We start from the raw sequence: 114,073 nt of genomic DNA on the forward strand, positions 1-114,073 counted from the left end.
ACCCCGACGGTCTCGCCGCCGGTGAGACCGTGGTCGAGGCGGTCGCCGAAGCTGCCGCCCAGCCGCCGGGTCGCCAGCACGGACACGACGGTCATCGCGAGGACCACGAGCAGCCCGGGGTTGCGAGCCGCGCGCGACGCCCAGGTGGCACCGAGGACGTTGAGGTCCTGCGCCTCGTCGGCGACGGGACCGGACTCGATCGCGGCAGCGCGGACGGAGTCGACCTGCCCCGGCTCGAGCGCCACCTCGTCGCGGATCAGGTCGGTGGTGTGGCGCAGCACGGTGCGCGGAGGGACGAACAGCCCCTGCAGGTCGCGGCGGCGCACCCGGCGGGTGCCCCGCGACCGCCACCGGGCTCCCAGCACACGGCCGGGCGTGAGCACGGCACCGATGTCGGAGAACTCCGCCCACGCGGCGCGCGGGCGCTTCGCGAGGAGGAGGGCGAGCGCCGCGACGGTGCTCGACAGCACGATCCACGCGGAGAGGAACGGCAGCGTCCACCACGCACACCGCGACAGCGCCACGCGACGCGCCTGGCGCCGCATGCGGGTCGCGGAGTCGACCGGCACGAGGTCGTCCGGAGCGGCCTCGGCGCCGGTGCGCAGCGTGGCGCGGGGCACCACGACCACGCGGCGGCCGGACTGCTGGGCCCGCCAGGAGAAGTCGACGTCGGCACCGAAGTCGCCGAACCTCCGCTCGGGACCGCCCAGCTCGTCGAGCAGCGCCCGCTCGACGAGCATCCCGGTCGCGGGGATGGCCAGGACGTCGGTGCGGCGGTCGTACTGGCCCTGGTCGGGCTCGCCGGGAGCCGGCGACGGGATGACCCGCCCGCTGCGGGTGAGCTGGAGGCCCACCGAGCGCAGGGCGCCCGCGCGGGTCCAGTCGAGGAGCTTGGGGCCGGCCGCACCCACCGACGGGCTGCGCCGCACCGCGTCGAGCAGGCGGGCCAGGGTCATCGGCGCGGCGGCGCTGTCGGAGGTCAGCACCCAGACGTGGGTGCCCGGGTCGCGCTCGTCACCACCGGTGGCGAGGTCCTGGGCGAGGGCCGAGCGCACGGCCTGCGCGAGGGAGGTGGCGCCGGGGACGGTCACGACGCTGATCGAAGGGATGGACTCCGCGACGCCACGGTGGGCCCGCAGGGTCTCGACGGCGTTGCCGTCCACCCCGGGGTCGACCACCACGAGGCGCTCGGGGTGACGCGTCTGGCGCGCGAGGGAGTCGAGGGTCTCCTCGAGCGCCGAGGCGGGGCCACGAAGCACCAGGACCGCCGTCACGGTCGCGACCGCCGCAGGAGGTCCTGCGGGGTCCGTCAGATCATGGGGCGGGGCAAGCGTCATGCGCTGGTCACGAGGGTGTCGCCACGCCGGCGACTAGACCGCACGCTTCTTGAGCTTGCGACGCTCACGCTCGGACAGGCCACCCCAGATGCCGAACCGCTCGTCATGGGCCAGGGCGTACTCCAGGCACTCGGCCCGGACCTCGCACCCGACACAGACCTTCTTGGCCTCCCGCGTCGAACCACCCTTCTCAGGGAAGAACGCCTCGGGGTCGGTCTGGGCACAGAGCGAACGCTCCTGCCACGACATCTCCACCTCTTCGCCACCTTCGAAGGTGACCAACTGAAGCTCTTGCACGGCTTCCTCCTCGACCCGGTGCGCCGTACGTGTCCACTACGTGTGACACGGTGTTTGTGACCGACTCCGATCACAACAATGGAATTACACGCGTGTCATACGCGGTTCGTCAAGCGGAAGTCTGATATTTGCCCGATCGGACGAACCTTGATAACGCCTCTTCACCCCGCACTAGAAGTGCGATAGAGGGCCATCGCAGGGCAGAGCCGGATGGCCGCAGCGCGTGCGGGCTCACCGTCGTCGGACCCGCCGGCAGCCCGGTCGACGATCACGGGGTAGCCCCACTCGTCCAGCCGGATCGCTCCCGGGAGCAGGCTCGCACAGACCCCGTGGCCGGTGCAGCGGACCCGGTCGACCCGCAGCTCGGTGGTCGGGTCAGTGCGTGAAGGAGTGGCGCTCATCGGTCCTCCTGAGGTCGGGGTGGGCTCCGCAGCGACCGCGCGCGTGCTCGGCAAGGTGGTCATCGAGCACCCGCAGGGCCGAGGTGGCGAGTCCGGCGACCCCGTCGGGGAAGCGACACGCACCACGGTCGACCAGGGACTGCGCGCGCTGGGCGAGCCGTCGGCGCGCGGGCTTCCCCTCCGGCCCGAAGTCCGCGAGGGCGTGCCAGTCGGCGGCCAGCGACGGCAGCCCGAACATGCACGGACCGCACTGGCCGGCGCTCTCCCCCGCGGCGTAGTCGAGCCACCGACCCATCTCCTCCACGGGGCAGACCCGTTGGTCGAGGACGTGCACCACCCCGGGACCGATCCGTCCGCCGAACTCGGCGAGCGCGGCCGACGACCACGCGGTCCGCAGCGCCTCGTCCCTGCCCAGGAGGACGCCACCGAGCCCTCCGACGACGACGGGGCCGACGTGGGCCGGGTCGGCCCCCGCGACCGCCAGGATCTCGGCGAGCGAGGTGCCGGTGACGACGTCGAGCACCCCGGGGCTCTCGACCGCCCCACCCACCGCGACCAGGCGGGGCCCGGGCTCGCCGGGCAGGCCCTGGCGACGGAACCACTCGGGACCGTGGTCGACGACCTGGGCCACCCGCCACACGGTCTCGGCGTTGAGGACGAGGGTCGGCCGGATGCGGCGACCCTCGCTGTCCGTGCCGCCCCGGACGAAGGGGGCGCGCTTGGTCATCGGGCGCGCCAGCCCGCCCTGGGCCAGGGAGATCAGCGAGGTCTCCTCCGATGCCACGTAGCGCCCGGGGGCCGACAGGACGTCGAGCCCGGCCTCGCGCAGCCGCGCCTCGGTCGCGGAGCCGCGGTGGGCGGCATACCGGACCCGACGGCGACCGGCGACGATCGAGGCCCCCCGGACCAGCGCGTCGAGGTGCTCAGCCACGACGTAGGCGTCCTTGGCCGCGCCGATCTCGCCGTCACAGGCGTTGACGATGAGCGAGGCGCGGTGCTTGCGCGCCACACGGATCTTGGTCGCGGTGCTGAACGCGGCCCCGCCCCGGCCGGTGAGCCCGGCCACGTCGAGGAGGTCCAGGAGGTCCTGGGTCATGACCACTCCTGGGCGACGATGGCCCGTCGGCGGGAGCGGTCGGCGTGCGTGGACAACCCGCGCCAGACCAGGCTGACGCCGCCGACGACGGCACACAGCACCGGCACGGCGCGCAGGAGCGGCTCGTTCGCCGTGCCCATGGCGTAGCCGTGCACCAGGGCCATCGGCCACAGGGCGAACGCGAGCACGTGGACGCCCTTCCACAGGCGACGGGAGAGGCGGTGCCGCAGCAGCGACGTGACGACCAGGGCCAGGATCAGGTCGAACGCCAGGGCGCCCAGACCGACCCACAGCGGCTGGTAGCCCGCCGTGAACGGCACGAACGCCGAGATCCAGTCGATCTTCACGTAGGTCTCGACGACAGCGGTCGCGATGTGGGCGAGGAGGAACACCGAGGTGCCGAGGGCCAGGGTGCGGTGCAGCCCCACGACGACCGTCTGGCTGACCGCGCGACTGCGCCGGCCGGCGGTCAGCGCGCCGAGCACGAGCACGGTCGTGAGGAGCACGATGCTCACCGTCCCGGTGGCGCGGGAGAGGAACCACAGCAGCTGGTTCATGCCGCGCTCCGGCCCGTGTCCGCGGGCGCGGGCCACCCCGGGGTCGTGACGACCGGGCCGCCGTCGGCCGGGTCCAGCCGCGCCGGTATGCCGCGCGCCTCCAGCCACGCGGGCGCCGCGAGGCCCAGCACCACCGCCGCGGTGGACGCGGCGTTGGCCTCGAGGGCATCGGTGGCCGCGCAGGTGACCTGCTCCCACACCGCGGGGGCCGTGCGTCCGGTGCGCGGGTCGACGATGTGGTGGCGGGGCTCGCCGTCCCTGGACCAGGTGCGCTTGCCCGTCGAGGACGTCGCGATGGCCTGGCCTCGGCTCGTGACGACCTGACGCACCTCGCCGTGGGTGCCCTCGACCCCGATCTGCCAGCCGTCGGGCGGCAGCTCACCGGACACGGCCACGTCGCCACCGAGGTTGACGAGGAAGCCACCCGGGAGGCGGGCTGCCAGCGCCGAGGCGATGACGTCCGCGGCATACGCCTTGGCGCTGGCGCCGAGGTCGATGACGGTGCCCCGCGCGACGTGCAGGCGGCGGGTGCCGACCTCGAGGTGGAGGCTGTGCCAACCCTGGACCACGGGGCCGTTCGGGCCGTTCGGGCCGTTCGGGCCGTTCGGGCCGGCCGAGCTGTTCGGGCTGGCCGCGCCGTTCGGTCCGGCCGAGCTCTTCGGGCTGGCCGCGCCGTTCGGGCTGGACTGCGCTGGTTCGGTGCTGGCCGGCCCTTCCGCTCGGGCCCGCACCACGTCGAGGTCGGCGTCGTAGCCCGACGCGATCACCGCAGCGCCGACGGTGGGGTCGACCAGCCCGTCGGTCAGGGCCGCAGCCCGCAGCGCAGCCTGCACGGCGTCGGCGAGGACCGCGGAGACGAGGGCGGTCGCCGGCCGGTCGGCCGCGAGTCGGGCGAGGGCGCTGACCTCGGAGTCGGGCCGGAACCGGCTCGCCGCCAGGTCGAGGTCGGCCAGGTGCTCACGGGCGATGACGATGGCCGCACCCAGCGCCTCGGGGCGGGTGACGACGAGCTGGTGGTGCGTGCCGATGGCGTCGAAGGCCGCCGACGCCGTGAACGCGTTCTGGGCGACCCCAGTGGCCCGGTTCACGACCCGCTCGAGTTCGACTGCGACGAGCCGGAGCCGGCGGTGAGGCCCTGGACGGTCCCGAAGCCCGAGCTGTTGGAGCTGTTCGAGCTGTTGGAGGACCCCGACGAGCTGCTGGAGGAGCTCGACGAGCCGGCACTGTCGTCGGAGCTTCCCGGCGAGCTGGAGGTGACGGCAGCGGACGTGGTCGTCTGCGACTGGTCGGCCAGGTGCACTCCGACGGCCCCGGCACCGACGGCACCGGCGAGCAGGGCGCCGGCAGTCCACCGGCGGACGAGGGTGAGGGGCTGGCGGGAGGAAGTCATCGGAACGGGTCCTTCTCTGGTCGGGTGACTTCACCGTGGCGGCCGCTCCTGTGCCGATCCTGTGTCACACCCATGGGTCCCCCTTTGGTGTCTCGGTCGTGGGGTCGTCGAGGGCCGAGGAGCCGCGCGCCTACGAGCCCGAGCTCGTGGCCTGCGGCTGCTGGACGCTGGGCTGCACGGGGGCGACGCTGCGAAAGGTGCGCTTCGCCGTCGTGCGGTGTCGCGACCGGGTGGCTGCTCGCCGGGTCGCCGCCCGACTTCTGGCCGCGGATGTGGTGGGCGTGCCGACGGGAGTCCGAGCCCCATCCTGGGGAGCGGTCCGCGGAGCGGTCGCAGCCACCCCGGCGGAGGCCGCGGTGGCCAGTTTCCTGGCGTGGTGACCCGCGAGGTGCACGGTCACCACACCAGCCCCCACCGCGGCGGCGACGAGGCTTCCGGCCGTCACGCGGTGGATCAGCCGGACGAGGTCGCGTGCGTCTGTGGGGGGCATGCCCCTCACGGTGCGCCTTCCTTGCTGTGAGCCACCTGAACACCGGGGACCCGCCGAGAGAGGTCGGGGCCGTGCTGCAAGACTCGGGACATGCGCATCACGGCACTGGCCGGCGGCGTCGGAGGTGCCCGCTTCCTGCGCGGCCTCCGCACCCACCTCGACCGCTCCCCCGACCTCGCGGACACCGAGCTCACCGTCATCGGCAACACCGGTGACGACATCAGCCTCTTCGGCCTGCGGGTCTGTCCCGACCTCGACACGCTGCTCTACACGCTCGGCGGCGGCATCCACGAAGGCCAGGGGTGGGGCCGGGCCGACGAGAGCCACCGGGTGCTGGGTGAGCTCGCGGCATACGGCGCCGTGCCGCAGTGGTTCAGCCTCGGCGACCTCGACTTCGGCACCCACATCGTGCGCTCGCAGTGGCTGGGCCAGGGCCTGTCCCTCTCCGAGGTCACGGCCCGACTGGCTGCCCGCTGGGGGCTGCCCGACCAGCGAATCACCCTGCTGCCCATGAGCGACTCCCCCGTCGAGACCCACGTGGTCGTCGAGGACGAGCAGGGACAGCGCGCGATCCACTTCCAGGAGTGGTGGGTCCGCCACCAGGCGTCGATCCCCGCGCAGCGTTTCCAGGCCGTCGGGATGGACCGCGCCAGCGCCGCCCCGGGCGTCCTCGACGCGATCCGCGGCGCCGACGTCGTGCTGCTGCCGCCGAGCAACCCGGTGGTGTCCATCGGGATCATCCTCGGGGTGCCCGGAGTGCGGGATGCGTTGCGGGGCACCGCTGCTCCCGTGGTCGGCGTGTCACCGCTGATCGGCGGTATGCCGGTGCGTGGCCACGCGGATGCCTGCCTGCGGGCGATCGGCGTGGAGTCCACCACCTCCGCCGTCGCGGGGCTGTACGAGGACTTCCTCGACGGCTGGCTGGTCTCCCCCGAGGACGAGTCGTCGGTGCGTCTGCCGCGCGCCACGGTGCGCAGCCGTCCGCTGCTGATGAGTGACGCCCAGACCGCCGCCGACATCGCGGGCGCCGCCCTCGACCTGGCGCTCGAGCTGCCCTCCCGGACCAAGGGCGCCTGAGCGTGCCGGCGCTCTCGATCCTGCCGTTGACCGGCATACCCGAGGTGCGGTCAGGTGACGACCTGGTGGCCCTGCTGCTGGAGGCCGTGGCGGCCGCGGACCTGGAGCTCGAGGACGGCGACGTGCTCGTGGTGTCGAGCAAGGTCGTCTCGAAATCCCTTGGCCTGTGGGCAGACTCGACGATCAAGGGGGCAGCGGTCGTCAGCCAGACCGTGCGTGTCGTGGCCGAGCGGCTGGCGGGTGACCGGCTGACGCAGATCGTCCGGTCGACGGCCGGGCCGATCATGGCCGCGGCCGGCGTGGACGCCTCCAACACCGGAGGACGCGACGACGTGCTCCTGCTCCCCGCCGACCCGGATGCCGAGGCCGACCACCTCCGGGTGGCACTCCTCGCCGCGACCGGCCTCGGTCGGCTCGGCGTGGTGCTGAGCGACACGGCCGGGCGACCCTGGCGGTTCGGGCAGACCGACTTCGCCCTCGGCGCCGCGGGCGTCACCGTCGTGGACGACCTGCGTGGTGGCGTGGATGCCGACGGGCGACCGCTGTCGGTCACCGCCCGCGCCGTCGGCGACGAGCTGGCAGCCGCCGCAGACCTCGTGAAGGGCAAGGCCGACGCGATCCCGGCCGCCGTGGTCCGCGGGACCGAGTGGGCGGTCTCCGAGCGGGGCCCCGGCGCCCGCGTCCTCATCCGCGCCGGGAGCGAGGACTGGTTCGACTACGGCCGTGCAGAGGCGGTCCGGGCCTCCCTCGGCGTCGAGCCGGGAGAGGACCTCGCCGAACAGGTCGGCATCCCGACCGTCGGCAGCGAGGACGAGGCCACCCGCCTGGGCCGCGCAGTCGCCGTGGCGCTCGTCGGCACCCCGGACGTCGGGATCGACGTCGGCGGGTCGGCCGTGCACGTGTCCAGCCCGTCGGCCTACCAGCTCGGCGTCGCGGTGGCCCGGCTCGAGGTGGCCCTGTGGGGCGAGGGACTGACCGCCGAGGTCCCCGACGAGGTGGCCGGGCTCGACCTGCACCTCGAGATCCGCGACCGCTGACCACCAGACCGCAACAAGTCGAGGGACCTCCCCACCTGTTGCCGACAGATCCTCACCGGGACGCGGATCCGGCCGCCCCGTGACCACCAGACCGCAACAAGTCGAGAGACCTCCCCACCTGTTGCCGACAGATCCTCACCGGGACGCGGATCCGGCCGCCCCGTGACCACCAGACCGCAACAAGTCGAGGGTGAGGGCCGTCAGCGGCGGGTCGGCAGGTGGGTCCGCGGCGCCATCCTCGGACCCCGGCGGGGCCGGGCCGCGCCGGACAGCTCGAGCAGGTGCTGCACGCGGTAGCGGTGACCGCGGTAGGGCTCGAGCAGCTCGGCGAGGACGTCGTCGTCGCGGGCCTCGCCGAGCAGTGCCCAAGTGAGGTTCTTGGCCACGTGGTAGTCGCCGAAGCTCACGGAGTCGGGGTCACCGAGGGCGCGCTGGGCCACCTCGGCCGCCGTCCAGACCCCGATGCCCGGCACCGACCGCAGGCGACGGTGCGCCGCGTCGAGGGGTAGCCCGGCACACTCCTCCAGCCGGCCGGCCACCCGCGCCGCCCGCATCACCGTGCCCGACCGGGCACCGTCGACCGATGCCGCGAGCCAGTCCCAGGACGGGATGGCCGCCCACTCCTGCGCCGTCGGGGCGACCCACAGCCGACGCTGCTCACCGGGACCGGGCGCCCGCGCGCCGAACCGGTGGACCAGCCTGCGGTAGCCCCCGAACGCCTCCTGGCCGGTGACCTTCTGCTCGATCACCCCGGGCACGAGCGCATGCATGACGAGGCCGGACCGCGGCACGTGCCACGCGGCATACCTCTTCCACGCCTTGGCGACCAGGGGGTGGTGGGCCACGAAATCGCTGTCGTCGTCGCCCTCCCCGAGCAGCGGGGGCACCTGGTCGAGCGCCCAGCCGGCGCCGTCACCCCAGGCGGTGGCGACGACCTCTCCGACGTCGGAGCGCTGGACGAGGCGCAGGGTGGCGGGGCCGGCCGGGGTCGGCAGGCCCAGCCACCACCCGTCGCCACGGTCGGGCTGGAACGTCGGGTCACCACCTCCGCGACGGAAGATCGAGATGATCAGCCCGACCGCAGTCGCCCTCCCGGGACGCCACACACGGGTGGTCTCGGCGGTCGGGGACATGCCGCCAGTGTCGCGCGTTGGGGTGACAGAGTCCGCAGGCGGGCCACGTAGACTCTGCGCGACCCGCCCCCGAACGACCCCGAGGAACCTGTGGCAAACAAGCGCGTGAGCCAGGACCGCAAGGCCCGACTGGCCGAGATCCAGAACCAGCAGAAAGCCAAGGAGCGCAAGGTCGTCGCCGGCATCGTCGTCGGCTGCCTCGTGCTGCTCGCCGGCCTGACGGGGGTCGTGCTCTTCGCGATCAACGACGCCAAGGCCAAGCAGCTGCCGGCCCTGGGTGTCTCCGTGGCGGCCGCCAAGTGCGACCCGGTCACCACCGACGCCGCGACCGGTTCCGGCGAGCACGTCGGGCCCGGCACGCAGAAGCCCGACCAGACCTCGGTGCAGTACTCGACCGTCCCGCCGAGCAACGGCGCCCACTTCGTCAGCCCCGACGTCAGCGGCCGTGACTTCTACACCGCCAGCGACCGCCCCGTCCTCGAGACGCTGGTCCACAACCTCGAGCACGGCTACACGATCCTCTGGTACGACGGCACCAAGGTGAAGGACACCAGCCTCCTCAAGGACGTCGCCGACCAGGCCAACAAGGTCGCCGAGACCAGCGGCAAGTTCAAGGTCGTCGAGTGGGACCCCAGCCGTGGCGCCTTCCCCGCCGGCAAGCCCTACGCCCTCTCCCACTGGGCCAAGGACGCCGGTCACCGCCAGCTCTGCGGCGACCTCTCCGGACAGGTCATCATCGACTTCGTGAAGAAGTACCCGAAGACCGACACCCAGGAGCCGGGCGCCGCCTGACCCGCCCGGCCCGCCTTCCCCTGGCCCGACCGCGACGCACGGGTATGCCGCCCGCTCACCCGAGCGGGCGGCATACCTTTGTCAGGTCAGAGGTGGACGGGGCTGAGGCGCAGCGCCGGACCCGCCGGGGCCGCGTCCTTGAAGGCCGCCCAGATGTACGTCGGGGCCAGCGGTGCGGCCACCTCGAGGACCCGACCCGGGACGCGGGACACCCACGCCGGGATCTGGTCGGTGCCGGCGAAGGCCGCGCTGTCCGCGAGCACCGGGAGGGTGTAGTCCCAGACGTCGAAGGCGCCGAACAGCCGGCGGAGCCCGGCCCGCGAGTAGTAGTGCTCGTAGTAGTGCTCGCCGCGACCGGTCAGCCGCATGTAGCGGTCGGCGGCACCCTGGGGCAGCCAGGACAGGAACGGCAGCTTGTAGTGCGGCTCGACGACCTGGTGCCGGTGACCGATGCCCAGGTAGAGCACCCCGGTGGGGCTGAGGACGCGGTGGATGTCGGCGACGACCGACTCGGGGTCGACCACGTGCTCGTAGATGTGGTTGAAGACGACGACGTCCATCGACCCGTCCTCGAACGGCAGTGCCTCGCCCCGGGCCAGGCTGAACTCCACGCGCTCGCCGAAGCGCTCGCGCGCCGCGACGAGTCCGGGCTCGTCGATGTCAACCCCGGTGGTGTGCGCCCCGGCCAGGGCCAGCTCGTCGGCGATGAAGCCCGCCGAGCACCCCACGTCGAGGGCGCGCAGGCCGGTCAGGTCGTCACGCCCGAGGGCGTGCCGCACGACGGCCAGGATCTTCTGGGCCTTCTGGCGGCGCTTGCGCTCGTCGAGCATCGCGCCCATCAGCTCCGAGTAAGCGAGCTGCTCCTCCCGACCGGCACCGCGGGGTGGCCCGTTGGCGCCCGCGGCGCCCGCGCCCTCGGCGGTCACGAGCGGGACCCGTCGGCCGGCACGTCGGGGTCGACCTCGATGTGGTCGTGCTGGCGCTCCTGCGGCGACGTGACCAAGTGGTGCGACCGCGCGTAGAGCCAGCCACCGAGGGCGAACACCACGTCGGCCGCCACGGTGAGGAACCGCGAGATGACGACCACGGCGGTCGCCGCGGAAGTGGAGGTCACCGGGGCGAGGATGAGTACGAGCACGCCCTCGCGGACCCCCACGCCGGCCGGCAGGATCACGCTGAACATCGCGATCGACGACGCCAGGGCGAAGCCCGACAGGCTGGCGAGCACGAGCTGACCCGTGCCGGTGTCGGCGCCGATGGCCCGCGCCAGCACCAGCACGTGCAGGCCGGAGGAGACCCAGGCCGCGATGAAGTAGAGGGTGGCGGCGAGGACGGCGCGGCCGGAGAGCCGGTGCTCGAGCTGCTCGCGGCGCAGCACCCGCAGGACGGTCGCGATCCCCCAGTTGAGCAGCGGCGGCCAGAGCACGACGGCCAGCAGCGGCACCGCGAGCAGCAGCGCCCAGCCGGTCCGGGCCGCCGAGTCGTCGCGGGTGATGAGCAGGGGCAGGGCGGGTGCGCCCACGATCAGGCCGCAGATGGCCGCCATCGCGACCGAGACGAACGCGACGACCGCCGAGCGCTTGCGCGGGATGTGCAGCCGGGCGCCGATCTCGGCCTGCGCGACGATGCTCCAGACCGCGCCGGGCACGTACTTGCCCAGCTGGCCCACGAAGAAGATGCCACCGGCCGGCGCGAGGTGCAGCGGCGAGCCGAGGTCGGCCATCAGCACCCGCCACCCCAGCACCGTGAAGACCGGGGGCAGGCAGACGAGGACCGCGGCCAGCACGAACGTCGCGGCGTCGATCCGGCCGATGTCGGCGGACACCTCGCGCCAGTTCTTCGCGACAGCCACGGCGACGGCCGCGACGACCAACAGCGCCAACAGGATCCGCAGCCCGCTGAAGAGGCGGGCGCGGCGGGTGGCGGCGGCCTTGGTGGTGGCCGACGGGGTGGCGGGGGCCGGGGTGGCGGCTGGGGTGGCGGACGGGTCCTGGGCCATGTCAGCGCCTCCGCAGGGTGAGCCGGAGCAGCCCGTATGCCGCGTCGGTGCGGGTGGACGTGTCGGAGGCCGACCGCATCCGCCCGGTGATGTCGCCGTCGAGGTCGCCGACGAGCACGAACCCGAAGTCGTGGGACCGGGCCAGGACCGCGCGCACGTCGGCCGGCCCGAGGGCGCCCTCGGCGCCCGGGTGGCCGATCGGCAGCGTGACGCACAGCAGGCCACCGGACTTCAGCGCCCAGGACGCCTGGCTCATCGCCTCGTCGATGTCGTCGACGTCGCACCCGCCCGGGTGCAGCCGCACGATGACGTCGAGCGAGGCGGTGTCGACGTCGAGCACCTCGACGCTCGAGCGGTGGCCGGTGAGCTCGAGCTCCACCGGTGCGAAGCCGATGGCCCGTGCCCACCGGGACAGGGGTGACCTGCTCCCCGACTCGTCGACGATGACGGCGCTGCGGCGGCCGTCGTCGCGGACCCGGAGGATCGCCGCCAGCGCGCCGAGGGCGGCCCAGGCGGCGATCGCGTCGCCACACCGCGGGAGCCCGAGGCTCCGGGCGAGGGCCTTCGCGTCGTCGGCGTCGTGGGCGTCGGCGAGGACGTCGGACGCGCGCACCCAGTCGGGCAGGTCGGCCCGTCCCAGCTCGACCTCCGGCCGGGACGCGGCGACCACGGCGCGGACCGTGCTCGCGACCCGGTGGCGCAGGTGGCCCGCGACGGCCGCAGCACCGGTGGGGGTGTCAGCCTCGTCCGCGTCGTCCGGCTCGGTGGCCGTCTCCACGGCGGCGAGCGCCTCGATGGTCCCGACGTAGCGCGCCCAGGGCCCGGACAGGTCGGGCGGGCGCACCTGCGCCCGGAGCCGGTCGGCGACGCCCGGCTCCGCGAGTCGCTGAAGGGCCGCCACCAGCGCGGCCTTGTCACCCGGTGGCACGAGGATCCCGTCGACGCCGTCGCGCACCTGGCCGCCGAAGGTGCCGACGTCGGAGGCGAGCACGGGGAGCCCGTGCTGCTGGCCGAGGAGGGCGTTCTGGGAGGCGGTCGCGCTGCGGTAGGTCAGGGCCAGGACGTCGTGGGAGGCGAAGAGGGGCGCCAGGCGGTCGGCCGGCACGTAGCCGCTGTGCACCTCCACCCGGTCGCGCAGCCGCGGGTCCTGGGCGAGCTCCTTGACGCGTTCGCCGCTGGAGCCCCACATCTCCCCCGCCACCGTCAGCGTCGGACCGGGCACGTCGGCGAGCGCCTCCATGAGCAGGTCGACGCCCTTGTAGTCGCGGACCATCCCGATGGCGAGCAGCCGCGGCGGCCCGTCGTGCTCGACGCGGTCGACCGGGGCTCCCCCCGGGAGGTGGGGTGGCAGGTCGGTCACCGAGACCCGCGGCGCCCCCAGCTCGTAGGCCAGCCGGGCCTGCGCGTCGCTGTGCACGAGGACCGCGTCCACGCGCTCGAGGAACTGCCGCATCAGCTCGCGGTCGCCGGGGTGCGTCTCGTGGGGCAGGACGTTGTGGGCGATCACCACCGTGCGCGGGCCGGGGTGGCGGACCGACCGCTGCACGGAGCGGCGGCCCACACCGGCGGCCCGCAGCAGCGTGAGGTGGGCGGGCACGACGGCCGGGATGACGTGCACGACCACGACCACGTCGAAGCCGCGCAGCCGTCGACCGGTGCGCACCCAGGTGTCGGGGCGGGCCCAGCTCAGCGCACGGACGGTGCGTGGGAACGGCTCGACGTCGGGAGCCCCGCCGGGCACGGCCTGCTCACCCGGGTAGAGCTTCGAGGGGTAGAGGTGCGACCACGACACCAGCGTCACGTCGTGGCCGGCCTCGGCCAGCTCGTGCGCGAGGCTCGTGGTGTGCGCGGCGACGCCGCCCTTGTAGGGATGTGTGGGACCCACGACCGCCACCTTGAGGGCGGCGCTGGGGCTCATCGGACGCCCCCGGACCGCCGACCGCGCGAGCCCCCGCGAGCCAGCCACCCGGCATACCGGGTCGTGCTCACACGCCTGTCCGGGAACGCACGACGAGGTCGGAGAGCAACGCCAGCGAGCCGATCATGATGCCGCTGACGATGAGCAGCACCGTGCTCGCCGGGAAGTAGAACGGGTGGCGCACCATGTCGACCACCGCCTTGAGCACCCCGATGACGACGAGCCACAGGGCCGGCGGCATGAGCACCTTGAGCGGGTCGAAGTACATCACCATCCGCAGCACCTGGAGGATGTAGCGGTAGGCGTCGCGGACGAAGTGGAACTTGCTCACGCCGGCCCGCTTGGCGTAGCTCGTCGGGACGTACTTGACGTCGTGCTGGTTGGACAGGAACGCCAGCGTGATCGTCGTGACGCAGCTGAAGCCGGGGGGCAGCAGCCGCAGGTAGGGCAGCGACACCTCACGCCGGAACGCGCGCAGGCCCGAGTTGAGGTCGGGGATGGTCTGGTTGGTGAGCTTCTCGGCGATCTTGCGGATCAGCCACTTCGCCGGCACGCGGGCCCACTTGTGCGTGCCCTCCTCGGTGGTCCGGGCGCCGACGACCTGGTCGTAGCTCGGGTCGTCGCGCAGGATCCGCACGAGCTCGGGAATCCGCTCGTTCTCGTAGGTCATGTCGGCGTCGGTCCACACGACGATCTCGCCGAGGGCCTGCTGCGTGCCGATGCGGCGTGCGGTGCCGCTGCCACCGTTGCGGCGGAACGGCATGACGCGGATGTTGGCGTAGTCGCGGCTGGCCTGGTGGAGCACCTCGAGGGTGTTGTCGGTCGAGGCGTCGTCGATGCACAGCACCTCGTAGGTGAACTCGCTGGAGTTCATCGCCTCGGTGATGCGGTCGATCTCCTGGAGCACGTGCTCGCCCTCGTTGAAGCAGGGCAGGACGATCGTGACGTAGGGCTTGCCGTGGCCGGGCTCGCCCGGTCGCGGGGCCGGGGTCGGCGCGACCGCCGGGAGGTATGCCGCGTCGGACGGGTGCATGGGCGCCTGCGGCTCGTTCACCGGCTGGGTCACCGGCTGCGGTTGGGTCACCGGCTGCGGCTGCGTCTGCGGGGGGTCGACGGGAATGCGCTCCGTGACGGGGGCGGCTGGGCCGGTGCTGGGGTGCTCGCTCATCTCGCGAGGAGCCTACCCGTCACCCCACTCCCCCGTGCCCACCCGCGCCGAGGCCCGTTGTTCGGAGGATCCGCCCGGCCAGGGCGCTGCAGATCTTCCGAACAACGGCGTGGACTCAGCCGCCGACCACGCAGCCGGTCCGTCGGCAGCGACGTGGGCGTCCGGCCCAACCCCGACCAGCCAGGATCGCGGCGATCTCGGCAGCCGTCCTGCAGGGCTCGAGCACGACGTCGGCGTAGAACACCCTGGTGGTCAGCCGCTCCGTCACCAGGAGCTGCCGGTCCCGGCGCCCGTCCCTGACCCGGTCGGCCCATCGCTCGTGCCCGAGACGTCCGTCCACCTCCACGATGAGCCCGAACTCGTCGTAGCCGTTGTCGTGGTAGCGCCGCGCCCCACGATCCGAGGGTGCCTGGCGGATCGCCGTCGGGAGGCCGTGCGCTCGCTCGACGTCGCGCACGTAGAGGACCTCGGTGCCGCTCTGCCCACCAGCGCCGACGTCGGCCAGGGCGGGGCGCAGGATCCTCGAGTGGCGGTGGCCGGCTCGCGCCGCCAGCTCCTGCGCGACCTCGGCCGTGGTGACGACCTCCTTCTGGACCGCCCGAGCCACGATGGACAAGGCGTCGAGCGGCGACCCGGTGGCTGCGACATCCAGCACCGTCGCGGCCGCGGTGGTGCGCCACGGATAGGCCAGGTCATGGACGACGGCGTCGAAGCGAAACGCCCGCCGGATCCGCACACCCTGCGGAGCCACCACCCGGCATCGCTCGGGTATGACGACCTCGACCACCGTGGGCGGCGTGCGCTCGATCCCCCACAGGTATGCCGCGCTGCGCCCACACAGCGCTGCGTCAGCCACCCGGGCGCCCGAGAGCGCGAAGAGCAGGGCGGCCATGGCGCGACCGTCCCAGTCTGCGCGCCCCGGCTGGGTGAGGAACACCCCTGGGTGCACCCGGGTCCAACGCCCCGACCTCACCCGCCACTCGATGGAGGCGACCGACAGGCCGGCGGCGAGGCACTGGGCCCGGGTCAGCAGGTCACACTGCTCGTCAGCGCGCCGTCGCAGCACTCCCCAGTCGACCGGCACGGGACCACGGTGGCGTGCACCCGGCAAGCGGCTCCCTCGTTGTCCACAGGCCGCGTTGTTCGGAGGATCCGCCGCGTCCTGGTCGGGCGGATCCTCCGAACAACGTGGGGTGGGGCCAGACCGGGGACCGACCGGGGGCGGTCTGGTCGGCTCGGGTGTGGAACGGTGGGGTCGTGGACACACAACAGGTGCTCGAGCTGATGAAGACCGTCGCTGCCGAGGTCATCACTCCGCGGTTCCGTTCGCTGGCCGACGGCGAGGTGATGGAGAAGAACCCGGGTGACCTCGTCACGATCGCCGACCAGGAGTCCGAGGCGATCCTCACCCGCGAGCTGTCGGGGGCCTTTCCCGGGGCGTTCGTCCTCGGCGAGGAGGTCACCTCGGTCGACCCCACCACCCTCGACCGCTACGTCACGGCCGAGCACGCCTTCACCGTCGACCCGGTCGACGGCACCAAGAACTTCGTCCACGGCTCCCCCGACCACGCGGTCATGGTGAGCGAGGTCGTCCGTGGCGAGACGGTCCGGGCCTGGATCTGGCAGCCCGAGCACGAGGTCGCGTGGGTCGCCGAGAAGGGTGCCGGCGTCTACCGCAACGGCGAGCGCGTCGTCCGCGAGCCCGTCGCCGACGGCATCCCCCCACGCGGGGTCACGTCGATCTGGCCGTTGCGCGGCCACTCGCTGGGGTCGATGCCTGCCCTCGTCGGGTCCTGGGTGTGCTGCGGGGTCGACTACCCCCGTCTGATGGAGGGCGCCACCGACTACATCCTCTACGCGCGCAACAGCCCCTGGGATCACTCGCCCGGCACGCTGATGGTCACCGAGGCCGGCGGCTTCGCGGGCCACACCGACGGAACGCCATACTCACCAACGGTTCTCACGCCCGGCATCATCGTGGCCGCCGACCGTGGGACGTATGCCGCCGTGCGCCGCCACGCCTCCGACGCCTTCGCCAAGCGCAGCTGACCGGCGCTCGCCGCAACCTCGCACCATGACCTCGAGGACGTGGGACCACACCGAGGTATGCCGCGTGGTCACCCTCGCGCGCGACCCCGCCGCCTTGGGTGCCGCGGTGACGGTGGCGCTCTGCGGCCACTGGGAGCACGACGGTCCCTCCGCGACGAGGGGTACGAGCTCGTCAGCCCCCGGATGCGGCGCGAAGACCTGGAGCGCGAGGTTACCGCCGCGCTGCAACACCACCAGCTCGGTCCACGGTGCGCTCTGGACGACGAGGTCTCCCCGCGCCACGCCCTGGGCGAACGCGGGTGAGGCAAGCACCTCATAACGGTCGGGGCCGTGCACCGCGACGAGGATGCTCTCGTGGACCGGCTCCCCGCTCGACTTCTGCCCGACGGGGACCTCCAGCGTCTGGGCCTCGGCTTCGTCAGGTGACAAGGCGACCCTCGACGTCCTCGGGCCACGCATCCGCACCCCCGTGACGCCCCTCCCAGTAGTTACACACCCGCAGCAGGAACTGCGGGCGTGTCGCCAGCATGGTCACGGTCGTCGGGAACTGGTCGTGGTCCTCCCGGAGCACGAAGCGCTCTCCCTCGACCCCGGCGACCCGGGCCAGTCGGTGGCTGCCTTTGTCAGTCACGATGAGCACACTCTGCCGACCCGTCCCTACCGCCGCTCACACTGCCGCTCACACTGTCGAGGAACGGGTGAGGTCGAAGTACTGCGCGTCCTCGGCCTCCAGGCGGGCCGACAGGCAGTCGTAACCCTCGACCCTGAGGAAGTCCACCTCACGATCGGAGAGAGGCACTCCCTGCAGCCAGTGGATGTCCTGCGCGATCCCTTCCAGGGTCACGGTGCCCAGTCCGCTGAAGGCGAACGGCTCGGCCCACATCAGGTGCGGCGTCGTCGTCGAGGGGACGTACTCGCGCACCACATCGGGGAACACGACACCCGGCGCAGCCAGCCAGCCGGACTTGAGCACGTTGAAGGCCGACGTAGCGACCATGTTGGCTGCCACAGCGTGCTCCCGGCGGACGGTCACCATCAGCTCGACGCGGAGGTCCGCACCGTCGAGCCGGTTCACGACGGCGTGCAACGACGCCGTGGAGAAGGTGCTGAGAAGGGGCCCAGGCGACCCGACCGCCTCGACCACGGCCACGGCGTGCTCCTCCGGTTCGTCGTAGTACGCGCGGGTCGAGCAGCCGCCACCCAGACGACTCTTCAGGAAACGCGAGACGACGGGCCGGGTCTCGGGCAGTGCGGCACGGTCAGCCATCGGCGTCGTCCGGGCACGGCGACACCGTCGCTCGGTGTTCCTGCTGGGTCGGGCCGGGCACGCGGCAAGTATGCCTTCTCAACCGAGCCGGCCGAGGTAGACACGGATCGGCAGCTCCACCAGGGATTCCGGGCGCCGCTCGAGCAGCCGGTCGTCCTCCTGGACCCGGGCGTCGACCGCCACGACCGCACCCTTGAGCCCGAGCCGCTGCAGCCCGTCGGGAGAGTCGGCGGCCACCAGCACCACCCGACCGCCCTTGGCCTCCACGGCCCGCTGCACCTGTTGGACCGCGGCTCCCAGCCGGGACGGATCGTTGCGCAGGCCCGACGTCGTCGAGAGGGCGTTGACGCCGCAGTAGCCACGCAGCACCTGGGGCCACTCGTTCGCCGCCCTCGAGTCCACCATCAGGGCGACGTCCCCCGGACGCATGGCTGCGCAGACGGTGTCGACCGCGGCCCACTCGCCCAGCTCGACCCGCTCGTCGGCGTGCGGACGCGTGGCGAGGGCGGTGGGCACGAGGAGGGCGGCCGCGATGGCCACGCTGACGGCGACGTTCACGGCATACGGGAGGCGCTTGGTGGGCCACCGCGAGACCATGGCCGCGCACGCCACGGTGAGCACCACGATGGTGGGCAGTGCGATGACCAGCCGGCGGTCGGCCCATGGGTGGTCGGGTGTGATGCCGGGGCGGTAGAGCGTGAGCAGGGTCGAGCCGATCGCGACGACGGCCGGACCGGTCCAGCTCGGGAGCTCGCGGTCGTCGACCCACGCAGACGCCGCACGGTGCGCGAGCACTGCCGTCGCCACGAGCGCGAGCCCGAGCGCGACCGGCCCCACCCACCACGCCAGCCAGGCCACCGTGTGCTCCGCATAGGTGCGCCCACCGTCCACGGTCAGGCCCTGCCGCGCCTGCAGACCGGCCACCACCCGCGCCCCCGGGTCGGCGGCCGACTGGCGCACCACCTGCCACCACGGCCGGCTCGCGAGCACCAGGCCCACGAGGACGAACCCGCCGGCGAGCAGCCGCGCGAGCCAGGCCCGGAGCACGGCGGGCAGCGACCAGCCACGGGCCGAGCCCCAGAGCAGGACGACGCCGAGCAGGCACGCCGCCACACCCATGGCGACCAGCGGGAGGAGCGAACCGGCGATGCTGCCGAGGTACTCGCTCGAGGTGAGCCAGGTGACCCCGAACGCGACGGCGGTCGACACGGCGGTCGAGACCCCGAGGACCCTGGCGTGCGACTGGCGCTGCAGGGCCGCCAGGACCACGACGGGCACGACCAGGACCACCTCGCGCAGGGCGTCGACGCGGATGACGATCGCGCCACCCATCAGGACCCCGGCCAGGACGGCGGCGCGCCGGGCCATCACGACCTCGGGGAAGGCCGCGCCCCGGGCGGCCACCACGAGGGTGAGCAGCCCCGCGGCGAGCACGGGCAGCGACACGGGTTCGGAGTACGTCGAGCGGGCGACGTGGAGCAGCGGGAAGAGCAGGCCGGTGCCCAGCGCGGCGAGCGGCCCCCACCGCGGCCCGACGACCGTGGCGGCGAGCAGTCCCACACCCAGGACCGTGAGGCCGAACAGGATCGCGGGAGCCCACGCGGTGCCTGCGGGTCCGGCAACCCACCACGCGACGGAGTACCAGGCGGAGGCCCCCACCGGGAACTGCGGCTGGATGCTCGGCTGCTGTGGCGTGCCCGTCGCGTAGAAGGCCGGGCTGGCCAGCGTGATGCCGTCGATGGCCAGCACGTCGGGCCCGCCGACCGAGTCGGGGCTCACCTCGATCGGGCGGGAGTGGCCGCCGGCGAGCTGGATCGCCGACTGGAGGTAGGACCCGGAGTCGCGGCGTGGGAGCACCTGCTCGGAGTGGGTCACCCCGGCCCAGGCGGTGGCCCCGACGGCCAGCACGACGAGCAGGGCCGCCGACCAGACCGGCAGGGGGCGCACCGGCACGAGGGCCGCGCCGAGCCCGGCCACCACCGCCAGCACCAGCAGCACCGGCCCGGCGACCCACGGGCTCCAGAGCCCACCGAGCGACAGGAGGGCGGCGGCGAGGGAGCCGAGGACGAGCCACAGGGCGGCGCCCACCACCGTGCGCGTCACCAGCCAGCCACCCCAGGCCTCGCCCCTGCGCAGCGGGAGGTCGCCGGGGTCGGGGGCATAGGGGTAGCGGCGGGACTCGCGGCTGCTCACAGGCCGCAACGCTACTGCCCGGCGGGGCCCGGCCCGCGCACCCATGAGATGTGAGGTCGGCCGTGGTCTCGCGATAACCTCACGGCCATGCCTGACGACACCACGAAGTCCGGGGAGACCACCACCCCGCGCACGGTCATCACCTTCGGGACCTTCGACGTGCTGCACGTCGGGCACATCCGGATCCTCAAGCGGGCCGCCTCCCTCGGCGACCGGCTCGTCGTCGGCGTCTCGGCCGACGCGCTGAACGAGGCGAAGAAGGGCCGGGCCCCGGTCTTCTCGCAGGACGAGCGGCTCGAGATCATCGGCAGCCTGAAGTTCGTCGACGAGGTCTTCGTCGAGGAGAGCCTCGAGCTCAAGCGCGACTACATCGTGGAGCACAAGGCCGACGTCCTGGCGATGGGCGACGACTGGAAGGGCCGCTTCGACTTCGTGTCCGACCTGTGCGAGGTCGTCTACTTCCCGCGCACCCCGTCCGTGTCGACGACCGAGCTCATCGAGCACATCGCCAACACCGCCTGATGCCGGCCACCCCCGCGGAGGTGCTCGCGGCGATGCTGCGGTCGGACCCGGGCCGCCCCCGGGTCACGTTCTACGAGGACACCCCCGGCCCGACCCGCGGTGAGCGCATCGAGCTGAGCGCCAAGGTGCTCGCCAACTGGGTCAACAAGGCCGCGAACGCCCTCCAGGAGGAGTGGGACCTCGCGCCCGGGTCGCACGTCCGGCTCGTCCTGCCCCCGCACTGGCGCTCGCTCTACTGGGCGCTGGCCGTCTGGTCGGTCGGCGCGACCGTCGTCCTCGACGACGGCGACGCCGACCTCGTCGTCACCGACGACCCGACGATGGCCACCCCGGCTCCCACGCCGTCGGTCCTCGTGACCTTGGCCGCGCTGACCCGCGGCGCAGCCGTTTCCGTCCCGGCCGGCGTGATGGACGAGGCCAAGGAGCTGGCGACGTATGCCGACCAGTTCAGCCCGTGGGACGAGCCGGCTCCCAGCGACCCGGCCGTCACCGGGGCAGGCGCCGACGCGGCATACGACTCCGTTGTCCCGCAACGAAACTGGGCTAGTGGCAGTCGCGTGCACACCGCGGACGACACGCTTGCCGAGGTGCTGGCGACGGCTCTCGGCGCGTGGGCGGTCGATGGCTCGCTCGTGCTGTCGCGCGGACCGGCGCCCGAGGGTGGTCGGGCCGCACGGCTGGCCTCGGAGGGCGTGACCCTCGAGGTCTAGCCGTCGATCGGGGTGGCTCAGTGCCCCTCACGGCGTCGCAGCTCGGCCTCGAGGGCCTGCCACGTGAGGGTGGCGACGACGCCGGTGCGAGCCAGCTTGGCGCGACCTTGGAGGGCCTTGACGGCAGTGGCGGTCGCGGGTCCGAACGCACCGTCGGCCTTGACCCCCAACGCCTTCTGCAGCGCCGCGACCGCCGTCCCGTGGGAGCCCGTCCTGAGGACGGTGCCGTAGTAGGCGCGCAGCGGGTAGTCGCGGTGCTCGAGGGCCTGCCAGACCTTGCTGTCCGCCACTCCGGTCTGGGCCAGGTGGTGCGACCTCTGGAACGCCTTGACCGCCGCGGTCGTGCGCGCCCCGAAGGCACCGTCGACGGCGAGGCCACCGAGAGCCCGTTGGAGCGTCTTCACGGCGGCGCCGCGCGAGCCGGCCTTGAGAACGGTGGACATCAGGGCGGTGTACGGCGTGGCGACCCGGGTCGTGCCCCGCGACGCGGACGTCGTGGTGCCGGTGCCGCCCATCAGCGCGGTCCAGGTGCTCGGGCCCACGATGCCGGTGGCCGGCAGGTTGCGACGAGCCTGGAAGGCCTTGACCGCACCTTCGGTCTGCGGGCCGAACGCACCGTCAGCGGTGATGCCGAGCGCCTTCTGGAGGGCGACGACCGCGGCTCCCCGCGAGCCCTTCTTCAGGGTCAGCTTCGCGTAGGCCGCGAGCGGGCTCGAGGAGGTGGTGACCGGCGGCTTCGTCGGGGTCGTGACCGGCGTCGTGACCGGCGGCTTGGCCGGCGTCGTGACGGGCGGTTTGGCCGGGGTGGTCGGCGTCGTCGCCGTCCCCCGCGGCGGGATCAGCTTGAGCGCCACCATCTTGGCCCAGGTCGCGGGGTCCAGCTGGCCGGTGACCTTGACGCCGTGCGCGGCCTGCCAGGTCTTCAGGGCGGCCGCGGTCTTCGGACCGAAGACGCCGTCGGCCGTGACGCCGATGACCTTCTGCGCCAGCACCACGTCCGGTCCGGTCGCGCCCTGGATGAGCAGGGAGTAGACGGCCGAGGGGGTCTGCGGCGGAGTCGTGGGCTTGGGCGCCGAGGCCGGGCCGGGGCTCACCGTCGTGAGGGCCTTGCCGGTCCACCAGGAGGTGCGGGCGTAGGCGCCGTCCCACGAGAAGGAGAAGTGGATGTGGTCGGTGTGCGGCACCGGCCCGGTGTAGGGAGCCCATCCACGGGCGGGGTCGTAGGCACGCCACATCTTGTGGTTCCAGATGATGTACATGATCCCGAACCGGCGAGCCATCGCCCCGGGACGGCCCTGCGCGTCGGGCGCCGACAGCCACTGCGTGACCGAGTCGGCGATGGCCTTCTCGTTGGGCTTGTTGACGCTGAGCATCCAGTCCCAGGCCCGCCCCTCGGAGTGCTCCGTGAGGCCGCTGTTGCAGTTCCGCGTGATGCCCCACTCGGAGGTGCCGACCTTGTAGTGGCTCGACATCAGCGTGGCGAAGGCCACGACGCCCGGCTTGGCCTGCGGGTCGCAGAGCCGCTGCGCCTGGTAGGGAGGGGCGACGTCGAGCGCGGACGGCAGGGTCTTGGTCGGGGGCTTGGGCAGGGTGGCCGCCTGGGCGGACGCCATCCCGACGGGGACGGTGAGCACAGGGATGGCCAGGACGCCGAAGGCACGCACGACTCGCGACACGAGAACTCCACGGGGGACATGGCGCCTCGGATCCCGAGCCGCCGTACGAGTTGGACACCAGCCCCAGGGGTCACGTGCGGAGCAGGCAGGACATTTGTCCCACCAGTGCACAGCCGTAACAAGCGGTTCGAGCGAACTACAACCACGGAATTCGCCCCTGCCTCCCCCGAACAGGCCCCCCGCGAGCACGCGCCCATGTGGGATGAGCACGCGGCACCCCCCGGACTGTGGGGAGGGACCACGCAAGGCGACTGCGAGCGTCCGGCTAGAGTCCACGCCATGGACAAAGTCGTCTCCACCGCGGCCGAAGCCATCGACGGGATCGTCGACGGCTCCTCCCTCTCGGTGGGCGGGTTCGGGCTCTGCGGTATCCCGAGCGTGCTCATCGCGGCGATCCACGATGCGGGGGTGAAGGACCTCGAGGCGATCTCCAACAACTGTGGCGTCGACGACTGGGGCCTGGGCATCCTCCTCAGGGACAAGCGGATCCGCCGGATGGTCTCCTCCTACGTCGGGGAGAACAAGGAGTTCGAGCGCCAGTACCTCTCGGGTGAGCTGGAGGTGGAGCTGACGCCCCAGGGCACGCTCGCGGAGCGGCTGCGCGCCGGCGGGAGCGGGATCCCCGCGTTCTACACCGTGACCGGGGCCGGCACCCAGGTGGCCGAGGGCGGGCTGCCCTGGCTGTATGCCGCGGACGGCACCGTCGCGAAGTCGTCACCCGCCAAGGAGACCAAGGTCTTCGAGGTCGACGGGCACGACAAGGAGTTCGTCCTCGAGCGCGCGATCGTCGCCGACTTCGGGCTGGTCCGCGCCTGGAAGGGCGACCGGCACGGCAACCTCGTCTTCAACCAGAGCGCCCGCAACTTCAACCCGCTGGCCGCGATGGCCGGGCGGGTCACGGTCGCCGAGGTCGAGGAGCTGGTCGAGCCCGGCGAGCTCGACCCCGACCAGGTGCACCTGCCCGGCATCTACGTGCACCGGGTGCTGCCACTGACGCCCGACCAGGCCAGGGACAAGCGGATCGAGCGCCGCACCGTGCGCCCCCGCCCCGACGCCGGGTCTGTCGGCGCCGGCGCCGGCAGCGAGAGCCAGTCGTCGACCACCAGCCAGGAGGCCTGAGATGGCACTGACCCGTGAGCAGATGGCCGCCCGCGCGGCCGCGGAGCTGTCCGACGGCTCCTACGTCAACCTGGGCATCGGCCTGCCGACACTGGTCCCCAACTACGTGCCCGACGACGTCGAGATCGTCCTCCAGTCGGAGAACGGCATCCTCGGGGTCGGCGCGTATCCCGTTGACGGCGAAGAGGATCCAGACCTGATCAATGCCGGCAAGGAGACGGTCACGCTGCGCCGTGGCGCGTCGTTCTTCGACTCGGCCACGAGCTTCGGCATGATCCGTGGCGGCAAGGTCGACGCCGCCATCCTGGGCGCCATGCAGGTCTCGGCCAAGGGCGACATCGCCAACTGGATGATCCCCGGCAAGATGGTCAAGGGCATGGGCGGCGCGATGGACCTGGTCCACGGCGCCAAGAAGGTCATCGTCCTGATGGAGCACAACGCCAAGGACGGCTCCTACAAGATCGTCGACGAGTGCTCCCTCCCCTACACCGGCCGCGGCGTCGTGCAGCGGATCATCACCGACCTGTGCGTCTTCGACGTCACCGACGCCGGCCTGGTGCTGCGTGAGCTCGCCGAGGGCGTCACCGAGGACGAGGTCCGCGAGAAGACCGAGCCGGACTTCACCGTCGACCTGACAGCTTCATAGGCATCACCGCCACGGCACCACCTCGGCAGCGCCATGGCTGCCTCGCGGCTCTCCACCCGGTGGGCGCGGACGCATCGTCCGCGCCCACCGGCGCGTGCTCCTACTTGAGGATCGTGGAGAAGATCTGCCAGCCGTTGCCCACGACCACCCGCGGCTTCCACCCACCCGCGCCGTTGCCGGGGTAGAGGTAGAGCAGGCCCGACGAGGTGCGCGCGAGGACGTCGGCGTTACCGTCGCCGTTGAAGTCACCGCCGCCGGTCAGGGCCGTGAAGATGTTCCAGCCGGCGCCGACCTTGACCCGCGGCTTCCACCCACCCGTGCCGTCACCGGCATACAGGTAGAAGGTGCCGTCGGTCGTGCGGGCCAGCACGTCGGGGTGGCCGTCCCCGGTGAAGTCACCGGGGCTGAGGATCGATGTGAAGATGTTCCAGCCCCCACCGATGGTGGTGCGACCCTTGAACCCACCGGTCCCGTTGCCGGAATACAGCCAGAGGGCACCGTCGCTCGCGCGCCGCGCGATGAGGTCGGTCAGGCCGTCGCCGTCGAAGTCGCCCACGGGCAGGACCAGGTTGTGCATGGTCCAGCCCGCGCCGATCTTCTTGGCGGCCGCGAAGGTGCCGTTGCCAGTGCCACTGCGCAGGAAGAGGTTGCCAGCCGTGTCCTGCACGAGGACGTCGCTGATGGTGTCGGCGTCCCAGGTGCCTGCGGTGAGGGCCTTCGCATAGGCGTTCCAGCCGCTCGGCTCGGCCACCATCGTCGGGTTCCAGCCGCCCTTGCCGTTGCCGGAGTAGACCCGCAGCGCGCCACTGCCGGCCTCGACGGCGAGCACGTCCATCTTCGCGTCGCCGGTGACGTCGCGCGGGAACGATGCGGCCGACTCGAACCGCGGTGCGAACCAGTCGCTCCAGGTGTTGCCGAAGACGCTGCGCAGCGAGGAGACGCTGGGGCTGACGGACCCCTTCGAGCCGGTGACCGTGGCGGCGAGGACGCGGCCGCCCTGGTCACCGAGACCGTTGCGCTGGGTGATCGTCAGCGAGCGGAACGACCCGATGGCGGGGTAGCTCGCTTCGATGGTCGAGGTCGAGATCGTCTTCGTCCAGGTGTGGTACGGGTTCGAGGGCGTCGCGTCGTAGTCGTCGCGCTGCGCCACGAGGTAGGGCTGGCTCCCGTCGGACGACCACCCGCCGTCCGACGCGCTGAACTGGGTGAAGGCGGCCTTCCCGTTGTAGAGCACCGCCATCTGGGCCGTCGCGGCGATAGCGTCGTTGGTCGACGTGTACTCGTTCGAGGTGCTACCGGTCCTGGTCGGCTTGAAGACCTGGCTGCGGGTGTCGTCGTAGACGTCGTACCAGGTCGAGGCGGGCGCGTTGGTGCGGTGCCACTCCGCGAACGACCGGGCGGCCACGGCCTGCGCCTTCAGCGTGTCAGCGGGCCAGGAGGCGAACACCTCGCTCGGGACGACGGTGCGCAGGTAGCTGTCCATCGGGAGCGCCACGACCGGCACCAGCGACTCGGCGCCCGGGCTGCCGCTGAGGATCCCCCGGACCTGCCCGCGGTACTGCACCGGGGTGCTCCCGCGGTAGGTCGTGACGATCCCGGACGAGCTGTTGAAGAAGGCCCCGGTCGACGGCACGCTGGCGTTGGCGTAGAGGAGCCAGGTCGCCGAGCCGGTGGGGAGGTACTCGAGGCGGAACTTCGTCGGCGTCCCCACCACCATCGGAGCGGGGACGAGCCGCCACCGGGCGATGGTCTTGCCGTCCTTCTGGGTCGGCAGGACGGAGGAGTCGGTGAGGTTCCAGGTCACCCGGAGCCCAGTGGCCGGATCGGCCTGCACGGTGCTGCCGAGGGAGGCCACCCGCACCCGGATCGTCGGGTTGCCCATCGAGCCGACGGTGGTGCCCGGGTAGAAGAAGCCCACGATCTGCTGCCACGTGCGACCCGCCTGGGCTGCCCCGAGGGCGCCGTACTGGGACATGCCGTGGCCGTGGCCGTTGCCGTGACCGGTGATGGTGAAGGTGCCGTCGGCGGGTCGCGGGTAGACCTCGGCCGCGCCGGCCGCACCCGCTGACACGACGAGCCCGACTGCCACTGCAGCCGCCGCGGCCGTCAGCGACCGCAGCCTCCTCGGGCTAGCCCAGGACATTCGCCACACCTTCCGGAGCCGTGACGGGCTGGCGCATGGAGCTGAACCCCTTCGCGCCGTCCCCCGCGTAGAGCCAGAGCTTTCCACCGCTGTCCTCCCCCAGTAAGTCGTTCTTGCGGTCTCCGTTCAAGTCTCCCACTCCCATGATGCGGCGCAGGTCGGTTTGCCCCGAAATGGCCACCACGTAGTCATTCAGCGTGCCCGGACCGCTGCCGCGGTAGAGCAGCACCGCCCCGTCGCTCTTGCGCAGGGCCACGACGTCGGCGTTGAAGTCGCCGTTGACCGCCCCGGCAGCGGTCACGCTGCTCATCACCTGCCATCCCAGCCCGAGCTGGATCCACCACCCGAAGGTCGCGTTGCGGGTCATGGTGTACATCCGCAGCTCGCCACCGGTGGTCCGCGCGAGCAGGTCCGGCACCCCGTCGTTGCTCAGGTCACCGGCGGCCTCGATCAGGTCGAAGACCTGCCAGCCCTTGCCGATCGGGGTGCTGGAGGTGGCGAACCCTCCTCCGCTCTGCCCGCGCAGGAGGTAGAGGTTGCCGTCGCTGGCGCCCCGGGCGACGGCGTCGGTGCGACCGTCGCCGTCCAGGTCGCCGACCACGCGCACGAGGTCCATCCCGGCCACCTGCACCCCCGCCGACACGGGCGCCGAGCCGAAGTCGCGCTGACCCGTCCCGCTGTAGAGGCGAAGGGTCGAGTCACCCGGCACCCGTGCGACCACGTCGGCGTGCCCGTCGCCGTCCCAGTCGGCCCCACTCGTGATGTGGTCGAGCGCGGACCACCCCTTGCCCCAGAAGTTGTATCGGGTCAGCTTGCCCGCGGCATCGGCGTAGTAGGTGCGCATGACGCCGTCCCGCTGCCGGACGACGAGGTCGCCGACGTGGCCGTCACCGTCGAGGTCAGGGGCCGCCGTGATGCTGTCGAGCGCACTCCAGCCACTCCCCCAGGTGCGGGCGGCGCCGAGGCCCCCCGACGCCGTGCCGGGGTAGAGCACGAGCCGGTTGTCGGACGTGCGGATGCCCAGCAGGTCGGGGTGACCGTCGCCGGTGAGGTCGCCCGCACTCGTGAGCGTCCTGACGCCGCCGAACCCTGACCCGATGACCACCCCCGAGGACACCCACCCGCGGCCGTCACCGGCATACAGGACGAGCGCACCGTCGTTGCGCACGGCGAGGAGGTCGGCGCGACCGTCACCGGTGCGGTCGCCGGCGGCGACCAGCCGGGTCATGACGTTCCAGCCGCCACCCTTCACCGCCATCGTGCCGAAGCCGCCCCGACCGTTCCCGGGGTAGACGCGCACGGCGTTGCGGGCCGGGTCGCGGGCGATGATGTCGGCCCGGCCGTCACCGGTGAAGTCGGGCGTGAGCACGATGTCGTCGAGGACGTTCCACCCCCTGCCGATGGTCCGCCCCGAGGTCACCGGCTGCGGCGAGGCACTGGTGAGCCGCTGGACCGAGCCGGTCATCGCGGGCGGGGTGAGCGTGCCCGGGTACGAGAGCAGGTCGGGGGTGGCACCGCTGTCGAGCGAGCGCGCGATGCCCGACCTCGTGAGCGAGCCCATCATCGACGCCACGGCGCTGCGGATCGCGGGCAGCCGGTTGTACATCGCCTGTCCGGGGCAGCTGGTCGAGTAGCCGTCGCGGTGCCCCGAGATCCGGTTGAAGGTCTTGTCGCGGGCGAACACGGTGCCGGTCGCCGGGTTGCCGTGCAGGGTGAACTTCCACGCGATGGTGCGCTCGATGGCGGTGAGCATCGCAGCCGGGGGCGTGGCCGAGGTGAAGTCACCCATCGCGGAGACCCCGAAGGACCACGAGTTGTAGTTCATCGTGTGCGCGCCGATGACCGCCTTGTCGACCCCGCCGTAGCGGCCCTCCCAGATCCGGCCGAACCGGTCGACGAGGAAGTTGTAGCCGATGTCGTTCCAGCCCTGGCCGTTCACGTGGTAGTCGTAGATGCCGCGGATGATCGCCGGCACCTGGGCGCTGGAGTAGCTGTTGGTGCCGTCGGTGTGGTGCACGAAGGCGATGTGCGCCTGCCCGTAGCCGACGCTCCCCTTGCGCATCGACTCGTCGGCGCCCCACTCCTTGCGGGTGTGGATCGTGGGGCGGGTGGCAGCGGCGGAGGCCGCCCCGCGGGTGGTGGCGCCCGCCGCGCCGTCGGCGTCCGAGCTCCCGGGGTCGACGACCGACACCTGCACGGTGGGCGCGACGGCCTTGCGGCTGAGCACACGGACCTGGGTCTGGTCGCCGTCGACGACGTAGGCGGTGGTGCCCTCGCGCGTCACGCGACGGCCCTCTGCGCCACCGGGACCGTCGACGTCCGGGGCGTGGTCGCCCTCGCGCTCCATGGTCTGCCACTGGTCCCAGGCGCCGTCCTTGTGGATGCGCACCTGCACGACGTCGTCCACCCCCAGCTGTCCCTTGACCCAGGTCGCCCCGACGACTGCGAGGTCGCGGTGCACCGGCTGGGCCGCGGTGACCGCGCCCGACCGGGTCGACGACGGTCGCGACCCACCCAGCTGGTCGACCGCCTTGGGGGTGGCGGTCACCTGCACCCGGCTCGACCGCACCGGGTGCGTCGGCGCCGCGGCGGCACTGCCGGGCAGCGGGCCCACGGCGACGACGGAGGTCGCGACCAGCGCCACGCCCAGACCGAGGGACAGGACGGCGGTCCGCCGCAACCCGGAGGCGGAGCGTGCGGACCGGGACGGGGTCGGCCGGGACGACGCGGACCGGGTCGGTGCGGCGTTGGTCGGTGCGGCTTTGGTCAGTGGAGTCAGAGTCATGGCAGATCTCGCAGGAGTCGGGTGCGGGGGCAAGGGGCGTCAAGGGCGAGTCACCCGACACGATGCCGCACAACCGGTGCATAAGCAGCACAAGTAGCCAACTTTCACAGCAGACACAGCCATTCGTTACCGATCCGCGACTGCGCCCGTGCTCCGACACCCCTCAAGGGACTGGCGAGCAGCTGGCTTCCCCGCCGGTGGAACACCGGTCGGGCGGCTGCTCGCACCCGCCGCCCTGCCCACGGGTCGGGCCGGCGTCGGACCGTCGCCTAGGCTGGTCCCCCAAGACAGGCCCCACCGCCCCTCGCCTCGACCGGAGAGTCCCATGACCAGCCCTGCACCCATTGAGATCGACGGCCACCAGGTGGGCCCGGGACAGACCCCGTTCGTCATCGCGGAGGTCTCCGGCAACCACAACGGCTCACTCGAGCGGGCCCTGGAGATCATCGACGCGATCGCCGAGTCGGGGGCCCAGGCGGTCAAGTTCCAGACCTACACCGCCGACACCATCACCATCGACGCCAAGGGCCCGCAGTTCCAGATCCGGGCCGACCACGGCCTGTGGGGCGGCCGCACCCTCCACGACCTCTACGAGGAGGCGCACACTCCCTGGGAGTGGCACGCCCCCATGTTCGAGCGGGCCCGCGAGCGCGGCCTGACGCCGTTCTCCAGCCCGTTCGACCCCACCGCGATCGAGCTGTTGGAGTCGCTCGACGCCCCGGCCTACAAGATCGCCTCCGCCGAGGTGGTGGACCTCCCGCTGATCCGCGAGGTCGCCTCGACCGGCAAGCCGATGATCATCTCCAGCGGCATGGCGACGCTCGGCGAGATCGACCGCGCGCTCTCGGCGGCCCGCGACGGCGGCTGCACCCAGATGGTCCTGCTCGCCTGCACGGCGTCCTACCCCGCCGCGCCCGAGGACGCCCGCCTCCTGTCGATCTCCACGCTCCAGGAGGCCTTCGGCATCCCGATCGGCCTGTCCGACCACACCGAGGGCATCGGCGTCTCGGTGGCGGCCGTGGCGCTCGGCGCCGTCGCCCTGGAGAAGCACGTCACCCTCGCGCGGGCCGACGGCGGGGTCGACTCCGACTTCTCCCTCGAGCCGCACGAGCTGACCGCCCTGGTCCGTGAGTCCGCTGCCGCGCGCAAGGCGGTGCAGCCGCCGCGGTTCGGGCCCACCGAGTCCGAGATGGACACCTTGGCGCTGCGTCGCTCCCTCTACGTCGTGGCCGACGTCGCCGCCGGCGACCCCGTCACCCGCGACAACGTCCGGTCGATCCGTCCCGCCGGTGGGCTGGCGACCGACGAGATCGAGCACGTGCTGGGTCGCACCTTCACCGCAGCGGTGGAGCGCGGGACGCCCCTCACCTGGGACCTGATCTAGGCCGCGTTCCGGGCGTAGCAGGAGATCAGAACTTCACGAACCTCTCGAAACCGTCGGCATCGGCCGGCAGGTCGGGCAGGTAGCCGCTCCCGAGGAACAGCCGCCTCGACGCGGTATTCGCCGTGTGCACGGCCGCGAGGTATGCCGCGACGCCGGCTCGCTGCCCCGTCCCCCCGGCGGGGGCGGCAGGGTGGTGCACGGCGGTCGCCTCGCGGGACAGCCAGTCCTCGCCGGCGGCGAGCAGGCCGGACGCCACCCCGCGCCCCCGGCTGTCGGGGGCGACCGTGATCGAGACCTCCCACTCCCCGGCGCCCTCGTGGTCCCAGCGGACCGTGCCGACCGGACGACCGGCGACCTCACCCACGAGCAGCCGCCGGTCGTCGCGGGCCAGGCTGGCGCCCAGCCAGGCGAGGTGCGACTCGAGGGGCACCTCCTCGTGGGAGCGTGAGTTCTCGCGGGTCGCGGGGTCGTTGCGCCAGTGCCAGAGCAGCTCGGCGTCGGCCATCGTCGCCGCGCGCACCACGACCTCGCCGGGTCCGCGCGAGGGCCGGGCGCCGGCGACGACGTCCTCGAACGAGGAGACCAACCGCCACGCGCCCAGCCCGTCGACGACGCGACCAGCGGCCGACGCCATCTCGTGCCGCAGGCCCCGGTCACCGAGGACGCCGGCCAGCGCAGCCGTCATCGTCGCGGTGTCCACGACCTCGGACGGGGCGCCCAGGCCGATGGCGGCCCCGGCCCGGAGCAGCGCGAGATAGCCCGGGAGCTGGTTGTCGACCACGGCGAGGACGGCGTGGGTCAGCCGCTGGTCTCGAGCGCCGACAGGGCCGCGTCGGCAGCCACCAACAGCGTGTCCGCGGCCAGCCCCGCGCCGTCGCTCGGGCGACCACCACGCGTCACGGCCGCCGCGAGCGCGACGGGCTCGAGCGGAGCCAGCTCGACCCCGAGCGGACGGGGCGCGGTGTCACTGGCGACGACGCGGGCCCCGGCGTCGAGCGCCTCGCGCACGATGACCGAGTCGCCGTCCCAGTCGGTCGGACGCAGGAAGACCGCGGACGACGCGAGGACCGCGCGCACCTCCTCGGCCGGCGCGTCGAAGGTCAGGGTCACCCACTCGAGGGGCGCCACGGCGGCGCGCAGCCGGCCCAGCTGCTCGCCGTCGTGGCCGTAGGCAAGCACCCGGAGCGTGGCGTCGGGCCACTCGGCCGCGCGGACGAGGCCGACCGCCTCGACGGCGAGCTCGGCGCGGTAGTGCGCGAGCCCCGCGTTGGTCGCCACGCAGACGGCATGGGGGTCCCGCCGGGGAGCCACCACCGCCGGGTCGGTGGGGGTGGGCACGAAGGGCGTCACGACCCGCACCCGGTCGCGCAGCGAGTCGGGCAGCACCTGGCGGATCTCGTCGTTCACGGCCCAGATCTCGTCGTAGGCGTGCAGGGCCAGCCGCAGGACGGCGCCGCCCGGCCGGCCCAGGCGCTGGACCTGCCGGAGTGTCGAGCCCGAGTGCAGCACGACGGCACTGCGGCCGGGCAGCACGGCGAACACCGGCGCCAGCACGACCGCGCGCCAGAGCCTGGTGATGTGGAACAGGTGGAGGGTGCGACGTCCCCACCACGAGGGCACCGAGCGGGCCGCCCGGGCGGCCGCGCCGGTGTCGACGTAGTCCACGGCATACCCCTGCGCGCGCAGCGCCTGGGTCAGCTGGCGGTGGCTGGCGTGCACGCCGCCCACCTCGCCGTGCTCCTGCGCCCACTGCAGGACGCGGGCCGACCGCCGGGGTGCGCTGCCGCTGGCCATCAGTCCAGCCGCGAGCTCGTGAGGACGCCGACGAGGTGCCCGCCCGCCGTGACGAGGGCCAGCGGCACCATCACGGCCACCAGCACCTGAGTGCCCAGCAGGTCGCCCCGCGTCACGTCGACGACGCCGGCCACCAGCGCGAGGAGGGACGCCTCGACGGCGACGAAGGCACGGAAGATCGGCAGGTAGCCCATCGCCCGTCGGACCGCGGCGAGGCCGGAGACCTTGGAGCGGGTGGTCGCGGCGACGTCCTCGAGCACCGGGCGCCCGGTCTTCGCGCGCGCCACGTGGACCAGGTCGGTGAACGCCTTGTTGAGGAGCACGACCAGCGCGACCAGGAGACCGAGGACGGTCCAGCCGCCCACGTCACCCGGGTCGGCCAGCGACCACCCGTCGGCCCGCAGCCCCAGCGCCGCGGGGATGGCCGCCTCGGTGGCGTAGTGGCCGATCCGGTCGAGGTAGATGCCGGCGGGTGAGAACCGCTGTCGCCAGCGGGCCACCTCGCCGTCGCTGCAGTCGAGCAGGATCTGCAGCTGCATCGCCACGACGCAGAGCACCGGGCCGAGGATGCCCGGCAGCGGCAGCACGAGCGCCCCGACCACCCCGACGAGGATCATCAGCCAGGTGACGCCGTTCGGGGAGATGCGGGTCGGCAGCAGGGCACGCGTGGCGTAGACGGACAGGTGGCGGATGTAGAGCGCGCCGGCCCAGTGCTCGGCGTTGTAGCGGGCGATGTGCTCCGGGGGTTGCGCGACGGCGCGCAGCTCGGCGAGCGACGGGTGGTTGTCCGAGGGGTCGTGGTTCACGCCAGCACCTCCTCGTCCGAGGTGACCGGGCCGGCGTCGGTGCGCGCCCAGGCCCGCCAGCCGAGGGCTGACTCCACGGCATACACGGCGATCAGGACCAGGGCACCCCAGCCCAGGAGGTCCTGCACCGGTCCGCCGACGGCCCAGACGACGACCAGGAGCAGCATCCGGCCGTCGACCCCGAGGGTCACCAGCGTGACCCATGCGCTCGCGGGCGCCCCGGTGTCGCGCAGCCGGTAGACCACGTCGTAGCGGTGCCACGCGACCGCGGCGAGGTAGGCGAAGCCGGTCCAGCGCCGCACGCCCGGCTCGGCGGCCAGCAGGCCGACGACGAGGAGCGACTCGGCGGCCCAGAGGAAGGTGGGCAGCTGCCACGCCAGGGGGCTGCGCAGCGGGGGGTGCGAACCCACGCCGACGAGCAGCACGCCGACCGCGACCAGCGCGACGGCGACCCAGGGGCGTTCGGTGCGCCACGCCACCAGGGCCGCGGCGAGGAGGACGACCACCCCGAGCAGGGCCACGGCCAGCGGGCCCGACCGGACCCGGCCGGCCAGGCGCGCGACCGGTCCGAGGTCGGCCTGGTGGTCGAGGTGTCCCCAGCGCTCGGCGGACAGCGCCTCGTCGGCGCGGTGGTCGTCGAGGCCCAGCACGGCCTTGACCGTGCGGCCGCCCTGGGTCCACACGAGCGCGAAGGCGACGGCGAGGGTGATGGCCCACAGCAGCCACAGCGGGTGGAAGGTCAGGAGACCGACCGACAGCAGCAGGTAGCGCTCCGCGATCGGCAGGTGGAGCACCTTCTTGGTCCAGAAGACCGCCTCGGCGCGACCACGACGAGCCGGTGGGATGGTCAGCCGGGCTCCGTCCGGACCGAGGTCGCGCGGGGCCTCGACCGGCAGGAGGTCGGGCGTCTCGTGGGCCCTGGCCACGCGGCTGCGGTGGACGTAGGCGTAGTCCTCGAGGTGCCGCGCCGTGATCAGGACCATCGCCAGGATGGCCAGCACCCAGAGGTCGGTCCCGCGCCGCTCGGCCACGACGGCCACCGCGGCGATGAGCGAGTACTCCTTGATCCGGTCGCCGACGGCGTCGAGCCAGGCCCCGAGCGCGCTGAACCTGCGGGTGAACCGGGCGATCTCGCCATCGACGCAGTCGATGACGATCGCGACCTGGAGGAGGACGGCCGCGGCGACCCAGGCCCACCGGTTGTCGACGGCGGCCAGACCCGATGCCACGAGCCCGACGCCCAGGCTGGTCACGGTGACCGCGTTGGGCGTCCAGTTCTGCCGCAGTCCGACCGCGGTGACCCGGCGCGACATGGGGCGGATCACCCGCGTCGAGAAGTAGCCGTCGCCACCGCGGGAGGCACCGCGAAGTCGTTGCTGCCAAGCCGATCCCGGGGCGCCGACTGCCTCGTCGCTCCCCCGGCGGAAGGCGAACGGCCCCAAGGGGGACGAGCCCACCGGGATGCCACCGCGCACGAGCACGAGCAGCGCGAGGTCGAAGGGGTCGACCGACGGGTCCGCCGCCGCGGGGGTCGAGGAGGCCGCCCGCCAGAGCTGGGCGGCCTGGGCGCGGTGCGCGCCGGGGAGCCGCAGCACCCCGAGGCCGAGGTGGGTCGGCGCCGTGACGGTGTGCCGGGCGGTGCCGACCGAGTGCAGGAGCTTCTGCTCGGGGTGCACACGCACGAGGGTCAGGTCCGTGCCGGGTGTCCGCAGGGCGGCGAGCTCGACCGTGACGGCGGCGGTGGGGTCGCCGGGTCGGTCGAGCAGGTCGAGGAGGGCGACCGGGCTGACCAGCAGGTCGGCGGCCACCAGCACCAGCGGGGCGACGTCGTCACCCTCGGCGAGGGAGGCGAGGGAGGCCAGCCAGTCGGGCCGGTCGGGCCCCCACGGACCGGCCAGGGACAACCCGAACGGGTCGAGCGACTCGCGCAGGTCGGTCGACGGCTCGTCGGCGCCCAAGAAGGCGACCGACCCACCCGCCGAGTGTCCGTGCACGGCGCGGGCAGCCGCGCTGCCGACGAAGGGCTGCTCGTCGAGCCTCACGCCCCGGCATCCAGGTCGGAGTTGTAGCGGTCGAGCACGTCCGTCATCGGACCGTCCATCATCAGCGTGCCGCGCTTGAGGTAGAGGCCACGGGTGCTGAACCGCCTGAGGTCGGTCTCCGAGTGGGACACGAGGAAGAGCGTGCGGCCGTCGGCGAGCATCGACTCCATCCGCTTGTAGCACTTCTCACGGAACGCCCGGTCGCCGACCGCGAGCACCTCGTCGACCAGGACGATGGGCTCGTCGAGGGTCGTCACCACGGCGAAGCCGAGGCGCACCTTCATGCCCGAGGAGAAGTGCCGGTAGGGGGTGTCGAGTCCGGCACGGACCTCCGGCCCGGCGAAGTCGACGATCTCGTCGAAGCGCTCCTCGATCCGCTCCTTGCTCAGGCCGTGCAGGCCGGCAGTGAGGTAGATGTTGTCGCGCGCCGACAGCTCGCCGACGAAGCCGCCGGTCAGCTCGATCAGGGGGGCGACGCCGCCGGTCACCTCGACCGAGCCCTCGTCGGGCAGCAGGACGCCCGCGATCATCTTGAGCAGCGTGCTCTTGCCACCGCCGTTGCCGCCGACCAGGCCGACGGCCTCGCCGGCGTGGATGTCGAAGCTGATGTTGCGCAGCGCCCAGAAGGACTCCTTGGGAGCGCTGCTGCGGCCGTGGAACAGCAGCTCGCGCAGCTGCATCCGGCGACGACGGGAGCGGTAGAACTCCACCCCGAGGTCGTGCACGGAGATGACGGGGTCGGCCATCAGATCTCCTTCAGGACAGCGCGCTCGAGCCGGCCGAAGACGGCGTTGCCGACGAACAGCAGCACGACAGTCACGACCAGCGACGCGATGATGGCGCCCCACGAGATGGCCTGCCTGCCCTCGTGGGAGAAGAACCCGGCGCGCATCATCTCGAGGATGCCGGTCATCGGGTTGAGCCAGGTCACCTTGTCGTAGGGCTTGGGGACGACGTGGCTGGCATAGATGACGGGGGTCGCGTAGAAGAGCATCCGCATGAAGATCCGGATCACCCGCTGCATGTCGGTGACGAGCGCCGTCACCGGTGCGAGCAGGAGCCCGAGCCCGGTGAGGGCCACCGCCTGCACGACGACCGCGGCCGGGAACATCAGCAGCCACCAGTTGAGGTGGGTGTCGTTCTTGACGAAGTAGATGGCCGTGAAGGCCAGCAGGACGGGCAGCGACAGGAGGTACTCGATGCCCTTGGAGAACACCACCCGCAGCACCCAGATCTCGCGTGGGAGGTTGGTCGAGCGCACCAGCTTCGCCTCTTGGATCAGCGCCCGCGAGGTGTCCGTGAGACAGCCGGAGAACCACTGCCACGACAGCAGCCCGATCACGAGGAACAGGAAGTACGGCTTGTGACCGATGTCGCCGCGCTTGAAGATGTAGACGAAGACGAGGAAGTAGATCAGCGACATCAGCAGCGGGTCGAGGACCGTCCAGACGTAGCCGAGCACGCTGCGCGAGTAGCGGACCCGGAGGTCGCGCACGATGAGGGTCCAGAGCACACTCCGCTTGGCCGCGATGGCCTGCGTCCGGGAGATGAGTCTCATTCGTCCTTGCCTGTCGTGTGCCGCACCCGCGGCGGTTCCATCGGAGGCCATCTTCTCGCGGCGAGCCCGCCGACCGAGCGTACGCCACACGGCATACCCGTCACTGCCTGGACCCGCACCGCTCAGCCCGCCTGGCCGCGCACGCGCTGGAGCAGGGCCACGACCTCTCGACTGACGCGCTCCGGGAGGAGCGCCTTCAGCGTGCTGGTGGTGGCTCGGCGGGCCAGCTGCCGGGGGGTGGCGAGGCCGACCTCGCGCTCGATGGCGAAGCTCGCGAGGTTGTCCTTGGCCCGCGCCAGCCGGCCACGGTCGTCCTCGGCCCAGGCGCGCCGACCACGCCGGGCGCGGACGACCTTGACCAGGTCGTCCATCCGGCCGGCTTCGGCCAGCGCGACGTAGAGCCGCAACGTGGGGGGCTGCGCGTCGAGGAGGCGCTGCGGCAGCCCCGACACCACGTGCCGGAAGAACGTGAGGTATGCCGCGCGGTAGGCGCCGTCGGACTCCGGCAGGGCCGCGGTGTAGAGCGGGAGGTCGAGCTGGAGCACCTTGATGTCGTGGTGCTCGCGCAGGTCGAGCAGCTGCTGCGCCTGGAGGAACTCGTCGACGTCGCGCACCGCGGCGAAGCGGTCGGTGAGGTTGGCGAGCTCGTTGCGGCGCTGGGTGATCGAGCGCTCGCCCTGCCGGCTGCGCCACCGGTAGACCGGCTCGTGCACGACGGCGACCGGGCCCGAGAAGTGCAGCGCGCGCACGGTGACGGGCAGGTCCTCGTAGAGGACGCCCTCCGGGAACCGCAGGCCGTGCTCGAGCAGGAACGCCCGCCGGTAGACCTTGTTCCAGGCGGTCGTGTCGTAGATCAGGGAGGGGTCGTCGACCAGGACCACGCGGTCGCCGACGTCCTGCAGGGCCCGGGCGTGCAGGCTGCTCGGCCAGTCGCGCTCGCCGTCGGTGCGGTTCACGGCACCGGTCGCGACGTGCACCCCGTCGGCCACCGCGCGGCGGACCAGGTCGGCGTAGGCGGGCAGCAGCACGTCGTCGCCGTCGAGGAAGCCGACGTAGTCCCCCGTGGCGAGGTCGATGCCAACGTTGCGCGCCGCGCCGAGCCCGGCGTTCGCCTGGTGCACGACCCGCCACAGGGGCCGGCCGGCCGCGATCTCGTCGCAGATGGCAGGGCTGGCGTCGGTGGAGCCGTCGTCGACGATGATGACCTCGGTGTCGTGCGGCACGCACCGCGCCACCGACTCGAGGCACTCGCGGACCCAGCGCTCGACGTCGTAGACGGCCACGACGACGCTCAACACGGGCGTCGGGCCCGGGATCGCCGTCACCGAACGCGGTAGAGAGTCAGGTTGCGGGCCTCGGACTCGAAGACGGGTTCCCAGCTGGACGGCGGCCCGGAGGGGTTCCTGACCGTCCACGGCCGAAGCGCCGTGAGGCAGAAGCCGCAGGTGCGCGAGCCTGGCCGGAACAGCAGCACGTAGTCACCGCTCACGGGCTGGGCGTCCTTGCCGGTGAGGGAGACCGGCCGGCCCTCCCACACCTTGTCGCCGCCGAAGAAGTCACGCTGGTAGGCCGGCAGGATGCGGGCGGTCTCCCAGTCGGTCCAGATCTTGGTGGTCTTGAAGTCCTGCTGGTCGAGGTGGTCGCGCAGCTCCTCGAGCGCGTCACCACCCCCGACCGCGAAGGCCGTGCTGGCCGGTCCGGTCGTCGCGTAGCGGGCGCCCTCGTAGACCGGGACGGCGAGGACGAGCACAGCCACGAGCGCGGGAAGGACGCGGCCGACCACTCGCGGTGCGCCGGCCGAGGCGAGCCGCCGGACGACCCACGCCGTCGCGAGGGCGGCGATCCCGGCCACGACCAGCGACTCGGCGGGGACGAACGGGATCCAGTAGCGGGCGATGTCGAGCCGGCCACGAGGATGCGCCGGGTCGAGTCCCCCGGCGGCCAGGACGGTGAGCGTGTAGACGCCCAGGAACCACCAGGCCATCAGGCGGATGCCGCCGTTGCGCACGAAGATCCCGAGCGCGGCGACCACGCCGATGACGACCATGGCGGGTCCGCCAGCCATGGCCCACGCCATCGTGGGGATGAAGGTGAAGTAGGTCAGCCGGGGCTGGTTGACCAGGTTGCCGTTGGCCAGCTCACCGGTCGCCGTCTTGGTGGCGCTGATGTCCGTGCCGCTGAGGACGTGCAGCTTGAGCAGCGGGTCGCCGTAGGCGATGGCGCTGATGCCGATGTCGACCGCGGCCCAGAACGCCAGCGGGAGCAGCAGGAAGACCGCCGTGCGGACCAGCCGGCCACGCCGCCAGAGGATGACCGCGATGAGCGGCCAGGCCAGCATCGACGTCTCGCGGGTCTCGAACCCCCAGCCCAGCAGGAAGCCGACGACCACGACCAGGGTGATGGTCCAGCGGTCCCAGGCCTCGCGGTCCCGGGCCACGAGCGCGACCACGATGGCGAGCGTGAAGATGGCCATCGACATGATGTCGGGGTAGCCGCGCGAGAGGTTGTAGAACACCACCGTGTTGGACACGAGCAGCACGACCGCGACCAGCCCGGCCAGCCGGCCCCACCACCGGCGACCCAGCAGGTAGACCGCGCCCGAGAGCACTCCGGCCGACAGCAGCGGCCAGAAGTAGTAGGTGGCCTGGGCGTTGCGGAACACGAAGGCCGGAGGCATCGACGCCAGGATGATGCCGTAGCGCGTGTAGCCCAGCGGGACCCAGCTGTCCTCCGGGAAGTGCATCGCCGCCCGCACGTAGTGCCAGGGGTCGGTGGGCACGATGATCGACCGGAAGACGTAGGCCAGGACCATCACGGCCACCCCGACGAGCCCCGCGACGAGCAGGTCGCTGCGCGACCACGGTGTCCCCGCCAGCCAGTCGCGGCGCGGCTCGGTCGGCCGGGTCGGCGCTCCCTGCTCGCGTGCCTCCGGTGGCTCGGTCGACTCGGTCGGCTCGGTCGACTCGGTCGACTCGGTCCGATCGGCGTCGCCGACCCCGTCTCGGGACGCCAGGGCGCGCTCACGCCTGGAGCTCTCGATGTGGGTCAAGGGTTCCTCCGGAAGGTCGCGCGGGGTGGGGGCAAGGGTATCGGCTGAAGCTGCCAGCCCGGTCACGCCACTCAGCCGAGCACCCGCTCGATGAACCTCGCCGAGGCCCCGCCGTCCTCGAGGCCGGTGAAGCGCTCCCGGAACGCCTGGTACCGCGCGGCATACTCCGTCGTCACCTCGTCGAGGCGCCCGAGGGCGTCGATGACGGCCGACGACTCGGTGAGCAACGGCCCGGGGGCGTCCTGCTCGAAGTCGAAGTAGAAGCCGCGCAGGTTGTCGCGGTAGTCCGCGAGGTCCCAGGTGAAGAAGAGGATGGGCCGACCGGTGTTGACGAAGTCGAACATCACCGACGAGTAGTCGGTGATCAGCACGTCGGACACGAGGTAGAGGTCGCGGATGTCGGGGTAGCTCGAGACGTTGCGGACGAAGCCCCCGAACATCGCGGCGTCGATCTGCGACGACACGAGCTGGTGGCCGCGGATCAGCAGCACGCTGTCGTGGCCGTAGGCGCGGTAGAGCGCCTCGAGGTCGAGCTTCATCGTGAACTGGTAGCGACCGCTCGCGTTGTAGTCGTTGTCGCGCCAGGTCGGGGCGTAGAGGATCACCCGCTTGCCCTCGGGGAGGTCGAGCCGCCGCCGGGTGGCCTCGGTCTGCTGCTGCGCGAGCTCGGGCCGGTAGAAGATGTCGTTGCGCGGGTAGCCGATCTCGAGGACCTCACCCGGGTACTGGAACGCCTTGCTCAGGATGGCGGTCGAGAACTCGTTGGGCGAGACCAGCGCGTCCCACTTGGCGACGTCGCGCGCGAACTGGGTGAGGTAGTTCTTGTTGGACATCTGGATCGACTCGATGTCGAACCCGATCCGCTTGAGGGGCGTGCCGTGCCACGTCTGGGCGTAGGTGCTGCCCTCGCGCTTGACGTAGTGCACGGGCATCGAGTCGTTGCTCACGACCCAGCGGGCGGTACCGAGCCGGCGGTAGTACTCACGGCTGCCGGTGATCACCCGGGTGACGCCGTCCGGGACCTCGACGGCGTGGTCCTGCACGGCCCACACGCACGGCCGCGGGTCGCCCCGGCGCTGCAGCTCCTCGAAGATGGCGCGCGGGTTGTCGGAGTACTGCCGGCCCTTCCAGGCCTCGAAGAAGATGGTGTCGTCGAGGGGTCGGCGACGCTGGAGCCGGTAGTAGTACTTGCGGTTGCGCATCCGGTGCAGCGCACCGCGGTCCTTGTAGTCACCCGAGGCGTCGACGACCAGCGACAGCTCGTGCGCCGAGTCGGAGCGCAGCTGGTAGGTCAGCCCGTCGACCACGCCGGTGCTGGCGAGCAGCGCTTCGGCCGTGCTGGCAGTCCGCACGCTGCGTTCGCGTTGCCCGTCGTCCTCGGTGGTGAGGTTGACGAACCAGCGGCCGTCCTCGAGCCAGCGCAGCACTGCCGAGCCGGGCTCGCCGCGGGCCGGGATGGTGGCCCGCCAGCGGGTGCCCTCGGCGGTCACCGGGATCTGGTGGCTGGCTCCGCTGCCGGTGGTCAGGGAGAGCGCGTCCACCCGCGCACCGCTCGCGTCACCCTCGAGGTGCAGACCCTCGTCGTCCCAGTGGAACGAGGTGAGGACCGGTCCGGGCCGGGCATCCCACAGGCGGGCGCCTCCGTCGGCGCCCTCGCGGACGACGATGGAACGGTTGCGAAGGGTGACGAAGGCGTCCTCCATCTCCGGGGCCAGGTGCAGCAGGGTGCGCGGAGCTGCGTCGAGGGCCTGGTCCGGGTCGGCGAGGCCGAGGACCCACTCGCGGGCGGCGAAGGATGCGGCCCGCACCTCGAGCTGGTCGGCGCTGACCACGGCGGTGGCGGTGCGGCCGTCGGTGGCCAGGGGGATGGTGACCCCCCGGAGGGCGTCGGTGCGGCGCAGGTAGAGGACGGTGTCGTCCCAGTCGCCAACGGTCCTGCGCAGGGTGAGCCGGAGGTTGTCGCCCTCGGCGGACACCGACTCCAGGAGGGCCTCGGTGCGGTAGACGGTGACGGTGAGCTTGCGGGCGTCGTACCCCGGTACGGCGAGCTGGTCAGGGGCGATCAGCCGGCGACGCGGGTGGCGGCCGGCACCCAGCTCGGGGTTGCCCACGCTGGAGCCACGTCGTGCGGCGGGGGTGGCGAGCTGCACCAGCAGCTCGTAGCTCGCCTCCTGCTCACCGGGGGCGAGGTGGAGGCGGCTGCTCGGGATGCGCGCGCTGAAGCCACCCGCGTCGTAGGACACCGCCGTGCCGGTGGTGTTGGCGGTCAGGTCGGGCCGGCGCACCCGGCGCGCGCGGACGGAGACGCGTTCCGCGGCGGGGGCGCCCACACGGCGCAGCTGGAACCGGCGCACCGACGACACCGAGGTCGCTTCCGGGACCCGGTGGATGAAGGCGTGCCCCTCGACGACGAGGGAGTCGCCGTCCCACTGCACGTCGCGGACCCCGGTGCGCAGCGGCTGGGAGCGGGTCGTCTCGTAGACCGAGGCCGGGATCCCCTTGCTGGGGTCGGTCCGGAACGGCAGGTCGGCGTAGAGCCGGACCCCCGACCGCACGAAGTTGCCGCGGTTGGCGGGCACCCGGTAGTAGTCCTGCACCTCGAGCAGCTCGGGCAGCATGCCCCTCGAGATGAGGTGGTACTGCAGGCGCCGGATGGGGGGGAGCTTCGCGACGGCCGCGGCCGGGATGCGCTCGAGGTAGCTGCCCACCAGCTCGACGACCCGCTCGCGGAACTCGTCGTTGCCCTCGTGGAGGACGTCGATGAACAACGGGATGTCGACCGACAGGACCTTGGCGTCGTGCACCGCCTTGCCCTGCTTGTCGTCACGGGCGACGAGGAAGTCGTCGACCGCGGCCACGGCGGCGAGCCGGTCGACGAGGTTCTTGGTCTCGGCCCGGCGCTGGGTGATCGACTGCACGGCGGTCTGGCGCTCACGCCACAGGTAGACCGGGTCGACCAGGACGTCGACCGACCGCGCCAGGAAGTGCGCCGGGAGGGTGAGCGGGATGTCCTCGTAGTAGACGCCCTCGGGGAAGCGCAGGCCGTGCTCCGCGAGGAAGGCCCGTCGGTAGACCTTGTTCCAGGCCGTGGTGTCGAAGATGAGCGAGGGCGTCTCACGGATGTGGGTGCGCATCTGGTTGCGCTTGATCGCCCTGCGGTGCAGCGGGGAGTTGAAGGTCTTGGCGCCGTCGAAGCGCAGCACGCCACCGCAGACGATGTCGGAGCCGCTCTCGGAGACGGCGTGGAGCATCAGCTCGTACGCGTCGCGCGGGATGAGGTCGTCGGAGTCGACGAAGGCCACGAACTCCGAGCTCGAGTGGTCCATGCCGATGTTGCGGGCCCGGCCGAGGCCGCCGTTCTCGACGTGGAGGACCTGCCAGTGCGACCGGTCCCTGGCGAAGGCGTCGGCGAGCTCCCCGGAGCCGTCCGTCGACCCGTCGTCCACGAGGATCACTTCGAGGTCCTCCAGCGTCTGGGCCACGAGGGAGTCCAGGCAGGCCACGAGGTAGTCGCTCACGTTGTAGATGGGCACGACGACGCTCAGCGAAGGCATGGAGGAATGGGTCTCTCTCTGTGGGGGTCGGTCAGCAGCGGTCTGCAGGGTCGGTCGATCGGGGTCAGGCCATGCTAAACGCAGGCGGGACCCGCGACCCCCATCGGCGGCCCGTCGTTCAGGGCGTGCTCAGGACCTGGCGAACGCGGGTCAGCCCTGCTCGATCCGCACGCGGCTGGTCAGGAACCCCCAGCCCCAGGCCAGGTGCATCGTGGGCAAGATCACGGGCAGCCAGACCCGGTCGCGCGGCTCCAGCCGGGGGTCGCGGACGCTGAGCCCGCCCGCCGTCGTGAGCACGAGGTATGCCGCGGGCACCAGCCAGAGGGGCCACCAGAGGAAGCCGCCGACGAGCCCGGCGACGACGCCGACCAGCGCGACCGGCGGGGCGAGGTACCGCGCGTTGATGGTGCCCGCGTGGGTGCGGGCGACGACGCGACGCCAGCGCCCGTAGTCGCGGTACTGCCGCGCCAGGGCGGCCAGGGTCGGGCGGGGGCGGTAGGCCACCCGCAGCCGTGGCGAGAACCAGACGAGCCCGCCGGCCGCACGGATCCGGTGGTTGAGCTCCCAGTCCTGGGCGCGGACGAAGCGCGGGTCGTAGCCCCCGAGCCGGGTGAGCCACTCGCGCCGGAACACCCCGAGGTACACGGTGTCAGCGGGTCCGGCGCCGCCGCCGGTGTGGAAGCGCGAGGCCCCCACGCCGAGGCGTGAGGTCATGGCGGCCGCGACCGCTCGCTCGAAGGACGTGACGCCCTCGGCGTCCATCAGCCCGCCGACGTTGGCGGCCCCGGTCTCGTCGAGCAGCTCCACCGCCGTGCGGACGTAGTCGCGGTCCAGCACTCCGTGTCCGTCGACCCGCACGACGACGTCGGCGTCGCCCAGGGCGGAGATGGCGGCGTTGAGCGCCTCCGGCGTGCGCCCCGACGGGTTGGCGACGCTGCGGACCTCGGGGTGCTCGGCGCAGAGCTGCTCGGCGATCTGGTCGGTGGCGTCCGTGCTGGGCCCGAGCGCGAGCACGAGGTGCAGGTCGCCCGCATAGTCCTGGCCGAGCACGGCGTCGACCGCCTCGCGCAGGTGGCGCTCCTCGTTGAGGATCGGCATGACCACGCCGACGGCTGGCTGGGGTGCTGCTGGCGCGGGGGGGTCGTCGTGGTGCTGGGTCGTCATGAGGCTGCTGAGCATACGGAGGAGAGGTCGTCCTCCGCCGCGTTGCCTGCTGCCTTGTTCGGGTCCTGCACCGCCGTGCCGGGCTGGGCCACCGGCTTCCTCGGGCCGGCCCGGCGCTTGCCGTCGGACGTCTTGGTCTTGGACGTCGTGCTGGCGCTGGGGGTCGTGCCCTTGGCTGCCGCGGCCCGCTCCGACGCCTTGATGGTCTTCTGGACCGTCGAGGTGACCAGGGTGGGGTCGTAGTCCCAGGGCTTCATCAGCGGGGGCACGAAGTTGACGCTGCGGATGGGGTGCTGCCTGGTCTTCATGGCCAGGTCCGCGAACCGGCCGAGCTCGGACTGCGGCAGGTCGGTCTGGATCAGCCCCGAGCTCGCACCCGCGATCTTCTGGAACCGCACCAGCACGGTCTGCGGGTCGAGCTGGTCGGCCATGGCGGTCATAACGCAGCGCTGGCGGGCCATCCGCTCGTAGTTCGTGGACCCCTGCCGGGACCGGGCGTACCAAAGTGCGTGGAAGCCGTCGAGGTGCTGCTCCCCCGGCTCGATCCACCCGACGATGGGCGAGGTCCCGCCGCCGATCGGGGTGCGGTACTTGACGTTGATGTCGAGGCCACCGACCGCGTCCACCATCTTCTTGAAGCCGCGCAGGTCGATCATCACGTAGTACTGGACTTCGAGGCCGCTGAGCGCCTCGACCGCCTCGCGGGTGGCCAGCACGCCGGGGTTGGCGGTGCCGGGCGGGAACTTGGCGGCGTTGTCCTGCGCCCACGTGTAGAGGCCGTTGAGCAGGCACTCGTCGCCGCAGTTCCAGCCCTGCGGCATCAGCCGCGCCATGGTGGAGCCCGGCCGGAAGTTGATGTTCTCGGTGTCGCGCGAGAAACCGAAGGTCACCGCGCTGCCGGTCTTGGCGTCGATGCTGACGAGCTGGATGCTGTCGGGGCGCGTGCCGACCCGGTCGCGCCCGGAGTCGGCGCCGAGCATCAGGATGTTGTAGCGCCCGTCGACCGCGCCCACCGCTTCGTTGCCCTGGAACAGCGCGCTCATGGCGTCGCGTCCGGCACCCACCGAGCTCGCGGCATACACGAGCCCGCCGGAGGTCACGACGAGCAGCGCCGCCGTCACGCCGGTGAGCCAGCGCCGGGTCGTGAGCAGGAGGGTCGCCGGGCGACCCAGCCGCCACGCGTCGACGAACAGCACCGCCCACAGGACGGCGAAGCCGGCCAGCAGCCACTGGAGCACGGTGAGGACCCATCCCCGCCCGAGCATGCCGATGGCCAGGGACTGGCTGAGCATGAACACGACGGCGACGAGCACCGCCAGCGCTGCGAGCGAGGCCCACACCCGCAGGGCGAACCTGCCGAGGCCCCGACGCCCGGCGACGAGCTGGGCGCTGCCGGGCACCAGGAGGGTCAGGAGGACCAGGGTGAAGGCCCGCCGCCGGCGCATCCGGGGCGTCAGGGAGTCGGCGTCACCGAGCCCACCGCGCGCCCGCCCGGACACGTAGACCCCGGTGTCGTCGCCCGCGTACGCGGCATGGGAGGCCCTCATGGTGGACCAGTATCGGGCAGCGCCAGTGTGATTCCTGTGACGCATGTGATTTCCCGAGTGTCGCCCGGTCCGGCGGCGATGGTCGGGTTCGTCCCGTTCTGGGTGCTTTGGCTGCCCGCGGCGGCAACCCACCGGCACCGTGCGGTGTTTTGCCAGTCCACAGCACTGCACTGGACACTGGACGACATGACTGGACGCCGCAGCGGCCCCGACGACGCCCGAGCCATCCCCCAGAGAGGGTCCGGCGACGACGCGACGGGGGCCGGCGACGGCTCCGAGGGCGTCTACACCGTCGACGTCCGGGGCCGACGACGCCCGAGGCCGGCAGCCGACTCGAGGTCGACGGCCGCCTCCGGGTCGACGGCCGCCTCCGGGTCCGCGGCCTCCGGGTCCGCAGCCTCCGGGTCGACGCGGGCCATGCCCACGAACGCCGCCCCGCCTGCCTCCGGCCGTCCGCGCCGGGCCACTCCCCCACCCCCGGTCCAGCCCGGTGGCCACGACGACGGCTACGACGACGGGTACGACGACCAGCCGCGGCGCCGGCGCCGGCTCCCCGTGGTCCGCATCGTGCTCCTGCTCGTCGTCGCGTGGGTGGCCTTCATGGTCTTCACGCCACTGCACGCCTGGAGCTCCGTGACCAAGGTCGACACCACTCCCGGCGGCACCCGCCCGGCGGACTCCAAGGGCTACAACTACCTGCTCGTCGGGTCGGACAGCCGGGAGGGGCTGACCAAGGCCCAGCGCAAGGAGTACGCCACCGGCAACGCGGCCGGCCGACGCACCGACTCGATCATCCTGGTCCACGTCCCCGCGGGCGGTGGCAAGCCCGCGCTCATCTCGCTGCCGCGCGACTCGTTCGTGCCGATCCCCGGCCACGGCAGCAACAAGATCAACGCCGCGTTCGCGCTCGGCGGCCCGAACCTCCTCGTGCAGACCGTCGAGCAGGCGACCGACCTGCACATCGACGGCTACGTCGAGATCGGGTTCGCCGGGTTCGCCTCGGTCGTCGACAGCGTCGGCGGCGTGAACATCTGCGTGCCCTTCACCATGAACGACAGGAAGGCCGGCATCAACCTCAAGAAGGGCTGCCAGGTCCTCGACGGCAGGAACGCCCTCGGCTACGTCCGCGCCCGCTACTCCGACCCGCGCGGCGACATCGGCCGGGCCGAGCGCCAGCGCCAGTTCCTCGCCGCGATCATGAAGAAGGCGCTGACCCCCTCGACGGTCCTGATCCCGACGCGCTACTGGTCGTTCTCGCACGCGGCGGCCCAAGGGCTCATCGTCGGCGAGGACACCTCGATGCGTGACGCCAGCCGGGTGCTGCTCGCCATGCGCGCGGTGTCGAACGACAAGGGCCTGAGCCTGGTCGTCCCGCTGTCCAGCCTCAACTACCAGACCAGCGCGGGCAGCTCGGTGAAGTGGGACACCGCCCGGGCGAAGGCGCTGTTCACGTTGCTGCGCAACGACACCCCGCTCGAGGCGCCGCCGGAGGGCACCGACGGCAAGCCCTCCGGCGGCTGACCCGGCCCACCCGCCACGGACAGCCGCGGGGTATGCCGCCCACGCGACATACCCCGCCCCTCACCCCACCCTGTTCCCACCTTTATCGGGTCACCGGGAAAGGGCGGCTTCACCCTGAAACGGTTCCGGGGTGAAGCCGCCCTTTGTCCCTAGACCCGATAAAGGTGTGACCGCGGCGCGAGGGTCACCTGCCGGCGAGGAGGTGGCGGCCCATCACCACGCGCTGGATCTGGTTGGTGCCCTCGTAGATCTGGGTGATCTTGGCGTCGCGCATCATCCGCTCGACCGGGAAGTCGCGCACGTAGCCCGCGCCGCCGAGCAGCTGCACCGCGTCGGTGGTGACCTGCATCGCGACGTCGGAGGCGTAGCACTTGGCGGCGGCGCCGAAGAACGGCAGGTCCTTGTCGCCGCGCTCGGACTTCGCGGCCGCGACGTAGACCATCTGACGAGCCGCCTCGACGGCCATCGCCATGTCGGCCAGCATGAACTGGATGCCCTGGAACTCGGCGACCGCCTTCCCGAACTGCTTGCGCTCCTTGACGTAGCCGATCGCGAAGTCGAGGGCGCCCTGCGCGATCCCGACCGCCTGGGCGCCGATCGTCACGCGGGTGTGGTCGAGGGTCGCGAGCGCGATCTTGAGGCCCTCCCCCTCCGCGCCGACGACCCGGTCGCCCGGGATCCGCACGTTGTCGAAGTGCAGCTCGCGGGTGGGTGAGCCCTTGATGCCGAGCTTGCGCTCCTTCTCCCCGAAGGTGAAGCCCTCGTCGGACTTCTCCAGGACGAACGCCGTGACGTTGTTGCCGCGCTTGCCGTCGGGGTCGGTGACCGCGAGGACGGTGTAGTACTCCGAGACGCCGGCGTTGGTGATCCACGACTTCTGGCCGTTGACGACCCAGTCGTCGCCGTCCCGGCGGGCGCGGGTCCTCATGGCCGCGGTGTCCGACCCGGCCTCGCGCTCCGACAGCCCATAGGAGAACGTCGTCCGCCCCTCGGCGAGCGGCGTGAGGTAGCGCTTCTTCAGGTCGTCGCTCGCCGCCAGGATCAGCGGCATCGTGCCGAGCTTGTTGACCGCCGGGATCAGCGACGCGGAGGCGTCGACGCGGGCGACCTCCTCGATCACGATGCAGGTGGCGAGCGCGTCGGCGCCCACGCCGCCGTACTCCCCGGCGATGTGCGGGGCGAAGAAGTCCGACGCCACCAGGGCGTCGTGCGCCTCCTGCGGGTAGCGCGCATCCTCGTCCACGGCCGCGGCATACGGGGCGATCTTGTCCTCGGCGACGGCACGGACCGCCTCGCGCAGGGCCTCGTGGTCCTCGGAGATCTTGAACAGGTCGAAGTCGGGGTTACCAGTGCTCACAGTCCCTCAGGTTACCCGCTGGTATGCCGCGGGGCAGCGGCTCTGCGTGTGTGCTTGCCGACACCTGCGGATCCCCGACAATCCGGACACGAATCGAGGTGTTGCCCCTCCGGCGGTCACCGCCAACTGGTACAAACTTGCCGACGCACTCTCCGGGCCTCGTCAGCCCACTTCCTCGGGGGGATCCCACCACATGAGCAGCCCTGCCCGCGTCCGCGCGGGACTCACCCTTGCCCTCACCACGGCGCTGGCCGTCAGCGCGGTGCCGGCCACCCAGGCCGCCAGCCCGTCGGCCGCGCACGACGGGGCGGCCTTCAAGGTCCGCGCCGTCAACGCCATGGTCCACGCGGCCTCGGCCCGGCGTGCCGCTGCGTCCGGTGGCGACACCCCGCAGCTCTCGGCGTCGAAGGCTGCCCGCACGGCCGCCGCCACCGACCAGGCGCCCGACGCCGGGCTCCCGGCGACCCGCACCCTGGCCGCGCCCGACACGGTCGCGGCCGATCCCACCTGTGACGACCTCGACCTCGACTGGACCCCGACCAACGACCGGGTGTGGATCCACTGGCAGAGCCTGGGCCTGGACAACTACACGATCCTGCGCCAGCGCGACGGCGGCGCCTGGAAGCAGATCGGGGTCGTCGGCGCCGACCAGACCTCGTTCGTCGACCGCACCGTCAACCCGCGCGGGCTCTCGACCTACCGGCTCGACGCCGACAACATCAGCTGTCAGCTCGGGTCGTGGGTGACCATGGCGAGCGAGGACGGCTGGGGCGTCCCGGATGCCGTCTTCGGCACCGCCGCGGGCGAGGGCGACGGCACCGGCCCCCTCCTGATGCAGGACACCTCCTCCTACGCCATGCCCAGCTCGTTGACCGGCATGGACCCGGCCTACTCGCCCGACGGCCGGCTGCTGGCCGCCGCCGACAGCCCGGACGGCATCACCTGGACCCTCCAGGTCAGCGAGGTCAGCCCGAGGGGCGTCGAGGGTGCCTACCGCAGCAGCAGCCAGCCCGCGGGCACGCTCGCCGCCGAGCCCTCCTTCGCTCCCGACGGCCGGCGCCTCGTCTACACCCGCTACACGGTCGACTCGGTCACGGGCGACGTCACCGGCTCGCAGCTGCGCATGCTCGACGTGGTCACCGGGGTCGACACCGCCGTGAGCGGGTCGACCGGGCTGGTCCAGGCCGACTGGCGGTCCGCCACGACCCTCATCGCTGCGGGTGGGGCACAGGGCGAAGGCCTGTTCACGCTCGCCGCTGCGGGCGGCACGAAGGCCCCCGTCGCGGGGACCTCCAACGCCGGGTTCCCCGAGGTCGCGCCCAACGGCAAGACCTACTTCACGACCGGCGACGGCACCACCTTCGCCCTCAAGGTGCTGTCCACGACCGGCGCCATCACTCCCCTGCAGACCAGCACCACGCACAACTTCGAGAGCCCGCGGGTCTCGCCCGACGGGACGCTGTTCTACGTCGACGTCGACCTCAAGGTGCTGGACGACCCGACCGACAACACCTTCACGGTGATGTCCTCGGCCAACGCGACGGGCACCCCGGAGGCGACCGCCATCGGCGCCCGGCGGCCGGGCAGCGCCCAGGGGTTCTTCGGCTACGACGTGCGCCAGCCGAAGTCCAAGGGCACGTCCGACTTCGTCGGCAACGCCGGCCCCGACATCCTGGCCCGCGACTCCGCCGGCACCCTGTGGGCCTACCCGAGCACGCCGGACAAGATCGCCGGCACGCGGGTCAAGATCGGCACCGGCTGGAACATCTACAACGCCTTCCTGGCCGCCGGTGACTTCAACGGCGACAACCGGGCCGACATCCTCGCGCGTGACACGAGCGGCAAGCTGTGGCGCTACGACGGTCGCGGCGCGGGCAAGGTCGCGGCGCGGGTCCAGGTCGGCGCGGGCTGGGGCAGCTACCTGCCCCTCGCCCCGGGTGACTTCAACGGCGACGGCCGGGCCGACCTCATCGCCCGGTCCTCCACCGGCGAGCTCTGGCTCTACCCGGGCACCGGGCTCGGCACCTTCGCGGCCCGGACCCGGCTCGGGACCGGCTGGCAGGTCATGAACAGCATCGTCGGCGTCGGGGACTTCGACCTCGACAACGACGCGGACATCGTCGCCCGCGAGGCCTCCACATCCAAGCTGTGGCTCTACCCGGGCAACGGCAAGGGCGGCTTCAGCGCCCGACGCCTGGTCGGCAGCGGCTGGAACACCTTCAAGGGGATTGCCGGCCCGGAGCTGCTGGGCACGAACCCGTTCGTCTACGCCAAGACCGGCGACGGCAAGCTGCTCGCCTACCTCGTGGTCGGTGACGGGCGGTTCGACGGCAACGAGGTCTACCTGGCCGGCACCGGCTGGGGACCGTACTCGTTCACGTCCTGACGCCGCGCTGACCCGGCGACGCGGCGACGCCGAGACAGCCAGAGAGCGGTGCCGAACAGCGAGTACGACGGGCGGTGTGCAGCGTGGTCACCACGCTGCACACCGCCCGTCCTCGTGGCGGCTGGTCCTCAGCGGCGGCGCGGGAGGTGCCAGAGGTGGCCGTGCTCCTCGTCGTCGAGCAGCTCGGGCATCACGTCGCGCTCGAACATCGCCATGCCCGTCGTGTCGTAGGCCGCCTCGGGGAAGTTGAGGATCGCGTAGGTCAGGCCGAGCGCCTGGAGACCCTTGAGCTTCTCCACGACCTGCTCGGGAGTGCCCACCGTGGCCTGCTGGCGGTAGGTCGCGAACAGCTCGTCGACGCGCTTCTCGGGTGAGCCCACCGACAGCAGGCGGGCGCGCAGGCTGGCGAAGCGCTCCTCGACCTCCTTCTCGCTGCTGCCGATGAAGACGTTGAGGTTGCCGCTGCGCACGATCTCGCCGAAGTCGCGACCCACGTCGTCGCAGTGGCCCTTGAGGATCTCGCTCTTGGCCGCGAAGATCTCGGGAGTCGGGTCGAAGTTGGTGTAGTCGGCGTACTTCGCCGCGATCCGCAGCGTCTTCTTCTCGCCGCCGCCGGCGATCCACATCGGTATGCCGTTGTGCTTGGACCCGGGAACGGACGTCCCCTGCAGGGGCTGCGGGTAGCAGCGGGCGCCGTCGACCTGGAAGTGCTTGCCGGCCAGGGTGGCCGAGCCGGTGGTCCACATCTGACGGAAGATCTGGACGCCCTCGTCGAGCGCCTGCAGGCGCTCGCCCGCCTGTGGAAAGCCGTAGCCGTAGGCGCGCCACTCGTGCTCGTACCACCCTGCGCCGATGCCCATCTCGAGGCGACCTTCGGAGATGATGTCGACCGTCGCGGCGACCTTCGCGAGGTAGGCCGGGTTGCGGTAGGCCATGCAGGTGCACATCTGCCCGAGCCGCACGCGTCCCGTCACGGCAGCGAACGCAGCCATCAGCGTCCAGGCCTCGTGGGTCGCCTCCTCGCTGGGGATCGGCACCGTGTGGAAGTGGTCGAACACCCAGATCGAGGACCAGTCCTCGTTGGCGTCAGCGCGCCGCGCGAGGCCAGCCATCACCCCCCAGTGCTGGGTGGGGTCGATCCCGACGAGGTCCATGCGCCAGCCCTGTGGCACGAAGAGTCCGAACTTCATGTCGCCGACGTTACTGCCTCTCCTGAGCCTCGCCTGAGCCACGCCCCCGTGCCCCTCCCCCGGGCCCCTCCCCAACCCGGCTGGTGCGTGTGATGCTGGGGCCATGAGCTTTCGTCACCAGAACGACCCCGACCTCATTCGCGAGCTCCTCATCGACCCGGGCATCTGGGTCGTCGTGGGACTGTCGAACAACCAGGAGCGCGAGGCGTTCGGCGTCTCCCGGTGGCTCAAGGTCGAGCTCGGCAAGGGCCTGATCCCCGTGCACCCCAAGGCGGAGACCGTGCACGGCGAGCAGGGCTACGCGACGCTCTCCGACATCCCCGACGGCACCGACATCAAGGTGGTCGACTGCTTCGTCAACGCCGAGCACGTCGGCGCGGTCGTGGACGAGGCCATCGCCAACAAGGACCGGCTCCAGATCGACGCCATCTGGATGCAGCTGGGGGTCGTCGACGAGGCGGCGGCCGACCGGGCCCGGGCCGTCGGGCTCGACGTCGTCATGGACACCTGCCCGCGCATCGAGTGGCGCGGCGTCCGCTCGGCAGGCATGGCCCGCTGACCCGCGCTGCGAGACCGGGCGGCTGGCCGTTTCCCGCAGCCGGACCGGGGTGTGCCGCGTGGAACCGGGCGGTGAGCCGCTTTGCCCGCAGCCGGCCGGCCGGTGCGCTAGGACCGGCGCTGGTCGCGCAGCGCTGCGCCCTTGGCGTGGGCCTGGTCCCGCAGGTCCGCCTGGAAGGCGGTCATCCGCTCGCGCAGCCCCGCGGCATACGCTCCCTCGCCGGCGGCGAGGATGCGGGTGGCGAGCAGCCCCGCGTTGCGCGCCCCGCCGATCGAGACCGTCGCGACCGGCACCCCAGCGGGCATCTGGACGATCGACAGCAGCGAGTCCATCCCGTCGAGGTACTTCAGCGGCACGGGCACCCCGATGACCGGCAGCGGCGTCACCGACGCGAGCATGCCCGGCAGGTGGGCGGCACCGCCGGCACCCGCGACGATCACCCGCAGTCCGCGCGCGGCGGCGCCCTGCCCGTAGGCGATCATCTCCTGCGGCATCCGGTGGGCGGAGACGACGTCGGCCTCGTAGGGGACCCCGAACTCGTCGAGCGCCTGGGCGGCCAGCTCCATGACCGGCCAGTCGCTGTCGCTGCCCATCACGAGCCCGACGAGGGGTTGGTGGTCGCTCATTCGGTGATCACTCCTGCGAGGTAGTCGGCCGCGTGACCGGCCCGCTCGCGCAGCGCGGCGAGGTCGGTGCCGGAGACGTTGACGTGGCCGATCTTGCGGCCCGGGCGGACGTCCTTGCCGTAGAGGTGCACCTTGAGCCCGGGGTCACGAGCCATCACGTGCCGGTAGGCCGGGTAGAGCTCGGGGTAGTCGCCACCCAGCACGTTGGCCATCACGGTGTGCGGCTCGCGGGGCGTGGGGTCTCCCAGCGGCAGGTCGAGCACCGCGCGGAGGTGCTGCTCGAACTGGCCCGTGACCGCGCCGTCCATCGACCAGTGCCCACTGTTGTGCGGGCGCATGGCCAGCTCGTTGACGACGTATGCCGCCGCACCGGTCTCCGGGTCGCGCACCTCGAACATCTCGACGGCGAAGACTCCGGTGACGCCGAGGTGCTCGGCGATCCGCAGGCCCGCCTCCGTGGCGACCGCAGCGAGGGTGGGGTCGAGGTCGGGCGCGGGCGCCAGGACCTCGGTGCAGATGCTGTCGGTCTGGACGGTCTCGACCACGGGCCAGGCAGCGGCCTGGTTGGAGGGGCTGCGGGCGATCAGCACGGCGAGCTCGCGGACGAACTCGACCTTCTCCTCGACCAGGACACCGTCGGCCAGCGGGCCGTGGTCTCCGACGGCGTCGAGCCAGTCGAGCACCTCGTCGGTCGAGCTGATGACCCGGACCCCCTTGCCGTCATAGCCGCCGCGGGGCGTCTTGGCGACGACCGGCCAGCCCACCCGCGCCGCGAAGGCCTCGACCTCGTCGGCGGTGCGCACCTTCGCCCAGGCGGGGCAGGCCACGCCGATCTCGGTGAGCCGCTCACGCATCGCCAGCTTGTCCTGCGCGAACCGCAGGGCCTCGGGCGTCGGGTGCAACGGGATTCCTTCGGCCACAAGGGCTTCCAGCACCGGTGCTGGTACGTGCTCGTGGTCGAAGGTGACGACGTCGCACTCCCGGGCGAAGGCCAGCACGGTCTCGACGTCGGCGTGGTCACCGATCGGCGCCGACGGGATGACCTGGGCCGCAGCCGCGTCCGGCGCCTCGGCGAGCACACTCAGCGTGATGGCGAGCTCGGCTGCCGGGGCGGCACACATCCGGGCGAGCTGTCCGCCCCCGACGATGCCGACGACCGGGAAGCCTCCGGGGGCGCGCTGCGGTGACGTCACGCGGCGAGGATATCGGCCACGTCGGTCGACCGGTCCCGCGCGTCCGCCACACCGCGCCCCCCGGTCTGTCACCGGCGCCTTTCGCGCACGACACACAGCAGTCGCGGCTAGGCTCCTCGGGTGTCCGAGAGCCCCTCCCTCGTCGCCCGCCTGCGCGGCACCGTCGACGTCCTCTACCGCGAGATGATCAAGTTCGGCATCGTCGGCGCGGTCGCCTTCGTGATCGACCTCGGCCTGTTCAACATCCTGCGGGCCACGGTGCTGTCGGGGTACGGCAACGGCCCGCTCTCCCGGGCGGTCACCGCGACGATCATCTCCGCGGCGGTGGCCACCTGCGTGGCGTGGGTCGGCAACCGGGCGTGGACCTTCCGGCACCGGCGCAACCGGCCCGTGCACCACGAGGCGCTCCTGTTCGCGCTCACCAACGGGGTCGCCCTGCTCATCCAGGCCGGGTGCGTCGGGTTCTCGCACCACTTCCTGGGCCAGGAGAGCCTCGTGGCCGAGAACGTCGCCAAGCTCGTCGGCATCGGCCTGGGCACCTTGTTCCGGTTCTGGGCCTACCGCCGGTTCGTGTTCAGCCACGAGCCGCTGACCGACACCTCACCGCTGGCCGAGACGCAGCGCTAGCCCCGGCTCCGCGCCGACGGCTTCACCCCGGAAAGGGCGGCTTCACCCCGGAACCGTTTCAGGGTGAAGCCGCCCTTTATCGGGTCACCCGACAGAAGCGGGACACGTGGGCGGCCTCGGGTGGGGCTCAGGCGTCGGACTCGCTCAGGAACAGCGCGAAGATCGCCGGCTGGGCCTGGATCAGCTCGAGCCGGCCACCGTTGGACTCGGCCAGGTCGCGGGCCAGGGCGAGCCCGAGCCCGGTGCCGGTCGTGGTCACCGAGCGCTCGAAGATGTGGGGGGCGATGGAGGCCGGCACGCCCTCACCCTGGTCGCTGACCTCGACCACCACGGACGGGCCGCTGCGCCGGGCGTGCACGTCGACCGTGCCCCGACCGTGCGCGAGCGCGTTCTCGAGGAGGGTCGAAAGCACCTGGGAGAGGTCGACGGGCTTGGCCTGGACGACCAGGCCCCGCTCGCCGTGGACGCGCACGCTGCGCCGCGCCTGCTCGAAGGCCGGCTGCCACTCGCGCTGGAGGGCGGCGATTACCGAGTCGAGCGACACCGTCGCCTTGGACTCGTCGCCACCCCGGCGGGTGCGGGACATCAGGTCGTCGACCACCTTGGTCAGCCGCTCGACCTGGTCCATGGCGATGCTGGCCTCCTCCTGCGCGACCTCGAGGTCGTCGGTGGCGGCGATCTCCTCGAGCCGCATGAGGAGGGCGGTCAACGGCGTCCGCAGCTGGTGGGAGGCGTCGGCGGCGAAGTCACGCTCCGACGCGAGCGACTTCGTCAACCGCTGGGCGCTGCGCGACAGCACCTCCGACACCTGGTCGAGCTCGGCGATGCCGGAGTGCAGCGGCTGGATCCGGGACTCACCCGCACCGAGCCGTTCGGCCCGGTCGGCGAGCAGCGTCATGGGGAGCGCGAGCCGCCGCGCCTGCTGGGTCGCGACGAAGACCCCGGCCGCCAGCGCCAGCACGGCCAGCCCTGCCACGATGAGGGACAGCCGTATCGTCGTGGAGGTCGGCGTGCCCGAGTCGAGCCAGTGGGCCACCACCCCCCGGCCGTGGACGCTTGAGTTCCAGATGGCGACCACCACCGGCGCCATGGTGATCAGGATCGCCAGGCCCACCGCGAGCACGGTGGAGCGGATCAGCTGTTGCCGCATGGTCAGCGGTCAGATCTCGTCGCCGCGCTCGAACCGGAACCCGACCCCACGGACGGTCGCGATGTACCGCGGCTGCGCGGCGTCGTCGCCGAGCTTCCGACGGAGGACGGAGATGTGCATGTCGAGGGTCTTGGTGGACCCGAACCAGGCGGTCTCCCAGATCTCGCGCATCAGCTGCTCGCGGGAGACGACCTTGCCCTGCTCGCGCACCAGCACCCGCAGGAGGTCGAACTCCTTGGCGGTGAGCTGGAGCTCCTCCTCCTTGAACCACGCGCGCCGACCCTCGGGGTCGATGCGCACCAGCTCGTGGGCGGAGGGTGCGTCGGTGGGGTTGCGCCGCAGCAGGGCCCGCACCCGGGCCAGCAGCTCGGCCAGCCGGAACGGCTTGGTGACGTAGTCGTCGGCCCCGGCGTCGAGGCCCACCACGGTGTCCACCTCGTCGGCGCGGGCGGTGAGGATCAGCACGGGCACGGTGCGGCCTTCCGCACGGATCCGGCGGCACACCTCGAGCCCGTCGACGTAGGGCAGCCCGAGGTCGAGGACGACCAGGTCGGGGTTCTCCGCGGAGGCCTCGAGGGCAGCCCGCCCGTCGGCGCGCACGTCGACGTCGTACCCCTCCCGCCGCAGTGCGCGGGCAAGCGGCTCGGAGATGGCAGGGTCGTCCTCAGCGAGGAGCACACGGGTCATGGGGGTGATCGTATGTAAAACGGACCCCGACTAGCGACCGGGCCACACCGGTCGGCGTTTCTCGTTGAACGCGGCGACCCCCTCGGCGCGGTCCGCGGAGAAGGCGGTGGCGGCCCAGCGCTCGTCCTCGATGCGCAGCCCGGAGGCCAGATCGGTGTCGAAACCCTGCCGCATGGCGGCCTTGGCGTTGCGCACCCCGACCGGCGAGTGCCCGGCGATCGTCGTCGCGAGCTCGAGCGCGCGGTCGCGCGCCGACCCGGCCGGCACCACCTCGTCGACCGCGCCGAGCCGACCGGCGTCCTGCGCAGTGTAGCGCTGGGCGGTGAAGATCATCTGGGCGGCCCGCGACCAGCCCACCCGCCGGGTCAGCAGCTGGGTCCCGCCGCCTCCCGGGATGACGCCCACGCTCACCTCGGGGAGCCCGACGAGGGCGCCCTCACCACAGACCACGAGGTCGCACGAGAGCGCGATCTCGAAGCCACCGCCGAGGGCGAAGCCGTCGACGGCGGCGATCGCGGGCACCGGGAGGTCCAGGACGCCGCGGTAGGCCGCCTGGGCCAGCGGGCGCTGGGCGCGCAGGTCGTCGTCGGTGAAGGAGTTGCGCTCCTTCAGGTCGGCCCCGACGCAGAACGCCTTGGGGTGGCTGGAGGAGACCACCACGGCCCGGACGTCGGGGTCCTGCGCCAGGGCGGTCGTGGCAGCGGCGATGGCCCGCGCCATGGCGGTAGACACCGCGTTCATCGCCTCGGGGCGGTCGAGCACCAGCTCGGCGACGTGCCCGCCCTCCCCGTGGCGCTCGATGCGGACGAGCTCAGCGGTCATGAGGAGGCCTTTCGGTCGCGGGTGTCGGGCGACTTCCGGCCGCCGGTGGCACGTCTCAGCTCGCTCGGGGTGACCTGCCCGATCCCTCGCAGCGTGCGGCGCCGCAGGGCGGTCGTCTCGAACCCCGACAACGCGGCCAAGGAGGTCGCGAGCGCGTCGTCGACGAGCACCCCTCCGGCCGGCGCGACGCTGGTGAGTCGCGAGGCCCGGTTGACCGTCGTGCCGAACACGTCGCCGAGGCGCGACAGCACCGGTCCGACGGCCATGCCGACCCGCACGTCGGGGAGCAGGTCGTCCTCGGCCATCGTCTCGACGAGGTCGAGGGCCACCGCAGCCGCGGGCGCGGCGCCGATCGTGACGAAGAGGATCTCGTCGCCCACGGTCTTGATCACCCGGCCACCGTGGGCCGTGACGATGTCGGTCGCGAGCGCCTCGAACCGCTGCACCATGACCGCGAGCTGGCGCTCGGTCATCCGGCGCACGAGCGAGGTGAAGTTGACGAGGTCGGCGAACCCGACGACCCGGCGCACCCCCTGGTCGGACTGTTCCGGGTCGGCGTCGGCGAGCATCCGCGAGATCGCGGCGGTGAGGTGGCGCCGCCAGGCGTAGATGAGCAACGGCTCGAGCTCGTCGGCCATGTCGGTCAGCTTGCGGGCGGCCGCCTCCGCCGCGGCGAGGTCGGGCACCGCCCGCGCGTCCGCCTCGTCGAGCGCGGCCTCCAGGCCCGGGGCGGCCAGCGCCTCGGCCATCAGCTGGGTCTGCCAGACCGCCAGCCGGTCGGTGGTGCGGGCGAACGCCCGGGTCATCGCGAGCGCCGTCGTCTCGTCGAGCTCCTGCTCGCGCACGAGGCGGGCGACGGCCATCAGGGCCATCTGGTCGGCCTCGGTGAACATCGCGTCGTCGTCCTCGACGTTCGGGAAGCCCAGCGCGTGCCAGAACTTGCGCGCCGACAGCAGCGACACCTCGGCGCCCCGGGAGACGTCGCGCCGGGCCATGGTGGCCGGCTTGCCGAGGAGGCGGGCCTCGAGGTCGTCCGGGCGCAGCGCCGCGAAGTCCTCCGGGCGCACCACCCGGTGCCGGCCAACCTCGGTCATGCCGTCACCCTAGGGCGTGTCTGCGGTGCCCGAGCGCACGTGCACCACGTCGCCCGCGGCCACGGCATACTCCGTGCCGGCGCCGGCGACCACGAGGCGTCCCTCGTCGTCCACGCCGACGGCGCGCGCCCTGCGCACGTCCCCACCGGCCACGTGCAGCTCCACCTCGCGCCCGATCGTCAGGCAGGCCTTCCGGTATGCCGCGTGCACGGCGGCGCGGTCCTGCGCCCCGCCGCTGAGCGCGGCGTGCCAGCGCGCCAGGTGGGTGAGCACGGCCACCACGAGGCGGTCGCGGCTCACCTCCGCGGCGCCGGCCAGCCGCAGCGAGGTCGCCGTGTCGACGGGCAGCTCCGCGCGGTCCTGGTCGACGTTGATCCCGAGCCCGACGACGATCCCGGCGGGCTGGAGCTCGCACAGGATGCCGCAGACCTTGCGCTCCCCGTCGGCGGGCAGCAACACGTCGTTGGGCCACTTCAGGCCGCTCTCGACGCCGGCCACCTCCGCCAGGGCGTCGCGCACCGCGAGCCCGGTCGCGAGGGGCATCCAGCCCCGGCCCCGGTCCGGTGCGGGCACCAGCACCGAGAGCGTCACCGAGGTGCGGGCAGGGGTGTCCCAGGCGCGACCGAGGCGCCCCCGGCCGGCCACCTGGTGGTCGGTCACCACCACCCGCCACGGCTCGGCGAGGCGGCCGGCCTCGAGGTTGGTGGAGCCGAGCTCCGGGTGGACGTCGACTCCCGTCCACGGCTGACCCGGCGTGACCAACGCCTCGTGCAATGCCTCACGGTCGAGCGGTTCGCGCATGCAGGCAAGGCTAGGCTCGCCGACATGGCGCAGACCACCGATTCCGTCGCTGATCCGCTCTCCGTGGGTGGCACCGACGTCCCCGACCCCGAGTCGGGCATCGACATCCACTCCACCGCGGGCAAGCTGGCCGACCTCAAGCGTCGGGTCGCCGAGGTGGCCCACGCCGGGTCCGAGCGCGCCATCGAGAAGCAGCACGCCCGCGGCAAGAAGACCGCGCGCGAGCGGCTCGAGATGCTGCTCGACGAGGGCTCGTTCATCGAGATGGACAAGTACGCCCGGCACCGCTCCGTGGCCTTCGGCCAGGAGGCCAACCGTCCCTACGGAGACGGGGTCGTGACCGGCTACGGCACCGTCGACGGCCGCACCGTGGCGGTGTTCGCGCAGGACTTCACCGTGTTCGGCGGGTCGCTCGGCGAGGTCTTCGGCGAGAAGATCTGCAAGGTCATGGACTTCGCGATGAAGGTCGGCTGCCCGGTGGTGGGCCTCAACGACTCCGGCGGCGCCCGCATCCAGGAGGGGGTGGTCTCGCTCGGTCTCTACGGCGAGATCTTCCGCCGCAACGTGCACGCCTCCGGGGTCATCCCGCAGATCTCGCTGATCATGGGGCCGTGTGCCGGCGGGGCGGTCTACTCCCCCGCGGTCACCGACTTCACCGTCATGGTCGACCAGACGTCGCACATGTTCATCACCGGTCCGGAGGTCATCAAGACCGTGACCGGTGAGGACGTGTCGTTCGAGGACCTGGGCGGCGCCCGCGCGCACAACACCAAGTCCGGTGTCGCGCACTACATGGGCACCGACGAGGAGGACGCGATCGAGTACGTCAAGGAGCTGCTGTCCTACCTGCCGTCCAACAACCTCGAGGAGCCGCCGTCGTTCGCCGAGGACGGTGAGCTGCCCTCGCTGGAGGTCACCGACGAGGACCGCGAGCTCGACACGCTGATCCCCGACAGCGCCAACCAGCCCTACGACATGAAGGTCGTCATCGAGCACGTGCTCGACGATGGCGAGTTCCTCGAGGTGCAGCCGCTGTTCGCGCCGAACATCCTCGTCGGCTACGGCCGCATCGAGGGCCGCTCCGTCGGCGTGGTCGCCAACCAGCCGATGCAGTTCGCCGGCACGCTCGACATCGACGCCTCGGAGAAGGCCGCGCGGTTCGTGCGCACCTGCGACGCCTTCAACATCCCCGTGCTCACCTTCGTCGACGTGCCCGGCTTCCTGCCCGGCACCGACCAGGAGTGGGACGGCATCATCCGCCGGGGCGCCAAGCTGATCTACGCGTATGCCGAGGCGACCGTGCCGCTGGTCACCGTGATCACCCGCAAGGCGTACGGCGGCGCCTACGACGTGATGGGCTCCAAGCACCTCGGAGCCGACATCAACCTCGCCTGGCCGACGGCGCAGATCGCCGTCATGGGCGCCCAGGGCGCGGTCAACATCCTCTACCGCAAGCAGCTCGCCGCGGCCGCCGAGGCCGGCGAGAACGTCGACGAGGCGCGGGCCCGGTTCATCGCCGAGTACGAGGACACCCTCGCCAACCCCTACATCGCGGCCGAGCGTGGCTACATCGACACCGTCATCACCCCCTCGAACACCCGGATGAACGTCACCCGAGCGCTGCGGGCGCTGCGCACCAAGCGCGAGACACTGCCCCCCAAGAAGCACGGGAACATCCCCCTCTGATGACCGACGAGACGCCCGGGGCCAGCCACACCCCGACGGACCGCCAGCCACTGCAGCTGGTCCGCGGCGACGCGACCCCCGAAGAGGTCGCCGCCGTCGTGGCGGTGCTGTCCGCGGTGTCAGCGGAGGCACCGGAGCCGGCCTCGCGGCATACCTCTCAGTGGGCCTCCCGCGAGCGCGCCCTGCGCCGACCCCTCTTCCCCGGTCCGGGCGCCTGGCGCGCCTCCGCCTGGACCTCCTGACCATTCCCCGGGTCCGGCTCCGCACGGCCAGTCGTCACGACACGCCGTGAACCCGACCCGGTAGGACTGCCCCGGCCCTCGGCCGTACGGCCCATCTTCGCCCGAGGATTGGGAGGCTCGTCGCCACCGACCTACCGTGGAGAACAGTCCCCGCCGGCCAGGTGGGGCGGTCCGCGCGGTCGCCGAGCCCCGACACCCGTGCGGATGGCAAGAGTCTCTTGCCGAGAGTGTCGGGGACGGAGAACCCAGGTACGACGGAAGCGGAACGCGCGCCTCCTTGGGGTTAAGTCGCTGGCACCACCAGCGGCCGGGCAGTTTCGGACGGAGCACCACGCTCCGAGCCCGAACCCGACAGGTCACTCTTCGCAGGCGGTCCGAAAGAAATGGCCCTCCCGTGCTCCGTCCTGCCTCGCTCCGCGCTGCCCTGCCCCGCCGCCTCGCCGGCCTCCTCTTCGCCACCGCTCTCGCGGCGTCGCTCGCCATCGGACCGTTCGGCGCCGGCCGGGCCGACGCCGCGATCCTCACCAACTCCCAGTTCACGACCGTGGCCCGGGTCGCGGCCGCGCAGGTGGGCGTCCCCTACCGCTACGGCGGCACGACCCCGCAGACCGGGTTCGACTGCTCCGGCTACGTGAAGTACGTGTACTCGCGGGCCCGCAAGGTGGTGCCGCGCACCGCCCAGGAGCAGTACCGGGCCAGCACCGCGATCTCGCGGCGCTCGGCGCGGGCCGGCGACCTCGTGTTCTTCCACTCGTCCCGGACCGCCGTCTACCACGTGGGGATCTACGCCGGGTCCGGCTACGTGTGGCACGCACCCAAGCCCGGCAAGCGGGTGGCCAAGGTCAAGATCTGGACCACCGCGGTCAGCTTCGGCCGGGCGCGCTGACCGGCCCGGCCCACGCCCTGTAGGGAGCACCCGCTCAGTCGAGCTCGACACCCGCGCTGCGGCGGCGGGCGACCGTGTCGCGCAGCTCGGCCGCCTCGACCTCGACGAGGCAGCCGGCGGCCAGCACCCGCTCGGCCGTGTCGAGGTCACCCATGAAGGCCCGGAACGTGTCGGGCACCGTGATGTCGTGGGAGGGCCGGGAGACCACCTCGATGGCGTCGCCCGGTCGCACCGTGCCGCCGGTCACGACCGACAGGTAGGCGCCGGTGCGCCCCACCTCGCTGAACCGCCTGACCCAGCCGCGCTCTCCCATCCGGGCTGCGAACGTGGCGCACGGGATGCGCGGTCCGCAGACCTCGAGCAGCACCTCGGCACCCACCGCCCAGCGCTCCCCGACGAGCGCCCCGTCGACATCTAGGCCAGTGGTCGTGAGGTTCTCCCCGAACATGCCGTGGGGCAGCTCGCGACCCAGCCGGTCGGCCCACCAGTCGAGCTCCTCGCGGGCGAACGCGTAGACCGCCTGGTAGTCGCCCCCGTGGTGCCGGGTGTCGCCGAGGAAGTCACCCTCGACCCCACTGCCGAGACCTCCGTGCTTGGGGCCGGGCGCCCGCAGCACGGCCGAGTCGACCGGACGCTTGGCGATGCCGGTCACCCCGACGTTCTTGGCGGAGCTGGGCTCGGAGCGTCCGACGTTGAGGGACAGGAGGTGGGCGGTCATGGGACCAGCCTAGGGACGGGCCGCCGGTAGGTCCGCCGGACGCATCGCCGGGGTGGTGTCCAGGCGTCACTGCCGGGACGGCATCCGGCCGCGGCGCCGGGACGGCGTCCGGACGTCATTGCCGGGACCGCGAGGGTCATTGCCGGGACGGCGTCAGGAGGCTGGGGTACGTTCGCTCGGGTGAGCACTGAGACGACCTCCGCGGCGCGCCCCGCGACCGACATCGACCGCATCGCCGACGACTACCTCGCCAAGGAGGTGGAGCTGAGCCCGATCACGGCCACCTTCCTCGGCATCGCGGGTCACGACGAGCGGCTCGACGACTACTCCCCCGCGGGCCACGAGGCGCACGCCGCCCTGCGGGCCGAGACCCTCGCGCAGCTCGACCGGGCCACCCCCGTCGACGACGTCGACCGGGTCACGCTCGCCGCGATGCGCGAACGGCTCGGGCTGGCCGAGGAGACCCACCGGGCGGGTCTCGACGAGATGGCGCTCAACGTCCTCGCCTCGCCGCTGCAGTCGGTCCGTGGCTGCTTCGACCTGATGCCCACCGCGACCGACGAGGACTGGGGCGTCATCAGCCGCCGCCTCGACGCGGTGCCCGGCTCGCTGGCCGGCTGGCAGGAGAGCCTGCTCAGCGCCTCGGCGAAGGGCAACATCTCGCCGCGCCGCCAGGTGGAGGCGTGCATCCAGCAGTGCGCCGACCTGGTCGCCGACGACGGCTACTTCGCCACGCTCGTGGCCGAGGCCCGGCTGAGCGAGGACACCGGTGCCGGCGAGCTGGCGGAGTCCACCAAGGAGGCGCTGGCCGGCTCCGCCGAGCGCGCGTCGGCGGCCTACGCCGAGCTCGGCAGGTGGCTCAAGGACCACCTGCTCGACGACGCGCCCCTCGAGGACGCCTGCGGCCAGGAGCGCTACAGGCTGCTGTCGCGCTACTTCCTCGGCGCCGAGGTCGACCTCGCCGAGACCTACGCCTGGGGCCAGCAGGAGGTGGCCCGGATCACCGCCGAGATGGAGCGGGTCGCCGAGCAGATCAAGCCCGGCAGCACCGTCAAGGAGGCCATCGCGGCGCTCGACGCCGACCCCGCCTACCAGCTGCACGGCACCGACGAGCTGCGGGCGTGGATGCAGAAGCGCGCCGACGAGGCCATCGCCGAGCTGGCCGGCACCCACTTCGACATCCCCGACCCGGTGCGCACCATCGAGTGCCTGATCGCGCCGACCCAGACCGGCGGCATCTACTACACCGGCCCCTCGGAGGACTTCTCGCGGCCGGGGCGGATGTGGTGGTCGGTGCCCAAGGGCGTGACCGAGTTCGGCACCTGGAAGGAGCTCACCACCGTCTACCACGAGGGCGTGCCGGGCCATCACCTCCAGGTCGCCCAGACCGTGTTCCGCTCCGAGCGGCTCAACAAGTGGCGCCGGATGTCGGCCTGGACCTCGGGTCACGGCGAGGGCTGGGCGCTGTATGCCGAGCGGCTGATGGACGAGCTCGGCTACATGGACGACCCCGGCAACAAGATGGGCCTGCTCGACAGCCAGTCCCTGCGGGCCGCCCGGGTGGTCATCGACATCGGCGTGCACTGCGGGTTCGAGGCACCGGCCGAGGTCGGTGGCGGCCGGTGGACCTACGACAAGGCCTGGCAGTACCTCAACGACCACGCCAACCAGGGCGAGGCGTGGCTGCGGTTCGAGCTCGACCGATACCTCGGCTGGCCGGGCCAGGCGCCGTCCTACAAGATCGGCGAGCGGCTGTGGATGCAGCTGCGCGATGAGGTCGCCGAGCGCGAGGGCGACGCGTTCTCGCTCAAGGACTTCCACCGTCGCAGCCTCGACCTCGGCGGCCTCGGGCTGGACACGCTGCGCGAAGCGGTGCTCGGCGACCTGACCTGACCCGGGTGGTCGGGCCTGACCCACGCGACCTGACCCCGCTGACCTGACCGGCCGCCTGCAAGGATGGGCTGGTGGGAACAGCCGGCGCGATCGTCGCCATCATCGGGACCGTCATCATCGTCGCGGGTTTCGCCCAGCGGTTCCGGGTGGCGGCGCCGCTCGTGCTGCTGGTCGTGGGGGTGGCGCTCAGCTACGTGCCGTTCATCCCCGAGCCCGAGCTGAGCTCCGAGGTCGTCCTCGTCGGCCTCCTCCCGCCCCTGCTGTATGCCGCGGCCATCCGCACGTCGCTCGTGGACTTCCGCGCCAACCTGTTCTCCATCCTCGGCCTGTCCGTCGGGTTGGTGCTGTTCACCGCGGCGGGCGTGGGGCTGGTCACCTACCTGCTGCTGGGCGTGCCGTTCGCCGTGGCCTTCGCCCTGGGTGCGATCGTCGCGCCCCCCGACGCCGTGGCCGCCACCGCGGTGGCCCGGCGGATCGGCCTGCCCCGGCGGATCGTGACGATCCTCGAGGGCGAGTCGCTGGTCAACGACGCCACCGCGCTGGTCTCCCTGCGCACCGCCATCGCGGCCTTCCCCCTCGCCGCCGCGGTCGCCGGGGAGCACGCCAAGGAGGTGTCGATGGGCTCGGTGGCCTTCGACTTCGTCCGGGCGGTCGTGCTCGGCGTGGGCTTCGGGGTCGTGGTCGGCATGGTCATCGCCTTCGTGCGGCGCAAGGTCACCGAGTCGGCCATCGACACCTCGATCTCGTTCATCGTCCCCTACCTCGCCTACCTCCCCGCGGAGCACTACCACGGGTCGGGGGTGCTCGCGGTCGTCGTCGCGGGACTGCTGCTCGGGCACAAGTCGCCGATCGTGCAGAACGCGTCGTCGCGGGTCAGCGAGCGGATCAACTGGACCACCATCCAGTTCATCCTCGAGAACGTCGTCTTCCTCATGCTGGGTCTGCAGATGCGCCGGCTGGTGTCCGACGCGAACGAGACCGGTCCGGGCTGGGGGACGATCGTGTGGACCTGCCTGGCCGTGCTGGCGACCGTCATCGTCCTGCGGCCCATCTGGGTCTTCCCGTTCAAGTGGCTGCAACACCGGTTCCAGAGGGGCGAGGGCAAGTTCCACCCGACCGCCGCAGCCGTCATCTCGTGGGCCGGCATGCGCGGTGTGGTGACGCTCGCCGCGGCCTTCGCGTTGCCGCCGAAGACGCCGGAGCGCTCCACCCTGGTCCTGGCCGCGATGGCGGTCACGGTGGCCACCCTGCTGCTGCAAGGCCTTTCGCTCCCGTGGCTGGCCCGGACCCTCGGCGTGCGCGGGCCCGACCCCCGCGAGGACGCCCTCCAGGAGGCCACCATCCTGCAGGCCTCCGTGGCCGCCGGGCTCAAGGCGCTCGAGGAGCACGACGACGTCGACGAGGACATCATCGAGACGCTCCGCGGTCGCGCGGAGAACCGCACCAACATCGTCTGGGAGCGACTCGGCCAGGGGCGGGCCGACGCGGTCGAGACGCCGAGCGCGACCTACCGCCGGGTCCGCATGATCATGCTCGACGCCGAGCGGGCGGAGCTGTTGCGGATCCGCGACGCCGGCACGGTCGACCAGGAGGTGCTCGGCCACGTCTTCGCCTCCCTCGACATCGAGGAGTCGATGCTCGACCGCATCGAGGAGCGCTCCGACGAGCTGCGCGAGGACCCGCTGCTCCCCCCCGAGCGGGCCGAGGACGAGTGCGAGCACCTGGCCGACCACCACGACCGGTTCGTCGCGCCCACCAGCCCGCACGGGTGCGAGGAGTGCCTGCGGGACGGCACGACGTGGGTCCACCTGCGGCTGTGCCTCGACTGCGGCCACGTGGGGTGCTGCGACTCGTCTCCCCAGAAGCACGCCTCCGCCCACTTCCGCGAGGAGGGCCACCCGGTCATGCGCAGCTTCGAGCCCGGGGAGTCCTGGCGCTGGTGCTTCGTCGACGAGCAGCTCGGCTGAGCCGACCCCGCCGGGTCGGTAGCCTCACCTCGTGACCACCCTCGTCCTCGCCTCCGCGTCCCCTGCCCGCCGCAAGCTGCTCGCCGCCGCGGGACTCGAGCCCAGCATCGTCGTGAGCTCGGTCGACGAGGACAGCGTCACGGCGGCGGCCCGCGAGACGTACGGCGAGCTCGTCGCCGAGGACGTCGCCCTGGTGCTCGCCCGGGCCAAGGCCGAGGACGTCGCCGACCAGATCGACGACGCGGTCGTCATCGGGTGCGACTCGGTGCTCGACCTCGACGGCGAGATCCACGGCAAGCCCACGTCCGCGGCGCAGGCCACCGCCCGCTGGCGCCAGATGCGGGGCCGCTCCGGCATCCTGCACACCGGCCACTGGGTGGTCGACACCAGGGCCGAGCCCGATGGCGGCACCGGCGCCACCCTCGGCGCGACCGCGTCGACCACGGTGCACTTCGCCAAGCTGACGGACGACGAGATCGACGCCTACGTCGCCACCGGGGAGCCCCTTAGGGTGGCGGGCGCGTTCACGCTCGACGGCCTCGGTGGTCCGTTCGTCACCGGGATCGAGGGCGACCCGAGCAACGTCGTCGGGCTGTCCTTGCCGCTGCTGCGAGAGCTCCTGCTCGAGCTCGGGCTGGCGTGGCACGACCTGCGCTCACCCTCGCACCGCGGTGCGCAGGGCGAGCGCGGCTGACCGCGACCGACCCCGGGCGGGGGCGACCTCAGACCGGCGGGATGTCGCGCCGCTTGGTCGCGAAGTGCCGCTCGCGCGTCTTGGCGTAGCGCAACCGCAGCAGCAGCTCGGCCCGCAGCGCGTCGGCCTCGATGATCTGGTCGAGCACGAGGTCGGCCGCGAGCCGCTCGAGGTCGACGTCCTCCTCGTACTCGCGCCGCATGTCCTGCACGAACTGCTCGCGCTCGGCCGGGTCCTCGATCGCCGCGATCTTGTTGGCGTAGACCGCGTTGACGGCGGCCTCGGGCCCCATCACCGCGATCCGGGCGGTCGGCAGGGCGATCGTCGCGTCGGGTCCGAAGCCCGGGCCGCCCATCGCGTAGAGGCCGGCGCCGTAGGCCTTGCGGACGATCACGCAGAACTGTGGCACGGTGGCCGAGGAGACGGCCGAGACCATCTTCGCGCCGTGGCGGATGATGCCACCGCGCTCGACCTCGGAGCCGATCATGAAGCCCGGCACGTCGGCGAGGTAGACCAGCGGGATCGAGTAGGCGTCGCACAGCCAGATGAACCGGGCCGCCTTGTCGGCGCTGTCGGTGAAGAGCACCCCGCCCTTGACCATCGAGTTGTTGGCGACGATGCCGACGGTCTCGCCGGACATCCGGCCGAAGCCGATCACCAGCTCGGGCGCGAAGAGCGGCTTGATCTCGAAGAACGACTCGTCGTCGACGAGGCCGTCGATGACCTCGTGGATGTCGAACGGCTGGCTCTCGCGCTCGGGCACGGTGTGGCGGGTCAGCGGCGTCGACGGCTCCTCCGGCGCATAGCTCGGCAGGTCGGTGCGCCAGCTGGAGGGCAGGTAGGAGAAGTAGAGCCGTGCCATCTCGATGGCCTCGGTGTCGTCGGCGACGAGGAGGTCGCCCACCCCCGAGACGGTGCAGTGCATCCGCGCCCCGCCCATGTCCTCGAGCGAGACCTTCTCGCCCACCACCATCTCCGCCATGCGCGGGCTGCCGAGGTACATCGAGGCGTTGCCCTCGACCATGATGATCAGGTCGGTGAACGACGGGATGTAGGCACCGCCCGCGGCACTCGGGCCGAACAGGCAGCAGATCTGCGGGACCTTGCCGGACAGGGCGACCTGGTTGTGGAAGATCCGCCCGGCGCCACGACGGCCCGGGAACATCTCGACCTGGTCGGTGATCCGGGCCCCCGCCGAGTCCACGAACCAGAAGACCGGCAGCTCCTCGCGCAGGGCCATCTCGGTCGCGCGGACGATCTTCTCGACCGTGCGGGCGCCCCACGACCCGGCCTTGACGGTGGGGTCGTTGGCGATGACGATCGCGGGGCGGCCGTCGACGGTCCCCCGCCCGGTGACGACGCCGTCGGCCGGCAGACCCGTGGACGTGGCGTTGGCATAGCGCGCGTCCTCGACGAAGCTCCCCTCGTCGAACAGCAGGGCGATCCGCTCGCGGACGTAGAGCTTGCCCTGGCTGTCGAGCTTGGCCTGCGCCTTCTCCGGCGCGGTCGCCGAGGCCAGGTATGCCGCCGCGAGCCGTTCGCGGACGTCGGTCACCTTGGGGTCGGAACCGCTGTCGCCACCGATGGCGAACGGCGGCTGCCCGGAGGGCTCGGACGGGGCGGACGAGGGGATGGAGGTCACCGGCATACCTTCTCGCACCTGGTCGGGGACGGCTGAGTCTGGGCTTGCCACGTCTGGGCTTGCCACGTCTGGGCTTGCCACGTCTGGGCTTGCTGCGTCTGGGCTGGCTGCGTCGGGGATGGCGCTCACGGGCTCAGGCGGTCGGCAGGCCGAGGTGGCGAGCGATGACCATGCGCTGCACCTCGGAGGTGCCCTCGCCGATCTCGAGGATCTTGGCGTCGCGGTAGAAACGGGCCACGGGGTACTCCTCCATGAAGCCGTTGCCACCGAAGACCTGGGTGGCGATCCGGGTCGCGGTGACGGCGGCCTCGGTCGAGTAGAGCTTGCAGATCGCAGCGGCCTGCTTGACCTCCTTGACCGAGCGGCGGCCGTGCTCCAGTTCGTCCTTGAGCCAGGCGGCCTTGTAGGTCAGCTGGCGCGACGCCTCGACCATCACGGCGAGGTCGGCGATCTGGAACGAGACGCCCTGGTTGACGCCGATCGGCTTGCCGAACGCCTTGCGGGTCTTGGCGTACTCGGTGGTCTCCTCGAGCATCCGCTGGCTCATCCCGACGGCGAGCGCCGAGATCGCGATGCGACCGTCGTCGAGGGTCTTGAGGAACTGCTTGAAACCCTCTCCCTCGTGGCCCAGGAGGTTCCCGACCGGGACGCGGCAGTCCTCGAAGGTGAGGCCATGGGTGTCGGAGGCGTGCCAGCCGAGCTTGTCGTAGGCCGGCTCGACGGTGAATCCCGGTGTGCCCGAAGGGATCATGATCGCGCTGAGCTGGGCGGAGCCGTCGTCGTTGGTGCCGGTGCGGGCGGTGACCGTGACCACGGACGTGATGTCGGTGCCGGAGTTCGTGATGAACGCCTTGGAGCCGTTGACCACCCACTCGTCGCCGTCCCGGACCGCCTTGGTGCGCGTGGCACCCGCGTCGGACCCGGCGTCGGGCTCGGTCAGGCCGAACCCGGCGAGCGCGCGACCGGCCACCAGGTCGGGCAGGAAGCGCTCCTTCTGCTCCTGCGAGCCGTAGGTGAGGATCGGGTTGATGCCCAGGCCCACCCCGGCCGACAGCGTGATGCCGATCGACTGGTCGACGCGACCGAGCTCCTCGATGGCCACGCAGAGCGAGGTGAAGTCACCGTCGTCGCCCATGCCGCCGAACTCCTCGGGCACGACCAGGCCGAACAGGCCCAGGTCGCCCATCTTGGGCACCAGGTCGCTCGGGAAGTGGTGGTCCTTGTCCCACTTGGCGATGTGGGGCTCGACCTCTGCCTCGGCGAACTCCCGGACGACCTTGCGGAAGTCCTCGTGCTCCTTGCTCAGCTCGAACATCGCTTCTCCTTCGTGGTGCGCACCGGGACGGAGTCGGTCGAAGACCTGCTCCCGGCCGCGCGGCATACCGTGGGTTGTTGCTTGACGTTGACGTAAACGTAAAGCAATACTCACGGGTATGCCAGTCCCCACCTCCACGGCGCCCGTCCAGCGGCTCGACCAGCCGGCCGAGTCACCTGGCCGACCCGTCGACCAGCCGGTCGAGGAGTCGTGGACGATCCGCGAGATCGCGGACGAGTTCGCGGTGACCCACCGGACGGTGCGCCACTACGAGGAGCTGGGGCTGATCACGCCGGAGCGGCGCGGCACCACCCGGGTCTACCACCGCCGCGACCGCACCCGACTGGCCCTGATCCTGCGCGGCAAGCGGCTCGGGTTCCCGCTCGAGGAGATCCGCACGATCATCGACCTCTACGACCGCCCGCGTGGCAAGGCCAGCCAGCTCGAGTACGTGCTGGGGCAGATCGACGAGCGCCGACGCGACCTCGAGCAGCGCCGCCAGGACCTCGAGGACGCGCTGACCGAGCTCGCCGAGTTCGAGCGCCGCTGCCGGGTCGACCTCGACCGGCTGGGCTGACCCGAGGGCCAGGGGCGGTCAGCGCAGGAGGAGCTTGGCGAGCAGGCGGTGCCACCACTCCTCGACCGCGTCCGGGCTCCAGCCGCGTTCGCGCACCGCGATGTCGTAGGCCTCGAGCGAGACCACCAGCGCGTAGGTGTCGAGGGCGGTCTGGACATCCACGCCCTCGGCCCACGCCTGGGCCGGCCACGACGCGAAGAGCCGATGCCGCTGGGCCTCGCCCCGCCCGCGGCCTTCGTCGTAGGCCGCAGCGAGGTCGGGCTCCTGGCGCCGGGCCTCCGCGAGGACCCGGAGGACGTCGCCACCACGCTCGAACAGGCGTCGGTCGAACCCCACGAAGGCCCTCAGCTGCGCGACGGGGTCGCCCTCGAACGAGCCCAGCTCTGCGATCACCCGCGCGACGTCGGCGCTCTCCTCGGCGGCATCGATCAGCGACGCCGCGAGACCTGCCTTGCTGCCGTAGACGTGGTAGACGGTCGCCTCCGAGACGCCGGCGCCGCTGGCCACCGAACGCACGCTGGTGCCGGACCAGCCCTTCTCCAGGAAGCGCTCTCGGGCCGAGCGGGCGATGAGCAGGCGGGTGCGCTCAGCCTGCTGCTCGCGCAGCTCCGAGCGGTAGGTGCGGGAACTCGTCACGGAAACCACTGTACAGGTTGACTGAGCAGGTCTATATTCACTGAGCACTGCTTTAATGAATAAGCAGACACTCAACGAAAGGACCGTCATCATGACCGCCACCGCCACGACAGGGGCAACCACCGCAGCACCCACCACCGCCACCGTTCACCCGACCGAGAGCACGACCGACGGCACCTCCGCCGACCGCGTCGCAGCGGTGGTCCTGACCCGGCTCGAGGACGCCTGGAACGCCGCCGACGGTGCCGCCTTCGGCGCGGCCTACCGCCCCGACGCATCGTTCGTCACCGTCCAGGGGCTGCACATCGAGGGCGCCGAGGCGATCGGGGCCGGCCACGCCGGGATCTTCGCCACGATCTATGCCGGGAGCGTCAACGCCATGCAGCTCGTCTCCGCCCGCGAGCTCGCCGACGGCGTGGTCCTCGCGGTCTCGCGCCACACGCTCCAGGTCCCGGCCGGCCCGCTCGCCGGCACCCACCAGGCGATGTCCACCAGCGTCCTGGTCCGCGACCTCGACGGCTGGCGCGTCGCGGCCACCCACAACACCCTGATCGGGGCTGACATGTCGACCGTGACCACCGCCCCGGCCACCCCCTCCGCGGCCACCCCCTCCGCGCCGGCCCGTTGATCAGCCTGACCCACGACGTCGGCGCGGCCGGGTTGTTCCCCCTCCAAGCGGGACTAACCCTGTGGCTGGTCGGGGCGGCGGTGCTCACCGCCCGCGGGCGCCTGACGACCTTCCGGACGACCGCCCGGTAGTCCGCCCCCACCGCCGGCCATGCACTGCCTCGCGCGCCGAGGCAGTGCATGGCCGCGCGAGACCCGGGACGAGCGCGGGGACGCGAGGGGCGGGGCGGTCGGTCGGGGTCCTAGGCTCGCGTCATGGCCAGTCACCGCGTCCTGTTCATCGGCGGCACCGGCGTGATCAGCTCGGCGTGCGTCGCCGAGTCGGTCGCGAAGGGCTGGGAGGTCACGATCCTCAACCGTGGCACCAGCACGACGCACCCCGCCCACCCCGACGCCGAGGCCCTGACCGCCGACGTGCGCGACGCAGCGGCCGTCAGCCGGGCGGTCGGCGCCCGCGAGTTCGACGTGGTGGTCGACTTCCTGTCCTTCACGCCCGACCAGGTGCAGCAGCAGCTCGACCAGTTCGCCCGCCGCACCGGGCAGTACGTCTTCATCAGCTCGGCCTCGGCCTACCAGACCCCGCCGTCCCGCCTGCCGGTCACCGAGTCGACGCCCCTGCGGAACCCGTTCTGGCAGTACTCCCGCGACAAGATCGCCTGCGAGGACCTGCTCGTCCGGGCCTACCGGGACGACGAGCTGCCCATGACGGTCGTGCGCCCCTCGCACACCTACGACCACACCCTGCCGCCCTTCGAGGGCCGCTGGACCACGATCGAGCGGATGCGGCAGGGCAAGGAGGTGCTCGTGCACGGCGACGGCACCTCGCTGTGGACGATCACGCACCACACCGACTTCGCCCGCGCCTTCGTCGGGCTGCTGGGGCGCCGAGAGGCGATCGGCGAGGCGTTCCACATCACCGGCGACGAGGCCCCGAGCTGGAACCGGATCTACGCCGACATCGCCGAGGCCGCCGGCGTCGAGCCCCGGCTGGTGCACGTGCCGTCAGACGCGGTCGCCGCCGCCGACGAGGAGTTCGGGGCGAGCCTCCTGGGCGACAAGGCGCACACGATGGTCTTCGACAACAGCAAGATCAGGTCGCTGGTCCCGGGCTGGCACGCCACCGTGCCGTTCCGCCAGGGCGCGCAGGAGATCGTCGACTGGCACGACGCGGACCCGGCCCGACGCACGGTCGACGCCGAGCTCGACGCGCTCTACGACCGGCTGGTCGCGGCCCACCGGGTGTGACCTCCGGCCGGTCCTGCGCGCGCCGTTTGTGCTGGTCACAGTGATGTCGGCTAGGTTCGCCGCCGTGGACTGGGACGAGCTGCGCATCCGGGTCGGCACCGCCCCGGGCGACGTGGCGATGGGCGCCCCTGCCGTGACCGTGGCTGTCCTCGCGGCCGTGCTCGTGGTCGCGGTGCCCCCGGTCTGGCAGGTGCTGCGACTGGCCGTGACCCTGGTCCACGAGCTCGGGCACGCCCTCGTGGGCCTCGCCGTCGGACGCCGCTTCACCGGGTTCGTGCTGCGCGGCGACATGTCCGGCCACGCGGTCACCGTCGGCCCGGCCCGTGGCTTCGGCCGGGTCATCTCGACGTGGGCGGGCTACCCGGCGCCGGCGGTCGTCGGAGCCGCCATCGTCTGGGCTGCGGGTCGAGGCTGGGCGGCGCCGGTCCTCACCCTCGTGATCCTGATCTGCCTGCTGGCCCTGGTCCGGGTGCGGTCGCTGCTCACCGCGGTGGTCATGCTCGTGGCGATGGGGGCGACCGCTGCACTGTGGTGGTGGCGCGACGACGCCCTCCAGGCCCAGGTCCTCGTGGCGACCGGCATCGTGCTCCTCATCGGGGGCTGGCGGCACCTCGGCGCAGTCATGTCGTCACGCACCCGCGGGAGCGACCCGGACGTCCTCGCGTCGCTCACGCACGTGCCCCGGGGGATCTGGGTCGCCTCCTTCGTCCTGGTCTGCGCCGCGGCCACGGTCCTGGCTGCCATCGACGTCGCGGCCGCCTGGGGCTGACCGGGCCGGCTACGCCTCCTGGGCGGCGAGGAAGTCGTCGATCTCCGCCGCGGTGGGCGCGGTCGCGGGTCCCCGCCTCGTCACCTTGATCGCACCGGCCGCGTTGGCCCGACGGGCCGCCGTCGCCCAGTCGGCACCCCCAGCACGGCACGCGACCAGCACGCCCGTGTGGGTGTCGCCCGCCCCGTTGGTGTCCACCGCCTCCTGGGGGAAGCCCGGCAGGTAGGTCGGCGCCCCGTCGACCACGGACCGACCTGCGCCGGCTTCCAGCACCCAGCAGCCCCGGGGGCCGTCGCGCACGACGGCGACCGCACCCGCCGGCAGCCGCGCCGCCACGGCCACGGTCGCGGCGGCCGGGTCGGACCGGCCGGTCAGCTGGGCGGCCTCGTGGGCGTTGCTGGTCCACACCGTGGTGCGGCCCAGGACCTGCTCCCGCAGCTCGTCGGTGAGGTCGGCGAAGGCCGCGCCGGGGTCGAGGACCACGACCACCCTGCGGTCCAGCGCGTCGAGCCAGGCCAGCAGCGGGTCGCGGGTCAGCCCGACGAGCGAGAAGCCGCTGACACAGACGAGGTCACCGTCCACCGGAGCCGCGGTCGCCAGCGACTCGACGGTGACCCGCCGCTCGGCCCCCTGGGTGGTGACGAAGGTGCGCTCGGCGCTGGTCTCCACCATCACGAAACAGATCCCGGTGTCGAGGTCCGGCACCGGCGGGCTGCTCACCACCACGCCCTCCGCAGCCAGGGCAGCCCGCACCAGGTCGCCGTTCGCCCCGGTCCCGACGGCCCCGGCGAGGACCGCGTCCGCCCCCGACCGCGCCGCCGCGACGAGGATGTTCACGGCGCCGCCGGCATACCGCGCGTAGGACTGCGCGACGGCGTTGCCCCCACGCGCGGGCAGCGCGTCGACCTCCACCACCTCGTCGACCAGCGCCTGCGCGGTGTGGATGACTCGGGGTCCGTGCCGCCGCCCCTCGTGCATGGTCATGCTGACGGAGTATGCCGCGTGCTCTCCGCCCACGCTGCCCACGCGCCGCCCAGGAGGGCGTGGAATGCTGCGAGACATGGCCACCCCTCCCCAGACCACCCTGCTCATCCTCGGCGCGGGAGGTGACCTCACCCACCGGCTGCTCCTGCCGGGGCTGGCGAGCCTGCTCGCGGTCGAGCCGGAGCGGTCGGTCCGCGTCGTGGGGGCCGACCGGGTCGACCTCTCGAGCGCCGCCTGGAAGGCCCGCGTCAAGGACTCGTTCGCCTCGGTCAAGCCGCCGGCAGGGAGCCCGTCCATGACCAAGGTGACCGCGGCGGTGACCCGGCACACGGCATACGTCCAGACCGACGTGCTCGACGAAGCCGCCCTGCGCGCGCTGGTCGAGGACTGCGGCGACGGGCCGCTCGTGATCTTCTTCGCCCTGCCGCCCCAGGTGAGCATGAAGGTCTGCCGCCTGCTCCGGCACGTCGACCTGCCGGACACGACGCGGCTCGCGCTCGAGAAGCCGTTCGGCACCGACCACGCGTCGGCGGTGGCGTTCAACACCTTGCTGCACAAAGTGGTGCCGGAGGAGGACATCTTCCGGATCGACCACTTCCTTGGCGTGGCCACGGTGTTCAACCTCGTCGGGCTCCGTTTCGCCAACCGGATGCTCGCCCCGATCTGGAGCGCCGAGCACATCGAGCGGGTGGAGATCGTCTACGACGAGGACCTCGCCCTCGAGGGGCGCGCGGGCTACTACGACGGCGCGGGGGCCCTCAAGGACATGCTGCAGAGCCACCTGCTCCAGGTGCTCGCACTGTTCGCGATGGAGTCGATCGCCACCCTCGACGCCCGCGAGCTGCAGGACCAGAAGGCGCAGGTGCTGCGAGCGACCAGGATCTGGGGTGGCTCACCCAAGCGGTCGTCGCGGCGGGCGCGCTACACCGCGGGCACGATCGGTCGCCGCAAGGTGCCCGACTACGCCAAGGAGGAGGGCGTCGACCCGAAGCGGCACACCGAGACACTCGCTCAGGTCACGCTCGAGGTGGACAACAGCCGGTGGGCCGGTGTGCCCTTCGTCGTGCGCAGCGGCAAGGCCCTCGGCACCCCGCGCAAGCAGATCGTCGCCCACTTCCGGGACGTGCCCCACCTGCCGACCGGCTTCGTCGGCGCCTCGGACGGCGACCGGCTCACCATCGACCTCAAGCCCGGAGCCGTCTCCCTCTCCCTGACCATGAACGCCGAGGGCGACCCCGTCGACCTCGAGCAGAAGACGCTGTCCGCGACCCTGGCCGCTCCCCGCATGCAGCCCTACGGTGAGGTGCTGGCGCAGATCCTCGACGGCAACCAGCTGCTCACCGTGCGCGGCGATGCCGCCGAGGACTGCTGGCGGGTGATGGAGCCGGTCATCAAGGCGTGGTCCGACGGCCGGGTCCCGTTGGAGACGTATGCCGCCGGGTCCGACGGTCCGGACGGGTGGCTCACGCGGTGACCGCCACGGGTCAGACCCGGGTGCGCACCGTGTAGAGCTCGGGGAAGAAGGTCAGGTCGAGGGCCCGGCGCAGGAAGTCGACACCGGACGACCCGCCGGTCCCCTTCTTGTGGCCGATGGTGCGGGTGACGACCTGCAGGTGGCGGAACCGCCACTGCTGGAAGTTGTCCTCGAGGTCGACGAGCTCCTCGCAGGTCTCGTAGACGCCCCAGTGCTCGGTCGGGCTGGCGTACACGGCCGCGAAGGTGTCGACCAGCTCGTCGCTCTCGCGGTAGGGCTGGGTGACGTCACGCTCGAGCAGCGCGGCCGGGATCGCGTAGCCGCGACGGGACAGGTAGCGCAGGAACTCGTCGTAGAGGCTCGGCTCCTCGAGCAGCTCCGCGAGCATGGCGCGCGCAGCCTCGTCGTGGTCGAAGACCTTGACCATGTCGGCGTTCTTGTTGCCGAGCAGGAACTCCACGGCGCGGTACTGCCAGGACTGGAACCCCGAGCTGGTCGCGAGGAAGGGGCGGATCTCGGCGTACTCACTCGGGGTGAGGGTCGCCAGCACCGACCACTGGTCGGTGAGGACCTCCTGGATCCGCTTGACCCGCGCCAGCCGCTTGAGCGCGGGGGCGAGCTCGTCGGTGGTGAGCAGCGCGCGCGCGGACCGCAGCTCGTGCAGCATCAGCTTGAGCCAGAGCTCGGAGGTCTGGTGCTGGATGATGAACAGCAGCTCGTCGTGCTGCGCGGGCTGGCTGCGCGGGTGCTGTGCCGACAGCAGCCGGTCCAGCCCCAGGTAGTCGCCGTAGGACATCGCCGCGGTGAAGTCCCGCTGCACACCCTCTTCGATCTCACGCACCGCACGCGCGTCGTCACCACTCATGGCGCCCACCCTAGGGCCGGGTGGCTGCCTCAGTTGAAGGCGACCGGGTCCGGGCCGGTGCGCTCCGAGCGGTCCAGGGGCGCAAAGGCGGCGAGGTCCTCGTCGTCGAGCTCGAAGCCGAAGACGTCGAAGTTCTCGGCGATCCGGCTCGGGGTGACGGACTTGGGGATGACCACGTTGCCGAGCTGCAGGTGCCAGCGCAGGATCGCCTGCGCCGGCGTCACGCCGTGCTTCTGCGCGATGTCCCGGACCACGGGGTCGCCGAGGACGGAGCCGCCGGACGCGAGCGGGCTCCAGGCCTCGGTGAGGATCCCGTTCGCCGCGTGGAACTCCCGCAGCGCCGCCTGCTGGAGGTAGGGGTGCAGCTCCACCTGGTTGATGGCGGGGAGCTCGCCGGTCTCGTCGGCGAGCCGCTGCAGGTGGTCGATCTCGAAGTTGCAGACCCCGACGGCACGGACGCGGCCGTCCTCACGGAGCTTGAGCAACGCCTTCCACGTGTCGACGTAGTTGTCCTGCTCGGGCGTGGGCCAGTGGATGAGGTAGAGGTCGAGGACGTCGAGCCGGAGACGGCGCAGCGATGCGTCGAAGGCCGCGAGCGTCGAGTCGAACCCGTGGTCGTCGTTCCACACCTTGGTGGTGACGAACAGGTCGTCGCGCGACAGCTCGCTCGCCTCGATGGCCCGCCCGACGCCCTCCTCGTTGCCGTAGAGACGCGCCGTGTCGATGCTGCGGTAGCCGACCTCGAGGGCGGTCGCGATGGCGGCCTCGACCTCGGCGTCGGGCACCTGCCACACCCCGAACCCGAGCTGGGGGATGTCGATCGTGCCGCTGCCGGTGGAGAGCTGGAGGTTCGGGACTGAGGTCATGGAACCGACTGTATGCCGCGCCTGCAACCGTTTCCTGGCGGGTCACCCGTCAGGACGGACACCGGCCCGGCGGCCGGGCGCAATGTCAGCGAGGCCACACCGGGTGGGTGGGGGTGACGGCACGGAAACGGGCTAGGCTCCGGCGCATGGCGCCCATCTCCGAGACGACGACGAAGCCGATCTCCAAGGTCCTCATTGCCAACCGGGGCGAGATCGCCGTCCGCATCGCGCGCGCGTGCGCGGACAGCGGCATCGGCTCCGTTGCCGTGTATGCCGATCCGGACCGCCACGCCTTGCACGTCAAGGTCGCCGACGAGGCCTTCGCGCTCGGCGGCTCGACCCCCGGTGACTCCTACCTCGTGCAGGAGAAGCTGCTCGAGGTCGCCCGCAGGTCCGGGGCCGACGCGGTCCACCCCGGCTACGGCTTCCTCGCCGAGAACGCCTCGTTCGCGCAGGCCGTCCTCGACGCCGGCCTGGTCTGGATCGGCCCCTCCCCGCAGGCCATCGACTCCCTCGGCGACAAGGTCAAGGCCCGCCACATCGCCGCGCGCGCCAACGCCCCCCTGGTGCCCGGGACCGCCGACCCGGTGGCCGACGCCGACGAGGTCGTGACGTTCGCGAAGGAGCACGGGCTGCCGGTGGCCATCAAGGCGGCCTTCGGTGGCGGCGGGCGCGGCCTCAAGGTCGCGCGCACCATCGAGGAGATCCCCGAGCTGTTCGACTCCGCGACCCGCGAGGCGGTCGCCGCGTTCGGTCGCGGTGAGTGCTTCGTCGAGCGCTACCTCGACCAGCCACGGCACGTCGAGACCCAGTGCCTGGCCGACACCCACGGCAACGTCGTCGTCGTGTCGACCCGTGACTGCTCGCTCCAGCGGCGTCACCAGAAGCTCGTCGAGGAGGCGCCTGCGCCGTTCCTGTCCGACGAGCAGAACGCCGAGCTCCGCCGCGCCTCCAAGGCCATCCTCACCGAAGCCGGCTACACCGGCGCCGGCACCTGCGAGTTCCTCGTCGGCCAGGACGGCACGATCTCCTTCCTCGAGGTCAACACCCGCCTCCAGGTCGAGCACCCCGTGACCGAGGAGGTCACGGGCATCGACCTGGTCCGCGAGCAGTTCCGCATCGCGGGCGGCGAGGCCCTCGGCTACGACGACCCGGCCCCCGTCGGCCACTCCTTCGAGTTCCGGATCAACGGCGAGGACGCCGGCCGCGGCTTCCTGCCCGCCCCGGGTGTCGTCACCGTGTTCGAGCCGCCGTCCGGCCCGGGTGTGCGCCTCGACTCCGGTGTCGTCGCGGGCGACGTCATCGGTGGGGCGTTCGACTCGATGCTGGCCAAGCTGATCGTCACCGGGCACGACCGCCACCAGGCGCTCGAGCGGTCCCGGCGCGCCCTGGCCGAGTTCGTCGTCGACGGCATGCCGACCGTCCTGCCGTTCCACCGAGCCGTCGTGTCCGACCCGGCCTTCGCCCCCGAGGGCGACAAGCCGTTCACGGTGCACACCCGTTGGATCGAGACCGAGTTCGACAACCAGATCCCGCCCTACTCCGGCGTGGTCGCGCAGGCCCCCGAGGAGTCCGGCGAGCGCCAGAGCGTGGTCGTCGAGGTCGGCGGCAAGCGCCTCGAGGTCGTGCTGCCCGGCGGGCTCTCCCTCGGCGGGGGCTCCAGTGCCGCGAAGAAGAAGGCGCCACGGCGCTCCGGCGCGTCCAAGGCCGGCGCCGCCACCTCGGGCGACTCGCTCACCGCACCCATGCAGGGCACCATCGTCAAGATCGCCGTCGAGGAGGGTTACCGGGTCGCCGCCGGCGAGCTGGTCGTCGTGCTCGAGGCGATGAAGATGGAGCAGCCCATCACCGCCCACAAGGCGGGCACCATCACCGGCCTGGTCGCCAAGGTCGGACAGACCGTGACCAACGGCGCCGTGATCGCCGAGATCAAGGACTGACCCCACCCACGCACGACAGCGGCGCCGTCTCCCAGCCGGGAGACGGCGCCGTCGTCGTGTGCCATGAGCGTCCGTGTCGTGCCGTGAGCGTCCCTCAGCAGCGGCGCGGCCGAGCGAGTGCCGGGCCCGCTCAGCGACCGAACGGAGGAAGCTCCTTGGTGCCCTCCTCGCCGGACTCCGCGTCAGGGCGCAGGGAAGGATCGAGCGGCCCGCCCGGCTGGCCGGGCTGCTGGGGCTCACCCGGCGTGAGCGGGCCGTCGGACGACCCCGGCTGCGGGTCGCCGGTGGACGGCGAGGGGTTGGGAGCCGGCGTGGTGGGGGCAGGCTCGTCCCAGCTCGGCCGGTCGGGGGCCGGTTCGGAGGGCACGGGGTCGCCGGGCGCCGGGACCGGCTCCGGCGCCGGGGTGGGCTCGGGTGCGGGAGCCGGGGTGGGCTCGGGTGCGGGAGCCGGCGCGGGCTCTGGTGCGGGAGCCGGCGCGGGCTCTGGTGCGGGGGCCGGCGCAGGCTCGGGCTGGCTGTCAGGAAGGCCGAGCTGCTCCCGCAGCGTGTCAGCCCCCTTGTCGATCTGGTCCGAGTACTTGCCCCCCGTCTTCGTGTCGATGACGTCCTCGACCTTGTCGATGGCCGAGTCCGCCTGCTGCGGGTTGCCCTTGACGTAGTCCTTCACCTTGTCGAGCCAGGAGCCAGCCATGGTTTCGCCTTTCCTCGGGAACGCTTCAAGAACGTCGGAGCGTGCACGCGACGCAGCGCGTGCAGCGTGACCCTACCCACCAACCGGGGGGAAACGCGTCCGCAGCAGCTCAGTCACGCTGGTGGAGCTGGCGGGCGGCCTCGGCCACCGACCCGGAGAGCGACGGGTAGACGGTGAAGGTCCCGGCGAGCTGGTCGACCGTCAGGCCGTGCTGCACCGCCAGCGTGACCGGGTAGATCAGCTCGGAGGCGCGGGGCGCCACGACGACCCCACCGACGACGGTGCCACCCCCCTTGCGGGCGAACAGCTTCACGAACCCGTCGGTGATGCCCTGCATCTTGGCGCGGGGGTTGGTCGACAACGGCAACATGACCGAGGTGGCGTCGACCCTGCCCTCGTCGAGGTCCTTCTGGGAGAAGCCGACCGTCGCGATCTCGGGGTCGGTGAAGATGTTGGCCGAGACGGCGCGCAGGTTGAGCGGCGCGACCGCGTCACCGAGCGAGTGCGCCATCGCGATCCGCCCTTGCATGGCGGCCACGGACGCGAGGGGGAGGACCCCGGTGCAGTCGCCCGCGGCATACACCCCGCGCACCGAGGTGCGCGACACCTTGTCGACGACGATGTGGCCGGACTCGCTCACGGCCACCCCGATGTCCTCGAGGCCGATGGACGAGGTCTGCGGGACCGAGCCGACGGCGAGGAGGGCGTGGCTGCCCTCGACCTCACGACCGTCCTCGAGCCGCACCACGACACCGGACCCGGTGCGGGACACCGAGGCCATCCGTGAGCGCCCGAGCACGTCCATGCCGCGCTTGCGGAAGACGTCCTCGATGACCGTGGCCGCGTCGGCGTCCTCGCCGGGGAGCACCCGGTCACGCGACGACACCAGCGTCACGCGCGAGCCGAGACCGAGGTAGGCCTGGGCCAGCTCGGCACCGGTGACCCCCGAGCCGACGACGACGAGGTGCTCGGGGAGCTGGTCGAGGGAGTAGATCTGCTGCCAGGTGAGGATGCGCTCGCCGTCGGGCTGCGCGGTCGGCACCACCCTGGGGGTGGCGCCGGTGGCGATCAGGACGACGTCGGCGAGGAGCGTCTGGGTGGTGCCGTCGTCGAGGGTCGCCTCGACCCGCCCCGGCTCGAGCAGCCGACCGGTGCCGGGCAGGACCTGCACGCCATCCGCCGCGAGCCGGGCGCCGATGTCGCGCGACTGGGCCGCGGCGAGCGCGAGGATGCGACGGTTGACGGCGGTCAGCTCGGCGACGGAGTCGGAGACCTCGTCGCCCTCGTGGTCCTCGAGGTGCACGCCGAGGTCGGACGCGGTCTCGAACTGGCTCATGAAGTCGGCCGTCGAGATCAGCGTCTTGGAGGGCACGCAGTCGGTCAGCACCGCCGCCCCACCGACGCCGTCACGGTCGACCACGGTCACGCTGGCACCCAGGTGGGCGGCCACCAGCGCGGCCTCGTAGCCACCGGGGCCGCCGCCGAGGATCACCACTGAGGACTGGGTCGCATTCACGCGACCATCCAACCACCCCGAGGTCGACCCCCGGTCGCCACGTGTTATTCGCCTTCCCGCCACGCGCCGTGGGCCTTATGGTCCAAGGACAGACACTACGTTCCGCGACGACACCACTTCGCAGGCTCGAGACACGCACCAGGGCGCCCGCTGGACGGGCCCACAGTCAGGATGGAACCCACATGACCGTTCGTCCCCGCCACACGGCCCTCCTCGCCGTCGTCGCAGCAGCCACCTCACTCGCAGTCGCCGCCTGTTCGCCACCGGCCGACGACAACACCGGAAGCTCGGGTGGCGGCGCCGACAAGGCCAAGACCGCCACCTCCGCCCAGGACCTCGGTGGCATGGACGCCCTCGTCACCGCGGCCAAGAAGGAAGGCGCCCTCAACGTCATCGCGCTGCCCCCCGACTGGGCGAACTACGGCGCGATCATCAGCGCCTTCGGCACGAAGTACGGCATCAAGGTCACCAGCGCCCAGCCCGACGCGAGCAGCGCCGACGAGATCTCGGCGGCCACCCGGCTCAAGGGCCAGGGCAGCGCTCCCGACGTCTTCGACCTCGGCGCCGCCGTCGCGTCCGCCAACACGGCGATGTTCGCTCCCTACAAGGTCGCCACCTTCGACTCGGTGCCCGCCGACCTCAAGGACGCGAACGGCACCTGGGTCAACGACTACGGCGGCTACATGTCCGTCGGCTACGACTCCTCCAAGGTCCCGACCCCGACGTCCTTCGCCGACCTGCTCAAGCCCGCCTACAAGGGCAAGGTCGCCCTCAACGGCGACCCGACCAAGGCCGGTGCGGCGTTCGCCGGCGTGCAGATGGCCTCGATCGCCAGTGGTGGCACCGCGGGTGACGTGGCCAAGGGGGTCGACTTCTTCAAGCAGCTCAAGGCCGCCGGCAACTTCATCCCGGTCGACCCGACGCCTGCGACGATCGCCTCGGGCCAGACCCCCGTCGTCATCGACTGGGACTACCTCAACGCCGCGCAGACCGCCAAGGTCCCGACGTGGAAGGTCTACGTCCCCGACAACGCAGTCGTCGCCGGCTACTACGTGCAGGCGATCAACAAGGACGCCCCGCACCCGGCAGCCGCCCGCCTGTGGCAGGAGTTCCTCTACTCCGACGAGGGCCAGAACCTCTGGCTCAAGGGTGGCGCCCGCCCCGTCCGGTTCGACGACATGAAGAAGGCCGGCACGCTCGACACGGCCGCCGCCGCCGCGCTCCCAGCCGTGACCGGCACGCCCGTGGTGCCCACCGCGGCCGACTCGGACACGGCCAAGGCCTACCTCACCAAGGAATGGGCCAACGCCGTTGGCTGACGGCCAGGGGGCTGACCACCAGGCAGCTGACACCCGGCGAGCTGACAACTCGGTGGCTGACAACCCGGTGGCTGACAACCCGGCAGCTGGCGTTCGTCGCGTCAGGGCGCTCGGTGGCCTCCGGCCGTCGGGCGCCCTGCTGGGCGTCGTCCCGTTCTTCGCCTACGTCACCGTCTTCCTCGTCATCCCCGCGCTGGTCGTGGTGGTCGGCGCGTTCATCAGCGAAGGCCGCCCGACCCTGGGCAACCTCCGCGCGCTCGGCGAGCCGGCCGTCACCTCCGCCCTGTGGCACTCGGTGGTGCTCTCCGCCGTGACCGCAGTGGCCGGTGCGGTGCTCGGCGCGATCCTCGCGTATGCCGTCTCGACCGCCTCGCCGAGCGGCGTGCTCAAGCGCTTCGTCACCTCCCTGTGCGGCGTCCTGGCGCAGTTCGGCGGGGTGGCCCTCGCCTTCGCGTTCCTGGCCACCTTCTCGGCCCAGGGCTTCCTCACGAGGGTCCTCGGCACCAGCGGCGGACTCTGGCTGTACGAGTGGGACAAGGGCCTGATGCTCGTCTACCTGTACTTCCAGGTCCCCCTCATGCTCATCGTCTTCCTCCCCGCCGTCGAGGGCCTGCGCCCCCAGTGGCGGGAGGCGACCGAGACCCTCGGGGGCAGCACCTTCCTCTACTGGCGCAAGGTCGCCGGCCCGATCCTCATGCCGTCGTTCATCGGCGCCCTGCTGCTGCTGTTCACCAACGCGTTCTCGGCCTACGCCACCGCTGCTGCTCTCGTCTCGCAGGGCGCGCCACTGCTGCCCCTCCAGATCGGTGGCACCTTCACCTCCGAGGTCGTGCTGGGCCAGGAGGGCGTGGGGAAGGCGATGGCGCTCGAGATGGTCGTCGTGGTCGCCGTCGTCATGACGGTGTATGCCGTGCTCGACCGCCGTGCGTCGAAGTGGCTGGTCCGGTGAGCGGCCAGCGCGCCGCGATGCGGCGCCGCCAGAACGTCTTCCGCTGGGTCGTCGTCACCCTGACGCTCGTCTTCTTCGGCCTGCCCCTGTTCGCGATGCTGGAGTTCACGACCCGCGACGTGACCGGCAAGCGGACCGCAGCGACGTGGTCGCAGCTGTTCGACCTGGGGGCGATCGCGACCCGCTACCCCGACCTCAAGGCGGGCTTCATCGCGTCGATGGGGCTGGCCGTCCTCACCGTCGTGATCATGCTGGTGCTGCTCGTGCCCACGATGACGTGGGTGCGGCTGCGGCTCCCGGGGCTCGGCCGCACCGTCGAGTTCCTCTGCCTGCTGCCCCTCACCGTCCCCGCCATCGTGCTGGTCGTCGGGCTCACCCCCGTCTACGCCTGGGTCACCTACTTCCTCGGCGGCAACGCGATCTGGCTGGCGTTCGCCTATGTCATCCTCGTGCTCCCCTACGCCTACCGTTCGCTCGACGCCGGCCTGCGGGCGATCGACGTCCGCACGCTGAGCGAGGCAGCCCGCTCGCTGGGGGCGAGCTGGACCACCGTGATGCTCCGCGTGATCCTGCCCAACCTGCGCACGGCGGTGCTCTCCGCGTCGTTCCTCGCGGTCGCGCTGACCCTCGGCGAGTTCACCATCGCGAACCTGTTCAGCCGCACCAACCTCCAGGTGGCCATGTTCCTCATCGGCAAGTCGGACTCGCAGGTCTCCGTCGCCGTCGGGCTGGCCCTGCTCGTGTTCGCCTTCGTCATCCTGTTCGCGATGTCCTTCGTCGGCGGCGCCCGCAGCGCGACGTCGCCGCTGGCCCGACTCCGGCGCCACCACAAGGAGCCCACATGACAGCCGCCCCCGTGACCACAGACCAGTCCGCTCGCGGCGGCCCTCGCGGGGTGGCCGTCGAGCTGACCGGCCTGGGCCGCAGCTACGGCCCGATCCACGCGCTCGACGACTTCACCCTGCGGCTGGCCCCGGGCGAGCTGGTGGCCCTGCTCGGGCCGTCGGGCTGCGGCAAGACCACGGCGCTGCGCTGCCTCGCGGGTCTGGAGGACCCCGACGCCGGACGGATCGAGGTCGACGGCAAGGACGTGACCCGGGTGCCGACGAACAAGCGCGACTTCGGCATGGTGTTCCAGGCCTACAGCCTGTTCCCGCACATGACGGCCCGGCAGAACGTGGAGTTCGGCCTGCAGCTGCGCCGCCAGTCCGGCCAGCAGCGACGGGCCCGGGCGGCGGAGATGCTCGAGCTCGTCGGGCTGTCCACGCAGGCAGACCGGTTCGCGCACCAGATGTCGGGAGGCCAGCAGCAGCGCGTCGCCCTGGCCCGCGCGCTGGCCATCGAGCCGCAGGTGCTCCTCCTCGACGAGCCGCTGTCCGCCCTCGACGCCAAGGTCCGCGTGCAGCTGCGCGACGAGATCCGCCGCATCCAGCTCGAGGTCGGCACGACCACCCTCTTCGTCACCCACGACCAGGAGGAGGCCCTGGCCGTCGCCGACCGGGTCGGGGTCATGCGCGACGGCCGCCTCGAGCAGATCGCCGCTCCCGAGGAGCTCTACTCGCGGCCGGTCAACGACTTCGTGGCCGACTTCGTCGGGGTCACCAACCGGCTTGCGGGACAAGCCGACTCGACGACCGCCACGGTCCTCGGCCATCTGGTGCCCCTGCTCGACGGCTCGGCCGGCTCCGGACCCGTCGTGGTCCTCGTGCGCCCTGAGCACCTGACGGTCCACGCGGACCCGGGCGGTGCCCACACCGTGACGAGCGTGAGCTTCCTGGGAGCGCACGGCCGGGTCGTCGTCGCCCTCGCCGACGGTGGTCAGGCCATCGTCCAGGTGCCCAGCAGCTCCGTGGGCGACTACTCCCCCGGGTCGCGGGTGACCGTCCGGCCCACCGGCGAACCGGCCCTGGCGGTGTCGGCGCAGGGCTGAGTCCGCGGTCCCCGCGCGGCGCAGGGGAACGTTCCCGACGTTCGGGACGGTCCGCTCCGTCGCCTTCGCCGCCCGGTCCGCGCCTCGGTAGGCTTCGGGAGTGAGCGAGCACAGCAGCCCGTCCCCGGGCGTCCCCGACCTGTCCGACCCGGCGACCGACCCGTTCGAGGTGGCCAGGGCTGCCGCAGCGGTGATCGCCGACCGCACGGGCGCCCACCGGCACGACGTGGCCCTCGTCCTCGGCTCCGGGTGGGGCCAGACCGGCGACCTCATCGGCGAGACCCTCGCGACGATCGACAACGCCGACGTCCCGGGCTTCGCGAAGGCCGCGGTGGCGGGGCACAGCGGCACGATGCGCTCGGTGGCGATCGGCGACACCGGCCGTCGGGCCCTCGTCTACGGCACCCGCACCCACTTCTACGAGGGCAAGGGCGTCCGCGCGGTCGTCCACGCCGTGCGCACGGCCGCGGCCGCGGGCTGCCGGACCATCGTGCTGACCAACGGCTGTGGCGGCCTCAACCCCGCCTGGGGCCCCGGCACCCCCGTGCTGATCAGCGACCACCTCAACCTCACGGCCACCTCCCCCATCGAGGGCGCCAACTTCGTCGACCTCACCGACCTCTACTCCCCGAGACTGCGCGCGGCCGCCCGTCAGGTCGACCCCGGTCTCGACGAGGGCGTCTACGTGCAGTTCCGCGGACCCCACTACGAGACCCCGGCCGAGGTGCGGATGGCCAAGGTGCTCGGGGGCGACCTCGTCGGCATGTCCACCACGCTCGAGGCGATCGCCGCCCGCCAGGCGGGGCTCGAGGTCCTCGGCATCTCCCTGGTGACCAACCTCGCCGCGGGGATCAGCGACCAACCGCTGTCCCACGCGGAGGTCCTCGAGGCCGGCCAAGCCGCCGCCGAGCGGTGCGGGAAGCTCCTCGCCGCCGTCGTCGCCACGATCTGAGAGGAGCCCAGCCATGACGTATGCCGCGCGGCACGGCCGCGGAGCCGACTCACCGGCCGACGCCGAGGCGAGGGCCCGGCAACACGCCCAGGAGCTGGTCGACGCCGCTCAGGCGTGGGTGGACGACGACCCCGACCACGAGACCCGGGTGGAGCTCGGCGACCTCCTCGCGAAGGCCAAGGGCGGTGACCAGGACGCCATCGACGACCTCGCCGACCGGTTCGCCGGGATGCTCGAGTTCGGCACGGCGGGGCTCCGCGGCGCCATCGGTGCCGGCCCGAACCGGATGAACCGCTCCGTCGTGATCCGTGCGGCTGCCGGCCTCACGGCATACCTGCAGGTGAGCAAGCCCGAGCCGTTCGTGGTGGTGGGCTTCGACGCGCGCCGCAACTCCGACGTGTTCGCTCGCGACACCGCGTCGGTCGTCGTGGGAGCCGGCGGACGCGCCGCGATCCTGCCGTCGCCGCTGCCGACTCCCGTGCTGGCCTACGCGATCCGCTACCTGGGCGCCGACGCCGGCGTGATGGTGACCGCGAGCCACAACCCGCCGGAGGACAACGGCTACAAGGTCTACCTCGGCGACGGCTCGCAGATCGTGCCCCCGTCGGACGCCGAGATCGCGACCCAGATTGCGCGCGTCGCCACGGTGTCCGACGTGCCGCGCCCCGACGACGGATGGGAGACGCTCGGCGACGACGTGCTCGAGGCCTACCTCGACGACGCCGTCACGGTCGTGGCCGCCGACACCCCGCGCGACGTCACGGTGGTCCACACCGCCCTGCACGGCGTGGGGGCGGCGACGGTCGCCAAGGCCTTCGTCCGCGCCGGGTATGCCGCGCCGATCCCCGTGGAGAGCCAGGCGCAGCCCGACCCGGCGTTCCCCACCGTGCACTTCCCCAACCCCGAGGAGCCGGGGGCGATGGACGCCGCCCTCGAGCTGGCCGAGCAGACCGGGCCGGACGTGGTCATCGCCAACGACCCCGACGCCGACCGGTGCGCCGTCGCGGTGCCCGGGCCCGGTGGCTGGCGGATGCTGCGCGGCGACGAGGTGGGAGCCCTCCTGGGGGCGCACATCCTCGCGCGCGGCGTGGGCAACGGTGACGTCTTCGCCAACTCGATCGTGTCGTCGCGCCTGCTCGCGGCGATGGCGAAGGCCGCGGGGGTGCCGCACGAGGAGACGTTGACCGGCTTCAAGTGGATCTCGCGCGTCAAGGGCCTCCGGTACGGCTACGAGGAGGCGCTGGGCTACTGCGTCGACCCGCCACACGTCCGCGACAAGGACGGCGTCAGCGCGGCGCTGGTGGTGGCCGAGATGACCGCGAGCCTCAAGGCGGAGGGGCGTTCGCTCACCGACCTGCTCGACGACCTCGCCGTGGCGCACGGAGTGCACGCGACCGACGCGCTGTCCGTGCGCGTGGCCGACGTGTCGCTGATCGGCCAGGTGATGGCCCGACTCCGGGAGAACCCGCCGCAGGAGATCGCCGGCACCCCGGTCGCGCGCACCGACGACCTGGCCGAGGGCAGCGAGGCCCTGCCACCGACCGACGGACTGCGCTACTACCTCGCCGACGACTCCCGGATCATCGTCCGACCCTCCGGCACCGAGCCCAAGCTCAAGGTCTACCTCGAGGTCATCGAGCCGGTGTCCACAGACCTCAAGACCGCCCGCACGGTCGCTGCCGAGCGGCTGGCCGGGATCAACGCTGCCATGGCGGACCTCACCCGGGTCTGAGCCCGGGCCCTGGCGGCGAGACGTCGTCGCTACGTCGTCGCTACGTCGTCGCTACGTCGTCGCTACTTCCGCCAGAACCGCTTCTTGGTCTGCGAGGTGTCCGTCTCGCCCTCGCCGGCGGGCTGGGTCGTGGGGTCGGGCCTGCCCTCGAAGTCCGCGGCCTCGCCGCGGAGGGCGATCAGCTGCAAGGTGAGGAAGTAGCCGGACTGCTGGTCTCCCGTGGCGGCCTCGAACTCGACGTGGCCGTCCTCGACGAGGAAGTTGAACACGTCCAGACCATCGAGGCGCAGCTCGGTGATCCACACCGCCTCGAGGAAGCTGGCCACCTGACGCTCAGGCGTGCCGGGCCGGAACCGCACCATGGCGATCAGCAGGCGCTCCGGATCCTCGGTCACATCCACCTCGACCTGGGCGAACATGACGCTCGACACCAGCCGCCTGCGGAGCGTGGTCGCCGCGACGGCGGTCAGGTCACCGGAGGCCGGCGGCAGGTTGGCGGTCATGGCCTCCCTGAGCTGCACGAACTCGACGCGGTCCACGCGGTGAGACTGCCCCACGTGGGTCGAATCGGCAATCCGGGCCCCTCGAGCAGGTGGCCCACCACCCCGTGCGGTGCCTCGTCGCGGGCAGCAAGTCGCCGTAGGGTGCGGGTGATGCGGGCCGGCCGACCAACGCTGCGGCCGACCACCCGCGGCCACCAGGTCCGCTCGAGAGGAATCACTGATGAAGGTGCTCGTGGTCGAGGACGACGTGGACATCCAGGACCTCGTGGTCGCCCTGTTGAGCCGGGTGGGCTACGACGTCGTGGTCGAGGACAACGGCGACGCCGGACTGGCCGCCGCCCTGTCGCACGCTCCGGACCTGGTGATCCTGGACTGGATGATGCCCGGGTTGAGCGGGGTCGAGGTCTGCCGGGGCATGCGAGCGGACCCCCGGGCGAAGGACACCGCCGTCCTGATGCTCACGTCGAAGGCCCAGGAGGCCGACATCGACCAGGCGTTCACCGCCGGCGCCGACGACTACATGGTCAAGCCGTTCCGGGGCCGCGAGCTGGTCAGCCGGGTCCAGGCGCTGACGACCAAGGATGCCGGGGGCTGACTCCTCAGCCCGCCCCTGCCGGGGGCGAGGTCACCGAGACTGATCACATGCTGGGACACCGATAGGATTGCTCGGTGAGCACCCCCACAGCTGCGGCCCCCTCCGTCGACGCGACGGCCAGGGCGCGCGATCTCCTCGGCGTCTCCCGCCTCACGAACGCGGCCCTCACGAGCTGGCTGCACGGCCTGCCGGGCGTCGACCAGGTCGGCTGCGAGGCACGCGCCGCCGGGCTCGGCACCCGGTCGATCAAGACCACCTCCAAGGCGTGGGGCATCGACCTCGCGATCTCGATGATCGACCTCACGACGCTCGAGGGCGCCGACACCCACGGCAAGGTGCGCGGGCTCTGCGCGAAGGCGATCACGCCCGACCCCACCGACCTGTCGACGCCTCGTCCCGCCGCGATCTGCGTCTACGGCGACATGGTCCCCACCGCCAAGGAAGCCCTCGGGCAGAGCGGTGTGAAGGTGGCCGCGGTCGCGACCGCCTTCCCGAGCGGTCGGGCGCTGATGCCGGTCAAGCTGGCCGACACCCGCGACGCCGTGGCCGCCGGAGCCGACGAGATCGACATGGTCATCGACCGGGGCGCCTTCCTGTCCGGTGACTACCTCACGGTGTTCCGCGAGATCGCCGAGGTGGCCGAGGCCTGCGTCCGCCCGGACGGCAGCCGTGCCCGGCTGAAGGTCATCATGGAGACCGGCGAGCTGGTCACCTACGACAACGTGCGTCGGGCGTCCTGGTTGTCGATGCTGGCCGGTGGCGACTTCATCAAGACCTCCACCGGCAAGGTCTCCCCCGCGGCCACCCTGCCGGTCACGCTGATCATGCTCGAGGCGGTCCGCGACTGGCGCGACCTCACCGGCGAGATGGTGGGCGTGAAGCCGGCCGGCGGCATCCGCACCAGCAAGGACGCGCTCAAGTTCCTCGTGACGGTGAGCGAGATCGCCGGTGACGACTGGCTCGACCCGCACTGGTTCCGGTTCGGGGCGTCCAGCCTGCTCAACGACCTCCTGCTGCAACGCCAGCGGATGGCGACCGGCGCCTACTCGGGCGCCGACTACGTCACCGACGACTCGCCCAGCCTCTACTGACCGTGCGCCCCCACAGCAGCCACCCGCAGCCCCCCGCACCCGACGGATCCCGAGGAACCTGAAGCCATGGCCAAGTTCGAGTACGCACCGGCGCCGGAGTCCCGCGCCGTCGTCGACATCAAGCCCTCCTACGGGTTGTTCATCAACGGTGAGTTCACCGAGTCGCAGGGTGGTTCCGCCTTCAAGACGATCAGCCCCGCGACCGAAGAGGTCCTGGCCGAGGTGACCTCCGCCAGCGAGGCCGACGTCGACCGCGCCGTGGCCGCGGCCCGCCGGGCCTACAACGGCGTCTGGGGCCGCATGTCCGGGGCCGACCGGGGCAAGTACCTCTTCCGCATCGCCCGCATCCTCCAGGAGCGGGCCCGCGAGTTCGCCGTCCTGGAGAGCCTCGACAACGGCAAGCCGATCAAGGAGAGCCGCGACGTCGACGTGCCCCTCGCTGCGGCGCACTTCTTCTACCACGCCGGCTGGGCCGACAAGCTCGACTACGCCGGCCTCGGCACCAACCCCCGCCCCCACGGCGTGGTCGGCCAGGTCATCCCCTGGAACTTCCCGATCCTGATGCTGGCGTGGAAGATCGCGCCCGCCCTGGCCACCGGCAACACCGTCGTCATCAAGCCGGCCGAGACCACGCCGCTGACCGCGCTGCTCTTCGCCGAGGTCGTGCAGCAGGCCGACCTGCCGCCGGGTGTCGTCAACATCATCACGGGCGCCGGCGCCACAGGACAGGCGATCGTCGACCACCCCGACATCGACAAGCTGGCCTTCACCGGCTCGACCGGCGTCGGCAAGATGATCGCCCGCTCGATCGCCGGCACCCGCAAGAAGGCCACCCTCGAGCTCGGCGGCAAGGCCGCCAACATCGTGTTCGACGACGCGCCGCTCGACCAGGCCGTCGAGGGCATCGTCAACGGCATCTTCTTCAACCAGGGCCACGTCTGCTGCGCCGGCTCACGCCTGCTCGTCCAGGAGAACATCGCGGCCGACGTCGAGAAGCGGCTCAAGCGTCGCCTCGAGACGCTGCGCGTGGGCGACCCGCTCGACAAGAACACCGACGTGGGTGCGATCAACTCCAAGGCCCAGCTGCAGCGGATCGTCGACCTGACGGCCGCCGGCGAGGCCGAGGGGGCCGAGCGCTGGGACAACGGCTGTGAGCTGCCGAGCAAGGGCTTCTGGTTCCGGCCCACCGTCTTCACCGGCGTCAGCCAGACCCACCGGATCGCCCAGGAGGAGATCTTCGGCCCCGTCCTGTCGGTGCTGACCTTCCGCACCCCGCACGAGGCGGTCGCCAAGGCGAACAACACGCCCTACGGGCTGTCCGCCGGCATCTGGACCGAGAAGGGCTCGCGCATCCTCTGGATGGCCGACCAGCTCCGCGCCGGTGTCGTGTGGGCCAACACCTTCAACAAGTTCGACCCCACCAGCCCCTTCGGCGGCTACAAGGAGTCCGGCTACGGCCGGGAGGGTGGCCGCCACGGCCTGGCCGCCTACGTCACGACGGGAGACAGCAAGTGAGCCCCACGGCCACGAGGTCGACGGGCGGCGATGCCCGCGTCGACGTGCGAAAGACCTACAAGCTCTACATCGGCGGCAAGTTCCCGCGCTCGGAGTCGGGCCGCTCCTACGAGGTCGTCGACGGTCGCGGCCGGTTCCTCGCGAACGCCGCCCAGGGCTCGCGCAAGGACGCCCGCGACGCGGTCGTCGCCGCCCGAGGTGCCTTCGCCGGCTGGGCCGGCGCCACGGCATACAACCGGGGTCAGGTGCTCTATCGCGTCGCCGAGGTGATGGAGGGCCGTCGGGCCCAGTTCGTCGCCGAGGTGCGCGCCAGTGAGGGCGTGGCCGAGCGTCGTGCCGAGACCATCGTCTCGCAGGCCATCGACCGCTGGGTCTGGTATGCCGGGTGGACCGACAAGCTCGCGCAGGTCCTGGGCGGGCTCAACCCGGTCGCGGGGCCGTACTTCGACATCTCCGCCCCCGAGCCGACCGGCGTCGTGGCTGTCCTTGCGCCGCAACGGTCCTCGTTGCTGGGTCTGGTCTCGGTGCTGGCCCCCGTCGTCTGCTCCGGTAACACCGCGGTGGTCCTCACCAGCGAGCTGCGACCGCTGCCGGCCATCACGCTGTCCGAGGCGCTCGCCACCTCCGACGTCCCGGGCGGGGTCATCAACCTCATCACCGGGCGCACCGCCGAGGTGGCGCCGTGGCTCGCGTCGCACCGTGACGTCAACGCCATCGACCTGACCGGTGCCGCCGACGCCGAGGGCGTGAGCTGGGGCGACCTCGAGCTGGCCGCCGCGGAGAACCTCAAGCGCGTGGTCCGTCCCGCGGGTGAGGGGTCCGACGCCATCGAGCCCGACTGGTCGAGCACGCCCGACCTCGGCCGGATCACCTCGTTCCTCGAGACCAAGACCGTCTGGCACCCCAAGGGTCGCTGACCCTTGACCACTCCCTCACCGGACGCGACCACCACCGCCCGGGTGGTCGTGCTTGCCGGTCCCAGTGGCGCGGGCAAGTCGCGACTGGCCGCCCGCCTGCAGGGCGCCCACGGGTGGCCGATCGTGCGGCTCGACGACTTCTACCGCGACGAGGACGACCCGGCGATGCCGCGCAGCGAGGAGCTGGGCATCGTCGACTGGGACCACCCCGACTCCTGGAACCGGCAAGCCGCCGTCGACGCGTTGGGCATCCTCCTCGCGACGGGCGAGGTCACGACTCCCGTCTACGACATCTCCCTCAGCCGGGCGGTCGACACGACGACCGTGCGCGCGCAAGCCCACGACCTGGTCCTCGCCGAGGGCATCTTCGCGGCCGAGATCATCGGCGTGCTGCGCGAGCGCGGCATGCTCGCGGGCGCCTACTGCGTCCACCACCACCGGGTGGTGACGTTCGTCTGGCGGCTGCTGCGCGACCTCTCGGAGCACCGCAAGCCGCCGTGGACGCTGGTGCGCCGCGGCCTCGCGCTGATGCGTGACGAACCCCGGGTCGTGGCCCGCCAGGAGTCCCTCGGAGCCCTCTCCGCGCGGGCCAAGGACCTCGAACCCCTGCTGTCCGCCCTGGCCCGCTGACCCGACACCGCTCCGGGTCGGGCAACCCCCTCTCGCAACCCCCCTTCGCAACACGGTGGTTGCCCTGCAAAACGGGCTCTGTGGAGCCCGTTTTGCAGGGCAACCACCGTTTCGCGGATTCTGGCCGCTCGACGCCCGGATGACACCTGCGTCGGTTAGGGTTCCAGCACGTCAGCGAGGGGGAAGTACGCACATGACCGACCCGCAGTGGGTGGCTCCCGGCACCGGTGGGCCCGCAGAACCGCCGGCCACTGCGCCGGGCGGGCACCCGGCATACCCGGGCACTCCCACCCCCCAGCCACCCGCAGGACCGCCACCGGCGATGCCGGGGCAGCAGCCGTGGGGTGCGCACCCCGCGATGGAGTTCCGGCCCGGGATCATCCCGCTGCGCCCGCTCACCCTCGGCGACCTCTACGGCGCCGTCATCAAGGCGATCCGTGGCAACGTCGCCGCCACCATGGGGCTGGCCTTCGTCACGACGCTGATCTTCCTCGTCCCGACCACCGCCCTCGGCGCCTGGGTGGCGTCCCGGGAGTCCCTCGACATCAACCTCGACCCCCAGTCGACCCAGGACCTCTTCCCGGTGGCCGGGACGCTCGGCTCGCTGGTCCCGTCGTTGGGCACGTCTGCCTCCGCGGTCCTGCTGACCGGGTTCGTGGCGTTCGTCATCAGCCAGGCCGTGATGGGGCGCAAGGTCACCGCCGGCCAGACCTGGGAGGGCACCCGCGGCCGTCTGCTCCCCCTCGTGGGGGCCACGGTCGTGACCGGTCTCGCAGTCCTGCTGGCCCTCGCCGTGGTCCTCGTGCTGCCGGTGATCGCGGTGATCAGCGCAGCCACCTCGTACGACAACTCGGGGCTCGTCGGCGCGATCCTGTTCGCGGTCCTGGCGACCCTCGTCGCCATCCTCCTCGTGCTCTTCCTCTCCACCAGGCTGGCCTTCGTCGGGGTCGCCGTGGTGCTCGAGAAGGTCGGCGTGATGCAGGGCATCGCGAGGTCGTGGCGGCTCACGTCGGGTAGCCAGTTCTGGCGGGTCTTCGGCATCCGGCTCCTGACCAGCTTCATCGTGGGCATCGTCGCGCAGATCCTGGCCTTCCCGCTGGGCCTCGTCGGCGGGCTCGGCATCGTCGCGTCGGGCGACCCCCAGCACCTCTACGTCTTCCAGGCCATCGTGGCGGGCGTCTCCGGCCTCATCACCGGCGCCCTGACGACCCCGTTCACGGCCGGCGTCGACGCCCTCCTCTACGTCGACCAGCGCATCCGCCGTGAGGGCTTCGACGTCCAGCTGATCACCGCAGCCCAGGCCGACGCCGCCCGTCCGGCGCCAGGAGCCACCGCCGCGAGATGACGAGTCCCACCTCCGTGTTCGACGGGCCACCGCTCGACCCGAGCTCTCCCGAGGCCCGGCAGTGGGTGCTCGACGAGCTCGCGAAGGGGCGCTACACGACCGAGCCCTCGCCGTGGCAGCGGTTCGTCGAGTGGCTGCAGCACCTCCTCGCCGGCCAGCCGGGGGCTGGGCTGGTCCCCGCCTGGGGCGCGGCCCTCGTCGTGCTGGTCGTCCTGGCCGTCGTCGCCCTGGTGGTCATCCGGTTGCTCCGGGCCGAGCCGTCGACGCCGGGCGGTCGCCCGCGCGGAGCCGTGGTCGACGACGAAGGGCTCAGCGCCGCCGACTACCGCGCCCGGGCTGCCGGGGCGAGGGCCCGCGGCGACTGGGATGCCGTGCTGCTCGACAGCTACCGCGCCCTGGCCGCCTCCGCCGTGGAGCGCACCCTGCTCACCGACCTGCCCGGGCGCACCGCCCACGAAGTCGCGCTCGCACTGGAGTCGGTCTTCCCCACCCAGGCCGAGTCGCTCGCCGCGAGCGCGCTGGAGTTCGACGCCGTGCGCTACGGCCACCGACGCACCACGCAGGCACAGGCCGAGGCCGCGGCCGACCTCGACGCCACCCTCCGCACGACTCGACCGACCCTCGGCCAGCTGGTCGGCCCGTGACCGCCACCACGACGCTCGGGTCCGCCCCGGCCACCGCCCCGCCCCCGCGAGCCGACCTCGCCACCCGGGTGCGTCGTCGCGCGGTGTGGGCGCTCGTGGTGGCGATCGGGGTGGCGGCCCTGGTCGCCCTGGCGCTGTCCACCAACGCCCCCGACCAGGCGCTCGACCCCGACGACGTGGGACCCTCCGGCGGCAGGGCCCTGGTCGAGGCGTTGCGCGACCACGGCGTCACCGTCCAGGTCGTGCGCTCAGCCGACGAGCTCGTCGACGCCGACCCCGGCGCCGGCACCACGGTCGTCGTCGGCAACCCCACCTACCTCGGCGCCGACAGCACCGACGCCCTGCGCGAGGCAACCTCCGGGGCCGACCGACTCGTGCTGGTCGCGCCGACGGCCGAGCAGCTGGCCGGGCTCGACCTGCCGCTCACCTCCAGCGACCTCGGGGCGGAGGTGACGGTCACGGCCGGCTGTCGCTCCACGGTCGCGCGCCCCGACGACACCGCCGCGCTCGTCGACACCCGCTTCGTGCCGGTGTCGCGCGGGAGTGGCGCCAGGGCGACGTTGTGCTTCGCACTGCCCAACCCCCGCGGCGACGACAAGGCCCCACCCGAGGACTTCGGGTTCGGTGCCGCACTGGCCACCGTGCCCGCCGGGGCTACCCATCCCGAGGTTGTGGCCGTCGGGGTCGGCAGTGCCTTCACCAACCGCTTCGTCGGCCAGGAGTCGCACGCCGGACTCGCCATCCGGGCCCTGGGTCACTCGCCACGCCTCGTCTGGTACCAGCCTGGCATCGGTGACCTCGCCAGCGTGGACGGCACCGGCCAGTCGGCCTGGCCCGAGTGGCTCACGCCGGCGGCCGTGATCCTGGGCACCGCCGTGGTCGTGCTCGCGTTCGTGCGCGGTCGCCGCATGGGGGCGCTGGTCACCGAGCCCCTGCCGGTCGTCGTGCGCGCGGTCGAGACCACCGAGAGCCGCGGTCGGATCTACCGCCGAGCCCGTGACCGCGGCCGGGCCGCCGCGGTGCTCCGGCTCGGCACCACCGAGCGGCTCGCGCGACGGCTGGCGCTGTCACCCCATGCCGCGGAGGCCGTCCAGGCTGCTGCCGCAGCCGCCTCCGGTATGCCGCCGACCCAGGTCGCGGCGCTGCTCGCCGGACCGCCGCCCACCACCGATACCGAGCTGCACGCCCTGGCCAACGCATTGGCCGATCTCGAGGAGAGAGTCCGCACGTCATGACCGACCAGCACCAGTTCCCCCCTGCCGCGCACGGCCAGGTGCCACTCGACCCACCCGCGCCCGCGTCCACGCCGCCGTCCGCGGCAGGCGGGCCACCCGCCGCGGCCCCGGACGCGCGAGCCGCGTTGCTGGCCGTCCGGGCCGAGGTGGCCAAGGCGGTCGTCGGGCAGGACGCCGCCGTCGCGGGGTTGCTCGTCGCCCTGCTCGCGCGGGGGCACATCCTGCTCGAGGGCGTGCCGGGCGTCGCGAAGACCCTGCTCGTGCGCAGCATCGCGGCGGCGCTCGACGTGGAGACCAAGCGGGTGCAGTTCACCCCCGACCTGATGCCGGGCGACCTCACCGGCTCGCTGGTCTACGACGCCGCGAACAGCGACTTCACCTTCCGCCAGGGCCCGGTCTTCACCAACCTCCTACTGGCCGACGAGATCAACCGCACACCCCCGAAGACGCAGTCGGCGCTGCTGGAGGCGATGGAGGAGCGACAGGTCAGCGTCGACGGGCGGGCCCACCCGCTCCCCCAGCCGTTCATGGTCGCCGCCACCCAGAACCCCGTCGAGTACGAAGGCACCTACCCGCTGCCCGAGGCCCAGCTCGACCGGTTCCTGCTCAAGGTCACCCTCCCGCTGCCGCCACGCGAGGACGAGGTCGCGGTGCTGCGTCGGCACGCCTCCGGCTTCGACCCGCGTGACCTGCACGCGGCGGGACTCCGACCGGTCGCCTCGGCCGCCGACCTCGCAGCCGGCGCCGCGGCCGTGCGCACCGTCGAGATCTCCGACGAGGTGACGGCATACATCGTCGACATCGCCCGGGCCACCCGGCACTCCCCGTCGCTGGCCCTCGGGGTGAGCCCGCGCGGCGCCACCGCCCTGATGGCCACGGCCCGCGCGTGGGCCTGGATCAACGGTCGCGGGTTCGTCACCCCCGACGACGTGAAGGCGCTGGCGCACGCCACGCTCGCCCACCGGCTGTCGCTGCGGCCGGAGGCCGAGCTCGAGGGCGTCAGCGTGACCGCCGTCCTCGAGAGCGCGCTCGGAGCGGTGCCGGTCCCCCGCTGATGGCCCTGACCTACCGCGCCGTCGCGCTGGCCCTCCTGGGGCTGGTGCCGGTCGCCGTGTGGCCGCACGGCGACACGGTGCGCTGGTGGTGGGTGGCGATGCTCGTGCTCATCGGCCTCGACGTCCTGCTGGCGGCCTCGCCGCGCGGGCTCACCCTGACCCGGGAGGGCCCCGCGCAGGTGCGCCTCGGTGAGTCCACCGCCACCTCCGTGCTGGTCACCAACGGCGGCGGTCGCCGGGTGCGTGGTGCGATCCGCGACGCGTGGCCACCGTCGGCGGGAACGGGCTCCGCCCGGCACACCCTCGACGTCCCCGCGGGTGAGCGCGCGAGGTTCACCACCGCGATGCACCCCACCCGGCGCGGCGACCGGGCCGCCCACCGGGTGACGGTCCGCTCGACCGGCCCACTGGGGCTGGCGGCCCGGCAGCGCTCGTTCGAGGTGCCCGGCCAGCTGCGGACCCTGCACCCGTTCCCGGCGCGCAAGCACCTGCCCAGCAGGCTGGCCGTGCTCCGCCAGCTCGACGGCCGGGCCGCGCTGCGCACCCGCGGGCAGGGCACCGAGTTCGACAGCCTGCGCGACTACGTCGAGGGCGACGACGTCCGCAGCATCGACTGGCGCGCGACCGCTCGTCGTCAGCACCTCGTCGTCCGCACGTGGCAGCCCGAGCAGCACCGTCGGATCGTCATCGTCGTCGACACGTCGCGCACCTCGGCGGGCCGGGTCGACGACTCCCCGCGCCTCGACGCCGCGATGGATGCCGCCCTCCTCCTGACCGCGCTGGCCGGGCACGCCCGCGACCGGGTGCAGGTGCTGGCCGGTGACCGCGTGGTGCGGGCACGGGTCGCGGGCGCCGACCGCGCCAAGCTGTTGCACGACACCATCAGCACCCTCGCCCCGGTCGAGGCGCGGCTGATCGAAGCCGACTGGGGGCTGCTGGCCACCGAGATCCAGCGGCTCGGCACGCAGCGCGCCCTCGTCGTGCTGCTCACCCCCCTCGAGTCGTCGGCCATCGAGCAGGGCCTCGTGCCCGTCCTGCCCTCCCTCAGTGCCCACCACCGCGTGGTCGTCGCCTCGGTGGCCGACCCGGCGGTCGGCCGGATGCGTCGCGCCCGCACCACGGTGGCCGAGGTCTACGACGCCGCCGCGGCCGAGCGGACCACGGCGTTGCGCCGGCGCACCGCCGCGGTCCTCGCGAGCCTCGGGGTCGACGTGCTCGACGAGCCGCCCGACCTCCTGCCGATCCGGCTCGCCGACCACTACCTCATGCTCAAGCGGCAGGGCCTGCTCTGACCCGGCACCGTCGCGGCAGGGACTGCTCTGGCCCGGCGCCGTCCCGGCTGACCCGGCGCCGCCCTGCCTGACCCGGCGACCGGGCCCCGAGCGCCCTGGTCAGGCGGCGACGATCTCCAGGTCGCCCACGTCGCGGGCGTCGAGGTCGCCGGTGACGCCGGCTCGGTGCGCACGGCGGCCGACCACGAACACGTAGGCGAGGAAGGTCGACTCGGCCACCACGCCGATCCCGATCCGGGCCCAGGTCGGCAGGCCGGACGGCGTGACGAAGCCCTCGATCGTGCCGCTGACCAGCAGCACGGCGACAAGCCCCATCGCGATCGCCACCGCGGTGCGACCTTCGGCGGCAAAGGCCTGCAACCGCGTCCGGGGGCCGGGCTCGACCCACGACCAGAACAGCCGGAGCCCCACCGCAGCGGCGACGAACACCGCGGTCAGCTCGAGCAGACCGTGGGGCAGGATCAGCCCGAAGAACAGGCTGGTGCGGTCGTTAGCCATCATCAGCGCGGCAATGACGCCGACGCTCTGCACGTTGCTGAACAGGACGTAGAGGACCGGCAGGCCCAGGACACCGAGCGCGATGCACTGGGCCGCCACCCAGGCGTTGTTCACCCAGACCAGGGTGGCGAACTCGTGGTGAGGGAACTCGCGGTAGTAGTGCTCGAAGTCGGTGCCGACATAGGCGTTGATCTCCGCCGGGGTGAGCTGGCTGGTGTAGACCTCCGGGTGCCGCAGCGTCCAGGCCGCCACGAGGGCGATCACCAGCACGCTCGACAACGCCGTGGTCACCCACCACCACCGCGTCCGGTAGAGCGCAGCCGGGAAGGTGCGGGTGAAGAAGCCCAGCAGGTCGGACCAGGTGGTCGTCCTCGTGGCCACCATGGTGACCCGCGCCCGGGTCAGCAGCATCGACAGGTAGGCCACCACCGACGGGTCGGGGGTGGCCGACCGGACCACGGACAGGTCGGTGGAGACCCGCTGGTAGAGGTCGAGCAGCTCGTCGCCCTCCGCGCCGGTCAGGCGTCGTCGAGTCGCCAGCTCCTCCAGGCGCCCCCAGTACCGGCTGCGTGCGGCGACATACGCGTCCAGGTCCACGGCGCCACTCTATGCTTCGGCCATGAGCACGGGGGCCGGTTACCGCAGCTACGCGGGCGACGACATGGTGACCGGCGAGGGGGTCGCCGTCGAGCTGCCGATCGCCAGCGTCCCGGCGCGAGCCGCCTCCGGAGTCATCGACCTGCTGGTCGCGACGGCCGTCCTGGTGGTGGGCGCGCTGCTGGTCGGCCTCGTGTTCGGCGGCACCTCGTCGGCCGTCGCCCGGACGGTGTCGATCCTGCTGGTGGTCGGGGTCACCGTCGCCCTCCCCGCGACCGTGGAGACGCTGACCCGCGGACGCACGCTGGGCAAGCTCGCCCTCGGTCTGCGCGTCGTGCGCGACGACGGCGGACCCATCACGGCCCGCCACGCCCTCACCCGCGCCCTGGTCGGGTGGCCCGAGATCTACCTGCTGCTCGGCTCCGGGGCCCTGGTGTCAGCCCTGGTCAGCCCGCGAGCCAAGCGGCTCGGTGACATGGCGGCCGGCACCTACGTGGTGTCGCAGCGGGCGTCGCTGCGCCTGCTCCCGCCGCCGGTCATGCCGCCACCCCTGGCGCGGTGGGCCGCTGGCGCCGACCTGGCCGCCCTGCCGCCCGGCCTGGCCATCGCCGTCCGGCAGTTCCTCGGCCGGGCGCAGGGACTCAACCCGACCTCACGACACGAGCTCGGCCAGGCCCTGCTGCGCTCGGTCCTGCCGCACGTCTCGCCGCCGCCGCCGCCGGGCTTCCACGCCGAGCACGTGCTCGCCGCCGTCATCGCCGACCGTCGTCGCCGCGACGCCGAGCGGCTGGCCCGCGACGACCAGCGCCTCGCCCGGCTGCTGCCGCCGGACCAGCTCGGCGCCTGAGCGCTCCACCGCGGCCGCAGCGGGGGGCACCGCCAGTCAGTCCTGCTCGACCGGCTCCAGCAGCGCGGCGTAACCGGGCTTGACGACCCCTTCGATGATCGCGAGCCGCTCGTCGAACGGGATGAAGGCCGACTTCATCGCGTTGATCGTGACCCAGCGCAGGTCTTCCATCGTCCATCCGGCGTCGCGGACGAGCAGACCCATCTCCCGAGACATCGAGGTGCCGCTCATGAGCCGGTTGTCGGTGTTGACGGTGACCCTGAAACGCAGCCGCTTGAGCAACGAGATCGGGTGCAGCGCAACGGATTCCGCTGCCCCCGTCTGGACGTTGCTGCTGGGGCACATCTCGAGGGGGATGCGGGTGTCCCGCACGTATGCCGCGAGGCGCCCCAGGTGCACGTCCTTCGGGTCGGCGGCGACCGCGGCCGCGACGTCGTCGCCGAAGGCCTTGTCGCCGACCGTGAGGTCGTCGACGATGCGGACGCCGTGACCGAGCCGGTCGGCGCCGCACCACTGGATCGCCTCCCAGATGCTCGGCAGGCCGAAGGCCTCACCCGCGTGGATCGTGAAGTGGGCGTTCTCGCGGCGGAGGTACTCGAAGGCGTCGAGGTGCCGGGTGGGTGGGAACCCTGCCTCGGCCCCGGCGATGTCGAAGCCGCCGACGCCATGGTCGCGGTAGCGGACCGCGAGCTCGGCGATCTCGGTGCTCTTGGCCGCGTGCCGCATGGCGGTCAGCAGGGCCATCACCCGGATGGGGGTGCCGGCCTCGGCGGCCTGCTCCTCCCCCTCCCGGAACCCGGCGTTGACCGCCTCCACGACGTCCTCGAGCGCCAGGCCCTGGGAGATGTGCTGCTCGGGGGCGTAGCGGCTCTCCGCGTAGACGACGCCGTCGGCGGCGAGGTCGAGCACGCTCTCGCGCGCGACGCGGCGCAAGCCCTCGGTGGTCTGCATGACCGCCAGGGTGTGGTCGAAGGTCTCGAGGTAGCGCACCAGCGAGCCGGAGTCCGCACTGTCGCGGAACCAGGCACCAAGGCTGTCCGCGTCCGAGGCCGGCAACCCGGCATACCCGACCTGGTCGGCGATCTCGATGATCGTCTGGGGGCGCAGCCCACCGTCGAGGTGGTCGTGCAGGAGGGCCTTCGGGGCGCGCAGGACCTGGTCGTCCAGGCCGGTGGCGTCGTCGTCCCGCGACCCCTTGCGGCCGAAGATCACGCGCCCTCCTCCTCGTCGCGGTTGACGGTCTCGGGGCTGAAGGCCGGCAGGCACACGGCGACGTACTCAGCTCCCTCGGGACCGGTGGAGTAGCGGATCCGCTCGCCGGCCCGCGTCACGACGCTCTGACCCGCCTCGACGCGCAGCTGCCCGCCGTCGTGGTCGACGAGGACGGCGCCCGAGATGACCAGGGTGATCTCGTCGAAGTCCGGCGCCTGGAACGGCTCGGTCCAGTCGGCCGGAGCCTTCATGTGGGCCACCGAGACGGCCTCGCTGCCGGTGTTCACCCGGCCGACGTGCTCGTCGATGATCTTGCCGCCGGGGACGGGGATGGTCGTGGGGGTCGCAATGAGCTCAGGCACGGGGTCAGCCTAGTGCCGCGCCTTGGTGCGAGCCTCGGGGCCGGCCGGGCAGCCGCGGTGCCGGACCCGCTCAGACTGTTGACCAGTGCGAACGGTCGTGCTTTTATTGGCCCGTGAGCAAAGGCGACGAGACCCGCGACTCGGTGCTTCGCGTGGCGCTGGCGCAGTCGAGCCGGGTGGGCCTGCGCGGCATCACCATCGGCGGCCTCGCCGACGTCATGGAGATGTCCAAGAGCGGTCTGTTCGCCCACTTCGGGTCGAAGGAGGGGCTGCAGACCGCCGTCATGGACTATGCGGCCGAGGCCTTCACCCAGCTCGTCATCCGCCCGGCCCTCAAGCAGCCGCGCGGCGAGCCACGGCTGCGCGCGCTCTTCGACCGGTGGCTCGGCTGGGGTGGGTACGCCGACTACGCCCTGCCCGGCGGGTGCATCTTCATCTCGGTGGCGAGCGAGTACGACGACGAGCCCGATGGCCCGGTGCGCACCAAGGTCGTGCAGATCGAGCGCGACCTGCTCGACACCATCGAGACGATCGTCCGCGGCGGCGTGACCGAGGGCCAGTTCCGCGAGTCGACCGACGCGGCAGCCTTCGCCCACGACCTGCTCGCCATCGTCCTCGGCTACAACTTCTCGGCGCGGCTGCTCCACGACCCGGCCGCCACGCAGCGGGCCCAGGACGCCTTCGACCGCCTGCTCGACCACATCCGCAGCTGATCCCCCGGCTCCGGAATCCCGGTCACTGAATCCCGGCCACTGAATCCCGGCCACTGAATCCCAGCCCGGAAAGACACCAGCCACAGCAACCCAGCCAGAGAGGACCCGACATGTCGGTTCAAAAAAGCACGATCGATCGTTTTGTTGCCGCACAACCCACCATCCGCAGCACGTCACGCGCCGTGACCCCGGCGACACCCTCGACCCCGGCGACAGCCTCGACCTCGTCGACCTCCACCGCGTCGAACACCACCGCGTCGACCTCGGCACGGCCCGACGCCGCGAGCCCGGCCACCGGCCTGCCGGGCTCCCCCGCGCTGCGGAGGCTGTTCGCCCAGCTGGAGAGACGGTCCCCGGCCCTTGGCGGGCTGCTGGCCGAGCGCCTGTGGTTCCGGCTGCCGGCGGCTCCGGCCGCCGCGGTGCGGGCCGCCCGCACGCCGCACGGCGGTGAGCCCTTCGCGGTGCAGTGGACCCACGGCACCCTGCGCGGCCGGGTCTACGGCGACTGGGGCAACCCCACGGCATACCTCGTGCACGGGTGGGGCGGCTGGTGGCAGCAGCTCGGCGCCCACGTCCAGCCGCTGCTGGACCGCGGCCTGTGCGTCGTCACGTTCGATGCCCCGAGCCACGGCGACTCCGGACCCGGGGCGCACGGCGGTCGCTCGACGACGTTCGTCGAGATGGCCGAGGCGCTCGCGGCGGTCGTGGCGGAGTTCGGGCGCCCCACCGTCGTCGTGGCGCACTCCGCCGGCGCCCTCGCAGCGGTGCACGCCCTCGGCCTGGGGGTGCAGCCCGACTCGCTCGTGCTGGTCGCGGCACCGGACGGCGTCGAGGGGATGCTGCCGGTCTTCACGGCGGCCCTCGGCGTCGGTCGCCGGTCGCGCGAGGTGATGGTGCGCCGCGCCGAGCGCCGGGTGGGCACGCCCGTGGCCGAGCTCGACCTGCTCACCATGGCAGCCCGGCGCCCGAGCCTGCCGCGCCTGCTCGTCGTCCACGACCGCCACGACCGCGAGGCGCCCTTCTCCGCAGCGGTGCGCATCGCCGACGCCTGGCACGACGCCCGGCTGATGGTCACCGACGGCTGCGGTCACCGCCGCGTGCTGTGGAGCCCCGAGGTCGTCGAGCGGGTGGCATCCTTCGCGGACGCGGCCGCCGGACGGGTCAGGCGATCTTCTCGATGACCAGCGGCAGCAGGTCGGGACGGGAGCCCTCGGGGGCGATCGTGAACGCACCGTCCAGGGACTCCAGGGCGCGGTCGAAGCGCTCCGGGGTGTCGGTGTGCAGGGTCAGCAGCTTCTCGCCCGCACGGACCGTGGCCCCCGGCTTGTAGTGCATCTCCACCCCGGCCCCGGCCTGCACCGGGTCCTCCTTGCGGGCCCGCCCGGCGCCGAGACGCCAGGTGGCCACCCCGATCTTGAGGGCGTCGAGCTGGGTGAGCACGCCGTCGGCGGGGGCCAGGACGTCCTGGCTCTCCTTCGCCACCGGCAGGGTCGCGTCGGGGTCGCCACCCTGCGCGCGGATCATCGCCCTCCAGACGTCCATGGCCCGCCCGTCCTTCAGGGCGTCGGCGGGGTCGACGTCCTCCCGCCCGGCGCAGGCGAGCATCTCGCGGGCCAGCGCCAGGGTCAGCTCCACGACGTCCTCGGGACCACCACCCGCCAGCACCTCGACCGACTCGCGCACCTCGATCGCGTTGCCGGCGGTCAGGCCGAGCGGCACCTGCATGTTGGTCAGCATCGCCACGGTCTGCACCCCGGCGTCGGTGCCGAGGTCGACCATCGTGCGGGCCAGCTCGCGCGCGTCGTCGACGTTCTTCATGAACGCTCCGCTGCCGACCTTCACGTCGAGCACCAGCGCACCGGTGCCCTCGGCGATCTTCTTGCTCATGATCGAGGACGCGATCAGCGGGATCGCCTCGACGGTGCCGGTCACGTCGCGCAGGGCGTAGAGCTTCTTGTCCGCGGGGGCGAGGCCGTCGCCCGCGGCGCAGATCACCGCACCGACGTCCTCGAGCTGCTGCATCATCGCCTCGTTGCTCATCGCCGCCCGCCAGCCCGGGATGGACTCGAGCTTGTCGAGCGTGCCGCCGGTGTGGCCGAGGCCGCGCCCCGACAGCTGCGGCACCGCGACGCCGCAGGCCGCCACGAGGGGCGCCAGCGGCAGGGTGATCTTGTCGCCGACACCGCCGGTGGAGTGCTTGTCGGCCGTCGGGCGCGACAGGCCGGAGAAGTCCATCCGCTCGCCGCTGGCGATCATCGCGCCGGTCCAGCGGGAGATCTCACGACGGTTCATGCCGTTCAGCAGGATGGCCATCGCGAGGCTCGACATCTGCTCGTCGGCCACCGCACCGCGGGTGTAGGCGTCGATGACCCAGTCGATCTGGGCATCGGACAGCTCGCCCTTGCCACGCTTGGCGATGATCACGTCGACAGCATCGAAGGCTTCACTCATGGGGCCATCGTGTCAGACCCGATAGCGCCCGACCATCCGCTCTCGGAGCACACCGGTCCCGCGACTGGAAGCGGTCGGCTGGCCGAGCTTCGCGGGCTCGGGCGCGCGAAAGGCACGCAGAGCCGGGGAGATTGGCCGAGCTTCCCGGGGCGGGTCAGACCGGGTGCTGCGCCGCGGTCAGGTTGTCGGGACCGAACGCCTGCGGCAGCACCTCACTCATCGGCAGCACGCCCTCGGGGGTGAGCAGCAGGCACTCGGGGCCGCCGTTCTCCCAGAGCAGCTGCCGGCACCGTCCGCACGGCATCAGCGGCTGGCCGTCGCCGCCCACGCAGGAGACCGCCACGAGCCGGCCGCCGCCGGTCGCGTGCAGCTCGGAGACCAGGCCGCACTCGGCGCAGAGCCCGACGCCGTACGCGGCGTTCTCGACGTTGCACCCCGCCACGACGCGACCGTCGTCGACGATCCCGGCCACCCCCACGGGGAAGTTGGAGTAGGGCGCGTAGGCCCTGCCCATGATCTCGATCGCCTTGGCGCGCAAGGCGTCCCAGTCGACGTCCTCAGGAGCGGGAGGAGCGGTATGCCGCGTCGGCGCCGGCTCGGCGGCATCCGCCTCGCCCAGCTGCGCCCTGGGGTCAGGGCACACTAGCTGCCCTCACCCTTGCGGTAGACCTGGCCGTCGGCTGCGGGCATGCGCAGGCGTTGGGAGGCGAAGGCGAGCACCAGCAGCGTGGTGACGTAGGGAGTGGTGCCGGTCAGCTCGGCGGGCACTGCGTCGACCGCGAAGTACCACCAGCCGACGAGCACGCCGACGACGATGGCGAGCGCGCCCTGGACGATCCGCTGGTTGCGGACGATCTGCCAGACGCCGACGGCGACGAGCAGCACGGCGAAGAGCAGCAGGAACGCGTGCACGGTGGCACCGCCGCGGAGCTGGACCGCGTCGGTGTAGCCGAACAACGCGGCACCGGTGAGCAGACCGCCCGGCCGCCAGTTGCCGAAGATCATGGCGGCGAGGCCGATGTAGCCACGGCCACCGGTCTGCCCGTCGCGGTAGATGTTGGCCGCCACGAGGGCGAGGAAGCCACCACCGAGGCCCGCGAGGCCACCGGAGACGAGCACGGCGAGGAACTTGTAGCGCAGCACGTTGACCCCGAGGGACTCCGCCGCGACCGGCGACTCGCCCACGGACCGCAGGCGCAGCCCGAACGCGGAGCGCCACAGCACCCACCAGGTGCCGACGAAGAGCAGCACCGCGATGATCGTGAGGACCGAGACGTTGGTGCACAGGGCGCGCAGGACGGCGGCGACGTCGCTGACGAAGAACCAGTCCTTCTTCTCGATCGTGCCGAGGCCGTCGGACACCCCGGGGATGGTGAAGTCCGGGAGGGAGTCGATCGGCGGTGACTGGGTCGGCCCACCACCGGGTAGCCCGGTGAAGAACCTCGCGGCGAGGTACTTGGCGACCCCGAGGCCGATGATGTTGATCGCGACACCCGACACGATGTGGTCGACCCCGAAGGTCACGGTGGCGACGGCGTGGATCAGGCCGCCGAGCATCCCCATCAGGACGGCGCCGAAGAGGCCGGCCCACGGCCCCATGTGGTAGCCGAAGAACCCGGCTCCCCAGGTGCCGAGGATCATCATGCCCTCGAGCCCGATGTTGACCACGCCCGCACGCTCCGACCACAGGCCGCCGAGACCGGCGAGCCCGATCGGCACGGCGAGGCCGATGGCTGCGGCGAGGGCACCGGACGACGCGATGTCGTCGGCACCGGTCACCAGGCGCAGCACGGAGATCATGGCGATCGCGCCGACCGCCACGATCGACCACTCGCGCACCCCGAAGCTGCGCCGCTTCGGCCGGTCGACGACGGCCTGGGTGCCGACCTCGAGTCGCGCGGCGCTCATGCCGGGGCTCCTTCCGTGGCGGGGGTGGCTTGCTTCTGCGCCGCGAGCTCGCGGGCGACCCGGGTCTGCTCGATCCGCTTGTCGGCCCGCCGGATCAGCTCGTAGGCGATGACGACGGCGAAGAGGATGACGCCCTGGATGATGTTGACGAGCTCCTGGGCCACGTCGGCCTGGATCTGCAGCGCGTTGGACTGCACGTCGAGGAACGCCCACAGCAGCGAGGCGAACCCGATGCCGACCGCGTTGTTGCGGCCCAGCAGGGCGATCGCGATGCCGGCGAACCCGAGCCCCGACTGGAACGTCGTGCCGTAGTTGTGGTCCTGCCCGAACAGCAGCGGCATCCCCACCAGGCCGGCGAGGGCACCGGACGCGATCATCGCCGTCATCACCATGCGTGGCACGTTCACCCCGCTCGCGACGGCGGCGCTCTCGGACCGTCCGGTGGCTCGCAGGTCGAACCCGAACCGGGTCTTGCCGAGCACGAACCAGTAGAGGAGGCCGACGAGGATCGCAAGCAGCAGCAACGTGTAGACCCGGTTCGTCGCGCCTGGGATCAGCTTGAAGCCCTCGAGCTGCGACGACTCGGGGATGGTCTTGGTCTCGATGCTGTTGGAGCCCTCACCGCGGCTGGACACCTTCAGCAGGAGCCAGCTCACCACGCCGGTGGCGATGGCGTTCAGCATGATCGTCGAGATCACCTCGGAGACGCCGCGCTTCACCTTGAGGTATGCCGCGATGCTGGCCCACAGCCCACCGGCCACCATGGCGACGATGATGGCCACGATGATGTTGAGCCACCCGGGGAGCCAGGCCTGGCCGGCGAAGATGGCCGCGGCGAAGGCGGCGACGCGGTACTGGCCGTCGACCCCGATGTTGAACAGGTTCATCCGGAACCCCACCGCCACCGCGATGGCCGACAGGTAGAACACCGAGGCGGCGTTGATGATGTTGACGGTCTGCCGGGGCTTGGGCACCGCGAGGATCGTCTTCCAGACATCGCCGACAGGGTCGCCGACGGCGACGAGGACCAGCGACGTCACGACGAAGGCGACGACCAGCGCCAGCACGGGGGCGGCCAGGCTCAGCACGATGCGACGCACGTTGAACGACTTCACCGCGACTCCTCCTTCTCGCCGGCGCCCGTCATGGCGGCACCGAGGTCCTCTGCCGTGACGTGGTCGGGGTCGAAGTCGCCTGACAGCTTGCCGCGCAGGATCACGCGGATGGAGTCGGACAAGCCGATCAGCTCCTCCAGGTCTGCGGAGATCAGGAGCACGGCGAGGCCCTCACGCCGGGCGGCCCTGATGTGGTCCCAGATGCTCGACTGCGCGCCGACGTCGACCCCACGGGTGGGGTGGGCGGCGATGAGCACCTTGGGCTGGTGGCTCATCTCGCGACCGATGATGAGCTTCTGCTGGTTGCCACCCGAGAGGGAGCCCGCGGTGACGAAGATCGAGGGGGTGCGGACGTCGTACTCCTTGACGAGCCGCTCGGTGTCAGCCTTCGCGGCGGCCGCGTCGATGAGCTGGCCCTTCACGTTGGGCGACTCGGTCTGGTGCCCCAGGATGCGGTTCTCCCACAGCGGCGCCTCCAGCAGCAGGCCATGGCGGTGCCGGTCCTCCGGGATGTAGCCGACGCCGGCCTCGCGGATCTCGCGGACGTGCCAGTCGGAGATGTCGGTGTCACCGAGGTAGACCTCGCCGGAGCTCGGCTCGCGCATCCCCATGATCACCTCGACGAGCTCGGCCTGGCCGTTGCCCTCGACGCCGGCGATGCCGAGCACCTCGCCCGCGTGGATGGTCAGGGAGATGCCGTCGAGGACCGGGCGGCCGGAGCCGCCACCGAGCACGATGTCGTCGAGCCGGAGCAGCACCCGGTCGGTGACCGTGGACTCCTCGGTCGTGGGCGACGGGAGCTCGGAGCCGACCATCAGCTCCGCGAGCTGCCGGGCGTTGACCGACGAGGGGTCGACCGTGTCGATGGTGGTGCCGCGGCGGATCACCGTGATGGAGTCGGCGACCCGGAGCACCTCGTCGAGCTTGTGGGAGATGAACAGGACGGTGAGCCCTTCGTCCTTCAGCTCGGCCAGCTGGTCGAACAGCTCGTCGACCTCCTGGGGCACGAGCACCGCGGTCGGCTCGTCGAGGATCAGCGTCTTGGCCCCGCGGAACAGCACCTTGAGGATCTCGATCCGCTGGCGGGCACCCACCCCGAGGTCGGCGACGAGCGCGTCGGGGTCGATGTCGAGCTTGTAGGCGTCGGAGATGCGCTTGATCTCGCGGCGGGCCCCGTCACCAATGCCGTGCAGCTTCTCCGCGCCGAGGACGACGTTCTCGAGGACCGTGAGGTTGTCGGCCAGCATGAAGTGCTGGAAGACCATGCCGATCCCCGCGGCGATGGCGTCCGACGGCGAGTGGAGGTGGACGACCTCGCCGTTGACCTTGATGGTGCCCTCGTCCGGGCGCTGTACGCCGTACAGGATCTTCATCAGGGTGGACTTGCCGGCGCCGTTCTCCCCGACGATCGCGTGGACCGTGCCACGGCGCACCGAAAAGGTGATGTCCTTGTTGGCGACCACACCCGGGAACCGCTTGGTGATCCCCTCCAGCTCGACGGCCGGGGCACCACCTTCCGAGGTCGAGGTCGGGGTCAGCGCTGGAGAAGCAGTGATGGCTCACACTCCTGGTCCGGGCCCGCGACAGCGCGGGCGGGTGGCGCAAATGGGGGCGCATCCGACAGGGGTGGTCTGCCGGGTGCAGTGGGCGATCAGACAAGCACACGGCCCGGGTCCGACGCTACCGCGCCGCCCGGGCCGTGTGTTGCCCACATGCCCTACAAGGGGGTCGATCAGGGGGTGACGGGCACCTTGATCTCGCCAGAGATGATCTTGGCCTTGAAGTCATCGAGCTTGGACTTGATGTCGTCGATCTGACCACCGGTCGTGGAGTAGTCCACACCGCCGGCCTTCAGGTCGTAGACATTGTTGCCCGTGAGCTCCTTACCCTCGGACGCCGACTTGATGAAGTCGTACACCGCGACGTCGACCTTCTTGATCATCGACGTCATGATGACCGAGCGCACACCCTCGGGGGCCGTGAGGGCCTGGTCCGAGTCGACACCGATCGCGAGCTTGCCGGCCGCCTTGGCTGCCGTGAAGACGCCACCACCCGAACCGCCGGCTGCGTGGTAGACCACGTCGGCGCCCTTCTGGTACATGCCGTCAGCCGCGGTCTTGCCCTTGGCCGGGTCACCGAAGCCGCTGAAGTCCGGCGGCTGGGTGAGGTACTGCGAGTCGATCTTGATGGACGGGTTCACGGCCTTGGCGCCGGCGATGTAGCCAGCCTCGAACTTCTTGATCAGCGGGACGTTGACGCCACCGACGAAGCCGATGTGGCCCGACTTGGACTTCAGCGCAGCGGCCGCACCGACGAGGAAGGAGCCCTCGTTCTCGGCGAACGTGATCTGGTCGACGTTCGCGCCCTTGGAGTCGTCCGACGCGTCGTCGACGATGGCGAAGTGGACGTCGGGGTTGTCCTTGGCGGCCTTGCCGACGGACTTGGCGTAGGCGAACCCGACCGCGACGACGTGGGTGTAGCCGGCGTCGATGAGCTGCTGGAGGCGCTCCTCGCGAGCCGCTTCGTTCTCGCCGTTGACGGCGGCGGCTTCCTTGGTGTCCACCCCGAGCTCGGACTTGGCCTTGTCGAGCCCCGCCGCAGCGGAGTCGTTGAAGGACTGGTCACCGCGACCACCGACGTCGTAGGCCATGCCGACCTTGATGGCGGCCTTCTTCGTCGTGCTCGAGCTGGAACTGCTGGAGCCCGAGCCGTTGCCCGAG

103 protein-coding genes (2 of these 103 running past the window's edge) are annotated in these 114,073 nt (G+C 72.1%); 44 read left to right on the forward strand and 59 right to left on the reverse strand.

Going from position 1 to position 114,073, the window contains the following annotated elements:
- The 7 genes from ABD262_RS18085 to ABD262_RS18115 form a co-directional block, all read right to left on the reverse strand.
- Nucleotides 1-1,337: the 5' end (the start) of a glycosyltransferase gene (locus tag ABD262_RS18085; RefSeq protein ID WP_344139195.1), read on the reverse strand. Its footprint begins 1,849 nt before the window's first position; 1,337 of the gene's 3,186 nt are visible here — the first part of the coding sequence; its start codon is at nt 1,335-1,337; the stop codon falls past the left edge of the window.
- Between the two features lie 33 nt (nt 1,338-1,370).
- Nucleotides 1,371-1,586 (reverse strand): WhiB family transcriptional regulator, encoded by a 216-nt coding sequence (locus tag ABD262_RS18090; RefSeq protein WP_153269213.1) that lies wholly within the window; start codon nt 1,584-1,586, stop codon nt 1,371-1,373.
- A gap of 209 nt (nt 1,587-1,795) precedes the next feature.
- Entirely contained in the window at nt 1,796-2,035 is a 240-nt protein-coding gene (locus ABD262_RS18095) for a ferredoxin (RefSeq protein ID WP_344139197.1), read from the reverse strand.
- Nucleotides 2,010-3,131, reverse strand: coding sequence for an NADH-ubiquinone oxidoreductase-F iron-sulfur binding region domain-containing protein (locus ABD262_RS18100; protein ID WP_344139199.1), 1,122 nt, complete (start codon nt 3,129-3,131; stop codon nt 2,010-2,012). Before ABD262_RS18100 ends, ABD262_RS18095 begins: the two co-directional genes overlap by 26 nt.
- A complete protein-coding gene (locus tag ABD262_RS18105; RefSeq protein ID WP_344139201.1) occupies nt 3,128-3,688 on the reverse strand; it encodes a ferric reductase-like transmembrane domain-containing protein in 561 nt (186 codons plus the stop codon). The genes ABD262_RS18100 and ABD262_RS18105 overlap by 4 nt, the downstream gene beginning before the upstream one ends.
- Nucleotides 3,685-4,776: an FAD:protein FMN transferase gene (locus ABD262_RS18110; RefSeq protein WP_344139203.1), complete on the reverse strand. Its 1,092-nt coding sequence runs from the start codon at nt 4,774-4,776 to the stop codon at nt 3,685-3,687. The genes ABD262_RS18105 and ABD262_RS18110 overlap by 4 nt, the downstream gene beginning before the upstream one ends.
- Nucleotides 4,773-5,078: a hypothetical protein gene (locus ABD262_RS18115; protein WP_344139205.1), complete on the reverse strand. Its 306-nt coding sequence runs from the start codon at nt 5,076-5,078 to the stop codon at nt 4,773-4,775. Before ABD262_RS18115 ends, ABD262_RS18110 begins: the two co-directional genes overlap by 4 nt.
- Before the next feature lie 580 nt (nt 5,079-5,658).
- Between ABD262_RS18115 and cofD the strand changes: the two genes are divergently transcribed.
- Entirely contained in the window at nt 5,659-6,645 is a 987-nt protein-coding gene (gene cofD, locus ABD262_RS18120; protein ID WP_344139207.1) for a 2-phospho-L-lactate transferase, read from the forward strand.
- Between the two features lie 2 nt (nt 6,646-6,647).
- Complete coding sequence (gene cofE / locus ABD262_RS18125; RefSeq protein ID WP_344139209.1) at nt 6,648-7,682, forward strand: coenzyme F420-0:L-glutamate ligase; 1,035 nt, start codon at nt 6,648-6,650, stop codon at nt 7,680-7,682.
- A gap of 200 nt (nt 7,683-7,882) precedes the next feature.
- On the opposite strand, the gene ABD262_RS18130 is transcribed toward cofE, so the two are convergent.
- Nucleotides 7,883-8,815, reverse strand: a complete 933-nt coding sequence (locus tag ABD262_RS18130) for a DNA-3-methyladenine glycosylase family protein (RefSeq protein WP_344139211.1) — start codon at nt 8,813-8,815, stop codon at nt 7,883-7,885.
- 90 nt (nt 8,816-8,905) lie between these two features.
- Here ABD262_RS18130 and ABD262_RS18135 point away from each other — a divergent pair, with 90 nt between their 5' ends.
- Nucleotides 8,906-9,607, forward strand: a complete 702-nt coding sequence (locus ABD262_RS18135) for a DUF3105 domain-containing protein (RefSeq protein WP_344139213.1) — start codon at nt 8,906-8,908, stop codon at nt 9,605-9,607.
- A gap of 86 nt (nt 9,608-9,693) precedes the next feature.
- Here ABD262_RS18135 and ABD262_RS18140 read toward each other — a convergent pair whose 3' ends face one another.
- The 5 genes from ABD262_RS18140 to ABD262_RS18160 all read right to left on the reverse strand — a co-directional run bounded on the left by ABD262_RS18140 (nt 9,694) and on the right by ABD262_RS18160 (nt 15,776).
- On the reverse strand, nt 9,694-10,533 hold the full coding sequence (locus ABD262_RS18140; RefSeq protein ID WP_344139215.1) for a class I SAM-dependent methyltransferase: 840 nt from the start codon (nt 10,531-10,533) through the stop codon (nt 9,694-9,696).
- Entirely contained in the window at nt 10,530-11,606 is a 1,077-nt protein-coding gene (locus ABD262_RS18145; RefSeq protein WP_344139217.1) for a lysylphosphatidylglycerol synthase domain-containing protein, read from the reverse strand. The genes ABD262_RS18140 and ABD262_RS18145 overlap by 4 nt, the downstream gene beginning before the upstream one ends.
- Nucleotide 11,607: 1 nt before the next feature.
- Complete coding sequence (locus tag ABD262_RS18150) at nt 11,608-13,524, reverse strand: glycosyltransferase (RefSeq protein ID WP_344139219.1); 1,917 nt, start codon at nt 13,522-13,524, stop codon at nt 11,608-11,610.
- A 67-nt stretch (nt 13,525-13,591) separates the two neighbouring features.
- On the reverse strand, nt 13,592-14,692 hold the full coding sequence (locus ABD262_RS18155; RefSeq protein ID WP_344139221.1) for a glycosyltransferase family 2 protein: 1,101 nt from the start codon (nt 14,690-14,692) through the stop codon (nt 13,592-13,594).
- Between the two features lie 115 nt (nt 14,693-14,807).
- The gene (locus tag ABD262_RS18160) at nt 14,808-15,776 is read right to left on the reverse strand and encodes a type IV toxin-antitoxin system AbiEi family antitoxin domain-containing protein (protein ID WP_344139223.1); all 969 of its coding nucleotides are present in this window, start codon (nt 15,774-15,776) and stop codon (nt 14,808-14,810) included.
- A gap of 173 nt (nt 15,777-15,949) precedes the next feature.
- Here ABD262_RS18160 and ABD262_RS18165 point away from each other — a divergent pair, with 173 nt between their 5' ends.
- Nucleotides 15,950-16,741 carry an inositol monophosphatase family protein gene (locus tag ABD262_RS18165; protein WP_344139225.1) on the forward strand — a complete coding sequence of 264 codons (792 nt, stop codon included), beginning with the start codon at nt 15,950-15,952 and terminating at the stop codon, nt 16,739-16,741.
- Here ABD262_RS18165 and ABD262_RS19650 read toward each other — a convergent pair.
- From ABD262_RS19650 to ABD262_RS18180, 4 genes are all read right to left on the reverse strand, one after another.
- Nucleotides 16,640-17,200 (reverse strand): DUF4265 domain-containing protein, encoded by a 561-nt coding sequence (locus tag ABD262_RS19650; protein ID WP_425564896.1) that lies wholly within the window; start codon nt 17,198-17,200, stop codon nt 16,640-16,642. The genes ABD262_RS18165 and ABD262_RS19650 overlap by 102 nt on opposite strands.
- Complete coding sequence (locus ABD262_RS18170; protein ID WP_344139227.1) at nt 17,160-17,372, reverse strand: hypothetical protein; 213 nt, start codon at nt 17,370-17,372, stop codon at nt 17,160-17,162. Before ABD262_RS18170 ends, ABD262_RS19650 begins: the two co-directional genes overlap by 41 nt.
- A gap of 48 nt (nt 17,373-17,420) precedes the next feature.
- Nucleotides 17,421-18,008, reverse strand: a complete 588-nt coding sequence (locus tag ABD262_RS18175) for a suppressor of fused domain protein (RefSeq protein WP_344139229.1) — start codon at nt 18,006-18,008, stop codon at nt 17,421-17,423.
- Between the two features lie 78 nt (nt 18,009-18,086).
- A complete protein-coding gene (locus tag ABD262_RS18180; RefSeq protein WP_344139231.1) occupies nt 18,087-20,201 on the reverse strand; it encodes a hypothetical protein in 2,115 nt (704 codons plus the stop codon).
- Nucleotides 20,202-20,288: 87 nt separating this feature from the next.
- Here ABD262_RS18180 and ABD262_RS18185 point away from each other — a divergent pair, with 87 nt between their 5' ends.
- Complete coding sequence (locus ABD262_RS18185; RefSeq protein ID WP_344139233.1) at nt 20,289-20,723, forward strand: FAD synthase family protein; 435 nt, start codon at nt 20,289-20,291, stop codon at nt 20,721-20,723.
- On the forward strand, nt 20,723-21,433 hold the full coding sequence (locus ABD262_RS18190; RefSeq protein WP_344139235.1) for a TIGR03089 family protein: 711 nt from the start codon (nt 20,723-20,725) through the stop codon (nt 21,431-21,433). The genes ABD262_RS18185 and ABD262_RS18190 overlap by 1 nt, the downstream gene beginning before the upstream one ends.
- 17 nt (nt 21,434-21,450) lie before the next feature.
- Here the strand turns inward: ABD262_RS18190 and ABD262_RS18195 are convergent, their stop codons facing one another.
- A complete protein-coding gene (locus tag ABD262_RS18195; protein ID WP_344139237.1) occupies nt 21,451-23,109 on the reverse strand; it encodes a peptidoglycan-binding domain-containing protein in 1,659 nt (552 codons plus the stop codon).
- Between the two features lie 279 nt (nt 23,110-23,388).
- Here ABD262_RS18195 and ABD262_RS18200 point away from each other — a divergent pair, with 279 nt between their 5' ends.
- Nucleotides 23,389-24,228 carry a CoA transferase subunit A gene (locus tag ABD262_RS18200; RefSeq protein WP_344139239.1) on the forward strand — a complete coding sequence of 280 codons (840 nt, stop codon included), beginning with the start codon at nt 23,389-23,391 and terminating at the stop codon, nt 24,226-24,228.
- A 1-nt stretch (nt 24,229) separates the two neighbouring features.
- Nucleotides 24,230-24,874: a CoA transferase subunit B gene (locus ABD262_RS18205; RefSeq protein WP_344139241.1), complete on the forward strand. Its 645-nt coding sequence runs from the start codon at nt 24,230-24,232 to the stop codon at nt 24,872-24,874.
- Between the two features lie 100 nt (nt 24,875-24,974).
- On the opposite strand, the gene ABD262_RS18210 is transcribed toward ABD262_RS18205, so the two are convergent.
- Nucleotides 24,975-27,017, reverse strand: coding sequence for a SpoIID/LytB domain-containing protein (locus ABD262_RS18210; RefSeq protein ID WP_344139243.1), 2,043 nt, complete (start codon nt 27,015-27,017; stop codon nt 24,975-24,977).
- Nucleotides 27,004-29,802, reverse strand: coding sequence for an FG-GAP-like repeat-containing protein (locus tag ABD262_RS18215; RefSeq protein WP_344139245.1), 2,799 nt, complete (start codon nt 29,800-29,802; stop codon nt 27,004-27,006). Before ABD262_RS18215 ends, ABD262_RS18210 begins: the two co-directional genes overlap by 14 nt.
- 325 nt (nt 29,803-30,127) lie before the next feature.
- Between ABD262_RS18215 and pseI the strand changes: the two genes are divergently transcribed.
- Complete coding sequence (pseI, locus tag ABD262_RS18220; RefSeq protein WP_344139247.1) at nt 30,128-31,186, forward strand: pseudaminic acid synthase; 1,059 nt, start codon at nt 30,128-30,130, stop codon at nt 31,184-31,186.
- Nucleotides 31,187-31,211: 25 nt separating this feature from the next.
- On the opposite strand, the gene ABD262_RS18225 is transcribed toward pseI, so the two are convergent.
- From ABD262_RS18225 to ABD262_RS18275, 11 genes are all read right to left on the reverse strand, one after another.
- On the reverse strand, nt 31,212-31,967 hold the full coding sequence (locus ABD262_RS18225; protein WP_344139249.1) for a GNAT family N-acetyltransferase: 756 nt from the start codon (nt 31,965-31,967) through the stop codon (nt 31,212-31,214).
- 17 nt (nt 31,968-31,984) lie between these two features.
- Nucleotides 31,985-32,980 carry a glycosyltransferase gene (locus ABD262_RS18230; RefSeq protein WP_344139251.1) on the reverse strand — a complete coding sequence of 332 codons (996 nt, stop codon included), beginning with the start codon at nt 32,978-32,980 and terminating at the stop codon, nt 31,985-31,987.
- A complete protein-coding gene (locus ABD262_RS18235; protein ID WP_344139253.1) occupies nt 32,980-33,786 on the reverse strand; it encodes a CDP-alcohol phosphatidyltransferase family protein in 807 nt (268 codons plus the stop codon). Before ABD262_RS18235 ends, ABD262_RS18230 begins: the two co-directional genes overlap by 1 nt.
- Nucleotides 33,783-35,828, reverse strand: coding sequence for a DUF5941 domain-containing protein (locus ABD262_RS18240; protein ID WP_344139255.1), 2,046 nt, complete (start codon nt 35,826-35,828; stop codon nt 33,783-33,785). Before ABD262_RS18240 ends, ABD262_RS18235 begins: the two co-directional genes overlap by 4 nt.
- Nucleotides 35,825-36,574, reverse strand: a complete 750-nt coding sequence (locus ABD262_RS18245; protein ID WP_344139257.1) for an ABC transporter ATP-binding protein — start codon at nt 36,572-36,574, stop codon at nt 35,825-35,827. The genes ABD262_RS18240 and ABD262_RS18245 overlap by 4 nt, the downstream gene beginning before the upstream one ends.
- Entirely contained in the window at nt 36,574-37,386 is an 813-nt protein-coding gene (locus ABD262_RS18250; protein ID WP_344139259.1) for an ABC transporter permease, read from the reverse strand. The genes ABD262_RS18245 and ABD262_RS18250 overlap by 1 nt, the downstream gene beginning before the upstream one ends.
- Nucleotides 37,387-37,508: 122 nt before the next feature.
- Complete coding sequence (locus ABD262_RS18255; RefSeq protein WP_344139261.1) at nt 37,509-38,711, reverse strand: glycosyltransferase family 2 protein; 1,203 nt, start codon at nt 38,709-38,711, stop codon at nt 37,509-37,511.
- A complete protein-coding gene (locus ABD262_RS18260; protein ID WP_344139263.1) occupies nt 38,708-40,435 on the reverse strand; it encodes a glycosyltransferase family 39 protein in 1,728 nt (575 codons plus the stop codon). Before ABD262_RS18260 ends, ABD262_RS18255 begins: the two co-directional genes overlap by 4 nt.
- 71 nt (nt 40,436-40,506) lie before the next feature.
- Nucleotides 40,507-43,989, reverse strand: coding sequence for a bifunctional glycosyltransferase/CDP-glycerol:glycerophosphate glycerophosphotransferase (locus ABD262_RS18265; protein ID WP_344139265.1), 3,483 nt, complete (start codon nt 43,987-43,989; stop codon nt 40,507-40,509).
- Between the two features lie 150 nt (nt 43,990-44,139).
- Complete coding sequence (locus ABD262_RS18270) at nt 44,140-45,153, reverse strand: glycosyltransferase family 2 protein (RefSeq protein WP_344139267.1); 1,014 nt, start codon at nt 45,151-45,153, stop codon at nt 44,140-44,142.
- Nucleotides 45,150-46,700 carry an LCP family protein gene (locus ABD262_RS18275; RefSeq protein WP_344139269.1) on the reverse strand — a complete coding sequence of 517 codons (1,551 nt, stop codon included), beginning with the start codon at nt 46,698-46,700 and terminating at the stop codon, nt 45,150-45,152. Before ABD262_RS18275 ends, ABD262_RS18270 begins: the two co-directional genes overlap by 4 nt.
- A 186-nt stretch (nt 46,701-46,886) precedes the next feature.
- Between ABD262_RS18275 and ABD262_RS18280 the strand changes: the two genes are divergently transcribed.
- Nucleotides 46,887-48,221: an LCP family protein gene (locus tag ABD262_RS18280; RefSeq protein WP_344139271.1), complete on the forward strand. Its 1,335-nt coding sequence runs from the start codon at nt 46,887-46,889 to the stop codon at nt 48,219-48,221.
- Between the two features lie 184 nt (nt 48,222-48,405).
- On the opposite strand, the gene ABD262_RS18285 is transcribed toward ABD262_RS18280, so the two are convergent.
- Nucleotides 48,406-49,578, reverse strand: coding sequence for an acyl-CoA dehydrogenase family protein (locus tag ABD262_RS18285; protein WP_344139273.1), 1,173 nt, complete (start codon nt 49,576-49,578; stop codon nt 48,406-48,408).
- Between the two features lie 193 nt (nt 49,579-49,771).
- On the opposite strand from ABD262_RS18285, the gene ABD262_RS18290 reads away from it, so the two are divergent.
- Entirely contained in the window at nt 49,772-51,964 is a 2,193-nt protein-coding gene (locus ABD262_RS18290; RefSeq protein WP_344139275.1) for an FG-GAP-like repeat-containing protein, read from the forward strand.
- Nucleotides 51,965-52,092: 128 nt separating this feature from the next.
- Here ABD262_RS18290 and ABD262_RS18295 read toward each other — a convergent pair whose 3' ends face one another.
- Complete coding sequence (locus ABD262_RS18295; protein ID WP_344139277.1) at nt 52,093-53,154, reverse strand: LLM class F420-dependent oxidoreductase; 1,062 nt, start codon at nt 53,152-53,154, stop codon at nt 52,093-52,095.
- A gap of 103 nt (nt 53,155-53,257) precedes the next feature.
- Between ABD262_RS18295 and ABD262_RS18300 the strand changes: the two genes are divergently transcribed.
- Nucleotides 53,258-53,713, forward strand: coding sequence for a CoA-binding protein (locus tag ABD262_RS18300; RefSeq protein WP_344139279.1), 456 nt, complete (start codon nt 53,258-53,260; stop codon nt 53,711-53,713).
- A gap of 107 nt (nt 53,714-53,820) precedes the next feature.
- Here the strand turns inward: ABD262_RS18300 and purE are convergent, their stop codons facing one another.
- Nucleotides 53,821-54,339 carry a 5-(carboxyamino)imidazole ribonucleotide mutase gene (gene purE / locus ABD262_RS18305; RefSeq protein ID WP_344139281.1) on the reverse strand — a complete coding sequence of 173 codons (519 nt, stop codon included), beginning with the start codon at nt 54,337-54,339 and terminating at the stop codon, nt 53,821-53,823.
- On the reverse strand, nt 54,336-55,532 hold the full coding sequence (locus tag ABD262_RS18310; RefSeq protein WP_344139283.1) for a 5-(carboxyamino)imidazole ribonucleotide synthase: 1,197 nt from the start codon (nt 55,530-55,532) through the stop codon (nt 54,336-54,338). Before ABD262_RS18310 ends, purE begins: the two co-directional genes overlap by 4 nt.
- A 120-nt stretch (nt 55,533-55,652) precedes the next feature.
- On the opposite strand from ABD262_RS18310, the gene ABD262_RS18315 reads away from it, so the two are divergent.
- The gene (locus tag ABD262_RS18315) at nt 55,653-56,159 is read left to right on the forward strand and encodes a GtrA family protein (RefSeq protein WP_344139285.1); all 507 of its coding nucleotides are present in this window, start codon (nt 55,653-55,655) and stop codon (nt 56,157-56,159) included.
- A gap of 127 nt (nt 56,160-56,286) precedes the next feature.
- Here ABD262_RS18315 and ABD262_RS18320 read toward each other — a convergent pair whose 3' ends face one another.
- From ABD262_RS18320 to ABD262_RS18340, 5 genes are read right to left on the reverse strand one after another with little or no spacing between them, the layout of a single operon-like run.
- Complete coding sequence (locus ABD262_RS18320; protein ID WP_344139287.1) at nt 56,287-57,309, reverse strand: sensor histidine kinase; 1,023 nt, start codon at nt 57,307-57,309, stop codon at nt 56,287-56,289.
- 9 nt (nt 57,310-57,318) lie between these two features.
- Nucleotides 57,319-57,996, reverse strand: coding sequence for a response regulator transcription factor (locus ABD262_RS18325; RefSeq protein ID WP_056922896.1), 678 nt, complete (start codon nt 57,994-57,996; stop codon nt 57,319-57,321).
- Between the two features lie 30 nt (nt 57,997-58,026).
- A complete protein-coding gene (locus ABD262_RS18330; RefSeq protein WP_344139291.1) occupies nt 58,027-58,818 on the reverse strand; it encodes an enoyl-CoA hydratase/isomerase family protein in 792 nt (263 codons plus the stop codon).
- Entirely contained in the window at nt 58,815-59,912 is a 1,098-nt protein-coding gene (locus ABD262_RS18335) for an adenylate/guanylate cyclase domain-containing protein (RefSeq protein ID WP_344139293.1), read from the reverse strand. Before ABD262_RS18335 ends, ABD262_RS18330 begins: the two co-directional genes overlap by 4 nt.
- Nucleotides 59,913-59,921: 9 nt before the next feature.
- Nucleotides 59,922-60,713, reverse strand: a complete 792-nt coding sequence (locus ABD262_RS18340; RefSeq protein ID WP_344139295.1) for a biotin--[acetyl-CoA-carboxylase] ligase — start codon at nt 60,711-60,713, stop codon at nt 59,922-59,924.
- A 24-nt stretch (nt 60,714-60,737) separates the two neighbouring features.
- On the opposite strand from ABD262_RS18340, the gene ABD262_RS18345 reads away from it, so the two are divergent.
- The 3 genes from ABD262_RS18345 to ABD262_RS18355 all read left to right on the forward strand — a co-directional run bounded on the left by ABD262_RS18345 (nt 60,738) and on the right by ABD262_RS18355 (nt 63,527).
- Nucleotides 60,738-62,399 carry an acyl-CoA carboxylase subunit beta gene (locus tag ABD262_RS18345; protein ID WP_344139297.1) on the forward strand — a complete coding sequence of 554 codons (1,662 nt, stop codon included), beginning with the start codon at nt 60,738-60,740 and terminating at the stop codon, nt 62,397-62,399.
- On the forward strand, nt 62,399-62,641 hold the full coding sequence (locus ABD262_RS18350) for an acyl-CoA carboxylase subunit epsilon (RefSeq protein ID WP_344139299.1): 243 nt from the start codon (nt 62,399-62,401) through the stop codon (nt 62,639-62,641). Before ABD262_RS18345 ends, ABD262_RS18350 begins: the two co-directional genes overlap by 1 nt.
- Nucleotides 62,642-63,035: 394 nt before the next feature.
- Nucleotides 63,036-63,527, forward strand: a complete 492-nt coding sequence (locus ABD262_RS18355) for a C40 family peptidase (protein ID WP_344139301.1) — start codon at nt 63,036-63,038, stop codon at nt 63,525-63,527.
- 34 nt (nt 63,528-63,561) lie between these two features.
- Here the strand turns inward: ABD262_RS18355 and ABD262_RS18360 are convergent, their stop codons facing one another.
- Nucleotides 63,562-64,245 carry an MOSC domain-containing protein gene (locus tag ABD262_RS18360; RefSeq protein WP_344139303.1) on the reverse strand — a complete coding sequence of 228 codons (684 nt, stop codon included), beginning with the start codon at nt 64,243-64,245 and terminating at the stop codon, nt 63,562-63,564.
- 180 nt (nt 64,246-64,425) lie between these two features.
- Between ABD262_RS18360 and ABD262_RS18365 the strand changes: the two genes are divergently transcribed.
- The 3 genes from ABD262_RS18365 to ABD262_RS18375 all read left to right on the forward strand — a co-directional run bounded on the left by ABD262_RS18365 (nt 64,426) and on the right by ABD262_RS18375 (nt 68,799).
- Nucleotides 64,426-66,138 carry a DUF885 domain-containing protein gene (locus ABD262_RS18365; RefSeq protein ID WP_344139305.1) on the forward strand — a complete coding sequence of 571 codons (1,713 nt, stop codon included), beginning with the start codon at nt 64,426-64,428 and terminating at the stop codon, nt 66,136-66,138.
- Between the two features lie 71 nt (nt 66,139-66,209).
- Nucleotides 66,210-68,105, forward strand: coding sequence for a Na+/H+ antiporter (locus ABD262_RS18370; protein ID WP_344139307.1), 1,896 nt, complete (start codon nt 66,210-66,212; stop codon nt 68,103-68,105).
- Nucleotides 68,106-68,136: 31 nt separating this feature from the next.
- Nucleotides 68,137-68,799, forward strand: coding sequence for a Maf family protein (locus tag ABD262_RS18375; RefSeq protein ID WP_344139309.1), 663 nt, complete (start codon nt 68,137-68,139; stop codon nt 68,797-68,799).
- Between the two features lie 28 nt (nt 68,800-68,827).
- Here the strand turns inward: ABD262_RS18375 and ABD262_RS18380 are convergent, their stop codons facing one another.
- Nucleotides 68,828-70,447 carry an acyl-CoA carboxylase subunit beta gene (locus ABD262_RS18380; protein ID WP_425564898.1) on the reverse strand — a complete coding sequence of 540 codons (1,620 nt, stop codon included), beginning with the start codon at nt 70,445-70,447 and terminating at the stop codon, nt 68,828-68,830.
- Nucleotides 70,448-70,574: 127 nt separating this feature from the next.
- Nucleotides 70,575-71,756: an acyl-CoA dehydrogenase family protein gene (locus tag ABD262_RS18385; protein ID WP_344139311.1), complete on the reverse strand. Its 1,182-nt coding sequence runs from the start codon at nt 71,754-71,756 to the stop codon at nt 70,575-70,577.
- A gap of 118 nt (nt 71,757-71,874) precedes the next feature.
- Here ABD262_RS18385 and ABD262_RS18390 point away from each other — a divergent pair, with 118 nt between their 5' ends.
- Nucleotides 71,875-72,333 carry a MerR family transcriptional regulator gene (locus ABD262_RS18390; protein ID WP_344139313.1) on the forward strand — a complete coding sequence of 153 codons (459 nt, stop codon included), beginning with the start codon at nt 71,875-71,877 and terminating at the stop codon, nt 72,331-72,333.
- 18 nt (nt 72,334-72,351) lie between these two features.
- Here ABD262_RS18390 and ABD262_RS18395 read toward each other — a convergent pair whose 3' ends face one another.
- Nucleotides 72,352-72,969: a TetR/AcrR family transcriptional regulator gene (locus tag ABD262_RS18395; protein WP_344139315.1), complete on the reverse strand. Its 618-nt coding sequence runs from the start codon at nt 72,967-72,969 to the stop codon at nt 72,352-72,354.
- Between the two features lie 91 nt (nt 72,970-73,060).
- Between ABD262_RS18395 and ABD262_RS18400 the strand changes: the two genes are divergently transcribed.
- The 3 genes from ABD262_RS18400 (at nt 73,061) to ABD262_RS18410 (ending at nt 75,610) form a co-directional block, all read left to right on the forward strand.
- Nucleotides 73,061-73,597 carry an SgcJ/EcaC family oxidoreductase gene (locus tag ABD262_RS18400; protein ID WP_344139317.1) on the forward strand — a complete coding sequence of 179 codons (537 nt, stop codon included), beginning with the start codon at nt 73,061-73,063 and terminating at the stop codon, nt 73,595-73,597.
- A gap of 254 nt (nt 73,598-73,851) precedes the next feature.
- Complete coding sequence (locus ABD262_RS18405; RefSeq protein WP_344139319.1) at nt 73,852-74,841, forward strand: SDR family oxidoreductase; 990 nt, start codon at nt 73,852-73,854, stop codon at nt 74,839-74,841.
- Nucleotides 74,842-74,905: 64 nt separating this feature from the next.
- Nucleotides 74,906-75,610, forward strand: a complete 705-nt coding sequence (locus ABD262_RS18410) for a M50 family metallopeptidase (protein ID WP_344139321.1) — start codon at nt 74,906-74,908, stop codon at nt 75,608-75,610.
- A 9-nt stretch (nt 75,611-75,619) separates the two neighbouring features.
- On the opposite strand, the gene ABD262_RS18415 is transcribed toward ABD262_RS18410, so the two are convergent.
- Complete coding sequence (locus ABD262_RS18415) at nt 75,620-76,594, reverse strand: PfkB family carbohydrate kinase (RefSeq protein ID WP_425564900.1); 975 nt, start codon at nt 76,592-76,594, stop codon at nt 75,620-75,622.
- A 76-nt stretch (nt 76,595-76,670) separates the two neighbouring features.
- On the opposite strand from ABD262_RS18415, the gene ABD262_RS18420 reads away from it, so the two are divergent.
- Nucleotides 76,671-78,068: a glucose-6-phosphate dehydrogenase gene (locus ABD262_RS18420; protein WP_344139323.1), complete on the forward strand. Its 1,398-nt coding sequence runs from the start codon at nt 76,671-76,673 to the stop codon at nt 78,066-78,068.
- A 10-nt stretch (nt 78,069-78,078) separates the two neighbouring features.
- On the opposite strand, the gene kynA is transcribed toward ABD262_RS18420, so the two are convergent.
- On the reverse strand, nt 78,079-78,933 hold the full coding sequence (gene kynA, locus ABD262_RS18425) for a tryptophan 2,3-dioxygenase (protein ID WP_344139326.1): 855 nt from the start codon (nt 78,931-78,933) through the stop codon (nt 78,079-78,081).
- A 29-nt stretch (nt 78,934-78,962) separates the two neighbouring features.
- The gene (locus ABD262_RS18430; RefSeq protein WP_344139329.1) at nt 78,963-79,799 is read right to left on the reverse strand and encodes an aldo/keto reductase; all 837 of its coding nucleotides are present in this window, start codon (nt 79,797-79,799) and stop codon (nt 78,963-78,965) included.
- Between the two features lie 146 nt (nt 79,800-79,945).
- On the opposite strand from ABD262_RS18430, the gene ABD262_RS18435 reads away from it, so the two are divergent.
- Complete coding sequence (locus tag ABD262_RS18435; RefSeq protein WP_344139332.1) at nt 79,946-81,739, forward strand: acetyl/propionyl/methylcrotonyl-CoA carboxylase subunit alpha; 1,794 nt, start codon at nt 79,946-79,948, stop codon at nt 81,737-81,739.
- Nucleotides 81,740-81,869: 130 nt separating this feature from the next.
- On the opposite strand, the gene ABD262_RS18440 is transcribed toward ABD262_RS18435, so the two are convergent.
- Together ABD262_RS18440 and ABD262_RS18445 are read right to left on the reverse strand one after the other, a co-directional pair.
- Complete coding sequence (locus ABD262_RS18440) at nt 81,870-82,430, reverse strand: antitoxin (RefSeq protein ID WP_344139335.1); 561 nt, start codon at nt 82,428-82,430, stop codon at nt 81,870-81,872.
- 109 nt (nt 82,431-82,539) lie between these two features.
- Nucleotides 82,540-83,946 carry an NAD(P)H-quinone dehydrogenase gene (locus tag ABD262_RS18445; protein WP_425564901.1) on the reverse strand — a complete coding sequence of 469 codons (1,407 nt, stop codon included), beginning with the start codon at nt 83,944-83,946 and terminating at the stop codon, nt 82,540-82,542.
- Nucleotides 83,947-84,128: 182 nt separating this feature from the next.
- On the opposite strand from ABD262_RS18445, the gene ABD262_RS18450 reads away from it, so the two are divergent.
- The 6 genes from ABD262_RS18450 to ABD262_RS18475 all read left to right on the forward strand — a co-directional run bounded on the left by ABD262_RS18450 (nt 84,129) and on the right by ABD262_RS18475 (nt 90,828).
- Complete coding sequence (locus ABD262_RS18450) at nt 84,129-85,265, forward strand: ABC transporter substrate-binding protein (RefSeq protein WP_344139341.1); 1,137 nt, start codon at nt 84,129-84,131, stop codon at nt 85,263-85,265.
- A gap of 52 nt (nt 85,266-85,317) precedes the next feature.
- Entirely contained in the window at nt 85,318-86,214 is an 897-nt protein-coding gene (locus ABD262_RS18455) for an ABC transporter permease (RefSeq protein WP_344139343.1), read from the forward strand.
- Nucleotides 86,211-87,059: an ABC transporter permease gene (locus tag ABD262_RS18460; RefSeq protein WP_344139346.1), complete on the forward strand. Its 849-nt coding sequence runs from the start codon at nt 86,211-86,213 to the stop codon at nt 87,057-87,059. The genes ABD262_RS18455 and ABD262_RS18460 overlap by 4 nt, the downstream gene beginning before the upstream one ends.
- Nucleotides 87,056-88,144 carry an ABC transporter ATP-binding protein gene (locus ABD262_RS18465; RefSeq protein ID WP_344139349.1) on the forward strand — a complete coding sequence of 363 codons (1,089 nt, stop codon included), beginning with the start codon at nt 87,056-87,058 and terminating at the stop codon, nt 88,142-88,144. Before ABD262_RS18460 ends, ABD262_RS18465 begins: the two co-directional genes overlap by 4 nt.
- A gap of 100 nt (nt 88,145-88,244) precedes the next feature.
- Nucleotides 88,245-89,096, forward strand: a complete 852-nt coding sequence (locus tag ABD262_RS18470) for a purine-nucleoside phosphorylase (protein WP_344139352.1) — start codon at nt 88,245-88,247, stop codon at nt 89,094-89,096.
- 13 nt (nt 89,097-89,109) lie between these two features.
- Nucleotides 89,110-90,828, forward strand: coding sequence for a phospho-sugar mutase (locus ABD262_RS18475; protein WP_344139355.1), 1,719 nt, complete (start codon nt 89,110-89,112; stop codon nt 90,826-90,828).
- 62 nt (nt 90,829-90,890) lie between these two features.
- On the opposite strand, the gene ABD262_RS18480 is transcribed toward ABD262_RS18475, so the two are convergent.
- On the reverse strand, nt 90,891-91,367 hold the full coding sequence (locus ABD262_RS18480; protein WP_344139358.1) for a hypothetical protein: 477 nt from the start codon (nt 91,365-91,367) through the stop codon (nt 90,891-90,893).
- 184 nt (nt 91,368-91,551) lie between these two features.
- Here ABD262_RS18480 and ABD262_RS18485 point away from each other — a divergent pair, with 184 nt between their 5' ends.
- The 10 genes from ABD262_RS18485 (at nt 91,552) to ABD262_RS18530 (ending at nt 101,650) form a co-directional block, all read left to right on the forward strand.
- Nucleotides 91,552-91,926, forward strand: a complete 375-nt coding sequence (locus ABD262_RS18485; RefSeq protein ID WP_344139361.1) for a response regulator transcription factor — start codon at nt 91,552-91,554, stop codon at nt 91,924-91,926.
- Between the two features lie 74 nt (nt 91,927-92,000).
- Nucleotides 92,001-93,017: a deoxyribose-phosphate aldolase gene (deoC, locus tag ABD262_RS18490; protein ID WP_344139364.1), complete on the forward strand. Its 1,017-nt coding sequence runs from the start codon at nt 92,001-92,003 to the stop codon at nt 93,015-93,017.
- A gap of 66 nt (nt 93,018-93,083) precedes the next feature.
- Entirely contained in the window at nt 93,084-94,532 is a 1,449-nt protein-coding gene (locus ABD262_RS18495) for an aldehyde dehydrogenase family protein (RefSeq protein ID WP_344139367.1), read from the forward strand.
- The gene (locus tag ABD262_RS18500) at nt 94,529-95,449 is read left to right on the forward strand and encodes an aldehyde dehydrogenase family protein (protein ID WP_344139370.1); all 921 of its coding nucleotides are present in this window, start codon (nt 94,529-94,531) and stop codon (nt 95,447-95,449) included. Before ABD262_RS18495 ends, ABD262_RS18500 begins: the two co-directional genes overlap by 4 nt.
- Nucleotides 95,450-95,452: 3 nt before the next feature.
- A complete protein-coding gene (locus ABD262_RS18505) occupies nt 95,453-96,079 on the forward strand; it encodes a uridine kinase family protein (RefSeq protein WP_344139373.1) in 627 nt (208 codons plus the stop codon).
- A 193-nt stretch (nt 96,080-96,272) separates the two neighbouring features.
- Nucleotides 96,273-97,424, forward strand: coding sequence for a DUF7847 domain-containing protein (locus tag ABD262_RS18510; protein ID WP_344139376.1), 1,152 nt, complete (start codon nt 96,273-96,275; stop codon nt 97,422-97,424).
- Nucleotides 97,421-98,068, forward strand: a complete 648-nt coding sequence (locus ABD262_RS18515) for a DUF4129 domain-containing protein (protein ID WP_344139379.1) — start codon at nt 97,421-97,423, stop codon at nt 98,066-98,068. Before ABD262_RS18510 ends, ABD262_RS18515 begins: the two co-directional genes overlap by 4 nt.
- Nucleotides 98,065-99,303 carry a DUF4350 domain-containing protein gene (locus tag ABD262_RS18520; RefSeq protein ID WP_344139382.1) on the forward strand — a complete coding sequence of 413 codons (1,239 nt, stop codon included), beginning with the start codon at nt 98,065-98,067 and terminating at the stop codon, nt 99,301-99,303. The genes ABD262_RS18515 and ABD262_RS18520 overlap by 4 nt, the downstream gene beginning before the upstream one ends.
- On the forward strand, nt 99,300-100,358 hold the full coding sequence (locus tag ABD262_RS18525; RefSeq protein WP_344139384.1) for an AAA family ATPase: 1,059 nt from the start codon (nt 99,300-99,302) through the stop codon (nt 100,356-100,358). The genes ABD262_RS18520 and ABD262_RS18525 overlap by 4 nt, the downstream gene beginning before the upstream one ends.
- Complete coding sequence (locus tag ABD262_RS18530; RefSeq protein WP_344139387.1) at nt 100,358-101,650, forward strand: DUF58 domain-containing protein; 1,293 nt, start codon at nt 100,358-100,360, stop codon at nt 101,648-101,650. Before ABD262_RS18525 ends, ABD262_RS18530 begins: the two co-directional genes overlap by 1 nt.
- Nucleotides 101,651-101,749: 99 nt before the next feature.
- Here the strand turns inward: ABD262_RS18530 and ABD262_RS18535 are convergent, their stop codons facing one another.
- The gene (locus ABD262_RS18535; RefSeq protein WP_344139390.1) at nt 101,750-102,745 is read right to left on the reverse strand and encodes a stage II sporulation protein M; all 996 of its coding nucleotides are present in this window, start codon (nt 102,743-102,745) and stop codon (nt 101,750-101,752) included.
- A gap of 22 nt (nt 102,746-102,767) precedes the next feature.
- Here ABD262_RS18535 and ABD262_RS18540 point away from each other — a divergent pair, with 22 nt between their 5' ends.
- Complete coding sequence (locus tag ABD262_RS18540; protein ID WP_344139392.1) at nt 102,768-103,592, forward strand: RDD family protein; 825 nt, start codon at nt 102,768-102,770, stop codon at nt 103,590-103,592.
- 36 nt (nt 103,593-103,628) lie between these two features.
- Here the strand turns inward: ABD262_RS18540 and ABD262_RS18545 are convergent, their stop codons facing one another.
- Both ABD262_RS18545 and ABD262_RS18550 read right to left on the reverse strand, forming a co-directional pair.
- Nucleotides 103,629-104,801: an adenosine deaminase gene (locus ABD262_RS18545; RefSeq protein WP_425564920.1), complete on the reverse strand. Its 1,173-nt coding sequence runs from the start codon at nt 104,799-104,801 to the stop codon at nt 103,629-103,631.
- A complete protein-coding gene (locus ABD262_RS18550; RefSeq protein ID WP_344139395.1) occupies nt 104,801-105,166 on the reverse strand; it encodes a cupin domain-containing protein in 366 nt (121 codons plus the stop codon). The genes ABD262_RS18545 and ABD262_RS18550 overlap by 1 nt, the downstream gene beginning before the upstream one ends.
- A 113-nt stretch (nt 105,167-105,279) precedes the next feature.
- Here ABD262_RS18550 and ABD262_RS18555 point away from each other — a divergent pair, with 113 nt between their 5' ends.
- Both ABD262_RS18555 and ABD262_RS18560 read left to right on the forward strand, forming a co-directional pair.
- Entirely contained in the window at nt 105,280-105,879 is a 600-nt protein-coding gene (locus ABD262_RS18555) for a TetR/AcrR family transcriptional regulator (RefSeq protein WP_344139398.1), read from the forward strand.
- 182 nt (nt 105,880-106,061) lie between these two features.
- Nucleotides 106,062-107,060 (forward strand): alpha/beta hydrolase, encoded by a 999-nt coding sequence (locus tag ABD262_RS18560; protein WP_344139401.1) that lies wholly within the window; start codon nt 106,062-106,064, stop codon nt 107,058-107,060.
- On the opposite strand, the gene ABD262_RS18565 is transcribed toward ABD262_RS18560, so the two are convergent.
- The 6 genes from ABD262_RS18565 to ABD262_RS18590 form a co-directional block, all read right to left on the reverse strand.
- Complete coding sequence (locus tag ABD262_RS18565) at nt 107,041-108,330, reverse strand: thymidine phosphorylase (RefSeq protein WP_344139404.1); 1,290 nt, start codon at nt 108,328-108,330, stop codon at nt 107,041-107,043. The genes ABD262_RS18560 and ABD262_RS18565 overlap by 20 nt on opposite strands.
- Nucleotides 108,331-108,484: 154 nt before the next feature.
- Nucleotides 108,485-108,949: a cytidine deaminase gene (locus tag ABD262_RS18570; RefSeq protein ID WP_425564921.1), complete on the reverse strand. Its 465-nt coding sequence runs from the start codon at nt 108,947-108,949 to the stop codon at nt 108,485-108,487.
- A gap of 23 nt (nt 108,950-108,972) precedes the next feature.
- Nucleotides 108,973-110,238, reverse strand: coding sequence for an ABC transporter permease (locus ABD262_RS18575; protein ID WP_344139410.1), 1,266 nt, complete (start codon nt 110,236-110,238; stop codon nt 108,973-108,975).
- Nucleotides 110,235-111,353, reverse strand: a complete 1,119-nt coding sequence (locus tag ABD262_RS18580; RefSeq protein ID WP_344139413.1) for an ABC transporter permease — start codon at nt 111,351-111,353, stop codon at nt 110,235-110,237. Before ABD262_RS18580 ends, ABD262_RS18575 begins: the two co-directional genes overlap by 4 nt.
- Nucleotides 111,350-112,816 carry an ABC transporter ATP-binding protein gene (locus ABD262_RS18585; protein WP_344139416.1) on the reverse strand — a complete coding sequence of 489 codons (1,467 nt, stop codon included), beginning with the start codon at nt 112,814-112,816 and terminating at the stop codon, nt 111,350-111,352. Before ABD262_RS18585 ends, ABD262_RS18580 begins: the two co-directional genes overlap by 4 nt.
- A 269-nt stretch (nt 112,817-113,085) precedes the next feature.
- Nucleotides 113,086-114,073: the 3' portion of a BMP family lipoprotein gene (locus tag ABD262_RS18590; protein ID WP_344139419.1), read on the reverse strand. The gene runs 38 nt beyond the window's last position; the window shows 988 of its 1,026 coding nt (coding positions 39-1,026); its start codon lies beyond the right edge, outside the window — the gene reads right to left on this strand; it ends in the stop codon at nt 113,086-113,088.

The sequence above is a fragment of the Pedococcus bigeumensis genome (assembly GCF_039531795.1).
Classification (GTDB): domain Bacteria; phylum Actinomycetota; class Actinomycetes; order Actinomycetales; family Dermatophilaceae; genus Pedococcus; species Pedococcus bigeumensis.

Bases quoted from the DNA above. Each gene is read 5' to 3' on its own strand.
- ABD262_RS18090 (WP_153269213.1), bottom strand. From the start codon at position 1,586: ATGTCGTGGCAGGAGCGTTCGCTCTGTGCCCAGACCGACCCCGAGGCG.
- ABD262_RS18095 (WP_344139197.1), bottom strand. From the start codon at position 2,035: ATGAGCGCCACTCCTTCACGCACTGACCCGACCACCGAGCTGCGGGTC.
- ABD262_RS18100 (WP_344139199.1), bottom strand. From the start codon at position 3,131: ATGACCCAGGACCTCCTGGACCTCCTCGACGTGGCCGGGCTCACCGGC.
- ABD262_RS18105 (WP_344139201.1), bottom strand. From the start codon at position 3,688: ATGAACCAGCTGCTGTGGTTCCTCTCCCGCGCCACCGGGACGGTGAGC.
- ABD262_RS18115 (WP_344139205.1), bottom strand. From the start codon at position 5,078: ATGACTTCCTCCCGCCAGCCCCTCACCCTCGTCCGCCGGTGGACTGCC.
- cofD (WP_344139207.1), top strand. From the start codon at position 5,659: ATGCGCATCACGGCACTGGCCGGCGGCGTCGGAGGTGCCCGCTTCCTG.
- ABD262_RS18130 (WP_344139211.1), bottom strand. From the start codon at position 8,815: ATGTCCCCGACCGCCGAGACCACCCGTGTGTGGCGTCCCGGGAGGGCG.
- ABD262_RS18145 (WP_344139217.1), bottom strand. From the start codon at position 11,606: ATGGCCCAGGACCCGTCCGCCACCCCAGCCGCCACCCCGGCCCCCGCC.
- ABD262_RS18150 (WP_344139219.1), bottom strand. From the start codon at position 13,524: ATGAGCCCCAGCGCCGCCCTCAAGGTGGCGGTCGTGGGTCCCACACAT.
- ABD262_RS18155 (WP_344139221.1), bottom strand. From the start codon at position 14,692: ATGAGCGAGCACCCCAGCACCGGCCCAGCCGCCCCCGTCACGGAGCGC.
- ABD262_RS19650 (WP_425564896.1), bottom strand. From the start codon at position 17,200: ATGCGTGGCCCGAGGACGTCGAGGGTCGCCTTGTCACCTGACGAAGCC.
- ABD262_RS18175 (WP_344139229.1), bottom strand. From the start codon at position 18,008: ATGGCTGACCGTGCCGCACTGCCCGAGACCCGGCCCGTCGTCTCGCGT.
- ABD262_RS18185 (WP_344139233.1), top strand. From the start codon at position 20,289: ATGCCTGACGACACCACGAAGTCCGGGGAGACCACCACCCCGCGCACG.
- ABD262_RS18190 (WP_344139235.1), top strand. From the start codon at position 20,723: ATGCCGGCCACCCCCGCGGAGGTGCTCGCGGCGATGCTGCGGTCGGAC.
- ABD262_RS18200 (WP_344139239.1), top strand. From the start codon at position 23,389: ATGGACAAAGTCGTCTCCACCGCGGCCGAAGCCATCGACGGGATCGTC.
- ABD262_RS18205 (WP_344139241.1), top strand. From the start codon at position 24,230: ATGGCACTGACCCGTGAGCAGATGGCCGCCCGCGCGGCCGCGGAGCTG.
- ABD262_RS18210 (WP_344139243.1), bottom strand. From the start codon at position 27,017: ATGTCCTGGGCTAGCCCGAGGAGGCTGCGGTCGCTGACGGCCGCGGCG.
- ABD262_RS18215 (WP_344139245.1), bottom strand. From the start codon at position 29,802: ATGACTCTGACTCCACTGACCAAAGCCGCACCGACCAACGCCGCACCG.
- pseI (WP_344139247.1), top strand. From the start codon at position 30,128: ATGACCAGCCCTGCACCCATTGAGATCGACGGCCACCAGGTGGGCCCG.
- ABD262_RS18230 (WP_344139251.1), bottom strand. From the start codon at position 32,980: ATGGCCAGCGGCAGCGCACCCCGGCGGTCGGCCCGCGTCCTGCAGTGG.
- ABD262_RS18245 (WP_344139257.1), bottom strand. From the start codon at position 36,574: ATGGCCGACCCCGTCATCTCCGTGCACGACCTCGGGGTGGAGTTCTAC.
- ABD262_RS18250 (WP_344139259.1), bottom strand. From the start codon at position 37,386: ATGAGACTCATCTCCCGGACGCAGGCCATCGCGGCCAAGCGGAGTGTG.
- ABD262_RS18265 (WP_344139265.1), bottom strand. From the start codon at position 43,989: ATGCCTTCGCTGAGCGTCGTCGTGCCCATCTACAACGTGAGCGACTAC.
- ABD262_RS18270 (WP_344139267.1), bottom strand. From the start codon at position 45,153: ATGACGACCCAGCACCACGACGACCCCCCCGCGCCAGCAGCACCCCAG.
- ABD262_RS18275 (WP_344139269.1), bottom strand. From the start codon at position 46,700: ATGAGGGCCTCCCATGCCGCGTACGCGGGCGACGACACCGGGGTCTAC.
- ABD262_RS18280 (WP_344139271.1), top strand. From the start codon at position 46,887: ATGACTGGACGCCGCAGCGGCCCCGACGACGCCCGAGCCATCCCCCAG.
- ABD262_RS18290 (WP_344139275.1), top strand. From the start codon at position 49,772: ATGAGCAGCCCTGCCCGCGTCCGCGCGGGACTCACCCTTGCCCTCACC.
- ABD262_RS18295 (WP_344139277.1), bottom strand. From the start codon at position 53,154: ATGAAGTTCGGACTCTTCGTGCCACAGGGCTGGCGCATGGACCTCGTC.
- ABD262_RS18300 (WP_344139279.1), top strand. From the start codon at position 53,258: ATGAGCTTTCGTCACCAGAACGACCCCGACCTCATTCGCGAGCTCCTC.
- purE (WP_344139281.1), bottom strand. From the start codon at position 54,339: ATGAGCGACCACCAACCCCTCGTCGGGCTCGTGATGGGCAGCGACAGC.
- ABD262_RS18320 (WP_344139287.1), bottom strand. From the start codon at position 57,309: ATGCGGCAACAGCTGATCCGCTCCACCGTGCTCGCGGTGGGCCTGGCG.
- ABD262_RS18325 (WP_056922896.1), bottom strand. From the start codon at position 57,996: ATGACCCGTGTGCTCCTCGCTGAGGACGACCCTGCCATCTCCGAGCCG.
- ABD262_RS18330 (WP_344139291.1), bottom strand. From the start codon at position 58,818: ATGACCGCTGAGCTCGTCCGCATCGAGCGCCACGGGGAGGGCGGGCAC.
- ABD262_RS18335 (WP_344139293.1), bottom strand. From the start codon at position 59,912: ATGACCGAGGTTGGCCGGCACCGGGTGGTGCGCCCGGAGGACTTCGCG.
- ABD262_RS18340 (WP_344139295.1), bottom strand. From the start codon at position 60,713: ATGCGCGAACCGCTCGACCGTGAGGCATTGCACGAGGCGTTGGTCACG.
- ABD262_RS18345 (WP_344139297.1), top strand. From the start codon at position 60,738: ATGGCGCAGACCACCGATTCCGTCGCTGATCCGCTCTCCGTGGGTGGC.
- ABD262_RS18350 (WP_344139299.1), top strand. From the start codon at position 62,399: ATGACCGACGAGACGCCCGGGGCCAGCCACACCCCGACGGACCGCCAG.
- ABD262_RS18360 (WP_344139303.1), bottom strand. From the start codon at position 64,245: ATGACCGCCCACCTCCTGTCCCTCAACGTCGGACGCTCCGAGCCCAGC.
- ABD262_RS18380 (WP_425564898.1), bottom strand. From the start codon at position 70,447: ATGCCGGTGACCTCCATCCCCTCGTCCGCCCCGTCCGAGCCCTCCGGG.
- ABD262_RS18385 (WP_344139311.1), bottom strand. From the start codon at position 71,756: ATGTTCGAGCTGAGCAAGGAGCACGAGGACTTCCGCAAGGTCGTCCGG.
- ABD262_RS18390 (WP_344139313.1), top strand. From the start codon at position 71,875: ATGCCAGTCCCCACCTCCACGGCGCCCGTCCAGCGGCTCGACCAGCCG.
- ABD262_RS18400 (WP_344139317.1), top strand. From the start codon at position 73,061: ATGACCGCCACCGCCACGACAGGGGCAACCACCGCAGCACCCACCACC.
- ABD262_RS18405 (WP_344139319.1), top strand. From the start codon at position 73,852: ATGGCCAGTCACCGCGTCCTGTTCATCGGCGGCACCGGCGTGATCAGC.
- ABD262_RS18415 (WP_425564900.1), bottom strand. From the start codon at position 76,594: ATGACCATGCACGAGGGGCGGCGGCACGGACCCCGAGTCATCCACACC.
- ABD262_RS18420 (WP_344139323.1), top strand. From the start codon at position 76,671: ATGGCCACCCCTCCCCAGACCACCCTGCTCATCCTCGGCGCGGGAGGT.
- kynA (WP_344139326.1), bottom strand. From the start codon at position 78,933: ATGAGTGGTGACGACGCGCGTGCGGTGCGTGAGATCGAAGAGGGTGTG.
- ABD262_RS18430 (WP_344139329.1), bottom strand. From the start codon at position 79,799: ATGACCTCAGTCCCGAACCTCCAGCTCTCCACCGGCAGCGGCACGATC.
- ABD262_RS18435 (WP_344139332.1), top strand. From the start codon at position 79,946: ATGGCGCCCATCTCCGAGACGACGACGAAGCCGATCTCCAAGGTCCTC.
- ABD262_RS18440 (WP_344139335.1), bottom strand. From the start codon at position 82,430: ATGGCTGGCTCCTGGCTCGACAAGGTGAAGGACTACGTCAAGGGCAAC.
- ABD262_RS18450 (WP_344139341.1), top strand. From the start codon at position 84,129: ATGACCGTTCGTCCCCGCCACACGGCCCTCCTCGCCGTCGTCGCAGCA.
- ABD262_RS18465 (WP_344139349.1), top strand. From the start codon at position 87,056: ATGACAGCCGCCCCCGTGACCACAGACCAGTCCGCTCGCGGCGGCCCT.
- ABD262_RS18475 (WP_344139355.1), top strand. From the start codon at position 89,110: ATGACGTATGCCGCGCGGCACGGCCGCGGAGCCGACTCACCGGCCGAC.
- ABD262_RS18485 (WP_344139361.1), top strand. From the start codon at position 91,552: ATGAAGGTGCTCGTGGTCGAGGACGACGTGGACATCCAGGACCTCGTG.
- ABD262_RS18495 (WP_344139367.1), top strand. From the start codon at position 93,084: ATGGCCAAGTTCGAGTACGCACCGGCGCCGGAGTCCCGCGCCGTCGTC.
- ABD262_RS18510 (WP_344139376.1), top strand. From the start codon at position 96,273: ATGACCGACCCGCAGTGGGTGGCTCCCGGCACCGGTGGGCCCGCAGAA.
- ABD262_RS18515 (WP_344139379.1), top strand. From the start codon at position 97,421: ATGACGAGTCCCACCTCCGTGTTCGACGGGCCACCGCTCGACCCGAGC.
- ABD262_RS18525 (WP_344139384.1), top strand. From the start codon at position 99,300: ATGACCGACCAGCACCAGTTCCCCCCTGCCGCGCACGGCCAGGTGCCA.
- ABD262_RS18530 (WP_344139387.1), top strand. From the start codon at position 100,358: ATGGCCCTGACCTACCGCGCCGTCGCGCTGGCCCTCCTGGGGCTGGTG.
- ABD262_RS18540 (WP_344139392.1), top strand. From the start codon at position 102,768: ATGAGCACGGGGGCCGGTTACCGCAGCTACGCGGGCGACGACATGGTG.
- ABD262_RS18565 (WP_344139404.1), bottom strand. From the start codon at position 108,330: ATGAGTGAAGCCTTCGATGCTGTCGACGTGATCATCGCCAAGCGTGGC.
- ABD262_RS18575 (WP_344139410.1), bottom strand. From the start codon at position 110,238: ATGAGCGCCGCGCGACTCGAGGTCGGCACCCAGGCCGTCGTCGACCGG.